The 113966-nt window shown below is 67.0% G+C and carries 96 protein-coding genes (2 of these 96 running past the window's edge); 54 read left to right on the top strand and 42 right to left on the bottom strand.

Annotated elements, in window-relative coordinates; translation table 11 throughout:
• Together ACX40Y_RS01090 and tgt are read right to left on the bottom strand one after the other, a co-directional pair.
• A protein-coding gene (locus tag ACX40Y_RS01090) for a hypothetical protein (protein WP_459117682.1) crosses the window boundary here: on the bottom strand, window positions 1-1082 show its 5' portion. Its footprint begins 97 nt before the window's first position; the window shows 1082 of its 1179 coding nt (coding positions 1-1082); its start codon is at window positions 1080-1082; its stop codon lies beyond the left edge, outside the window.
• A 127-nt stretch (window positions 1083-1209) separates the two neighbouring features.
• Complete coding sequence (gene tgt, locus ACX40Y_RS01085; RefSeq protein WP_459117681.1) at window positions 1210-2340, bottom strand: tRNA guanosine(34) transglycosylase Tgt; 1131 nt, start codon at window positions 2338-2340, stop codon at window positions 1210-1212.
• 51 nt (window positions 2341-2391) lie between these two features.
• Between tgt and ACX40Y_RS01080 the strand changes: the two genes are divergently transcribed.
• A complete protein-coding gene (locus ACX40Y_RS01080; protein ID WP_459117680.1) occupies window positions 2392-2730 on the top strand; it encodes a cupin domain-containing protein in 339 nt (112 codons plus the stop codon).
• A 10-nt stretch (window positions 2731-2740) separates the two neighbouring features.
• Window positions 2741-2896 (top strand): hypothetical protein, encoded by a 156-nt coding sequence (locus tag ACX40Y_RS01075; protein WP_459117679.1) that lies wholly within the window; start codon window positions 2741-2743, stop codon window positions 2894-2896.
• Between the two features lie 75 nt (window positions 2897-2971).
• Here the strand turns inward: ACX40Y_RS01075 and ACX40Y_RS01070 are convergent, their stop codons facing one another.
• Window positions 2972-4228, bottom strand: coding sequence for a NupC/NupG family nucleoside CNT transporter (locus tag ACX40Y_RS01070; protein WP_459117678.1), 1257 nt, complete (start codon window positions 4226-4228; stop codon window positions 2972-2974).
• Window positions 4229-4381: 153 nt separating this feature from the next.
• On the opposite strand from ACX40Y_RS01070, the gene ACX40Y_RS01065 reads away from it, so the two are divergent.
• The 6 genes from ACX40Y_RS01065 to ACX40Y_RS01040 all read left to right on the top strand — a co-directional run bounded on the left by ACX40Y_RS01065 (window position 4382) and on the right by ACX40Y_RS01040 (window position 8157).
• Entirely contained in the window at window positions 4382-5062 is a 681-nt protein-coding gene (locus ACX40Y_RS01065; RefSeq protein WP_459117677.1) for a queuosine precursor transporter, read from the top strand.
• A 20-nt stretch (window positions 5063-5082) separates the two neighbouring features.
• The gene (argB, locus tag ACX40Y_RS01060) at window positions 5083-5982 is read left to right on the top strand and encodes an acetylglutamate kinase (RefSeq protein ID WP_459117676.1); all 900 of its coding nucleotides are present in this window, start codon (window positions 5083-5085) and stop codon (window positions 5980-5982) included.
• A 77-nt stretch (window positions 5983-6059) separates the two neighbouring features.
• Window positions 6060-6356 (top strand): YggT family protein, encoded by a 297-nt coding sequence (locus ACX40Y_RS01055; RefSeq protein WP_459118375.1) that lies wholly within the window; start codon window positions 6060-6062, stop codon window positions 6354-6356.
• Between the two features lie 7 nt (window positions 6357-6363).
• Window positions 6364-6672: a DUF167 domain-containing protein gene (locus ACX40Y_RS01050; protein ID WP_459117675.1), complete on the top strand. Its 309-nt coding sequence runs from the start codon at window positions 6364-6366 to the stop codon at window positions 6670-6672.
• Entirely contained in the window at window positions 6662-7537 is an 876-nt protein-coding gene (gene folD, locus ACX40Y_RS01045; protein WP_459117674.1) for a bifunctional methylenetetrahydrofolate dehydrogenase/methenyltetrahydrofolate cyclohydrolase FolD, read from the top strand. The genes ACX40Y_RS01050 and folD overlap by 11 nt, the downstream gene beginning before the upstream one ends.
• Window positions 7534-8157: a MarC family protein gene (locus tag ACX40Y_RS01040; protein WP_459117673.1), complete on the top strand. Its 624-nt coding sequence runs from the start codon at window positions 7534-7536 to the stop codon at window positions 8155-8157. Before folD ends, ACX40Y_RS01040 begins: the two co-directional genes overlap by 4 nt.
• Here the strand turns inward: ACX40Y_RS01040 and ACX40Y_RS01035 are convergent.
• Window positions 8132-9961, bottom strand: coding sequence for an AcrB/AcrD/AcrF family protein (locus ACX40Y_RS01035; RefSeq protein WP_459117672.1), 1830 nt, complete (start codon window positions 9959-9961; stop codon window positions 8132-8134). The genes ACX40Y_RS01040 and ACX40Y_RS01035 overlap by 26 nt on opposite strands.
• Before the next feature lie 61 nt (window positions 9962-10022).
• Between ACX40Y_RS01035 and ACX40Y_RS01030 the strand changes: the two genes are divergently transcribed.
• Both ACX40Y_RS01030 and ACX40Y_RS01025 read left to right on the top strand, forming a co-directional pair.
• Complete coding sequence (locus ACX40Y_RS01030) at window positions 10023-10442, top strand: GtrA family protein (protein ID WP_459117671.1); 420 nt, start codon at window positions 10023-10025, stop codon at window positions 10440-10442.
• Window positions 10442-11173 carry a class I SAM-dependent methyltransferase gene (locus tag ACX40Y_RS01025; protein ID WP_459117670.1) on the top strand — a complete coding sequence of 244 codons (732 nt, stop codon included), beginning with the start codon at window positions 10442-10444 and terminating at the stop codon, window positions 11171-11173. The genes ACX40Y_RS01030 and ACX40Y_RS01025 overlap by 1 nt, the downstream gene beginning before the upstream one ends.
• Window positions 11174-11573: 400 nt before the next feature.
• Here the strand turns inward: ACX40Y_RS01025 and ACX40Y_RS01020 are convergent, their stop codons facing one another.
• From ACX40Y_RS01020 to ACX40Y_RS01010, 3 genes are all read right to left on the bottom strand, one after another.
• Window positions 11574-12596 (bottom strand): glycosyltransferase family 2 protein, encoded by a 1023-nt coding sequence (locus tag ACX40Y_RS01020; protein WP_459117669.1) that lies wholly within the window; start codon window positions 12594-12596, stop codon window positions 11574-11576.
• A gap of 94 nt (window positions 12597-12690) precedes the next feature.
• Window positions 12691-14778 (bottom strand): RelA/SpoT family protein, encoded by a 2088-nt coding sequence (locus tag ACX40Y_RS01015; RefSeq protein ID WP_459117668.1) that lies wholly within the window; start codon window positions 14776-14778, stop codon window positions 12691-12693.
• 63 nt (window positions 14779-14841) lie between these two features.
• Window positions 14842-15150: a CC_3452 family protein gene (locus ACX40Y_RS01010; protein ID WP_459117667.1), complete on the bottom strand. Its 309-nt coding sequence runs from the start codon at window positions 15148-15150 to the stop codon at window positions 14842-14844.
• A 150-nt stretch (window positions 15151-15300) separates the two neighbouring features.
• On the opposite strand from ACX40Y_RS01010, the gene ACX40Y_RS01005 reads away from it, so the two are divergent.
• Window positions 15301-15792, top strand: a complete 492-nt coding sequence (locus ACX40Y_RS01005; protein ID WP_459117666.1) for a winged helix-turn-helix transcriptional regulator — start codon at window positions 15301-15303, stop codon at window positions 15790-15792.
• A gap of 28 nt (window positions 15793-15820) precedes the next feature.
• Window positions 15821-16120, top strand: coding sequence for a hypothetical protein (locus ACX40Y_RS01000; protein ID WP_459117665.1), 300 nt, complete (start codon window positions 15821-15823; stop codon window positions 16118-16120).
• Window positions 16121-16124: 4 nt separating this feature from the next.
• Here ACX40Y_RS01000 and ACX40Y_RS00995 read toward each other — a convergent pair whose 3' ends face one another.
• Window positions 16125-16547, bottom strand: coding sequence for an acyl-CoA thioesterase (locus ACX40Y_RS00995; RefSeq protein WP_459117664.1), 423 nt, complete (start codon window positions 16545-16547; stop codon window positions 16125-16127).
• 162 nt (window positions 16548-16709) lie between these two features.
• The gene (locus tag ACX40Y_RS00990) at window positions 16710-17918 is read right to left on the bottom strand and encodes an LL-diaminopimelate aminotransferase (protein WP_459117663.1); all 1209 of its coding nucleotides are present in this window, start codon (window positions 17916-17918) and stop codon (window positions 16710-16712) included.
• A gap of 131 nt (window positions 17919-18049) precedes the next feature.
• Between ACX40Y_RS00990 and ACX40Y_RS00985 the strand changes: the two genes are divergently transcribed.
• From ACX40Y_RS00985 to clpS, 3 genes are all read left to right on the top strand, one after another.
• Window positions 18050-19786, top strand: a complete 1737-nt coding sequence (locus ACX40Y_RS00985) for a PHA/PHB synthase family protein (protein WP_459117662.1) — start codon at window positions 18050-18052, stop codon at window positions 19784-19786.
• Window positions 19787-19903: 117 nt separating this feature from the next.
• Window positions 19904-20671 carry a phasin family protein gene (locus ACX40Y_RS00980; protein ID WP_459117661.1) on the top strand — a complete coding sequence of 256 codons (768 nt, stop codon included), beginning with the start codon at window positions 19904-19906 and terminating at the stop codon, window positions 20669-20671.
• 168 nt (window positions 20672-20839) lie between these two features.
• Window positions 20840-21172, top strand: coding sequence for an ATP-dependent Clp protease adapter ClpS (gene clpS, locus ACX40Y_RS00975; RefSeq protein WP_459118374.1), 333 nt, complete (start codon window positions 20840-20842; stop codon window positions 21170-21172).
• A gap of 21 nt (window positions 21173-21193) precedes the next feature.
• Here clpS and ACX40Y_RS00970 read toward each other — a convergent pair whose 3' ends face one another.
• Entirely contained in the window at window positions 21194-21874 is a 681-nt protein-coding gene (locus ACX40Y_RS00970; RefSeq protein WP_459117660.1) for a Crp/Fnr family transcriptional regulator, read from the bottom strand.
• A gap of 177 nt (window positions 21875-22051) precedes the next feature.
• Here ACX40Y_RS00970 and murA point away from each other — a divergent pair, with 177 nt between their 5' ends.
• Window positions 22052-23335 carry a UDP-N-acetylglucosamine 1-carboxyvinyltransferase gene (murA, locus tag ACX40Y_RS00965; RefSeq protein WP_459117659.1) on the top strand — a complete coding sequence of 428 codons (1284 nt, stop codon included), beginning with the start codon at window positions 22052-22054 and terminating at the stop codon, window positions 23333-23335.
• 1 nt (window position 23336) lies between these two features.
• On the opposite strand, the gene ACX40Y_RS00960 is transcribed toward murA, so the two are convergent.
• The 3 genes from ACX40Y_RS00960 to ACX40Y_RS00950 form a co-directional block, all read right to left on the bottom strand.
• Window positions 23337-24608: a GGDEF domain-containing protein gene (locus ACX40Y_RS00960; protein ID WP_459117658.1), complete on the bottom strand. Its 1272-nt coding sequence runs from the start codon at window positions 24606-24608 to the stop codon at window positions 23337-23339.
• 94 nt (window positions 24609-24702) lie between these two features.
• The gene (locus tag ACX40Y_RS00955; protein ID WP_459117657.1) at window positions 24703-26211 is read right to left on the bottom strand and encodes an acetyl-CoA hydrolase/transferase family protein; all 1509 of its coding nucleotides are present in this window, start codon (window positions 26209-26211) and stop codon (window positions 24703-24705) included.
• Between the two features lie 72 nt (window positions 26212-26283).
• Window positions 26284-28830, bottom strand: coding sequence for a glycoside hydrolase family 9 protein (locus ACX40Y_RS00950; RefSeq protein WP_459117656.1), 2547 nt, complete (start codon window positions 28828-28830; stop codon window positions 26284-26286).
• Between the two features lie 150 nt (window positions 28831-28980).
• Here ACX40Y_RS00950 and ACX40Y_RS00945 point away from each other — a divergent pair, with 150 nt between their 5' ends.
• Together ACX40Y_RS00945 and ACX40Y_RS00940 are read left to right on the top strand one after the other, a co-directional pair.
• Window positions 28981-29877: an iron-containing redox enzyme family protein gene (locus tag ACX40Y_RS00945; RefSeq protein WP_459117655.1), complete on the top strand. Its 897-nt coding sequence runs from the start codon at window positions 28981-28983 to the stop codon at window positions 29875-29877.
• Between the two features lie 31 nt (window positions 29878-29908).
• On the top strand, window positions 29909-30895 hold the full coding sequence (locus tag ACX40Y_RS00940) for an SGNH/GDSL hydrolase family protein (RefSeq protein WP_459117654.1): 987 nt from the start codon (window positions 29909-29911) through the stop codon (window positions 30893-30895).
• A gap of 43 nt (window positions 30896-30938) precedes the next feature.
• Here ACX40Y_RS00940 and ACX40Y_RS00935 read toward each other — a convergent pair whose 3' ends face one another.
• Window positions 30939-32255, bottom strand: coding sequence for a cystathionine gamma-synthase family protein (locus ACX40Y_RS00935; protein WP_459117653.1), 1317 nt, complete (start codon window positions 32253-32255; stop codon window positions 30939-30941).
• A gap of 249 nt (window positions 32256-32504) precedes the next feature.
• Here ACX40Y_RS00935 and katG point away from each other — a divergent pair, with 249 nt between their 5' ends.
• Window positions 32505-34712 (top strand): catalase/peroxidase HPI, encoded by a 2208-nt coding sequence (katG, locus tag ACX40Y_RS00930; protein ID WP_459117652.1) that lies wholly within the window; start codon window positions 32505-32507, stop codon window positions 34710-34712.
• 144 nt (window positions 34713-34856) lie between these two features.
• On the top strand, window positions 34857-36242 hold the full coding sequence (locus ACX40Y_RS00925) for a PQQ-dependent sugar dehydrogenase (protein WP_459117651.1): 1386 nt from the start codon (window positions 34857-34859) through the stop codon (window positions 36240-36242).
• Window positions 36243-36260: 18 nt separating this feature from the next.
• Here the strand turns inward: ACX40Y_RS00925 and ACX40Y_RS00920 are convergent, their stop codons facing one another.
• The 3 genes from ACX40Y_RS00920 to ACX40Y_RS00910 are packed head-to-tail and all read right to left on the bottom strand — an operon-like array spanning window position 36261 to window position 37776.
• Entirely contained in the window at window positions 36261-36566 is a 306-nt protein-coding gene (locus tag ACX40Y_RS00920) for a polyhydroxyalkanoic acid system family protein (RefSeq protein ID WP_459117650.1), read from the bottom strand.
• Window positions 36563-36979, bottom strand: a complete 417-nt coding sequence (locus ACX40Y_RS00915; protein ID WP_459117649.1) for a VOC family protein — start codon at window positions 36977-36979, stop codon at window positions 36563-36565. Before ACX40Y_RS00915 ends, ACX40Y_RS00920 begins: the two co-directional genes overlap by 4 nt.
• A gap of 44 nt (window positions 36980-37023) precedes the next feature.
• On the bottom strand, window positions 37024-37776 hold the full coding sequence (locus ACX40Y_RS00910; RefSeq protein WP_459117648.1) for an aspartyl/asparaginyl beta-hydroxylase domain-containing protein: 753 nt from the start codon (window positions 37774-37776) through the stop codon (window positions 37024-37026).
• Between the two features lie 224 nt (window positions 37777-38000).
• Between ACX40Y_RS00910 and ACX40Y_RS00905 the strand changes: the two genes are divergently transcribed.
• Window positions 38001-40880: a M16 family metallopeptidase gene (locus ACX40Y_RS00905; RefSeq protein WP_459117647.1), complete on the top strand. Its 2880-nt coding sequence runs from the start codon at window positions 38001-38003 to the stop codon at window positions 40878-40880.
• A 15-nt stretch (window positions 40881-40895) separates the two neighbouring features.
• Here ACX40Y_RS00905 and ACX40Y_RS00900 read toward each other — a convergent pair whose 3' ends face one another.
• From ACX40Y_RS00900 to ACX40Y_RS00890, 3 genes are read right to left on the bottom strand one after another with little or no spacing between them, the layout of a single operon-like run.
• On the bottom strand, window positions 40896-42680 hold the full coding sequence (locus tag ACX40Y_RS00900; RefSeq protein ID WP_459117646.1) for an AMP-dependent synthetase/ligase: 1785 nt from the start codon (window positions 42678-42680) through the stop codon (window positions 40896-40898).
• Window positions 42681-42728: 48 nt separating this feature from the next.
• Window positions 42729-44447 carry a gamma-glutamyltransferase gene (gene ggt, locus ACX40Y_RS00895; protein WP_459117645.1) on the bottom strand — a complete coding sequence of 573 codons (1719 nt, stop codon included), beginning with the start codon at window positions 44445-44447 and terminating at the stop codon, window positions 42729-42731.
• A gap of 39 nt (window positions 44448-44486) precedes the next feature.
• Window positions 44487-45464, bottom strand: coding sequence for a quinone-dependent dihydroorotate dehydrogenase (locus tag ACX40Y_RS00890; protein WP_459117644.1), 978 nt, complete (start codon window positions 45462-45464; stop codon window positions 44487-44489).
• Between the two features lie 239 nt (window positions 45465-45703).
• On the opposite strand from ACX40Y_RS00890, the gene ACX40Y_RS00885 reads away from it, so the two are divergent.
• The 9 genes from ACX40Y_RS00885 to ACX40Y_RS00845 all read left to right on the top strand — a co-directional run bounded on the left by ACX40Y_RS00885 (window position 45704) and on the right by ACX40Y_RS00845 (window position 53321).
• Window positions 45704-46630, top strand: coding sequence for an AraC family transcriptional regulator (locus ACX40Y_RS00885; protein WP_459117643.1), 927 nt, complete (start codon window positions 45704-45706; stop codon window positions 46628-46630).
• A 43-nt stretch (window positions 46631-46673) separates the two neighbouring features.
• Entirely contained in the window at window positions 46674-47186 is a 513-nt protein-coding gene (locus ACX40Y_RS00880) for an SUF system Fe-S cluster assembly regulator (protein WP_459117642.1), read from the top strand.
• Window positions 47186-48649 carry a Fe-S cluster assembly protein SufB gene (gene sufB / locus ACX40Y_RS00875; protein WP_459117641.1) on the top strand — a complete coding sequence of 488 codons (1464 nt, stop codon included), beginning with the start codon at window positions 47186-47188 and terminating at the stop codon, window positions 48647-48649. Before ACX40Y_RS00880 ends, sufB begins: the two co-directional genes overlap by 1 nt.
• A 100-nt stretch (window positions 48650-48749) precedes the next feature.
• Entirely contained in the window at window positions 48750-49169 is a 420-nt protein-coding gene (locus ACX40Y_RS00870; protein WP_459117640.1) for a hypothetical protein, read from the top strand.
• Window positions 49170-49174: 5 nt separating this feature from the next.
• A complete protein-coding gene (sufC, locus tag ACX40Y_RS00865) occupies window positions 49175-49918 on the top strand; it encodes a Fe-S cluster assembly ATPase SufC (protein ID WP_459117639.1) in 744 nt (247 codons plus the stop codon).
• 148 nt (window positions 49919-50066) lie between these two features.
• Window positions 50067-51149, top strand: coding sequence for a SufD family Fe-S cluster assembly protein (locus ACX40Y_RS00860; protein ID WP_459117638.1), 1083 nt, complete (start codon window positions 50067-50069; stop codon window positions 51147-51149).
• A gap of 170 nt (window positions 51150-51319) precedes the next feature.
• Entirely contained in the window at window positions 51320-52498 is a 1179-nt protein-coding gene (locus ACX40Y_RS00855; RefSeq protein ID WP_459118373.1) for a cysteine desulfurase, read from the top strand.
• Window positions 52495-52962 (top strand): SUF system Fe-S cluster assembly protein, encoded by a 468-nt coding sequence (locus tag ACX40Y_RS00850; RefSeq protein WP_459117637.1) that lies wholly within the window; start codon window positions 52495-52497, stop codon window positions 52960-52962. The genes ACX40Y_RS00855 and ACX40Y_RS00850 overlap by 4 nt, the downstream gene beginning before the upstream one ends.
• A complete protein-coding gene (locus ACX40Y_RS00845) occupies window positions 52962-53321 on the top strand; it encodes a HesB/IscA family protein (RefSeq protein ID WP_459117636.1) in 360 nt (119 codons plus the stop codon). Before ACX40Y_RS00850 ends, ACX40Y_RS00845 begins: the two co-directional genes overlap by 1 nt.
• Before the next feature lie 67 nt (window positions 53322-53388).
• Here the strand turns inward: ACX40Y_RS00845 and ACX40Y_RS00840 are convergent, their stop codons facing one another.
• Window positions 53389-53580: a hypothetical protein gene (locus tag ACX40Y_RS00840; RefSeq protein WP_459117635.1), complete on the bottom strand. Its 192-nt coding sequence runs from the start codon at window positions 53578-53580 to the stop codon at window positions 53389-53391.
• A 134-nt stretch (window positions 53581-53714) separates the two neighbouring features.
• Here ACX40Y_RS00840 and mgrA point away from each other — a divergent pair, with 134 nt between their 5' ends.
• Together mgrA and ACX40Y_RS00830 are read left to right on the top strand one after the other, a co-directional pair.
• Complete coding sequence (gene mgrA, locus ACX40Y_RS00835) at window positions 53715-54779, top strand: L-glyceraldehyde 3-phosphate reductase (RefSeq protein ID WP_459117634.1); 1065 nt, start codon at window positions 53715-53717, stop codon at window positions 54777-54779.
• Window positions 54776-55237: a GreA/GreB family elongation factor gene (locus ACX40Y_RS00830; RefSeq protein WP_459117633.1), complete on the top strand. Its 462-nt coding sequence runs from the start codon at window positions 54776-54778 to the stop codon at window positions 55235-55237. The genes mgrA and ACX40Y_RS00830 overlap by 4 nt, the downstream gene beginning before the upstream one ends.
• 147 nt (window positions 55238-55384) lie before the next feature.
• Here the strand turns inward: ACX40Y_RS00830 and ACX40Y_RS00825 are convergent, their stop codons facing one another.
• The 5 genes from ACX40Y_RS00825 to ACX40Y_RS00805 all read right to left on the bottom strand — a co-directional run bounded on the left by ACX40Y_RS00825 (window position 55385) and on the right by ACX40Y_RS00805 (window position 62506).
• Window positions 55385-56236: a fumarylacetoacetate hydrolase family protein gene (locus ACX40Y_RS00825; RefSeq protein WP_459117632.1), complete on the bottom strand. Its 852-nt coding sequence runs from the start codon at window positions 56234-56236 to the stop codon at window positions 55385-55387.
• Window positions 56237-56365: 129 nt separating this feature from the next.
• The gene (locus tag ACX40Y_RS00820; RefSeq protein ID WP_459117631.1) at window positions 56366-56653 is read right to left on the bottom strand and encodes a hypothetical protein; all 288 of its coding nucleotides are present in this window, start codon (window positions 56651-56653) and stop codon (window positions 56366-56368) included.
• A 61-nt stretch (window positions 56654-56714) separates the two neighbouring features.
• The gene (locus ACX40Y_RS00815) at window positions 56715-58142 is read right to left on the bottom strand and encodes an efflux transporter outer membrane subunit (protein ID WP_459117630.1); all 1428 of its coding nucleotides are present in this window, start codon (window positions 58140-58142) and stop codon (window positions 56715-56717) included.
• Window positions 58143-58147: 5 nt separating this feature from the next.
• Window positions 58148-61324: an efflux RND transporter permease subunit gene (locus ACX40Y_RS00810; RefSeq protein ID WP_459117629.1), complete on the bottom strand. Its 3177-nt coding sequence runs from the start codon at window positions 61322-61324 to the stop codon at window positions 58148-58150.
• A gap of 6 nt (window positions 61325-61330) precedes the next feature.
• On the bottom strand, window positions 61331-62506 hold the full coding sequence (locus ACX40Y_RS00805) for an efflux RND transporter periplasmic adaptor subunit (protein WP_459117628.1): 1176 nt from the start codon (window positions 62504-62506) through the stop codon (window positions 61331-61333).
• A gap of 187 nt (window positions 62507-62693) precedes the next feature.
• On the opposite strand from ACX40Y_RS00805, the gene ACX40Y_RS00800 reads away from it, so the two are divergent.
• The 4 genes from ACX40Y_RS00800 to ACX40Y_RS00785 are packed head-to-tail and all read left to right on the top strand — an operon-like array spanning window position 62694 to window position 66048.
• The gene (locus ACX40Y_RS00800; RefSeq protein WP_459117627.1) at window positions 62694-63236 is read left to right on the top strand and encodes a TetR/AcrR family transcriptional regulator; all 543 of its coding nucleotides are present in this window, start codon (window positions 62694-62696) and stop codon (window positions 63234-63236) included.
• 48 nt (window positions 63237-63284) lie between these two features.
• Window positions 63285-64046 (top strand): (Fe-S)-binding protein, encoded by a 762-nt coding sequence (locus tag ACX40Y_RS00795; RefSeq protein WP_459117626.1) that lies wholly within the window; start codon window positions 63285-63287, stop codon window positions 64044-64046.
• A complete protein-coding gene (locus ACX40Y_RS00790) occupies window positions 64043-65434 on the top strand; it encodes a lactate utilization protein B (protein WP_459117625.1) in 1392 nt (463 codons plus the stop codon). Before ACX40Y_RS00795 ends, ACX40Y_RS00790 begins: the two co-directional genes overlap by 4 nt.
• Entirely contained in the window at window positions 65431-66048 is a 618-nt protein-coding gene (locus tag ACX40Y_RS00785) for a LutC/YkgG family protein (RefSeq protein WP_459117624.1), read from the top strand. Before ACX40Y_RS00790 ends, ACX40Y_RS00785 begins: the two co-directional genes overlap by 4 nt.
• A gap of 317 nt (window positions 66049-66365) precedes the next feature.
• Here ACX40Y_RS00785 and fucP read toward each other — a convergent pair whose 3' ends face one another.
• Genes fucP through ACX40Y_RS00765 form a run of 4 tightly spaced genes read right to left on the bottom strand, consistent with a single transcriptional unit; the run spans window position 66366 to window position 70495 of the window.
• Window positions 66366-67646 (bottom strand): L-fucose:H+ symporter permease, encoded by a 1281-nt coding sequence (gene fucP / locus ACX40Y_RS00780; RefSeq protein ID WP_459117623.1) that lies wholly within the window; start codon window positions 67644-67646, stop codon window positions 66366-66368.
• A gap of 34 nt (window positions 67647-67680) precedes the next feature.
• Window positions 67681-68448: an SDR family oxidoreductase gene (locus ACX40Y_RS00775; RefSeq protein WP_459117622.1), complete on the bottom strand. Its 768-nt coding sequence runs from the start codon at window positions 68446-68448 to the stop codon at window positions 67681-67683.
• Window positions 68445-69749, bottom strand: a complete 1305-nt coding sequence (locus tag ACX40Y_RS00770; RefSeq protein WP_459117621.1) for an L-fuconate dehydratase — start codon at window positions 69747-69749, stop codon at window positions 68445-68447. The genes ACX40Y_RS00775 and ACX40Y_RS00770 overlap by 4 nt, the downstream gene beginning before the upstream one ends.
• Window positions 69750-69754: 5 nt before the next feature.
• Window positions 69755-70495 (bottom strand): SDR family oxidoreductase, encoded by a 741-nt coding sequence (locus tag ACX40Y_RS00765; protein ID WP_459117620.1) that lies wholly within the window; start codon window positions 70493-70495, stop codon window positions 69755-69757.
• Between the two features lie 129 nt (window positions 70496-70624).
• Between ACX40Y_RS00765 and ACX40Y_RS00760 the strand changes: the two genes are divergently transcribed.
• Both ACX40Y_RS00760 and ACX40Y_RS00755 read left to right on the top strand, forming a co-directional pair.
• The gene (locus ACX40Y_RS00760; protein ID WP_459117619.1) at window positions 70625-71494 is read left to right on the top strand and encodes an IclR family transcriptional regulator; all 870 of its coding nucleotides are present in this window, start codon (window positions 70625-70627) and stop codon (window positions 71492-71494) included.
• Between the two features lie 518 nt (window positions 71495-72012).
• Window positions 72013-74991, top strand: coding sequence for a TonB-dependent receptor (locus ACX40Y_RS00755; protein WP_459117618.1), 2979 nt, complete (start codon window positions 72013-72015; stop codon window positions 74989-74991).
• 76 nt (window positions 74992-75067) lie between these two features.
• Here ACX40Y_RS00755 and ACX40Y_RS00750 read toward each other — a convergent pair whose 3' ends face one another.
• Window positions 75068-76054: an alpha/beta hydrolase gene (locus ACX40Y_RS00750; RefSeq protein WP_459117617.1), complete on the bottom strand. Its 987-nt coding sequence runs from the start codon at window positions 76052-76054 to the stop codon at window positions 75068-75070.
• A gap of 186 nt (window positions 76055-76240) precedes the next feature.
• Here ACX40Y_RS00750 and ACX40Y_RS00745 point away from each other — a divergent pair, with 186 nt between their 5' ends.
• From ACX40Y_RS00745 to ACX40Y_RS00730, 4 genes are read left to right on the top strand one after another with little or no spacing between them, the layout of a single operon-like run.
• Window positions 76241-78451, top strand: a complete 2211-nt coding sequence (locus ACX40Y_RS00745) for a WD40/YVTN/BNR-like repeat-containing protein (RefSeq protein ID WP_459117616.1) — start codon at window positions 76241-76243, stop codon at window positions 78449-78451.
• A gap of 2 nt (window positions 78452-78453) precedes the next feature.
• Window positions 78454-80079, top strand: a complete 1626-nt coding sequence (locus tag ACX40Y_RS00740) for a DUF5597 domain-containing protein (protein ID WP_459117615.1) — start codon at window positions 78454-78456, stop codon at window positions 80077-80079.
• 36 nt (window positions 80080-80115) lie between these two features.
• Window positions 80116-82986 carry a glycoside hydrolase family 31 protein gene (locus ACX40Y_RS00735; protein ID WP_459117614.1) on the top strand — a complete coding sequence of 957 codons (2871 nt, stop codon included), beginning with the start codon at window positions 80116-80118 and terminating at the stop codon, window positions 82984-82986.
• Between the two features lie 2 nt (window positions 82987-82988).
• On the top strand, window positions 82989-84599 hold the full coding sequence (locus ACX40Y_RS00730) for an alpha-L-fucosidase (protein ID WP_459117613.1): 1611 nt from the start codon (window positions 82989-82991) through the stop codon (window positions 84597-84599).
• Between the two features lie 56 nt (window positions 84600-84655).
• On the opposite strand, the gene infC is transcribed toward ACX40Y_RS00730, so the two are convergent.
• Window positions 84656-85192 carry a translation initiation factor IF-3 gene (gene infC, locus ACX40Y_RS00725; RefSeq protein WP_459118372.1) on the bottom strand — a complete coding sequence of 179 codons (537 nt, stop codon included), beginning with the start codon at window positions 85190-85192 and terminating at the stop codon, window positions 84656-84658.
• Window positions 85193-85410: 218 nt separating this feature from the next.
• Here infC and ACX40Y_RS00720 point away from each other — a divergent pair, with 218 nt between their 5' ends.
• Window positions 85411-86901 (top strand): glycosyltransferase family 39 protein, encoded by a 1491-nt coding sequence (locus ACX40Y_RS00720; protein WP_459117612.1) that lies wholly within the window; start codon window positions 85411-85413, stop codon window positions 86899-86901.
• 17 nt (window positions 86902-86918) lie between these two features.
• On the opposite strand, the gene thrS is transcribed toward ACX40Y_RS00720, so the two are convergent.
• On the bottom strand, window positions 86919-88910 hold the full coding sequence (thrS, locus tag ACX40Y_RS00715) for a threonine--tRNA ligase (RefSeq protein WP_459117611.1): 1992 nt from the start codon (window positions 88908-88910) through the stop codon (window positions 86919-86921).
• Between the two features lie 150 nt (window positions 88911-89060).
• Here thrS and ACX40Y_RS00710 point away from each other — a divergent pair, with 150 nt between their 5' ends.
• Window positions 89061-89414: a VOC family protein gene (locus ACX40Y_RS00710; protein WP_459117610.1), complete on the top strand. Its 354-nt coding sequence runs from the start codon at window positions 89061-89063 to the stop codon at window positions 89412-89414.
• A gap of 248 nt (window positions 89415-89662) precedes the next feature.
• Here the strand turns inward: ACX40Y_RS00710 and ACX40Y_RS00705 are convergent, their stop codons facing one another.
• The 3 genes from ACX40Y_RS00705 to ACX40Y_RS00695 all read right to left on the bottom strand — a co-directional run bounded on the left by ACX40Y_RS00705 (window position 89663) and on the right by ACX40Y_RS00695 (window position 94319).
• Complete coding sequence (locus ACX40Y_RS00705) at window positions 89663-90685, bottom strand: D-cysteine desulfhydrase family protein (protein WP_459117609.1); 1023 nt, start codon at window positions 90683-90685, stop codon at window positions 89663-89665.
• Window positions 90686-90832: 147 nt separating this feature from the next.
• Window positions 90833-93367 (bottom strand): TonB-dependent receptor domain-containing protein, encoded by a 2535-nt coding sequence (locus ACX40Y_RS00700; RefSeq protein WP_459117608.1) that lies wholly within the window; start codon window positions 93365-93367, stop codon window positions 90833-90835.
• A 130-nt stretch (window positions 93368-93497) separates the two neighbouring features.
• A complete protein-coding gene (locus ACX40Y_RS00695; RefSeq protein ID WP_459117607.1) occupies window positions 93498-94319 on the bottom strand; it encodes an LD-carboxypeptidase in 822 nt (273 codons plus the stop codon).
• A 39-nt stretch (window positions 94320-94358) separates the two neighbouring features.
• On the opposite strand from ACX40Y_RS00695, the gene ACX40Y_RS00690 reads away from it, so the two are divergent.
• The 4 genes from ACX40Y_RS00690 to ACX40Y_RS00675 all read left to right on the top strand — a co-directional run bounded on the left by ACX40Y_RS00690 (window position 94359) and on the right by ACX40Y_RS00675 (window position 100811).
• The gene (locus ACX40Y_RS00690) at window positions 94359-95756 is read left to right on the top strand and encodes a glutamate ligase domain-containing protein (protein ID WP_459117606.1); all 1398 of its coding nucleotides are present in this window, start codon (window positions 94359-94361) and stop codon (window positions 95754-95756) included.
• A gap of 78 nt (window positions 95757-95834) precedes the next feature.
• Window positions 95835-97565 (top strand): hypothetical protein, encoded by a 1731-nt coding sequence (locus ACX40Y_RS00685; RefSeq protein WP_459117605.1) that lies wholly within the window; start codon window positions 95835-95837, stop codon window positions 97563-97565.
• The gene (locus ACX40Y_RS00680) at window positions 97562-99082 is read left to right on the top strand and encodes a hypothetical protein (protein WP_459117604.1); all 1521 of its coding nucleotides are present in this window, start codon (window positions 97562-97564) and stop codon (window positions 99080-99082) included. Before ACX40Y_RS00685 ends, ACX40Y_RS00680 begins: the two co-directional genes overlap by 4 nt.
• Before the next feature lie 43 nt (window positions 99083-99125).
• Window positions 99126-100811, top strand: a complete 1686-nt coding sequence (locus ACX40Y_RS00675) for a hypothetical protein (RefSeq protein WP_459117603.1) — start codon at window positions 99126-99128, stop codon at window positions 100809-100811.
• 6 nt (window positions 100812-100817) lie between these two features.
• On the opposite strand, the gene ACX40Y_RS00670 is transcribed toward ACX40Y_RS00675, so the two are convergent.
• From ACX40Y_RS00670 to ACX40Y_RS00655, 4 genes are read right to left on the bottom strand one after another with little or no spacing between them, the layout of a single operon-like run.
• Window positions 100818-101972, bottom strand: a complete 1155-nt coding sequence (locus ACX40Y_RS00670; RefSeq protein WP_459117602.1) for a GNAT family N-acetyltransferase — start codon at window positions 101970-101972, stop codon at window positions 100818-100820.
• Between the two features lie 39 nt (window positions 101973-102011).
• The gene (locus ACX40Y_RS00665; RefSeq protein WP_459117601.1) at window positions 102012-103298 is read right to left on the bottom strand and encodes a mechanosensitive ion channel family protein; all 1287 of its coding nucleotides are present in this window, start codon (window positions 103296-103298) and stop codon (window positions 102012-102014) included.
• Window positions 103295-104488 (bottom strand): cystathionine beta-lyase, encoded by a 1194-nt coding sequence (metC, locus tag ACX40Y_RS00660; protein ID WP_459117600.1) that lies wholly within the window; start codon window positions 104486-104488, stop codon window positions 103295-103297. The genes ACX40Y_RS00665 and metC overlap by 4 nt, the downstream gene beginning before the upstream one ends.
• Window positions 104485-105318: a sulfurtransferase gene (locus tag ACX40Y_RS00655; RefSeq protein ID WP_459117599.1), complete on the bottom strand. Its 834-nt coding sequence runs from the start codon at window positions 105316-105318 to the stop codon at window positions 104485-104487. Before ACX40Y_RS00655 ends, metC begins: the two co-directional genes overlap by 4 nt.
• 53 nt (window positions 105319-105371) lie before the next feature.
• On the opposite strand from ACX40Y_RS00655, the gene queF reads away from it, so the two are divergent.
• The 3 genes from queF (at window position 105372) to ACX40Y_RS00640 (ending at window position 109565) form a co-directional block, all read left to right on the top strand.
• The gene (gene queF / locus ACX40Y_RS00650) at window positions 105372-105818 is read left to right on the top strand and encodes a preQ(1) synthase (protein WP_459117598.1); all 447 of its coding nucleotides are present in this window, start codon (window positions 105372-105374) and stop codon (window positions 105816-105818) included.
• A gap of 140 nt (window positions 105819-105958) precedes the next feature.
• Window positions 105959-108229, top strand: a complete 2271-nt coding sequence (locus ACX40Y_RS00645; RefSeq protein WP_459117597.1) for a glycosyltransferase family 4 protein — start codon at window positions 105959-105961, stop codon at window positions 108227-108229.
• Window positions 108230-108281: 52 nt separating this feature from the next.
• Window positions 108282-109565: a glycoside hydrolase family 130 protein gene (locus tag ACX40Y_RS00640; protein WP_459117596.1), complete on the top strand. Its 1284-nt coding sequence runs from the start codon at window positions 108282-108284 to the stop codon at window positions 109563-109565.
• 54 nt (window positions 109566-109619) lie between these two features.
• Here the strand turns inward: ACX40Y_RS00640 and ACX40Y_RS00635 are convergent, their stop codons facing one another.
• On the bottom strand, window positions 109620-111569 hold the full coding sequence (locus tag ACX40Y_RS00635; RefSeq protein ID WP_459117595.1) for an OPT family oligopeptide transporter: 1950 nt from the start codon (window positions 111567-111569) through the stop codon (window positions 109620-109622).
• 49 nt (window positions 111570-111618) lie between these two features.
• A complete protein-coding gene (locus ACX40Y_RS00630) occupies window positions 111619-112527 on the bottom strand; it encodes a phosphatase PAP2 family protein (protein WP_459117594.1) in 909 nt (302 codons plus the stop codon).
• Between the two features lie 149 nt (window positions 112528-112676).
• Here ACX40Y_RS00630 and ACX40Y_RS00625 point away from each other — a divergent pair, with 149 nt between their 5' ends.
• The 3 genes in view from ACX40Y_RS00625 to ACX40Y_RS00615 are tightly spaced (each overlapping or abutting the next) and all read left to right on the top strand, a layout consistent with a single transcriptional unit that may run on beyond the window.
• Window positions 112677-113090, top strand: a complete 414-nt coding sequence (locus tag ACX40Y_RS00625) for a hypothetical protein (protein WP_459117593.1) — start codon at window positions 112677-112679, stop codon at window positions 113088-113090.
• Complete coding sequence (locus ACX40Y_RS00620; protein ID WP_459117592.1) at window positions 113087-113296, top strand: helix-turn-helix transcriptional regulator; 210 nt, start codon at window positions 113087-113089, stop codon at window positions 113294-113296. The genes ACX40Y_RS00625 and ACX40Y_RS00620 overlap by 4 nt, the downstream gene beginning before the upstream one ends.
• Window positions 113293-113966 carry the 5' portion of an alpha/beta fold hydrolase gene (locus ACX40Y_RS00615; protein WP_459117591.1) on the top strand. The gene runs 280 nt beyond the window's last position, so 674 of the gene's 954 nt are visible here — the first part of the coding sequence; its start codon is at window positions 113293-113295; its stop codon lies beyond the right edge, outside the window. The genes ACX40Y_RS00620 and ACX40Y_RS00615 overlap by 4 nt, the downstream gene beginning before the upstream one ends.

The following is a 113966-nucleotide window of genomic DNA, read 5'->3' as shown; positions in this document are numbered from 1 at the left end:
GCAAGCCGCGCAAGCACGTCGTCGGCGGGGTCGGTCGGATCGAACGCGTCGTTGATCAGATATTGCGCGAACCACAGCTGGGCCTCTTCGGCGTCGGGCGTCCGGGCATTGCCTGCGGCGATATCGTCGAGAAACAGTGGCAGCTCAGCATAGGCGTTCAGCCAAGCGCCTGTCGCGAAGCGCGAGCGCCGCAGCATCGGGACCCCGAAAAACCCGGCCAGCGCAAACGTCTTCGAATCGCCCAGCAGCATGCCGTCGGCATGGCGGGCAGCGACGAGTGTGGCGGGCAACATGCCGATCGTCGGGGGCAGCAGCACTGCCCGGTCGCAGTCGTCGATCGCCTGGAGCAGCGGACCAGCGTCCAAATGGGCATCGTTGAGCGGATGGTTGGTCACCGCCAGCGTGAAGCGGTCGCCCAACTGCGCGGCGACTTCCGCGACCAGCGCCGCGTTGGGTTTGGTGCCCACCCGGTGCATGGCGAGGAAATTGTCTTCGGTCTCGCATTGGAGCGGCAGCAGCAGCATCGGGCGGTCGAGCGGTATGGCAAGGCGGGAAAACAGGGCTTCGCGCTCGCCCGGCGGCGGGACGAGCCGTTGCCGAAGTCGATCCCATGCTGGCGCGATCAGCGCGCGCAGGCGATCGCTCTGGTCGTACGAGAAGGGGGCGATCAGGCCGTAATCATGGGGCCGTTCGGCGAGCAGGATCCAGCGCGGCGGCGGCGCGAAGGGTTCGAACCGCCCCTCCATCAGCAACCGCATGGTGCCTGGGAACCGGGCGGCGGTTGCATGGTCTGCGGTGCGGCACAGCACCACGTCCGGCGCGATGCTGCGGACGAAGTCGATCAGCCCTTCGGCATCATCGGGCACGGTCCGCATGCTGGGATGGTCGGGTCCGTCCATGATGTACCAGCGCACCTCCGCCAGGTCCGTGCAGCGCGCCAGTTCCTCTGGCCCCAGCCCGGTGCCGCACCAAGGAACCGGCGCGAGGACATGCACCTCATGGGCAGCGGCCAGCCGGCGGATCAGCGGCTCGACGATGTTTACGAACCACCAGTTCGTCACCATCGGCAGATAGAACAGCACCCGCTGCGGTCGGTCTAGGGAATGGGGCAAGCGAGGCTCCGGGCGACGATGGTCCTTCCCGGATTATAGGACACGGTGAGGGGCGCGCGCGGCGGTGCGGCAGCTTTTGCCCCGCACCGCGCGGCGATCACCCCTGCTTCGCCTGATACCTCGCCCGGAAGTCGTTCGCGAACGCCGTCAGCCGCTGCTCCTCGATCGCCGCGCGCAGATCGGCCATCAGCGTCTGGTAGAACCAGAGATTGTGCTCGGTCATCAGCATCGCGCCCAGGATCTCGCCGGCGCGGACGAGGTGGTGGATATAGGCGCGGCTCCAGGTGCCGCAGACCGGGCAGGGGCAGGCGGGATCGAGCGGCCCCTGATCCTCGGCGAAGCGGGCGTTGCGGACGTTGATCGGGCCGCTGCGCGTGAACGCCTGGCCGGTGCGGCCCGAGCGGGTGGGCAGCACGCAATCGAACATGTCGATGCCGCGCTCTACCGCGCCGACGATGTCGTCGGGCTTGCCGACGCCCATCAGGTAGCGTGGCTTGGTCGCGTCGAGCTGGCCGGGGGCATAGTCGAGCACGCCGAACATCGCCTCCTGGCCCTCGCCCACCGCAAGGCCGCCGACCGCATAGCCGTCGAAGCCGATGTCCTTGAGCGCATCGGCGCTGGCCTTGCGCAGCCCCTCGTCGAGCGCGCCCTGCTGGATGCCGAACAGGGCGGCGCGGGCGGCATGCTCCTCGCCCGAATCGAAGCCCGCGCGGCTGCGCCTGGCCCAGCGCATCGAGCGCTCCATCGCCCTGGCCTGCACGTCGCGGGTGGAAGTGGTCGGCACGAGCTCGTCGAACGCCATGACGATGTCGGAGCCGAGCAGCCGCTGGATCTCCATCGAGCGCTCGGGGCTCATCATGTGGCGCGAGCCGTCGAGGTGCGAGGCGAAGGCGACGCCTTCCTCGCTGCGCTTGGTCAGCTCGGACAGGCTCATCACCTGATAGCCGCCCGAATCGGTGAGGATCGGGCGGTCCCAGCCCATGAACTTGTGCAGGCCGCCCAGCCGCGCGACACGCTCGGCGGTGGGGCGCAGCATCAGGTGATAGGTGTTGCCGAGCAGGATGTCGGCGCCCGACGCGCGTACGTCCTGCGGCTTGACCGCCTTGACGGTGGCGGCGGTGCCGACCGGCATGAAGGCGGGGGTGCGGATCTCGCCGCGCTGCATCGCGATGGTGCCGCGACGCGCCTTGCCGTCGGTGGCGTGGATGGTGAACTGGAAACGGGGCATGGCGCGCTATTGGCGTGTTTGACGGGGGAAGCCAAGGGAGAGGACGGCGCGATGAAGGAGGATAGGGTGCGGATGGCGAACCTGTTGGCGGCACTGCCCGATGCGCGGGAGGGGGAGGTCTTCACCGATCTGCTCGCCCGGCCGGGCGTGCGGATCGAGCGCATCGTGTCGCACGGGCAGGCCACGCCCGAGCAAAGGCCGATGGTGCAGGGCTGGGACGAGTGGGTGGTGCTACTCGAAGGCGCGGCGGGCATCCGTATCGGGGACGGTGCCGAGGTGCGGCTAGTTCCCGGCGATCACCTGCTGATCGCCGCAGGACAGAAACATTGGGTGACATGGACCGCGTCCGACCGCCCAAGCGTTTGGTTGGCCGTGCATATCGACAGCTAGGAGCAGGATCATGGCCGACCCCCTCAACCCCGGCGACGAAGCTGCGCCCGGCACGCCGGGCAGCGGCGAGGATATCTGCTGTGGCGGCTCCGGCCGGATCGATGGCGGCGAATGTCCGGTCTGTGGCGGCACGGGCAAGGTGATCGAAGGGATTGGCGGGGGATGAGCCGAACGCCTGACGGCGCAGGGCAAGCGCCAGGCGTTGCCCTTCGATGGAGCCGGCGCCCGTTTCCCGCCGGCGTCAGGGCAGCAACAGCCCCGCCAGTGCCGCCGACATCAGGTTGGCAAGGCTGCCCGCCACCAGCGCCTTGATGCCCAGCCGGGCGATCACCGGGCGCTGATTTGGCGCCAGGCTGCCGGTTGCCGCCATCTGGATCGCGATCGAGCTGAAATTGGCGAAGCCGCACAGCGCGAAGGTGATGATCGCCTTGCTGCGCGGCGCGAGATCGGCGGTATTGCCCAGATCGATGAACGCGACGAATTCGTTGAGCACCACCTTGGTGCCAAACAGCCCGCCCGCGCTCAGCGCCTCATGCCAGGGGATGCCGAGCAGATACATGACGGGCGCAAAAATGGCGCCGATGATCGACTGGAAGCTGAGCCCCGGATAGCCCACCCAGCTGCCGGCGGCGCCCAGCAGGCCGTTCGCCAGCGCGACCAGCGCGACGAAGGCGAGCACCATCGCGCCGACCGCCACCGCGATCTTGACGCCGGTCGACGCGCCGGTCGCGGCGGCCATGATGATGTTCGCGGCGCGCTCCTCCTCGATATCGGCTTCGGCAACGCGAATCGCCTCGGCCTCGTCGGCGATGGCGTCGTCGCTTGCTACGGGGCCGACATCGGGCATCATGATCTTGGCCATCAGCAGCCCGCCCGGCGCCGCCATGAACGAGGCGGCGAGCAGATAGGGCAACGATGCCGGGCCGAGCAGGCTGGCATAGGCCGCCAGGATGGTGCCGGCGATGCCTGCCATGCCGACGCTCATCACCGCGAACAGCTGCGACGGGGTGAGTCGCGCCAGATAGGGGCGGATCACCAGCGGCGATTCGCTCTGGCCGACGAAGATGTTGGCCGCCGCGCACAGCGACTCGACCTTGCTGACGCCGGTGACCTTTTCGATCGCGCCGCCGATCCAGCGGACGACGAATTGCATGATCCCGAGATGGTACAGAATCGAGACGAGCGCGGCGAAGAAGATGATCACCGGCAGCGCGGCGATCGCGAAACTCTGTCCGCCCAGCTCGGGCTTGGCGAGATTGCCGAACAGAAAGCTGGTGCCCGCGCTGGCATAGCCGAGCAGCGCGGAAACGCCGCTGGCCATGGTGTGCAGCCCCGCCTGGCCCCAGCTCGTCCGCAGAACCAGCAACGCAGTGCCCGCCTGGAGCGCGAAGGCGGCCCCGACCACGCGGAGGCGTATCGCACGGCGATCGCTGGATAGCAGGAAGGCAATGCCCAATATCGCCAGCACCCCGAAGATGCCGATCGGGAAGTGAGTCATTCTAAAGTCGCAGGTCCCAAGCGCTACCGGAATCACGGCCAGCAAACCTGCCGACCATACACGCCGCGACGCATCTTGCCAGTGGGTAGCTGGGAAAGCGTGGCGAGCCGCTCCACACTTTCCCGGCGCGCGCTTTGGCGCTAGCAACCGCCGATGGACACCCGGCCCGCGATTCCGCGCTCGCTCTTCTTCCTCTCGATCTTCTATGGCGGCATGGTCTGCATCGCCGGCGTGCTCGGCAACAAGCAGGTCGCGCTCGGCCCGATCAGCCAGATCGGCACGCTGGTTGGCGTCGGCCCGCTCGCGGTGGAGGCGGGGATCTTCGCTTTCCTGTTGCTGGTGGCGGTATCGAGCGCGGTGGCGGAATTGCTCGGGACCGATGTCGCGCGCAAGCTGGTGCTGTTCGGTTTCGCGCCGCTGGTCACGTCCGTGGTGCTCGCGCTGGTGGTGCTCGCGCTGCCGGCGTCGCCCAGCATGGAGCCGGATCGATTGCAGGCGTTCGAACTGATGATGTCGGGCACGCCGCGAATCTGGCTGGGCGGGATCATCGCCTATGGCATCTCGCAAATCCTGAACGTCACCATCTTCTCGGCGCTGAAGGGCGGCGCGGGTGGCGGCGGTATGCTGTGGCTGCGATCGGCGATCGCCAGTGCGCTCAGCCAGATCACCGATACGCTGATTTTCGTTACCGTGGCCTTTTACGGCGTCTTCCCGATCGGGCAACTGCTGGTCGGCCAGATGCTCACCAAGGTCGTGCTCTCGCTGATCCTCGTGCCGCCGCTGATCTATTTCTTCGTGTGGGTGGGGCGCACGCTTGATGGACGTCGCGCCTGAGCGGCTCTAAAGGGCCGGCCATGACCAACCACGCTCCCGATCCCGCACTGCTCGCCAAGGCCGAGACGCTGACCGAGGCGCTGCCCTATCTGCAGCGTTATGCCGGCGCCACCTTTGTCGTGAAATATGGCGGCCACGCGATGGGCGATCCCGAGCTCGCGCGCGACTTTGCCGAGGATGTCGTGCTGCTGAAGGCCGTCGGCATCAACCCGATCGTCGTGCATGGCGGCGGCCCGCAGATCGGCCGGATGCTCAAGCGGCTCGGTGTCGAATCGACCTTCGTCGGTGGCCTGCGCGTCACCGACAAGCCGACCGCCGAGATCGCCGAAATGGTGCTGGCGGGATCGATCAACAAGGAAATCGTCGCCTGGATCAGCGCCGCGGGCGGCAAGGCCGTCGGCATTTCGGGGAAGGATGCAGGGCTGGTCCGCGCCGAAAAGGTCCAGCGCAGCGAACCCGATCCGTTGCAGGGCATCGAGCGGCATGTCGATCTGGGCTTTGTCGGCGAGCCGGTCTCGGTCGACATCGCGATTCTCAAGTCGCTCGCCGCATCGGGCTTCATTCCGGTCGTCGCGCCGATCGCGCTGGGGGCGGACGGGCACACGTACAACATCAATGCCGACACCATGGCCGGGGCGATTGCCGGCGCGTGCGGTGCCAAGCGCTTCTTCCTGCTGACCGACGTGCCCGGTGTGCTGAGCAAATCGGGCGACCTGCTGACCGATCTCGACGCGGCGCGCGTCGCGGCGCTCAAGGCCGACGGCACGATCTCCGGTGGCATGATCCCCAAGGTCGAGACGTGCGTCAACGCGGTCGCCGCCGGCGTCGACGCGGCGGTGATCCTCGACGGGCGCATCCCGCACGGCATGCTGCTCGAAATCTTTACCCGCCAGGGGGTAGGCACGCTGGTCCATAGCTGAACTTGTTCGGCAGCCGCCCTTTGCTGTAATCCTGACGATATCGTGTCGCGGAGAGAAGTTTGACCCAGTCCATCCTGATGCTGCTGCAGATCGTGCAGGTGCTCCTCACCATCGTCTGGTGGATCATCGTGATCCAGGCGATCCTGTCGTGGCTGATCGCGTTCAACGTCATCAACACGCACAATGATCTCGTCCGTTCGGTATGGTATGCGCTCCAGCGGATCACCGAGCCGCTGTATCGCCCAATCCGGCGCATCCTTCCCGATTTCGGTGCGCTCGACATTTCGCCGCTGGTCGTGCTGCTGATCCTCTACATCCTCCAGACGATCGTGGTGCCGAACATCGCGATGCAGGTGGCGAGCGCCGGCTACTGAGGCGCCAATGCCGGCGTGGCGGCGAACCGATCGCGGGATCGACATCGCGGTGCGGGTGACGCCGCGGTCGTCGAGGGAAATGCTCGCGGCGGGCACCGACGACCATTTCCTCGCCCGCCTTACCGCGCCGCCGGTCGAAGGCGCCGCCAACGCCGCGCTGGTGCCGCTGGTTGCCAAGGTATTCGGCGTGCCCAAGCGCGACGTGACGCTGATTGCCGGTGAAACGGCGCGGCTGAAACGGCTTTCGCTCAACGGAAACGCTACGGCGCTGGAACAGATCGCCCGCAGCCTCTATGGCGAGCGGCATGACGGCTGAAATCATCGACGGCAAGGCGTTCGCCGCGGGCCTGCGCGCCCGCATCGCGGACATGGTTCCTGCATTTGAAGCGGCGGCGGGGCGCGTGCCCGGCCTGGCCGTGGTGCTGGTGGGCGAGGATCCGGCATCGGCGGTCTATGTGCGATCGAAGGGCAAGCAGACCCGCGAGGCGGGGATGGCGAGCTTTGAGCATCGCCTGCCCGCCGATACGACGCAGGACGACCTGCTCGCCCTGGTGGAACAGCTGAATGCGGATGCGTCGGTGGACGGCATCCTGGTCCAGCTGCCGCTGCCCAGGCATATCGACGAACTCGCCGTGCTGCTGCGGATCAGCCCGGACAAGGATGTCGACGGATTCCACCCGGTCAATGCCGGGCGGCTCGCCACCGGGCTCGACGGCTTCGTGCCCTGCACGCCGCTCGGCTGCCTGATGCTGCTAAAGGACCAGCTCGGCGATCTTTCCGGCCTGAATGCGGTGGTGATCGGCCGTTCCAACATCGTCGGCAAGCCGATGGCGGCGCTGCTGACCAAGGCGAGCGCGACGGTGACGGTGGCGCATTCGCGTACCCGCAACCTGCCGCATCACCTGAAGCATGCCGATATCGTCGTCGCGGCGGTGGGCATCCCGCACTTCGTCAAGGGCGAATGGCTGAAGCCGGGGGCGACGGTGATCGACGTCGGCATCAACCGCACCGAGGACGGGCTGGTCGGCGACGTCGATTTCGAAGGCGCGGCGAGCGTGGCGGGGGCGATCACACCTGTACCCGGTGGCGTCGGGCCGATGACCATCGCTTGCCTGCTGCGCAACACCCTGGTCGCCGCGCACCGCAATGCCGGCGTGCCGATCGAGGCGGACGCGATTTGATCGAGCTGTTCGTCTCGTCGTTCATCACCTTCTTCGTGGTGATCGACCCGCCGGGCTGTGCGCCGATCTTCGCCGGGCTCACATCGGGCACCAGCGCGGCGCACAGGCGGGTGATGGCGACGCGCGCCGTGTTCGTCGCGGCGATCATCCTGCTGGGCTTCGCGCTGTTCGGCGAGGCGCTGCTCCATGCGCTGGGCATCAGCCTCAATGCGTTTCGGATCGCCGGGGGCATCATGCTGTTCCTGATCGCGCTGGAGATGGTGTTCGAAAAGCGGACCGAGCGGCGCGAGGACCGGGCGGAGAAGGTGAAGGCCGAGGACGCGGCCGACATCTCGATCTTTCCGATGGCGATGCCGATGCTCGCCGGCCCCGGCTCGATCGCGTCGATCATGCTGCTGATGTCGCAGACCGACGGGATCGAAGCGAAGGCGACGATCCTGGCGGCGATGCTGGCCATCCTGCTGCTGTCGCTGGTGGCGCTGCTCGCCGCCGGGCCGATCATGCGGATCGTTGGTGCCAAGATCGAGGCGGTGGTCTCTCGGTTGCTGGGCGTTCTCCTCGGCGCGTTGGCGGTGCAGTTCGTGATCGACGGAATCAGGGCCGCTTTGGGCGCGGCCTGACCGGATCGGCGTAACGGATCTTCCACAGGCGATAGGGCGAATTGGCCGGCAGCGTGACCGGCTCCAGCCAGTCGGGCACCTTGCCCTTGGCAAGCTGCGCATAAAAGCCGACCGGATTGCGCGCCCGGTACACCGTCGTCTCCGACATGTTCGGGCAGATCAGCAGATAGCCCGCCTTGTGCCGCGCGGCGATGGCCCGAAACGCGCTCGCCGGGCCCGTAAAGGCATGGTGGACGTCGAGGATCGCCTGGCCGTTGCGATGATAGGGCCCGGCCACGGCATTGTGGTGGGTGACGACGATCAGCCGCGGCCCCAGATCGACATGGCTGAACAGCGTCGCCGGCGGGATGACGTTGAGCGTGCGCAGCTGCGAGGTGCGGTTGCACGCCAGATTCGCCTGACGGACGATATTGACCGCAGCCTTGCCCTTGCTCTTGTTGCTCCACGGCATCGGCACGCCGCTGGCGATCACCGCGACCACCGCCGCTGCGAGCAGCGCCACGCCGATCCGCAGCCAGAGCGGCCCGCGCAGCAGGAGCAGCGGCACCAGCAGCCAGATCAGCGCGGTGATCCCCGGCACCGCGAGCAGCTGCGCACCCGGCCCGGCGCGCAGTTGCCAGAGCAGCATCAGCGCGGCGAAGAGCGTGAACAGCGTCACCGCCGCCCAGCCCACCGCCCGGTCGCTGCGCCGCGCCCGCCAGGCGGCGATGGCGGCGCCGATCACCCCGAGTACCGAGACGATCGCGATCGGCAGGGCGGTGTCGAGCGGGTGGCGATAGATCGGCCGCGCCTCGCGGACATTGGCCAGCCAGGTGGTGTAGAGTTCGTCCGACACCTGTTCGGGCCGGCCGAGGCATTGCGGGAAGAAATGGACGAAGCCGGCGACGATCGCCGCGCCGGCCAGCGCCGCGAGCGCCAGCCGTACCCAGCGCCGCGCCGGGCTGACGAGCGCAAGCGCCACCAGCAGCGCGCCCGCCGCCACCATCACGCTGAGCCACACCGGCGTCAGCGCATCGCAGCGCATCGCCTGATTGGCGTACGACGCAAAGGCCGCGAAGCCGACCGCCGACCCGCCGCCGAGCGTCGCGCCGTACACCAGCAGTCGCCGGGCATCGGCGGCATCCCACACCCAGCGTAGCGCGATGATCGCCCCCGCCATCGCGCAGAAGGGCAGCATTTCGAGGCCGATGTTGAGCGAGAAGGCGCTCGCCAGCCCCACCACCGCGCCGCCGCGCACGCCGCGACGATCGGCAAGACCCGCCACCGTCACCGCCAGCGCCGCGAGCTGCCAACCATGATGATCGATCCGCATCGGCGCGAACATCGGCAGCGTCGACGAGCAGGTGAACACGAGCAGCGCCAGGGCGATCGGCCAGGCGAGCGGCGCCACCAGCCGACGGACGGCCAGCGACAATGCGACCATCGTGATCGACAGCGGCAGCAGCGGCGCGAGACCGCATGCCCATTTCTCCGCCGTCGCCATGCCGACGAACGGCTTGAGCAACAGGATCAGCCCGGCGATCGGCAGATCGACGATCCGCGACCAGTGAATGTCGAATCCGCCCAGCGCCGGATCCATCCGATACTGGCGCAGATCGTACCAGCCCTGGCCGGCGAGCAGGGCACGCACCTGCATCAGCCGCATGTTATCGTCGGTGTCACCAAGCGACAGCCAGTAGATATTGCCCTGGCGCTGGACGAGGAACCAGATCGTCACGCATAGCCAGACGACCAGCGTCCAGCCGAGCCAGTTGCGGTCGAGTTCGTCGTGCAGCTGCCGGCTGACCAGAATCTTTCGCGTCAAAATCGCTTTCCTCGGATGCTGGCGCGCATTAGGGCGAGCGATGGTGCAAGGGCAAGCGACAGTGACGGCGGTAATCCAGAGAGTTGAAGCATTGCGGGCCAGCGGCGTGCTGGGCCAGCTGATACGATTCGTGATCGTCGGCGGGCTTTCGACGGTCGTCTATGCCGCGGTCTATTGGCCGCTCGCCACCTATGCGATCCATCCGGTGCTGGCATCGGTTGCGGGTTTCCTCGTCGCGGTGGTGTTCGGTTACGTGTTTCACAGCCGGTGGAGCTTCAAGGGCCATTCGGCCGAGCAGGGCCCCGGCACCCAGGCAAAATTCTTCGCGGTACAATCGACCGGCATGCTGATGAACGCCGCCTTCACCTGGGCGCTCACCGGCGGGCTGGTGCAGGGCGAGACCTGGTGGCCGCTCGTTCCCGTCGTGCTGGTGACGCCGCTCGTCACCTTCGCGCTCAACCGCCTGCTGGTGTTCGCCTGATGGACCGCATCGTCTACGACCGGATGGCGGCGCATGATTCCACGCACTGGTGGTACCGCGCACGCCGCGAGATCCTGTCCGACTATCTGGCGCGCTATGGCAAGGTCCCCGCGGGCGCCTGCATCCTCGAGATCGGTTGCGGCACCGGCCATAATCTGCCGATGCTGGCGCAGTTCGGCGACGTCGATGCGATCGAGATCGATCCCGCCGCCGCCGCCATCGCCAGCGAACGGCTGGGCAAGCCGGTCGGCGCATCGCCGCTGCCCGAACTGACCGGCGTCGAGCCCGGCAGTTACGACCTGATCGCGGTGCTCGACGTGGTCGAGCATATCGACGACGACGTCGCCGCGCTGAAGGCGATGGCGCGGGCGCTGAAGCCGGGCGGCAAGATCCTGATCACCGTGCCCGCGCATCAATGGATGTGGAGCGCGCACGACGTGGTGAACCACCACAAACGGCGCTATTCCAAGGGCACGCTGGTTTCGGCGCTGGAGCGCGCGGGGCTGCGCTGGTCGCGGCTGCGCTGGTTCAATTCGCTGCTGTTCCCGGCGGCCGTCGCGGCGCGGATCGCCGGCAAGCTGACTGGCAAGGACGACAGCGACGATTCGCCGCCGCCGAAGCTGCTCAACCGCGCGTTCGAGGCGATCTTCGGGCTGGAGCGGCATTTGCTGGGGCGGGTGCCGATGCCGCCGGGCCTTTCGATCATCGTGCTGGCCGAACCGCAGGGCTGACCAGCAGCGAGCGGGCGCGCCGGTTTCGCAACGTCGCCAAAGTTGCCAAAGTTCACACTCTACGCGCATGAAGCGAACGCCCTCCGTCGTGCGGTTTCAGCGACCGGGTGCCGCTGATCGTCACGAGCGGACGAGACGATCGATTATCCTACTTTGCAAGGATCGGCCGGACGCCGGGCAATCGCTTATCCTCACAATACGTCGTCATCCCCGCGAAGGCGGGGATTCATCGGCGTGGATGCCGAGGCTCTTTCCCCCAGCGCTCAGGGCAATGGATTCCCGCCTTCGCGGGAATGACGATGGATGTTTGAAGCCGCAGACCATCGTCTTCATATGCGATCGCCCTGCGGCCCGACGGGGGGCAGGGCGATCGCCACACGGCGCGGTGGGCGCGCCGCAATCAGCCTTCGTCGACGACGGGGGCCTGGGGCGAGACGCCGACCGGGCGGGCATCCTCGAAGCGATAGCCGAGCGCGGCATGGCCCTGCACCGGGCCGGCGACATCGGCGATCAGATAGAGCGGGCGGCGCTTCGATTCGACATAGAGCCGGCCGAGATATTCGCCGATCATGCCGAGCACGAACATCTGCACCGCGCCGATCACCACCACGACGAGCATCGTCGAGGTCCAGCCCTGAATCGCGCTGCCGAGCAGCCAGGCGACGAGGATATAGACGATCAGCAGCAGCGACGCGGCGGTGAGCAGCAGGCCGACATGGCTGGCGAAGCGCAGCGGCGCGGTGGAGAAGCCGGTGATCGCATCGAGCGCGAAGCGGATCATCTTGCCGAGCGGATATTTGGTTTCGCCGGCATGGCGTTCGTGGCGATCATAGACGAACGGCACCTGACGGAAGCCGATCCAGGCGACCATGCCGCGGATGAAGCGCGCCTGTTCGGGCAGCGACAGCAGCGCATCGAGCGCGCGCCGGCTCATCAGGCGGAAATCGCCGGTATCGAGCGGGATCGGCGTATCGGTGATGCGATCGAGCATGCGATAGAAGATCGCCGCCGTCGCCTTTTTGAACAGGCTTTCGCCCTCGCGCTTGCGACGCACGGCATAGACGACGTCCGCCTCCTGTGCCGCCATCGTCGCGCGCATCTCGCTCAGCAGCTCGGGGGGATCCTGAAGATCGGCATCGATAATGAGGATTTGTTCGCCCGCACACAGATCGAGCCCGGCGGTGAGCGCCAGCTGATGGCCGTGGTTGCGCGAGAGATTGATCGCGACAAGATGCGGGTCGGCGGCCGAAAGCCGCTGCATCACTTCCCAGCTGCGGTCGCGCGAGCCATCGTTGATGAACACGATCTCGTAATCCTGCCCGACCGCCGCCTGCGCGGCGGCGCTGACGCGGGCGTGGAGCGCGTCCAGACACGCTTCCTCGTTATAGCAGGGGACGACGATCGAGAGTTGCGGGCGATTCATGGGCGGGCTCTGTAGCGAGGCGCCGGGGCGCCGTCACGAGGAAGGTTGCAACGGCCGCGTGCCGCAGCGCGACAGGCGCGCTGGTGAGGTTGCCTCAGACGCGCTCCGCCGAACTGACCGCATCGGCGGCGCGCAACCCGGCGAGCAGCTTCATCAGATGCGCGGCGTTGCGGACCTCCAGCACGATCGTGTTGGTGTGGAAGGTGGTGTCGCGATTGTCGAGCCGCAGGCCGAGGATGTTCGCCTTGTACTGGCCGATCAGCGTCGCCACGATGCCGAGCGCGCCTGGTTCGTTCTTGAGCGTGACGTTGATTTCGGCGGTGCCGCCTTCGGCACGATCGCCCCAGGTGAGATCGACCCAGTCCTGATCCTCGGTATCGGCGAGGCTGGGGCAATCGATGCGGTGGACCTCGATCGGTTCGCCCGGCCGGCGCACGCCGACGATCCGGTCGCCGGGGACCGGGCGGCAATCCTCCGAAAAGCGGAAGGCCATGCCGGGGGTGAGCCCCTTGAGTTCGATCGCATGGCTTTGCGATGGCATGTCGTGATCGTCGCCGGTCGCCGATCCCGGCATCAGCGCCTCCATCACCTGCCGATCGGTGAGCTTGCGATGGGCGATCGCCTCCATCAGCGTCTCCTCGTCGGGCAGCATCAGCCGCTTGAGCGCATCGGCGAGCGCGCCTTCGCCAGGCTGGACCGGCAGCCGGGTGACGATTTCGTCATAGAGCTTGGTGCCGAGCCGGATCGTCTCGTCGCGCTCCTTGTGGCGGATATGGCGGCGGATCGAAGCGCGCGCCTTGCCGGTGATCGCGAAATTGAGCCAGTTGGGCTGCGGCTCCTGCGCCTTGGAGCGGAGGATCTGGACCTGATCGCCCTGTTCGATCTCGGTGCGCAGCGGCACCACCTTGCCGTTGATCTTTGCGCCGACCGCCTGGTCGCCGAGATCCGTGTGGACGGCATAGGCGAAGTCGATCGGCGTCGCGCCCTTGGGCAGCTGGATCAGCTCGCCCTTGGGAGTGAAGGCGAAGATGCGATCCTGATACATCGCCATGCGGGTGTGTTCGAGCAGCTCCTCGGGGCTCTCGGCATGTTCGAGGATTTCGATCAGGTCGCGAATCCAGCTGACCTGCGTGTCCGGCCGGACCGCGCTCTGCTTGTAGGCCCAGTGCGCGGCGAGGCCGAATTCGGCCTGGGCGTGCATGTCGCGCGTGCGGATCTGGATTTCGACGCGCGTATCGGCGGCGTGGATGATCGTGGTGTGGAGCGAGCGATAGCCGTTGCGCTTCGGCGTCGAGATGTAATCCTTGAACCGGCCGGGCACCATCGGCCAGCGGCGGTGGATCACGCCGAGCGCGCGATAGCATTCCTCCTCGGTCTCGACGATCGCGCGGAACGCCATGATGTCCGAAAGCTGTTCGAGACTGACATGGCGCTCGGCCATCTTCTTCCAGATCGAATAGGGGTGCTTCTCGCGCCCGCTGACCTCCGCCTCGATCCCGCCGCGGCCGAGCAGCAGCTTGAGTCCCGAGGCGATCTTGGCGACGCGATCCTCCCCCTCGACGCGGAAGGATTCGAGCCGGCGGGTGATCGATTCATAGGCTTCGGGTTCGAGTTCGCGGAAGGCGAGCGTCTGCATCTCCTTCATGATCTCGTACATGCCGATCCGCTCCGCGAGCGGGGCATAGATTTCCATCGTCTCGCGGGCGATGCGGCGGCGCTTCTCCTCCTTCTTGATGAAGTGGAGCGTGCGCATGTTGTGGAGGCGATCGGCGAGCTTGACCAGCAGTACGCGAATGTCGTCGGACATGGCGAGCAGGAACTTGCGCAGATTCTCGGCCGCCCGCTCGCTTTCGGTCTGCGCCTCGATCTTCGACAGCTTGGTGACACCGTCCACCATGCGCGCGACATTGGGGCCGAACAGGCGGAGGATTTCCTCCGGCGTGGCGACGGTGTCCTCGATCGTGTCGTGCAGGATCGCGGTGGCGATCGTCTCGGCATCGAGATGCAGATCGGTGAGGATGCCCGCCACCTCGATCGGGTGGCTGAAATAGGGATCGCCCGAGGCCCGTTTCTGGGTGCCATGGGCGTTCACCGAGAAGACATAGGCGCGGTTGAGCAACGCCTCATCGGCCTGGGGGTCGTAGGAAAGGACCCGATCTACAAGTTCATACTGACGCAGCACAGCGTGTAGATGGGGCGGACCGCCGCCGCTTTGCAACCAAATTGCGCGCGGCGGCCCGTGTTATCAGCGCGCCTTGCCGTTGCAGCGCGCCAGCGCGTCGGCATCGAACGTCGTTTCGCCGGCACGGAAGGCAGAAAGCGGGCCGACTTCGCGCACCAGCAACTCGCACATGATCGTGTCGCGGCTGGTCGACCGGGCGGCGGTGCAGCCGCTCGCGTCGCACTTCCAGATCGTCGAGCGCGTGACGAGCTTGGCCTTTTCGGCGGGGGTGGCGGGGACGGCGACATAATAGCCGTCGCTCGGCCGCGCCTGGCCCTGCATCGGCGCCAGCGCAGCGGCGATCATGATCGGAAAAGCGGCAAACCGGTTCATCTTCGTTCCTCCTCGACACGGCGGATCATCGTCGATCGCTCTTTCGCCCGGCCTTAATTGACACTCGTATAAGTTGCAATAGAATACCTATGCGGCAATGCAATATGGGCGAGGTTTCGTGGGCGGCGCTTTTGCGATAGGGTCTGGTGGATGAACGATGCGATCCGAGCGAAGCTGCGCGAAGTGGCGCGCGAGTGCAGTTTGCCGGCGGCGCTCGAGGCGATGGGCGAGCGGTGGTCGTTCCTGATCCTGCGCGGCGCGTTCAACGGGCTGCGCCATTTCGAAGAGTTCCAGTCCGAGCTGGGGATTGCGCGCAACATCCTGGCCAACCGGCTGGCCCGGCTGGTCGATCACGAGATCCTGGAACGCCGGCCCTGCGCCGAGGATCGCCGCAAGGTCGAGTATCGCCTGACCGACAAGGGGCATGCGCTGCTGCCGACGATGGTGGCGCTGCGCCAGTGGGGCGAGCGGTGGGAGACGGGGGTGCGCGCCTCGCCGATCCTGGTCGATGCGCGCGACCGCAAGCCGATCGCGCCGGTGACGGTGCAGGCGCAGGACGGGCGGGTGCTGGGCAAGGGCGACCTGCTCTGGGCGCTGCCCGAAGATGTCGAGGAGCCGCCGGCGACCCCGTCGCCTCTATAATGCCCCTGTGCACCAGGGGACTTTGCGCATGACGTTCGGTGTTTCGGCTTTCGGCAGCGTTGTTTCCGGGGCGCTTGCGGGCGGTACGTCGCCCGCCCCGGTGCGGAGCGCCGCCGACGATAGCCGCGAGGCGTTCCTGCGCGAGGCGAAGAAGAGCCCGGCCGAGCGGACCAAGGAAGCCGTACTCAAGCGCCACAGCCTGAGCGAGGCGCAGTTGGACGCGCTGCCGCCCGAACGCCAGGCGGCGATCCGGCGCGAGATCGAGGAAGAGATGACGCGCAAGCTGGGCCGCGCGCAGGGCGGCGCCTTTGCCGATGTGATCGCCTGAACGCCTAGCCGCCGAGCGCCAGCAGCGCCTCGCGCACGCGGGGCGGGATCGGCTGGGGGCGGCGCGTGTCGAGATCGAGATGGACGCTGGTGATCGCGACCTCCGCATGGAGCGCGCCGGTTTCGGCGTGGCAGAGATCGGCGCGCATCGTCATGCTGGAATTGCCGACGCGCTCGACGCGGACGAACACCTCGACCAGATCGTCGAAGCGGAACGGCGCCTTATAGTCGATCTGGGCATTGACGACGTTGAATTCGGCGTCGGTCCATTCCGGCCCTAGCGCGGCGAGATCGGCCCAGCGCCAGAATTCGGTGAGGCCGACATCGGCATATTCGAGATAGCGCGAATTGAAGACGATCTTCTGCCCGTCGATTTCGGAATAGCGGACGCGGAAGCGGGTGGAGAAGGCGAAGCCGGGACGGGACATGGGCGGCGCCTTTGCCCCGGATGGGGGGCGGTTCGCAAGCCGCTTGTCGACCCACCCTCACCCTTCCCACCGCCTGCGGCGGCGGGCCCCTTCCCTCTCCCGACGAGAGAGGGAGGGAGGCGCAAAGCGCCGAAAGGGTGAGGGTGGCCTTTTCCTGACCGTTTACCCCGCGTTCGCCGCCGGCGTGTTGACTCCCATCGACTGGAGATACTTCTTCACGTTGCGCGCGGCCTGGCGGAGGCGCTGTTCGTTCTCGACCATCGCGATGCGGACGAAGCCCTCGCCATTTTCGCCGTACCCGACGCCGGGTGCCACCGCGACCTTGGCATGGGTGAGCAGCTGCTTGGAAAATTCGAGGCTGCCGAGATGCGCCAGCGCCGGCGGCAGCGGCGCCCACGCGAACATCGAAGCGCGCGGGGAGGGGATTTCCCAGCCGGCGCGGGCGAAGCTCTCCACCATCACGTCGCGGCGCTTGTGATAGAGCAGGCGGTTCTTCTCGACGATGTCCTGCGGGCCGTTGAGCGCGGCGCAGGCGGCGGCCTGGACCGGGGTGAACGCGCCGTAATCGAGGTACGACTTCACGCGCGTCATCGCCGCGATGAGCTGCTTGTTGCCCACTGCGAAGCCGATGCGCCAGCCCGCCATCGAATAGGTCTTGCTGAGCGAGGTGAACTCGACCGCGACGTCCTTGGCGCCCTTGACCTGGAGGATCGACGGCGTCGGCTTGCCGTCGAAATACAGCTCCGAATAGGCAAGGTCGGAGAGGATCCACACCTTGTTCTCGCGCGCCCATGCGACCAGCCGCTCGTAAAAGGCGAGGTCCACCGTCTCCGCCGTCGGATTTGACGGATAGTTGACGACGAGGATCGAGGGGCGCGGCACGGTGAAGTTCATCGCGCGCTCGAGGCTTTCGAAATAGGCGTCGTCGGGCGTGGTCGGCACCGCGCGGATCGTGGCGCCGGCAATGATGAAGCCGAACGTGTGGATCGGATAGCTCGGATTGGGCGCGAGGATCACGTCCCCGGGCGCGGTGATCGCGGTGGCGAGGCTGGCGAGGCCCTCCTTCGAGCCCATCGTCACCACGACTTCGGTTTCGGGATCGAGATCGACGCCGAAGCGGCGGCCATAATAGTTCGCCTGGGCGCGGCGGAGGCCCGGAATGCCCTTGGACTGCGAATAGCCATGTGCATCGGGCTTGCGCGCCACTTCGCACAGCTTTTCGATCACGTGATCGGGCGGCGGCAGATCGGGATTGCCCATGCCGAGATCGATAATGTCCTCTCCGCCCGCGCGCGCCGCTGCCCGCATCGCGTTCACTTCGGCGATGACATAAGGGGGCAAGCGCTTGATGCGGTAGAATTCTTCGGACATTTCCTCGACTTTCAAGGGTTGTGAATGGCGACACAAAATTGTGTCGTGGCCGCGTTCTACGCCATAAACGCGCGGCCGGGAATGACGCATTGCTTCGCCTGCGCTAAGGCGAGGCAAAGGAGAGGACGTAAATGGCCGATACGCTCACGCCGACCCTGCCCAGCCTGGAAGACCTGCAGCACTGGACCTGGGTGCTGGGGCGCGCGCAGCAGATGATGCTGGAACATGGGCTCGACCTGATGGAGCATGTGCCGGCGGCGCCGCCGTTCGGGCCGATGATCGATCCGACCGCCGCGATGCGCGCGAGCGCGGGCCTGTGGGCGGATACGATGCAGCTGTGGCAGCGCTTTCTGGACCCCGCCAATGCCGAGCCGTTCGTCGAGACGCCCGAACAGGCGCGCGACAAGCGCTTCAAGGCGCCGCAATGGCGCGAGGAGCCGGTGTTCGATTTCCTGCGCCAGAGCTATTTCGTCATCGCCGACCATCTGCTCAAGAATGTCGAGGCGCTGGAGCATGTCGACGAGCGACAGAAGGACCAGATCCGCTTTGCCACCAAGGGCTTTATCGACGCGATCAGCCCGACCAATTTCCCCGCAACCAACCCGCAGGTGATCGAGAAGATCGTCGAGACGAAGGGCGAGAGCCTGCTCAAGGGCCTGCAGAACATGCTGGCCGACATGGCCAAGGGCCAGATGACGCAGACGGCGGAGGGCGCGTTCGAGCTGGGCCGCAACCTGGCGATGACGCCGGGCAAGGTGGTGAAGCGCACACCGCTCTACGAACTGATCCAATATTCGCCGACGACGGATACGGTGCTGGAAACGCCGCTGGTGATCTTCCCGCCCTGGATCAACCGTTTCTACATCCTCGACCTGACGCCGGAGAAGAGCTTCATCCGCTGGGCGGTGGACCAGGGGATCACCGTGTTCGTCGTCTCGTGGCGTTCGGCCGATGCGAGCATGAAGGACGTGGTGTGGGACGATTATGTCGAGCGCGGCCAGATCGACGCGATCGACACGGTGCGCGACCTGCTCGACGTCGAGAGTGTCCACACGATCGGCTATTGCGTGGCGGGGACGACGCTGGCCGCGACGCTGGCGGTGCTCGCAGCGCGGGGACAGGCGGACAAGGTGAAGAGCGCGACCTTCTTCACCGCGCAGGTGGACTTTGCCGATGCCGGCGAACTGCGCGTGTTCGTCGATGACGACCAGCTGGCGATGATCCGAAGCCTCAGCGCCGACGGGTTCCTCGACGGGCGCTACATGGCGGCGACGTTCAACCTGCTGCGCGGGCGCGACCTGATCTGGAATTACGTCACCAACAACTATCTGATGGGCAAGGATTATGCCCCGTTCGATCTGCTCCACTGGAATTCGGACGTCACCAACCTGCCGGCGGCGTGGCACCTGAGCTACCTGACCGACCTGTACCGCGACAACAAGCTGATCGCCCCTGGTGCGCTCAGCATCGGCGGCACGCCGATCGACCTGTCAAAGGTGCAGACACCGGTGTATATCCAGGCTGGACGCGAAGATCACATCGCACCCGCCAAAAGTGTCTGGAAGATGACAAAGCATTTCCGCGGCGATCATCGCTTCGTTCTAGCGGGATCGGGTCATATCGCTGGTGTCGTCAATCCGCCTGCTGCAAAGAAATACCAATACTGGACCAATGACAAACCCACCGAGTCGCTTGAAGACTTTGTTGAAAAAGCGGTCGAGCGGCCGGGAAGCTGGTGGCCGGACTGGTTGACTTGGCTTTCTGCGATAAGCGGTGGCAAAGTCGAGGCGAGCGGATCACGTATCCCCGGGGAGGGTGCGTTGCCTGCATTGGCCAATGCGCCGGGCGAGTACGTCAGAACTCGCTGATATAAAATCATAAAATTCCACTTCGGAATTTATGCTGCACTGCACAATAGTTCCTTGCAATGTCATCGCCGCAGCGCTATATGCTGCGGTGCAGCAATAGTCAGGGAACCGAGTCAAATGGCCAGCAAAGGACCGAAGACCACGGCCAAGCCCGCGGCAACCAAGCCGATGGCCCGGGCCGCCAAGCCGGCCGCGCCAAAGAGCGACGTTCCGGCTGAGAAGGCGGCACCCGCACCCGTTGTCGAAGCGACCGAACCGGTCGCGGCGCCGGCGGTGAAGGCGCCTGCCGAGGCGCTGGCGGCTGTGTCGCAGGAAGTAGAAGCTACCGTACCGAAGACCGTCGAAGCCGCGGCAGAGCCGGCCAAAGCCGCCGCCGAGGAAATGACGAAGACAGCAGAGACCGTCGCGCCGGCGGTCACCACCAGCATCGCGAAGGAAAAAGCTACCATGGAAACCACCATCGAGAACGGCACCGCCAAGGCCCAGGCGTTCTTTTCGGACCTGAACGACCGCACCAAGGCGATGATGGAAAAGTCGACCAAGATGGCCGAAGAGGCCAATGAGTTTGCCAAGGGCAACCTGGAAGCGATGGTCGAATCGGGCCGTATTGCTGCCAAGGGCTTCGAGTCGCTCGGCCAGGAAGCGGCCGAATACAGCCGCAAGTCGTTCGAGACCGCGACCGCGACGATGAAGAGCCTGGCGTCGGTGAAGTCGCCGACCGATTTCTTCAAGCTGCAGAGCGATTACATGCGCAGCGCGTTCGATTCGTACGTCGCCGAGACGTCGAAGCACGCCGAAGCGATGATGAAGATCGCCGGCGACGCCGCGCAGCCGCTGTCGAACCGCTTCGCGGTGGCGATGGAAAAGGCGAAGACCGCCGCCTGAGCGGTTGTCCTTGCCGGATCGAAGGGGCGGTCGCCGGTGGCGATCGCCCTTTTGCGTATCGGAGCGGCAATGGCTTTTGGGGCAGGAAATCGTCGCGATCCCTTGCCCTCAACCGACCAGCGGCATATTTTGAGAGCAATGAGCGAACTGACCGCGATTGACATCCGTATGGCCGAAGACGGCGACGACGACGAGCGGGGCAATGATCCCTCGGTCGGCATCGCGACGCGCACGCGCACGCGGACGAAAAAGCCGACGCCCTATCGCGTGTTGATGCTCAACGACGATTACACGCCGATGGAATTCGTCGTGCTCGTCCTCCAGCGCTTCTTCCGCATGAACATCGAGGAGGCGACGCGGGTGATGCTGCATGTGCATCAGCGCGGCGTGGGGGTGTGCGGCGTGTTCAGCTATGAGGTCGCGGAGACCAAGGTGTCGCAGGTGATCGATTTCGCCCGGCAGAACCAGCATCCGCTGCAATGCACGCTGGAAAAGGCCTGAACCGCCGCCGATGAGCCGCGGCTAGCGCGGTGCCGGCAGCCAGCGCAGATCGAGCCCGCGATAGCGGTTCACATAGTTCGCCGCCGCGGCGAGCGCGCCTTCATCGACCAGCGTGACCCGGCTGCCCTCGCGGGCGATCATCCCGTCCTCCTCGAGCTGGCGCAGCATTCGGTTCACATGGACGGCGGTGAGGCCCGTGGCATCGCCGATCTCCTCCTGCGTCAAGCCGAGCAGGAAGACGTTGCCGATGTCGCGATCGGTGGCGCGCAGGCGATTGCGAAGTTCGAGCAGCAGCGCCGCCACGCGCGCCTTGGCGCTGGTGCGGCCCAGCGCGGCGAGCCGATCGGTGAGCGCCACCCGCTCGATCTGGCTATAGACCAGGATCATCGCCGACAGCCGCGGGTGCGCGGTCATGATGTCGGCCAGCGCCGCGCGGTCGAACGGACAGACCACCGAATCGGAGAGGGCGCACAGCGTTTCCGGCGCCTCCTGATAGATTGCCGAGGAAATGCCGAGCATGTCGCCCGGGAACAGGAAGCGCAGGATCTGGCGGCTGCCGTCGTCGAGCAGCACATAGCTCATCATCAGGCCCTTGCGCAGAATGAACAATTCGCCGCAGGGTTCGTTCTCCCGCTGAAGAATTGCGCCCCGACGCAAATGGCGCTGCCGCACCTCGAGATTATCGAGGGCGGCACGCTCCATCGACGTGAGCGTAACGAGCTCACTCAGAACATCTGCAAAACAACTACCTGGCACGCTTGGCATCACCCCCGGAATGTCTCCTGAAAAGCAGCGCGACGAAATGAGCGCATTAAAGTCGATCAAGCGGTTGCGGCGGGCTGCGCTTGCGCCTCCCTGTGAAGCCGGTAGAAGCCCGGCATGGATCGCATTCTCATTCGCGGCGGCAAGCGCCTTTCGGGCAAGATCGCCATTTCCGGCGCCAAGAATTCGGCGCTGACATTGATGCCATGTGCGTTGCTCACCGATGAACCACTGACGCTGCGCAATCTGCCGCGTCTCGCGGACGTCGACAGCTTCGGACATCTACTGAACGAGCTGGGCGCATCGACCGCGGTGGAGGGCACGCGCCCCAATGATTTCGGCCGGGTGATGACGGCACGGGCGGGGCGGCTGACCTCGACCGTCGCGCCCTATGACATCGTGCGAAAGATGCGCGCGTCGATCCTGGTGCTGGGGCCGCTGCTGGCGCGGGCGGGCGAGGCGACGGTATCGCTGCCCGGCGGCTGCGCGATCGGCAACCGGCCGATCGACCTGCACCTGAAGGCGCTGGAGGCGCTGGGCGCCGAAATCGAGGTGAGCGCGGGCTATGTGAAGGCGAGCGCGCCGGGCGGGCGGATCGCCGGCGGGCGATTCCGCTTCCCGGTCGTCTCGGTCGGCGCGACCGAGAATGCGCTGATGGCGGCGGTGACGGCGCGCGGCACGAGCGTGCTGGAAAATGCCGCGCGCGAGCCCGAGATCGTCGACCTGTGCAAGCTGCTCGTCGCAATGGGCGCGGTGATCCGCGGCATCGGCACCGAAACGCTGGAGATCGACGGGCGCGAGCGGCTGCACGGCGCGACCTATGCGGTGATGCCCGACCGGATCGAGGCGGGCAGCTATGCCTGCGCGGCCGCGATCACCGGCGGCGATGTCGAACTGGTCGGCGCTTCGGCCGATGACATGCGCGCGACGCTCGACGCGCTGGTCGATGCCGGGATCACCGTCGAGGAGACGGCGAGCGGCGTGCGGATCGCGGCCGACAACGGCATCCGGCCGCTGACGCTCAACACCGCGCCGTTCCCGGGCTTTGCCACCGACATGCAGGCGCAGTTCATGGCGATGCTGTGCAAGGCCGATGGCGCGAGCGTGCTGACCGAGACGATCTTCGAAAACCGCTACATGCACGTGCCCGAACTGGCGCGGATGGGCGCCGATATCGAAGTGCGCGGCCGCACCGCGATCGTGCGCGGCGTGCCGCGGCTGACCGGCGCGCCGGTGATGGCGACCGATCTTCGCGCGTCGATGAGCCTGATCCTGGCGGGGCTGGCCGCCGAGGGCGAGACGCAGGTCAACCGCGTCTATCACCTCGATCGCGGCTATGAGCGGCTGGAGGAAAAGCTGCAGGCGGTGGGTGCCGATATCGAGCGCGTCGGCGACGGCTGAGCTATTCGGCCGCGAGCGAAAGCTGCGGCGATTCACGGGCGGGCGCCGCGACGACGCGGTTCCGCCCGCCTTCCTTCGCCTGATAGAGCGCGGCGTCAGCGATGCCGAGCAGATCGCCATGCGAGCGGGTGCATTCGGGCATCGACGCGACGCCGAACGAGGCGGAGATCCGCGCGTCGTGCGTTGCCGACAGCGCCTCGATCCTCGCGCGCATGACCTCTGCCCTGGCCATCGCCTCGGCGAGCGCGCATTCGGGCAGGATCACCAGCAATTCCTCGCCGCCATAGCGGCACGCGACGTCGGAGGGGCGCAGCACGCCCATGATCGTCGCGGCGGTTTCGCGCAGCACCGCGTCGCCCATCGCGTGGCCGAATTCGTCGTTGAGCTTCTTGAAGTGATCGAGGTCGATCATGATCGCGGAAAGGCTCGCGCCGCTGCGTTCGGCCATGCTGGCATAGCGGCTGAGCGCATCCTCCATATAGCGGCGGTTGTAGAGCCCGGTGAGCGGATCGCGCAGCGCCTGGGTGCGCAGTTTCTCGCGCAGCGCGATGTTCGAAACGGCGAGCGACATCGCATCGGCGATGGCGGTGGCAAGCGGCTCGATACGCTTGAGCTCGGTAATCGAATCGGGCCGGGCCGTGGCGATCTGGAGCAGGCCCTGGACTTCGCCATGCGCGGTCATCGGCAGTTCGAGCACTGCGGTGCCGCTGAGATGATGGTCGCAGCGCAGCACGCCCGGGCCGTCGGCGTTGAGATGCCATTTGCCGCGCTTGAGCGCCCAGCACTGCCCCGGGGTCAGCATCGGCCGGGGCGTCTCGCCATCGGGCCAGTGCCAGGTGCCCGACAGTTCGAGCCGGTCGCGCGAGTTGTTGAACACGTAGAGCGCCCCGCCAAAGCCGTCGAGCAGCGAACCGAGCGTCGCGCCCAGAACGGCGTTGGCATCGGGATAGCCGCCGGCGCTTTGCAGCATCTCGGTCATGCGGAACAGGTGGTTGACCTGTTTGCGCTCGGCATGCGCGCGGTCGGCCTCCTCGCGCCGCTCGCGCAGGATCCGCAGCGTGCGCGGGCCGCCGATCAGCAGCAGCACCAGCGCCAGCACGGCGCTGGCCATCTCGATCAGGAAGAACGCGACCTTCGCGTCCCGATAGGTAACGAACGGATCGATCGCATGCATCAGCAGCATCACGCCGATCGCCGCCGCCGAAATGCCCATACGGTGGCGAAGCGTGCGTTCAAGCGGGTCGAGCGCGTCCGTCGAAAGAGGCGGGGTCAAGCGGGTCCATCCGGGTGACGCGACCGCCCGGCGCGGCCGCTTTCCCCCTCATTATAGAACCGAAACCTCGGGACCGGCGGCACGGCCCGTATCGTCAGCCGCGCATCGTTCCCGTTTCGATGAAGCGCTGGTGCCAGGCGAACGCCTCGCCGCACAGCATCGGCGTCTGCCGGCCATAGCCGCCGGCCAGCGCACGCGCATAATAGTCGCGGAGCATCGGGCGATAATCGGGATGGGCGCAGCGTTCGATCACCTGCTCGGCGCGGCGGCGGGGCGCGAGGCCGCGCAGATCGGCCAGCCCCTGCTCCGTCACCACAACCTGCACGTCCTGCGCGATATGATCGACATGGCTGACGTGCGGCACGATCGCCGAGATCGACCCGCCCTTGGCCGTCGAAGGCGACATGAAGATCGAGATATAGGCGTTGCGCGCAAAGTCGCCCGATCCGCCGATGCCGTTCTGGATGCGCGAGCCCATGATATGGGTGGAGTTGACGTTGCCGTAGATGTCCGCCTCGATCATGCCGTTCATCGCGAGGCAGCCGAGACGGCGCACGACTTCGGGATGGTTGCTGATCTCCTGCGAGCGCAGCAGGATGCGGTCGCGGAACCGGTCGAGGTCGCTGTTCAGTCGCTCGGCGGCACTGGGGCTCAGCGAAAAGGCGGTGCAGCTCGCCATGCGCAGCTTGCCCGCCGCGAGCAGGTCGAGCATCCCGTCCTGAAGCACCTCGGTATAGGCCGTCAGATTCTCGAACGGCGCGGTCAGCAGGCCGGCGAGCACCGCATTGGCGATGTTGCCCACGCCCGACTGCAGCGGCAGCAGCGACGGCGGCAGCCGGCCCTTGCCGACTTCGTGGCGAAGGAATTCGATCAGGTGCTGGGCGATCGCGAGCGCGCTGGCGTCGGGCGCAGCGAAGGGCAGGTTGCGATCGGGGGCGTTGGTTTCGACGACCGCGATCACCTTGTGCGGATCGCAGCGCAGCGTCGGCTGGCCGATGCGCTGGTCGGGCGCGGTGAGCGGGATCGGCACGCGGTTGGGCGGCAGCGCGGTGCCGTAATAGATGTCGTGCATCCCCTCCAGCGCGGGGTTCTGCCAGTGGTTGACCTCGAGGATCACGCGCTTGGCGACATCGAGCCAGGTCTTGTTGTTGCCGACCGAGGTGGAGGGGATCAGCGAGCCATCCTCGCGGATGCCGGCGACTTCGATCACCGCGACGTCGAGCGGCCCCAGAAACCCTTCCCAGGCGAGGGGGGCAACCTGGCTGAGGTGCAGGTCGACATAGTCGATCTCGCCGGCGTTGATCTTCTCACGCGCGATCGGATCGGAATTATAGGGCAGCCGTGCCGAGATGCCGTCGACGCGGGCGAGCGCGCCGTCGAGTTCAGGCCCGGTTGAGGCGCCGGTCCACACCTTGAGCCGCATCGGCTTGCCGGCGGCGTGCTCCGCTTCGATCTGCGCGGCGAGCGCGGTCGGCACCGCCTTGGGATAGCCGGAGCCGGTGAAGCCGCTCATCCCCACCGCCATGCCATCGGCGATGAACGAAGCGGCATGTTCGGCGGTGGTGACCTTGGCGGCGAGACCGGGGTGCGCGATACGGGACATGAAACCTCTTATAGGGCTGCGACGCTGGCGGCGATGCAGCCCTATCGAGGCGCGTGCAATTGTTGCAATTACCTACTTGGTCGTGGCGGATGCAGCCAGCGCACGCCCGCCGACTAGATCGTTCGCCGCCTGGACGAGCGCGATATAGAGCGGCCCCATGTTCACGACATATTCGTTCTCGCCCCAGAAGAACGGCCAGTCCTCGCTGTTTTCGGGGAAGTCGGGCTTGAGGATCAGCGCGCCCGGCACGACGCCGCCGGCGATGAAGCTGAAATCGGCGCGGTTGCTGCCATAGGCGACTTCCTTCGAGCGGGTGCCGACGCCCGAGACGAACGAAAGGTTCGATCCGGGATGCGTGCCGTAGAGATAATCGAGCGCGCGGAAGACGAGCGCACCGTCACTGATCTCCGGAAATGCCTTGTGGATCGCATAATCGGTGAGGCCGGTTTCGATCACCGCGCCATTGCCTGCCCACCCGCCGCGGGTGATCGGGACGCCATAGGGATTGTCGGTCTTGAAGCCGGCCTTCCACTTGCGCGCGGCGGCGGCGACCGCTTCGCGATAGTCGGCCGGCATATAGGGCAGCGCCTGGAGCGCGGTGCGCGCGAAGAACATGAAGCGCGGCGCGATCTGCGGCCATAGCGCCTGCACCTTCGCGGCATATTGCGTGTTGCGCGTGGTGACGAGCAATTCCACCGCCGCGTCGAATTGCTCGCCGGGCAGCCAGTTGCCGGTCGTGTTGCCGTGTTGATAAGTGAAGGGCGGGTGGCTCTCTTCCTCCGCCCAGACCTTCTTCGCGATGCCAAGCGCCTTGTCGGCGAGCGTATCGTTATGGCCGCGCAGCGCCCGGCTGGCGGCGGCGAGTGCGGCGACGCTGCCATAATCGAGCGCGCTGGCGCGGGTGGTGAACACCCAGCGATCGTCGGGCGTGCCGCTGCGCCCGTCCTTGCGCTCGCCGAACTTGAGCGAGGGATCATAGATCAGCCCGTCGGTCTTCGACGCCGCATCGCCGAGATGGGTATATTGCGCGACATCGGGCTCCATCACGCCGTGCACCGCATGGCCGACCGCGTCGTACATCGAGGCGAGATAGAGCACGCCATGTTCGATCTGTTGCAACACATCGGGCTTGCCGTCGGGCACGTGCATCTCGACGCGGCGAAGATCGTGATCGACCAGCGTCTGATCGCGGGTGACGCGGTGGCGCTCCCATATATCGACCAGGTCGCGCACCGTCGCATATTGGGTCTGGGTGCGGATGTCGAAATCGCCGGCGTCGAGCCAGCCGCCGACGTTCAGGCCGGGGATGTGCTCGCCGGGCTTGAAGCGCGTGTCGGTGGTCGGCCCCTGCGCATAGAGATCGATATGCTCATGGTTGAGCGGCGCCTGGCGCGCATCGTCGCGGTGGCTGTCGCCATGCCAGACGCGATACGCCTCGTTGACCAGCATGTGATCCATCGCAACGGGCATGTAGACGTCGAGCGTCGGTTGCCACGCGGTGGCATAGACGTCGTTCGCAATGCGGAAGCTGGCGGTGCGGACGCCGGCATAATCGATCTGGTAGAGCCCGGGTTCGCGCACGGCCGAAAAGTCGAACTGGCGATAGGCGTAGCGCAGATACTTGCCCCAGGGCTTGGCGGGGGCGGTGAGCACCGGCGTCGCGCTGCCATCGGCGCCGATGCGCAGCAGCCGGGCATCGGCCGGCGGCGCCTTCATCGCCGGATCGAGCTCGATCACCGCGACCTTGGCCTGGCCCGGCGCATAGCCGACCTGCGAATGGCCGATCACCGGCGGGCGCGTCCAGCTGGCCACGGCATTGGGGGTGAGCGTCCATTCGAGCACCGCGCCGGTCTTGCCGGCGGGCAGCTGGCCGCGGACGACGAACCAGCCATTCTGCGCCTGATCGCGGCCGTCATAGAGGCCGATCGGGCCGGTGGCGGAGCGGATCGTGACGCGGCGGGCGGGGTCTTCGGGGGCGAGCACCAGCGTGGTGCCGGTGGCGAAGGGCAAAGGCTCGGCGCCCGGGCCGATGTCGCGCCCGCTGGCGGCATTGCGCTCGCCGCCCGCGACCATGTCGCTCGCGGGATAGAGCGGGAAGATCTGCGCCTTGCCATCGGCCATCAGCCCCTTGTGGAAGTAGGCGGCGGGCAGGAATTCGAGATTGAACCCGGCCTTGCCGGCGAGCGCAGCGGGCAGCGGCCGATCGAGCAGCACGGTGATCCTGGCGCCGTCGCCCTGTCGTTCGGCGCGGATGCGGTACTGGAACTGATAATCGGGATATTCGAGCAGCGCCTCGATCGCGCCGGTCTTGGGATCGACGGTGCGCTTCACCATCCGGCCGATCGGATCCCATTGGCCGGGGGTGGGCGAAAGGCGGACATCGCCGTTCGTTGCGGTCCGCTCGCCCTGCTGGATGATCTCGACGCCGCTGATTTTCGAATCGGCGAACAGCCCGTCATACCAGTTGGAGAAGACGAGGACGTTGACGCCCGGCGCTTCGAAATAGCCGCTGTCGTTCAGCGTCAGCGCCGGGCCGCGCTGGGCGGTGGCCGGCTGGGCAAGCGCGCTGGTGGCAAGCAAGGCGGCGCCGAGCAGGCGCGCATAGGCGATCGTTCGCATCATTCCTCCCCGATGGCGGATGGACTCCGCACTGATGGCGTTAGCGCTAACACAGTCCGGGGGCGGACGCCAAGCGATTGAAGACAAAGGCGGCAAGCGGAACCGGCGAACCTGCTTGGCGGTTGAGCCGGCATTAGGAGACATACCGTCATGGCGACTCAACCGATTGATTTCGCGCCGCTTCGATCGTCGCAATTCCTGACCGACAGCTTCCAGCGCGGGCTGGCGCACTGGAATCGCGAGCGGCTTTCCCCCGGCTTTCCGAGCGACGACTGGCAGCGTGCATTCGACCGCGATGCGCGGATGCAGCGGCTGGAAGGCGCATTCCTCGAGGAGCTTCGCGCCGAGGTGATGGACGAGGCGGCCGCGGCGCCGACCGACGCCGATGGCTTCATCGACTGGTTCGAGGGTTTGAAGGCAACCGGGCCGGGGCAGGGCGACCCGCTGTTCCCGTGGCTGGCGACCGACGCCGATCGCGACCAGCTGCGCTGGTTCTTCGAGCAGGAAGCCGCCGGCGAGGCCGGGTTCGACGATCTGGTGGCGATGACGCAGGTGAAGCTGCCGGTGCGCCCCAAGCTGGAGCTTGCCCGCAATTATTGGGACGAGATGGGGCATGGCACCGAAAAGGGCATGCACGGCCCGATGCTCGACGGGCTGGTCGAGACGCTGGCGGTGACGCCGGTAATCGAGAACACCCGCTGGGAAAGCCTGTGCCTTGCCAATGCGATGACGGCGATGGCTGCCAACCGCCGCTATGCCTGGCATTCGGTTGGCGCGCTGGGCGTGATCGAACTAACCGCGCCGGGGCGGTCGGCGATGGTGGCCGAAGGGCTGAAGCGGGTGGGGCTGAGCCCGAAGGAAGCCCGTTATTTCACGCTGCACGCGGTGCTCGACATCAAGCACAGCGAGGACTGGAACCGCGAGGCGATCCGCCCGGCCGTCGAGGAAGACCCGGCGCGCGCGACGGCGATGGCGGAAGGCGCGCTGATCCGGTTGCGCTGCGGCGCGCGCTGTTTCGAGGCGTATCGCGAACGGCTCTGGGGCTGACGCGGCGCGGCGCGGTTGCTAGGCGAGGGCGATGCTACGCCTTGCCCTTGCCGCCGCGCTGACGCTGGCGCCCGCCGAGACCGCCATTCCTCTGCACGCCGGCGGCCGCGTGACCGCCGACGGGCGGTTCGGCTGGCCGGGCACCTATTTCGAGGGGCGGTTCCGCGGCACGGCGGTGACGGTGTCGCTCGATGCGCCGACCGACCATATCGCGATCCTGATCGACGGGACGACCCGCGCGGTGCTGAAGAAGCCGGGCAAGGTGTCGCGCCGGTTCGGCGGGCTGGCCGAGGGCGAGCATTTGATCCGCGTCGAGAAGCTGACCGAGACGCAGAGCGGCCATAGCCGGATGATCGGCATCACCACCAGCGGCACGCCGCTGGCGCCGCCCGGCCATGATCGCGCGATCGAGTTCATCGGCGATTCGCACAGCGTGGGCTATGGCGACACCGCGACCACGCGCGACTGCACCGAGGGGATGGTGCACGACAGCACCGACACGCAGCAGGCGTTCGGGCCGCTGCTCGCAAAGCGCTGGAACGCGGATTACCGCGTGATCGCATTTTCGGGGCGCGGTGTGGTGCGCAACTATGCGGGGGGCAATCCAGGCGAAACGCTGCCCATGCTCTATGCGCGGGCGATACCGGGCGAGCCGGCGCCGGCGACACGCGACGGCTGGGCGCCGCAACTGATCGTCATCAACCTGGGCACCAACGATTTCTCGACGCCGGTCCATGCCGGCGAGGCCTGGGCGGACGAGGCGGCGCTGCGGGCGGATTATCGCTCGCGCTATGTGGCGTTCGTGGGGCGGTTGCAGGCGGCGAACCCGAACGCGCGCTTCCTGCTGATGGGCGCGCCCGGCTTCATCGCCGAGGTCCGCGCGGTGGCGAGCGCCACCGGTGCGACGGCACTGGCGGTGCCGCCGCTCGAATTGACCGGCTGTCACTTCCATCCCTCGCTGAAGGACCAGCAGCGGATGGCGGACCTCGTCGCCGATGCGGCGGCCTCGCTGAAGTGAGGCATGGAGGGAGGGCGTTGCGGCCCTCCCTCCATGCTCGTAGTCAGACCGCCTTCAGCGCCTCTTCGAAATCGGCGATCAGATCGTCGGCATCCTCGACGCCGATCGAGATGCGGACGAGATTGTCGGTGATCGCCAGCGCCTTTTTGCGCTCGTCGGGGACCGAGAGGTGCGTCATGCCGGCCGGATGGCTGGCGAGCGTCTCGGTGCCGCCGAGGCTGACCGCCAGCTTGGCGATCTTGAGCGCGTCGAGGAACGCGAACGCCTCCTTCTCGCCGCCTTTCAGGTAGAGCGAGAAGGTCGATCCCGCGCCGGTGCAGTGGCGGCGATAGATGTCGGCCTGGCGCGCATCGGTGCCGCGTTCGAGGAAGCCGAGATAGCCGACCTTTTCGACCTTCGGGTGCGCGGCGAGGAATTCGCAGACCTTGGCCGCATTCTCGCCCGCGCGGCCCATGCGGAGTTCAAGCGTCTCCAGGGAACGGAGGAGCATCCAGGCGGTGTTGGGATCGCAGATCGTGCCGATCGTGTTGCGCATCAGCCGGATCGTGTTGATGTGCGACTTGCTGCCGAGCACGCCGCCCGCCACCAGATCCGAATGGCCGCCGGCATATTTGGTGAGCGAATAGACGACGATGTCGGCGCCGTGCTTGAGCGGTTGCGACCAGAGCGGGCCGAGGAAGGTGTTGTCGATCGCGATCGGCGGCTTGTCCTCCCCCGTGAAGATCGCGTCGCGGGCGGCGGCAACGGCTTCGACGTCGACCAGCGCGTTGGTGGGGTTGGCCGGGCTTTCTAGATAGATCAGCGCGACATTGCCGGTGGCGGCCTTGGTGAGCACCGCGTCGATCTCCTCGCGCGTGGCCCCGGCCGGGAAGTCGAGCCAGTTGACGCCGAAGCGGCCGAGGATGCGGCCGATCAGCGTCTCGGTCGCCGCGTAGAGCGGGCCGGAATGGACGATCGTGTCGCCCGGCTTGACCATCGACAGGAACAGGGTGGCGATCGCGGACATGCCGCTGGAAAAGGCGAGCGCGTCCTCCGCCTCCTCCCACACCGCCAGCCGGTCCTCAAGGATTTCTTGGTTCGGGCCGTTGAAGCGCGAATAGACCAGTCCTTCGGCCCCGCCCGGACGCTTGCCGGTGACGCCCTCGAAATGGCGCTTGCCTGCCGCCGCATTGGGGAAGACGAAGGTGGAGGTGAGGAAGATCGGCGGCTTGAGCGAGCCTTCCGACAGCACCGGATCATAGCCATGCCCCATCATCAGCGTCGCGGGGCGGAGCTTGCGACCGCCAACCGAGTCGATGTCCGGCTTGGGCCGGCGGCGTGGGGTGGCGCCGGTCAGATCGGCTTCGGTTTCGTCGGTCATTCAGGCTCTCCGGTTGATATCGTCTGGATGGTATCGCTTGTAACCAGTTCGGGGGCGCTTTGCCTATGCCCCGCTTGTTTTCTGAACCATGCAGCACCCGCCCGGTTGCACAGGCGGGGGCATACCGATGGATATCGTGACGCCTTCGATATTTTCGATCAGTGACGGCGGACTAATCTGTTTCTGCGATGGCGATGGGAATGGCATCCTGCGCGTCAGAAATTCGAAACCGCCCTGGAGGTGCCTGAGATGAACGCCGAATCGCAATGCCCGATGCATGGGGGCAAGATGGACGGCCATGCCGTGCTGTTCGAAATGACGAACCGCATCTGGTGGCCCAACCAGCTCGACCTGACGCCACTGCACCAGAACCCGCCCGCGGGTGACCCGATGGGCCCCGAATTCGATTACGCCGCCGAGTTCCAGAAACTCGACCTGGCCGCGGTGAAGGCGGACATCTTCGCGCTGATGACCGATTCGCAGGACTGGTGGCCGGCGGATTTCGGCCATTACGGGCCGCTGTTCATCCGCATGGCATGGCACAGCGCCGGCACCTACCGCATCGGGGACGGCCGCGGCGGCGCCGGCTCGGGCACGCAGCGCTTCGCCCCGCTCAACAGCTGGCCGGACAATGCCAATCTCGACAAGGCGCGGATGCTGCTCTGGCCGATCAAGCAGAAATATGGCCGGGCGCTCTCCTGGGCGGACCTGATGATCCTGGCGGGCAATTGCGCGCTCGAATCGATGGGCTTCAAGACGGCGGGCTTCGGCGGCGGCCGCGCCGACGTGTGGGAGCCGGAGCGCGACATCAACTGGGGGCCCGAGCGCGAATGGCTGCAGACCAGTGAGAAGCCGGGCGGCCGCTATTCGGGCGAGCGTGACCTGTCGAATCCGCTGGCGGCGGTGCAGATGGGCCTGATCTACGTCAATCCGGAAGGGCCGGACGGCAACCCCGATCCGCTGCTCGCCGCGCACGACATCCGCGAGACCTTTGCGCGGATGGCGATGAACGACGAGGAAACCGTCGCGCTGATCGCGGGCGGCCACACCTTCGGCAAGACCCACGGCGCCGCCGATCCCAGCCAATATGTCGGCCCCGAGCCCGAGGGCGCGGCCGTCGAGATGCAGGCGCTGGGCTGGGCCAACAGCTATGGCAGCGGCAATGCGGGCGACACGATCACCAGCGGGCTGGAAGTCACCTGGACCGAGACGCCGACCCAGTGGGGCAACGGCTTCTTCAAGAACCTGTTCGAATATGAGTACGAACTCACCAAGAGCCCGGCCGGCGCGCACCAGTGGGTCGCCAAGGATGCGGGCGAAGTGATCCCGGACGCGCACGATCCGTCGAAAAAGCATCGCCCGACGATGCTGACGACCGACCTCGCGCTGCGTTTCGACCCCGCCTATGGCCCGATCTCGCGGCGGTTCTATGAGAATCCCGATCAGTTCGCCCATGCCTTTGCCGAGGCGTGGTACAAGCTGACCCACCGCGACAGCGGCCCGCACGGCCGGCTGCTCGGGCCGGAAGTGCCCGCCGAGCCGCGCATCTGGCAGGATCCGGTGCCGCCGGTCGACCATGCGCTGATCGACGCGGCGGACGTCGCCGCGCTGAAGGCGGAGGTGCTGAAGTCCGGCCTGTCGATCGCCCGGCTGGTGAAGACCGCCTGGGCATCGGCATCGACCTATCGCGGTTCCGACAAGCGCGGCGGCGCGAACGGCGCGCGCATCCGGCTGGCACCACAAAAGGACTGGGCGGTGAACGAGCCGGCCGAGCTGGCCAAGGCGCTGGCGGTGCTCGAAGGCATCCAGACCCGCTTCAACGCCGGCCAGAGCGGCGGCAAGAAGGTGTCGCTGGCCGATCTGATCGTGCTTGCCGGCGATGCGGCGGTGGAAGCGGCGGCGGCAAAGGCCGGCCACAGCCTGTCGCTGCCGTTCACGCCGGGCCGCACCGACGCGACGGCCGAGCAGACCGACGCGCACAGCTTCGCACCGCTCGAGCCCAAGACCGACGGCTTCCGCAACTATGACGGGCGGGACGCCTATTTCTCGGCGGAGGAACTGCTGGTCGATCGCGCCCATCTGCTCACGCTGACGGCGCCCGAGATGACGGCGCTGCTGGGCGGCCTGCGCGTGCTGGGCGCCAATCATGGCGACAGCAAGCACGGCGTGTTCACCGATCGGCCGGAGACGCTGACCAACGACTTCTTCCGCAATCTGCTGACGACCAGCTTCACGATGAAGTGGACGGCGCAGGACGATGGCAGCTTCGTCGCCACCGATCGCCGCACCGGCGAGCGGAAATGGACGGCGAGCCGCGTCGACCTAGTGTTCGGATCGAATTCGCAGCTCCGCGCCCTCGCCGAGGCCTATGCCACCGATGATGCCGCCGGTGCCTTTGTCGAGGCATTCGGCAAGGCCTGGACCAAGGTCATGAACGCCGATCGGATCGACCTGTAAGGCCGGTTCGTCTGCGTTGGGGCGGCGCTGGAGAGCCGCACCGCCCCATCCCCTGACGCCATCCCCGCCCCCTGCGGGGGTGGCGTTCTTGTGCGGGCGATAATCGCCATTGGCTTCGCGGCGCGCGCGCCCTAATCCAGCGTCATGCTCAAGCGTATCCTGATCGTCCTCGGCATCCTCGTCGTCGCTGGCGTCGCCGCCTGGTACTGGCTCGCCCGCCCCGACATCGCGCGGCTAAGCGAGGTGGCCGTGACCGGCCGGACCCCGGAGCTTACTGCGCCGCGAAGCCAGGTGGTGCCCACCGTCGATGTGGCCAAGGCCGTCGGCTGGCCGGCCGGCACCAAGCCGGTGGCAGCCAAGGGGCTTCAGGTCGCACGCTTCGCCGACAAGCTCGATCACCCGCGCTGGCTGTACCGCTTGCCCAATGGCGACATCCTGGTCGCCGAGACCAATTCGCCCCCGCGCGAGGATGGCGGCATCACAGGCTGGGTGATGGGCCGGCTGATGAACAAGGCCGGCGCCGGCGTGCCCTCGGCCAACCGGATCACGCTGCTGCGCGACAGCGACGGCGACGGCGTGGCCGATGTCCGCACCGCATTCCTCACCGGGCTCAACTCGCCCTACGGCATGGCGGTGATGGGCGACTGGCTCTACGTCGCCAATACCGACTCGCTGGTGCGCTATCCCTATCGCGAGGGGCAGACGCAGATCACCGCCAAGCCCGTGAAGATCCTGTCGCTGCCGGGCGGCGGCAATCATTGGGCGCGCAATGTCGTCGCCGCGCCCGACGGCAAGTCGCTGTACGTCAGCGTTGGATCGTCGTCGAACATCGCCGATGACGGGCTGGAGGCCGAGGGGCCGATCTATACCGCGTCGACGCCGGGCGAACTCGCCGCCGCGTCGCAGCAGCCGACCAACCGCGCGGTGATCCTTGAGGTCGATCCCGAGCACAAGACGAGCCGCGTCTTCGCCTGGGGCATCCGCAACGCCAACGGCATGGCATTCGAGCCGAATAGCGGCGCGCTGTGGGCGGTCGTCAACGAGCGCGACATGATGGGATCGGACATGCCGCCCGATTATATGAGCCGTGTCGATCTCGGCGCGTTCTTCGGATGGCCGTGGCTTTACTGGGGCGGCTATGTCGACCAGCGCGTCGAGCCGGGCCGGCCCGATCTGCGCGAATATACCCGCCGCCCCGATTTCGCGCTGGGCGCGCATACCGCGCCGCTGGGCCTGACCTTTGCCGATGGTGCGCGGCTGGGCGCGGCCTATGCCAATGGCGCGTTCGTTGGCGAGCACGGATCGTGGAACCGCCAGCCGCCATCGGGCTACAAGGTGGTGTTCGTGCCGTTCGGCAGCGACGGCTTTCCGAAGCGCGACGCCAAGCCGCAGGACGTGCTGACCGGCTTCCTCAACGCCAAGGGCGAAGCGCAGGGACGGCCGGTGGGCGTGATCGTCGGCACGGGCGGCGCGCTGCTGGTCGCCGACGATGTCGGCAACGTCATCTGGCGGGTGAGCGCGGCGCGCTGATCCGCCACGCCCGGCGGCTCAGGCGAGCAGCCGGGGGCCTTCCTTTTCCAGCATCTCGCGGATCTTGCCGGCGAACAGCCCGAGCATGCCGGGCAGCGCGATTTCGGCATGGACATGCGCGTCGAGCACGTCGAGCCGGCTGGCCACCGTCTGCCCCATCGCGGCGACGGTGAAGTGCAGGCTGTCTCCCTCCCAGCGATGCTCGACGGTCGCGCCGCCGGGGATCTTGTCCGCCAGCCGGCCGATCTTCGATCCGATGCGCTCGCGCGCGCCGGCGCGGCCCAGCTGATGCGGGATATCGACGCTGATCGTCTGCGGGGTCATCGGGCGAACAACATGGCGTCATCGGCGAACGCCTTGAATTCGAGCGCGTTCCCGCTGGGATCGCGAAAGAACATCGTCGCCTGTTCGCCGGGCTGGCCCTTGAAGCGGATATGCGGGGCGATGCCGAATGCGATGCCCGCATCCGCCAACTTCGCGGCGAGCGCGTGCCAAGCCTCCATCGTCAGCACCACGCCGAAATGCGGCACCGGCACGTCATGGCCGTCGACGGCATTCTCGACCGCGACCGGGCGCGCGGCGGGATCGAGATGGGCAACGATCTGATGGCCGAACAGATCGAAATCGATCCAGCTCGACGACGATCGCCCCTCCGGGCAGCCGAGCACGCCGGCATAAAAGGCGCGGGCGGCGGCGAGATCATGGACCGGGAAGGCGAGGTGGAAGGGGCGTGGCATGCAGCCGGGTCTAGCGCGCTGCCGGGGTGCCGACAACGTGCCGGTCAGCGCTCGACCAGGCACTCGCCGCGATGCCAGCGCCGCAGATTGGCCCGTGCCTCCTGCACAAAGGCCGAGCGGCGGATCACGCCGAGCAGCGTGTCGGCGATCCAGCGGCCCGGATTGCGCAACGGGCGGCGGAACTGGATGAGCAGGACGATGCGGGTATGCGCGCTCTCGTTCCACACTTCGTGGTCATAGGTGTCGTCGAACACCAGCGTCTCGCCATCGGCCCAGCGCACCACGCGGTCGTCGATCCGCATCCGCACATCGCCGTCGCGCGGCACGACAAGGCCGAGATGGCAGCTGATCAGCCCCTTGGTCACGCCGCGATGCGGGGGGATATGCGCGCCGGGCGCGATGATCGAGAACATTGCGCTGTTCAGCCCGGGGATGCGCTCGACCAGGCGGGCCGTTTGCGGGCAGCGCGCGACATTTTCGTCGACGCGGTAGCCATAGCCCCACAGGAACACGCTGCGCCACGCATCGACCGGGGCGATCGCGCGATGATCGGGCGAAATCGTGGCAAGCGGCGGCGCGCCGGGCGATGCCGCCATCGCGGCGATCGCCTCGTCGCGAATCGCGCGCCAATCCGCCCGCAGCGCCGCGGTCCAGGGAAAGGCGCGCATGTCGAGCACCGGCGTGTTCGGCACCAGCGAGGAGGATTCGATCAGCCGGTCGAACGCGCCGCGCAGATGCTTTCCCCAGCGGATCAACAGCGGGCGCGCAGGCGCGACGGCGCCCGGGCGTTCGTCCACGCCGGTGATCGCATGCTGCGCCTCTTGCCTTGCCAATGTCACGCCAATCCATCCCCCGCTGGCGCGCCGCCCCCGGTTTCCGGTGGTGCGGCGCGGCTTCGCTAAGGGATCTTCTAGGCTGCGGCCTGGGTCCAAAACGTGGCGGGAGCACGAAATCTTGTGGCGTACAGCGGGCAGAAAGGTTCGACGTGGCAAGCCGCCACGCTGTCCACTAGAAGGGCCCTATGCTCCCATCCCTGCGTTTATCGCGTCTCGCCCTGCTTCTGCTTGCCTTCGCCACGCCGGTGCTGCCCGCTGCGGTTCACGCGCAGGGGCGCCCCGAAGGCGTCCAGACGAGCGAGGATCCCTGGCTCTACAAGGGCAGCGACCTCGTCCATGACGACGAATGGAAGTTCGGGCGGCTGGCCAACGGCCTGCGCTATGCGGTGCGCAAGAACGGCGTGCCGCCGGGGCAGATGGCGATTCGCGTGCGGATCGACGCCGGTTCGCTCATGGAACGCGATTCGGAGCGCGGCTTCGCCCATCTGCTCGAACATCTGAGCTTTCGCGGGTCGACCTATGTGCCCGACGGCGAATCGAAGCGCGTGTGGCAGCGGCTGGGCGTAACCTTCGGGTCTGACAGCAATGCGGCGACGACGTTCGTCAGCACCACCTACAAGCTCGACCTGCCCAACTGGAAGCCGGAGGGACTGGAGGAGAGCTTCAAGATCCTGTCCGGCATGATGAAGGCGCCGGCGATCACCGCGCAGTCGCTCGGCGCCGAGCGGCCGGTGGTGCTGGCCGAGGGGCGCGAACAGCCCGCGCCCCAGAAGCGAATGCAGGACGCGCTGTTCCAGCTGATGTTCGCAGGTCAGCCGATCGCCGACCGCGAGCCGATCGGCACGGTCGAGGCGCTGAACGCGGCGACGCCGCAAAGCGTGCAGGCGTTCCACGACCGCTGGTACCGGCCCGAGCGCGCGACGGTGATCGTGATCGGCGACGTCACCGACGCGCAGCTGCCGATGCTGGAGGCGCTGATCGGCAAATATTTCGGCGACTGGAAGGGCGTCGGCCCCGCGCCGGCGACACCCGATTTCGGCAAGCCGAGCACCGGGCATCCGGTGGCCGCGAGCATCGTCGAGCCGGCGATGCAGCCGATCGCAATGATGACGATCGTGCGGCCCTGGACGGTGTTCGCCGACACGGTGATCTTCAACCAGAAGCGGATGATCGACCTGGTGGCGATCCGCATCCTCAACCGGCGGCTCGAATCGAAGGCGCGGGCAGGGGCGTCGTTCATCGCCGCGATGGCCGATCTGAGCGACATTGCGCGATCGGCGAACGTCACCACGTTGACGGTGCTGCCCGCCACCGACGACTGGCAGGGCGCGCTTCGCGACGTGCGCGCCACCGCCGCCGCGCTGATGGCGACGCCGCCGACCCAGGCCGAGATCGACCGCGAACTGGGCGAGATCGACGCATCGATGCGCAACCGGATCGCCACTGCGCCGGTCGAGGCGGGCGCGTCGATCGCCGACGATCTGGTCGAGGCGGTCGACATCAACGAGACGGTGACGACGCCCGAGGCCTCCTATGCGATCTTCAAGGGCGCGATCGACAAGGGCATGTTCACCCCCGCCGCCGTGCAGGCATCGGCGAAAAAGGTGTTCGAGGGCACGGCAACCCGCGCGCTCGTCAACACCCAGACGCCCGATGCCGACGCGGTCGCCAAGGTGACGGCGGCGCTGCAGGCGGACGTGAAGGCCGCCGCCACCAAGCGCCGCACGCTCGACGTGCGGTTCGATCAGCTGCCGAAGATCGGCAAGCCCGGCACCGTCACCAGCCGCCGCGAGATCGATCCCGACCTGAAGCTTGAGGAGGTGGTGTTCGCCAATGGCGTTCATCTGCTGATGCGCGAAGATTCGTCCGAGACCGGCAAGGTGTGGGTCAATGTCCGGTTCGGGCGCGGACTGCGGGCGATGCCGGGCGATCGCCGTACGCCGGCCTTTGCCGGGCCGATCGCGCTGATGGCGAGCGGCATCGGCAAGTTTGGGGCGGATGAGCTCGACGCGCTGACCGGCAATCGCCAGATCGGACTCGGCTTCTCGGTCGACGACGATGCGTTCGAGTTCAACGCCCAGACCAACAAGGAAGACCTTGCCGATCAGCTGCGGCTGTTCGCGACCAAGCTCGCCCGGCCCGGCTGGGATCCGCAGCCGGTGCTGCGTGCGAAGACGGGCTTCCTGTCCGGCTATGCGGGGCTCTCGGCCTCGCCCGACGCGGTGCTGGGGCGCGATCTCGATGCGCTGCTCCACGATGGCGATCCGCGCTGGGGCGTGCCGAGCCGTGCCGAACTCGAGGCGCTGACCCCGGCGGCGTTCCGCAACTTCTGGGAACCGCTGCTCAAGACCGGGCCGATCGAGGTCGAGGTCTTCGGCGACATGGATGCCGAGGCGACGATCAAGGCGGTGGCGGCGAGCTTTGGCGCGCTGGCACCGCGTGCTGCCGGCGCAGAGAGCGGCGCGCCGGTGCGATTCCCCGCGCATGTCGAGACGCCGGTGGTCCGCACCCATACCGGGGCCGAGGATCAGGCTGCGGCGGTGATCGCCTGGCCGACCGGCGGCGGCAGCGCGGGGCTGGCCGAGAGCCGCAAGCTCGACGTGCTGACCGCGGTGTTCCGCGATCGGCTGATCGATCAGCTGCGCAGCCAGGCGGGGGTGAGCTATTCGCCCAATGTGATGAGCGACTGGCCGGTCGGGTTCGATACGGGTGGCAAAATCGTCGCGCTGGGGATGATCCCGCCCGACAAGACCGGCTTTTTCTTCAAGCTCGCCCGCGACATAGCCGCCGATCTCGGGGCCAAGCCGATCGACGCCGACGAACTGGCGCGCGCGCTGACGCCGCTCAAGCAACAGCTGTTGCGCATGTCGAGCGGCAACATGTTCTGGATGAGCCTGGTCGAGGGCGGCACCCAGGATCGCGCGCGGATCGCGGCGATGCGGACGCTGCCCGAGGATTATGCGCGGACGAGCCCGGCGGAGCTCCAGGCGCTGGCCGCGAAATATCTGCGGCCGGACAAGGACTGGACGATGGTGGTGCTGCCGGAGGGCGGCGCCACCAAATAGCCCCGGCCGATCGGTTCAGTACAGCGCGTCGAGCCGCTCGCCATAGACCTGTTTGAGGACGTGGCGGCGGATCTTCATGCTGGGGGTGAGCTGTTCGTTCTCGATCGTGAACTGCGCGTCGGCGAGCGTGAATTTGCGCACCCGTTCGGTGACGGAAAGATCGCGGTTCACCCGCTCCACTGCCGCGCCGAGCGCCGCCTTGAAATCGGCATCGCGCGATAGATCGCGGAACTTGCACGGCGTGGCGGTGCGCGCGCAGAATTCCTGGACCCATTCGGGATCGGGGACGATCACCGCCGTCATATATGGCCGCTTGTCGCCATAGATCATCGCCTGCATGATCTCCGGCTGGAGGGTGAGCATGCCCTCCACCTTCTGCGGGGAGACATTCTCGCCCTTGTCGTTGACGATGATGTCCTTCTTGCGATCGGTGATCCTGATCCGGCCCTTTTCGTCGATCATGCCGATGTCGCCGGTGTGCAGCCAGCCATCCTTCAGCACCCGTTCGGTCTCGGCCTCGTTGCGCCAATAGCCGTGCATGACGAGCTCGCCGCGCACCAGGATCTCGCCATCTTCGGCGATCCGCACCTCGACGCCCTCCAGCGGCGGGCCGACCGTGTCCATGCGCAGCCCGGCGCTCGGCCGGTTGCACGAGATGACGGGTGCTGCTTCGGTCTGGCCATAGCCTTGCAGGAAGGTGAGCCCAAGCGACTGGAAGAACACGCCGACTTCGGGATTGAGCGGCGCGCCGCCGGACACGAGCGCCTTGATCCGCCCGCCGAACCTTTTGGTCAGCTTGGGTCGCAGCGTTGCATTCAGCAGCAGGTTCATCGGCACGTCGCCGAGCACGAATTTGCCCGATGCCTTTCGCCCGCCGATCGCAACGGCCTTTTCGAGCAGATAGTTAGCGAAGCGGCCCTGCTTTGCGACCTGCTTGGTAATGCGGGTGCGCAGCACTTCGAACAGGCGCGGCACCACTACCATGATGGTTGGACGAACCTCCTCGATGTTCGAGGCGAGTTTTTCGAGCCCTTCGGCATAATAGATCTGCGCGCCCAGCGCGATCGGGAAGAACTGGCCGCCGGTATGCTCATAGGCATGGCTGAGCGGCAGGAACGAGAGGAAAACCTCGTCCGCCCAGCCGAAATCTTCCGAGATGATCGTGGTGCAGCCCTCGCAATTGTGCAGGATCGCGCCGTGGTGCTGCATCACGCCGCGCGGCGAGCCGCCGGTGCCGCTTGTATAGATGATGCAGGCCAGATCCTCGCGGCGAAAGCTGGCGCGCGCGGCGGCGGTGGCGATTTCGGTCGGATGCGCGGCGATCAGCGCATACCAGTCGTGATAATCGACGCTGCCTTGCTGACCCAGCCGAACATCGTCGATGCCGATCACCATCCGCCCGGTCGATGACCGCAACACAGCGGGCAGCAGCGTCCGCGCAAGCTTGGTGTTCGATACGATCACCGCACAGGCGCCCGAATTTTCGATGATGTGCTGGTGATCGCGTTCGGTGTTGGTGGTGTAGGTCGGCACGGTGACGCAGCCCGCCGCCATGATCGCAAGATCGCTGATGCAGAATTCGGGGCGGTTTTCCGACACGAGCATTACCCGATCGCCGCGCCGCAGCCCCAGCGCGGTCAGCGCCGTCGCGAGGCTTGCCACCTGGCGCGCCGCTTCGGCCCAGCTGGTCGACCGCCACTGGCCCCCGGCCTTGTGCCACAGGAACGGCGCATCGCCCTTTTCGCGCGCGCGGGCGAAGAACATCGTTACCAGATTGTCGAACCGTTCAAGCTTGCGCATCCATCTTCCCCCTGCGGACGCCCGTATTTTCGCGTGGCTTGTTCCGCTCTACTCCGAAGGGCGGTCGGGCTTGGCGCCCACCCGCTCAATAACTGTTACCGAGCCGTCCTGATCCATCGCGACGCCCTCGCTGCGCGGATCGGCGGCGCCCACCCAGCGGCCGTCAACGTGTTCGATCGCGTTCGCCTTCAGCCCCATCGGCGCCACGCGCGCGGTTTCGCCCAGCGCTTCGAGCGCCGGCACGAGCGCGGCGACGCTGGTGCCGCGTTCGACGATCGCGGTCTTGCCCGGCGCATAGACTAGGCCGAGGCCGATCGCGTCCTGCGCCGACAGGTGCCAGTCGACGACGCCGATGATCGCCTTTGCCACCTGGGCGATGATCGTCGACCCGCCGGCGGCGCCGATCGCCAGCCGCACCTTGCCGTCGGGGCCGAACACGATCGTCGGCGCCATCGAACTCCGCGGGCGTTTGCCGCCCTCGACCCGGTTGGCGGCCAGATAGCCGTTCTTTTCCGGCACGATGTCGAAATCGGTCAGCTGGTTGTTCAGGATGGTGCCGTCGAACGTCAGGCCGGAGCCGAATGGCCCTTCGACTGTGGTCGTCACCTGAACGACATTGCCCTGCGCGTCGACGACGGCGAGATCGGTGGTGCCGGCAACCTCCTGCACCGTGGCGGGTACGCGCTTCGGCGCGCCCGGCGGCGTCCCGGCGCTCACGCTGGCCATCGTCGTCGCGGGATCGATCAGCGCCGAGCGGCTGGCGATATAGGCGGGATCGAGCAGGCCGGCGAGCGGCACGCGGACGAAATCGGGATCGCCGACATAGAGATCGCGATCGGCATAGGCGAGCCGCGAGCTTTCGGCGAACAGGTGCCAGGCGGTGGCCGACTCCTTGCCGAGCGCGCCCATGTCGAACCGTTCGAGCTGGGCGAGGATAATCAGCACCGTGATCCCCCCCGACGAGGGCGGGCCCATCGAGCAGACCTTGTAGCCGCGATAGCCGCCGCACAGCACCGGGCGTTCCTTCGCGTCATAGGCCGCGAGGTCGCCGGTGGTCATCTTCGATGGGTTGCGCGCGGCGCCGTTGACCGTCGCGACGATCTTTGCCGCCTGCGGGCCGACATAGAAGCTGTCCGACCCCTGCTTCGCGATGCGTTCGAGCAGAGCGGCCTGCGCCGGATTGCGAACGCGAGTGCCCGCCGGCAGCGGCGTGCCGTCGGGGCCGAAGAACAGCGCCCGCCAGGCCGGATCGACATGGCCTGAGAAGCGGGCCAGCGAATTGTTGAGCCGCGGCGTCACCTCAAATCCCTCGCGCGCGAGGCGGATCGCGGGCGCGAACAATCTGGCCCAGGCGAGCTTGCCCGATTTTCGGTGCGCCAGCGCCATTGCCCGCAGCGCGCCCGGCACGCCGACGCTCCGCCCGCCGGGCACCGCCGCGAAATGGCTGAGCGGCTTGCCGGCGGCATCGTAGAACCAGTGATCGTCGACCGCCATCGGCGCCGTTTCGCGCCCGTCCACGCTGGTCGTCGCGCCGGTCTTCGCGTCGTACAGCACCAGAAAACTGCCGCCGCCGATACCGGAGCTTTGCGGCTCGACCACATTGAGCGCCAGCATCGTCGCGATCGCCGCATCGGTGGCGGTGCCGCCCGCGCGCAGAATCTCGACGCCGGCGGCGGCGGCACGAGGATCGGCGGCGCTGACCATACCCTGGGCATGCGTGACCAGAGGAGCGAACAGTAGGAGAAGCGATGCGACCAGTTTTTTCATCGCCCTAGGCCTAGCGCGCTTTGCCCGGGAGGCAAGCGGTCAGGCGAGCGACGCGGCGATCCTGCGTGCCAGACCGGGGCCATGATAGACGAGCGCCGAATAGATCTGCACGAGCACCGCACCCGCATCGATGCGGCGCTTCGCCTCGTCCGGGCCGTCGATCCCGCCGGCCGAGATCAGCGGCAGCTGGCCGCCCGATGCCTCGCGTGCCTCGACCAGCTTGGCATGCGCCAGCGCCTTGAGCGGCCGGCCCGAAAGTCCGCCGGCTTCACCCGCCTGCGGCGACGCGAGCGGCGGACGCGAGATGGTGGTGTTGGAGACGATCAGCGCGTCGACATGGTTGTCGATCGCCGCTCGCACTGCGCCCTCCAGACCCGCGCGATCGAGGTCAGGCGCGATCTTCAGGAACAGCGGTGTGCGCCCGCGTGCCTGATGCGCGGCAGCGAGAAGTTCGTCGAGCGCGGGGCGCGACTGAAGATCACGCAGGCCGGGCGTGTTGGGCGAGCTGACGTTGATCGTGATGTAATCCGCATGCGGTGCGGCCTTGGCGACGCCCACCGCATAGTCGGCGACGCGGTCGCTCGAATCCTTGTTGGCGCCGACATTGATGCCGAGCACGCCGGCGCGCGCCTTGAGCCCCGCGATTCGCGCGAGCGCGGCGTCGATGCCGCCATTGTTGAAGCCCATGCGGTTGATCACCGCTTCATCCTCGATCAGCCGGAACAGGCGCGGGCGCGGATTGCCCTGCTGCGCGCGCGGGGTGAGGGTGCCGACTTCGACCGCGCCGAAGCCGAGCGCGAACAGGCCCGGAATCGCCTCCGCATCCTTGTCGAGCCCCGCGGCGAGCCCGACGCGATTGGGAAAGGTGATGCCGGCGAGCGTGACGGCATCGTTCGGAACCGATCTGGATGCAAATGGCAGGCCGAACCGTGCCCAGAGTGCGAGCACGCGAATGGTGGCGCGATGCGCCTGTTCGGGGTCGAGCGCGAAGAGCGCGGTGTGCGGAGTGCCGGCCATATCGCGCCTCCATCGCACCGCCCGGCGACGAGGTCAAAATGGAGTATGTCGATTCCGTACAATACCCGGCATCCCGATTCGGGTAATACGAACTTGCGACCCGAGGGGTTCCGCTTAACGGGGGGAACCCTTTCCTCTTGGCCCGGTCAGGCAACTGACCGGGCCACTTTTACGTTGCGCTTCGCGCGCCGACATGCTCCAGCCCAGCGACGAACTGAATTGCAGGGGTGCAGGTTCGCATGGGCGAGGCGATCGAGCGGCAGGTGTCTCGAGCGGCGATTGGTCGCGCGAGCCCGATTCCGTTTCTGGAATTCAGGCCGTCGAGTGGCCGGCTCGTACCCCATGTCGCGGCATTCTACCTGTATCTCAACGAAGTCGCGGTGATCCGGGGCACCGAGCGCGTCGATCTGGGCCAGTGGCGCTTCATCCTGCGTGGCAGCGGCGAGGTGACTTTCCCGGACGGCCGCACCGATCCGACCTTCCCGGTGATGGTCAACGGCCCGGGCACGGCCCATTGGCGCTATCGGATGAGCGGCCCGATGCGGTGCTTCGGCATTTCGCTGCGCGGCATCGGCTGGCGGTCGCTGATCGGGATCAGCGCCGACCGCATCGCCGACCGCATCATCGACGCGCAGGAAATTTTCGGCGACTCGGTGATGCGGCTTCATGCGCAGTTGCAGACGATGGACACGCTCGACGAGATGGTAGCCGCGATCGAGCCGTTGATGATCGAGCGGCTCGACCGCGCACGCCGGGTGCCGCGGGCACATGTGATCTTCCTGCGGATCGTGCGCGAATGGTCGGCGTCCGACGAACTGACGCTCGACGCGCTCTATAGCGCGATGGCGGCGGAAACCGGCATGGGGCAGCGCCAGGTGCAGCGGCTGTGCAAGGAATATTTCGCTGGGCCGCCCAACCATCTGCGCCGGAAATTCCGCGCGATCGGCGCCGCAGTACGCATCTATCACGGCGCATCGCTCAACGAGGTGATGGGGCCGTTTGCCGATCAGTCGCACCTGATCAACGAACTCAAGCATTTCACCGGCCACACGCCGGGTTCGCTGCGCGAGGGCATCGATCCGGTGCTTGCGGCGACGCTCGAAGACGAAAATCTGCATTTTCTGCCCGATGTCATCCCCGAGATGGTTGACCTGGACGACCGCTGAGCCCACATCGCCAATCGGATCAACTTTGTCCGATTGGGAGTCGATGCGTCTTTCGAGCCTTGCCGATTATGCCGTGGTGATGCTGGCGGCCGCCGCGCGCCATTGCGGCGCATCGGGCCGACTCAATGCGACGCTGCTGGCGAACGAGACTGGCCTGCCGCTGCCCACGGTGCAGAAGCTGGTCAGCAAGCTTTCCGCCGCCGGCCTGATCGAAAGTGCGCGCGGCACCGGCGGCGGCTTCCGCCTCGCCCGCCCGCCTGCGGCGATCAGCCTTGCCGACATCGTCGAGGCGATCGAGGGGCCGATCGCGCTGACCACCTGTGTCGATTCGGGCAGGCATGATTGCGCGGTCGAGGGCAATTGCCGCGTGAAGCCGCATTGGGGCGTGGTGAGCGATGCGGTTCGCTCGGCGCTGGCGCAGGTGAGCCTTGCCAGCCTCAGCACGCCCCCTGCGCTTGCGGGTGCCGCCGCGCCGGTGCATGGGCACGCACCTTCCGCATCCGATCTTTCTTCTCCTTCTGCGGCCCTCGCCGTGGAAAGCCAGGTATCTTTCTGATGGCCACCAAGAATGCCGAGGCGCTCGCCGCCGCGAACAAGAAGTATGAATGGGGCTTCGCCTCCGACGTCGAACAGGAGTTCGCGCCCAAGGGGCTGAGCGAGGATACCGTCCGCTACATCTCGGCCAAGAAGAACGAGCCCGAATGGATGCTCGACTGGCGGCTCAAGGCCTTCCGCCTGTGGCAGACGCTGGAGGCGCCGGACTGGGCCAAGCTCAACGTGCCGCCGATCGACTATCAGGACGCGTATTATTACGCGGAGCCGAAGCAGAAGAAGACGATCACCAGCCTCGACGAGCTCGATCCGGAAATCCGCCGGACCTATGAGAAGCTCGGCATCCCGATCGAGGAGCAGAAGGTGCTTGCCGGCGTCGAGGGCGCGCGCAAGGTCGCGGTCGACGCCGTGTTCGACTCGGTGTCCGTGGCGACCACCTTCCGCGCCGAGCTGAAGGCGGCGGGCGTCATCTTCCTGTCGATCAGCGAGGCGATCCGGGAGTATCCCGAGCTGGTCCAGAAGTGGCTGGGCAAGGTGGTGCCGCAGCGCGACAACTATTTCGCCACGCTCAACAGCGCGGTCTTTTCCGACGGCACCTTCGTCTATGTGCCGGAGGGCGTGCGCTGCCCGATGGAGCTTTCCACCTATTTCCGCATCAACGCCGAAAATACCGGCCAGTTCGAGCGCACGCTGATCGTCGCCGACAAGGGTGCGTACGTCTCCTATCTCGAAGGCTGCACCGCGCCGATGCGCGACGAGAACCAGCTGCATGCCGCCGTCGTGGAACTGGTCGCGCTCGACGATGCCGAGATCAAATACTCGACCGTCCAGAACTGGTACCCCGGCGACGAGAACGGCAAGGGCGGCATCTACAATTTCGTCACCAAGCGCGCGCTGTGCCAGGGCCGCAACTCCAAGGTGAGCTGGACCCAGGTCGAGACCGGCTCGGCGATCACCTGGAAATATCCGAGCTGCGTGCTGGCGGGCGAGAATAGCGTCGGCGAATTCTATTCGGTGGCGGTGACCAACAATCGCCAGCAGGCCGATACCGGCACCAAGATGATCCATCTCGGCAAGGGCAGCCGCTCGACGATCGTGTCGAAGGGCATCTCGGCCGGACGCAGCGACAACACCTATCGCGGGCTCGTCCGGGTTGCGGCGAGCGCGGAGAATGTCCGCAACTTCACCCAGTGCGATTCGCTGCTTCTCGGCGACCAGTGCGGCGCGCACACCGTGCCGTACATCGAGGTGAAGAATCCGAGCGCCCAGATCGAGCATGAGGCGACGACCAGCAAGATCAGCGACGACCAGCTGTTCTACGCGCTCCAGCGCGGGCTGGACCAGGAAGCTGCCGTCGCGCTGATCGTCAACGGCTTCGCGCGCGAAGTGCTGCAGCAATTGCCGATGGAGTTTGCAGTCGAGGCGCAGAAGCTGCTCGGCATTTCGCTCGAGGGGTCGGTGGGGTGATCGTTCGAGACGCCATTTCCCACGTCGCTCAGCCTGCGCTCATCTCGGCTGACCTATTGACGACGCAGGGCCGCGTTCCGGGCCCGCAGGAGTATCCAGCATGTTGAACGCCCTTGTTGTCGCCGCCTTCGCGCTCCAGTCGGGCGTCGCGATCGACAATTCCGCCCAGTTCGGCGCGGCCACCAATCATGCGCGCTGCATCGTCCGCGTGATCGGCGTGGCGCCGGCGGATGCCGGCGCGCGCGCGGCAAAGATCGACGCCGCGATCAAGCAGTGCCGCGACTTTATCGATTCGGATTTCGAAGCCGGCCGGCTGCTCCTTAACGGCCGCCCATACCAGCCGAGCGCGTGGCGCAAGCTGGTGCCGGTGCTCGATGCCGTCCAGGCCGACATCAAGGCGCATGTGACTGCGCCGAAGCAGTACAAGATCATGTGGAAGCTGCCCGACGGCTCCCTGGTCGATGCGTATGACGTGGGCACGCCGCCCAAGACCCTTTCTCTCGTGACCGTGGCGATCTGAACCCGATGCTGAACATCCAGAACCTGCACGCCGAAATCGACGGCAAGGAAATCCTGAAGGGCCTGAGCCTTTCCGTGAACGCGGGCGAAGTCCACGCGATCATGGGGCCCAATGGTGCCGGCAAGTCGACGCTGGGCTATGTCCTCGGTGGCCGGGGCGGCTATGAGGCGACCAGCGGCAGCGTCGATTTCGACGGACAGGATCTGCTGGCGCTCGAGCCGCACGAGCGCGCCGCAGCCGGCCTGTTCCTGGGCTTCCAGTACCCGGTCGAGATTCCCGGCGTGTCGAACGTCCAGTTCCTGCGCGAAGCGGCCAATGCCCAGCGCCGGGGACGTGGCGAGCCGCCGCTCTCCGGCGCCGAGTTCCTCAAGCTGGCGCGCGCCCAGGCGGCGGCGCTCGGCATGGATGCGGAAATGCTCAAGCGGCCGGTCAATGTCGGCTTTTCGGGTGGCGAGAAGAAGCGCAACGAGATGGTGCAGATGGGGATTTTGAACCCCAAGCTTGCCATCCTCGACGAGACCGACAGCGGCCTCGACATCGACGCGCTGAAGGCGGTGGGCGAGGGCATCAACCGGATCATGCGCGCGCCCGACAAGGCGGTGTTGCTGATCACCCATTACCAGCGGCTGCTCGATTATGTGAAGCCGGACTTCGTGCATGTGCTGGCCGACGGCCGCATCGCGCGTTCGGGCGGGCCGGAACTGGCGCTCGAACTGGAGCGCGAAGGCTATGGAGCGCTAGCGGCATGAGCGGCGCGGTTCTGATCCTCCCCGGCACGGGGAGGGGGACCGCCGCCGCAGGCGGTGGTGGAGGGGGCTATCCACACTGGACGGCCCTGCTGCGATCCCCCTCCACCATGCTGCGCATGGTCCCCCTCCCCGTGCCGGGGAGGATCTGATGTCAGTGCTCGATCTTCCGACGACGCGGCAGGAAGCTTGGCGCTGGAGCGACATGGATGCGCTGCGGGCGGCGGCGGCGAGCCCGCAGGCGGCGACTGGCATCGACCCGGCCGATCTGTTCTTCGATCTGGATGGCCCTCGCCTGTGCTTTATCGACGGCGCGTTCGAACCCGCGCATAGCCGGCCCGGCCCGGTTGAGGTGACCAGCCAGATCGCGGCGACCGACCACCCGCTCGGCAGCCTTGCCGCAGGCGAGGGGTGGGCGCTGCACCTCGGCCCCGAACATGCGGCAACGTGCATCCAGATCGTCCATCTCGGCACCGGCGGCGAGAATCACGTGCCCGCGCGGATCATGCTGGCCGACGATGCCGTCGCCACCGTTGTCGAAACCTTCGCCGGCACCGGCTGGGCGAACCGGCTGACCGCGATCGCGCTCGGCAAGGGCGCTCGGCTGATGCGCTCGGTGCGGCTGGTGCAGAGCGGCGGCTTCGTCTCGATCCGCGACGAGGCGGAGATCGGCGAGGCGGCGAGCCTCGTGTCGATCTTCCTCGGCGCCGGCGGCATGGGCAGCCGGATCGACGGCGCGCTGACGCTGACCGGCAAGGGTGCGTTTGCCGAAATGGGCGGCGCGCTGCTCACCAGCGGCACCCAGCGGCAGGAAGCGGCGGTGGCGGTTCGCCACGAGCAGGTGGAAGGCACGTCGCGCCAGATCTGGCGCGCGGTCGCGGCCGACCAGTCGGCGGCGACCCTTGCCGCTCGTGTGGAAGTCGCGCGCGGCGCGCAGCAGACCGATGGCGAACAGTCGCTGCGCGGCCTGCTGCTCCAGCGCAGCGCGACGGTGAATTTGAAGCCCGAACTCGAAATCTTCGCCGACGACGTGAAGTGCGCGCATGGCGCGACGGTCGGCGAACTCGATCGCAATGCGCTGTTCTACCTGCAGAGCCGGGGCATCGAGGAATCGCAGGCCAAGGCGCTGCTGACCCATGCCTTTGTCGCGGATGCGCTCGCGCGGATCGGCGAGGAGCCGGTGCGCGAGACGTTTGCGGCGGATGCGGCGAAGTGGCTGGAGGCGGCGCTGTGACCGATATCGATCAGATCCTCCCCGGCAGGGGGAGGGGGACCGCGTCGCGCAGCGGCGTGGTGGAGGGGGATCGCCACGAGTCCATCGCCCCGCCGAACGCCCCCTCCACCACCGGCTTCGCCGGCGGTCCCCCCCCCCGTGCCGGGGAGGATCAGGTTGCCCCGCTCGACGTGCTGGCGGACTTCCCCGCGATCCCGGGCGGCTGGGCGTATCTCGATACTGCCGCCACCTCGCAAAAGCCGCGCCCGGTGCTCGACGCGATCGCGCGCGGCTATGGCGAGACCTATGCCACCGTGCATCGCGGCGTGTACCAGCGCTCGGCCGACATGACGCTGGCCTTCGAGGCGGCGCGTGAACGGGTGGCGACGTTTATCGGCGGCAAGCCGCAGGAAGTGGTGTTCGTGCGCGGTGCGACCGAGGGGATCAACCTTGTCGCGCAATGCTACGCCGCAACCCAGTTGAAGGCCGGCGATCGCATCCTGCTCTCCGCGCTCGAGCATCATTCGAACATCGTGCCGTGGCAGATGGCTGCCGAGAAGGTCGGCGCCGAAATCGACGTGGTGCCGCTCACCGACGACCACCGCATCGACCTCGACGCGATGGCGGCGATGCTCACCGAGCGGCACAAGCTGGTGGCACTCGCCCATGTCTCCAACGTGCTCGGCTCGGTGCTCGACGTCCGCCGCGCGGTCGATCTTGCGCACGGCGTCGGCGCGAAGATTCTGATCGACGGCTGCCAGGCGGTCGCGCGGTTGCCGGTGAACGTCGCCGAGCTTGGTTGCGACTTCTACGTCTTCTCCGGCCACAAGCTCTACGGGCCCACCGGCATCGGCGTGTTGTGGGGTCGGTACGAGTTGCTTGATGCGATGCCGCCTTATCAGGGCGGCGGATCGATGATTGATCGCGTGACCTTCGCCAAGACGACCTATGCGCCCCCGCCGGGCCGCTTCGAGGCGGGCACGCCGCATATCGTTGGCGTGGTCGGGCTGCATGCGGCGATCGATTATGTGGACGGCATCGGGCTGGACCGCATCCATGCGCACGAGACCGCGCTGGTGACCGAGGCGCGCGCCGCGCTCTCCGCGATCAATAGCGTGCGGCTGTTCGGGCCGGCGGACAGCGCCGGCATCGTCAGCTTCGCGGTGGAGGGCGTACACCCGCACGACGTCGCGACGATCCTCGACGAGGGCAATGTCGCAATCCGCGCCGGGCATCACTGCGCCCAGCCGCTGATGGATCTGCTGGAGGTTCCCGCCACCGCGCGGGCGAGCTTCGGCGTGTACAACGGGCCGGCGGATGTCGCCGCGCTCGTGCGAGGAATTGAACGGGTGACGAGGATCTTCGGATGAACGAAGAACGCAAGATCGTGGTGGAAGAAGTGGAGGCCGTTGAGGTGCCGCCCAAGGCGCGCGTCGAGGATGCGGCTGAGCCTGCCGCCGAGCGCAAGCGCGACTATCTGTCCGGCTTCCTTGCGCAGAAGCCCGAGGCGCCCTCAGCGGCCGAGCCCGGCGGCCCGCTGTACGAAGGCGTCATCGAGGCACTGAAGGAAATCTATGACCCCGAAATCCCGGTCAACATCTATGACCTGGGGCTCATCTATAGCGTGGAGGTTACCGCCAACGGCCATGCCGCCGTGACGATGACACTCACGACGCCGCACTGCCCGGTCGCCGAATCGATGCCGGGCGAGGTGGAACTGCGCGTGAGCGCGGTGCCCGGAATCGCGACGGCCGACGTCAATCTCGTCTGGGACCCGCCCTGGGACCCGCAGAAGATGAGCGACGAGGCGAAGCTCGAACTGGGAATGCTGTGATGACCACCGCGACCACGCCCCGGCAGCGCCCCGCGGCGCTGCACCTGACCCCCGCGGCCGAGGCGCGGATCGCCGCGCTGATGGCCAAGGCGCCCGAAGGCACCGTCGGCGTCAAGCTCTCGACGCCGCGCCGGGGCTGTTCGGGGCTCGCCTATTCGGTCGATTATGTCACCGAAGCCGCGCCGCTCGACGAGAGGATCGAGACGCCCGGCGGCACCTTCTTCGTCGATGGCGGATCGGTGCTCTACCTGATCGGCTCGACGATGGACTGGGTGGAAGATGATTTCACCGCCGGCTTCGTCTTCAACAACCCCAACGCCAGGGGCAGCTGCGGCTGTGGCGAAAGCTTCATGGTCTGAAGCGGGGCCGCCGCTGCTCGGTTTTTCGATGCCGTTCCCGATCGTGAACGGCCAATTTGAACCTGCCTTATCGCGGCAATGAGGTCAGCAGGATGACCGCCAGCGCCGCCACGATCACCAGCGCGATGACGAGCGTGCGTCGCCACGGCCGGCCGCGCAGTTGGAGATGCCCGCCAGGCTGTTCATAATCGCCGCCCAGGGTTGAATGGCCGGTGTCTGGATCGATGCCGTCTTTCATGCCTGAACCAAAGCGCGACATGGCCTTTGGTTCAGGTTTGCGGCCAGAAATCTGCTTCCGCTATCGTAGGTTAGGCGGGCCGAGGGTCGGCGATTTCGTTACGGAGCGAAACCGGCTACGGCACGTTCTGCCCCGAAAGACGATGGAGTTACCCGATGCCCTTTCCCCAGCCCTGGCATGCCGATCCCGCGCGCTATGACGGCCGCATGCCCTATCGCCGCTGCGGCGTGAGCGGGCTCGACCTGCCGGCGATCAGCCTGGGGCTCTGGCAGAATTTCGGCGGCACCGACGTGTTCGAAAATGCCCGTGCGATGCTGCGCCGCGCCTTCGATCGCGGCGTGACCCACTTCGATCTCGCGAACAATTACGGCCCCCCCTATGGCTCGGCGGAGGAGAATTTCGGCCGCGTGCTGGCGACCGACTTCGCCAGCCACCGCGACGAGTTGATCATCTCGACCAAGGCGGGCTGGGACATGTGGCCCGGGCCGTATGGCGATGTCGGCGGCAGCAAGAAATATCTGATCGCCTCGTGCGACCAGAGCCTCAAGCGGATGGGGCTCGATTATGTCGACATCTTCTACTCGCACCGCGTCGATCCCAAGACGCCGCTGGAGGAGACGATGGGCGCGCTCGCCCAGATCCACCGCCAGGGCAAGGCGCTGTATGTCGGCATCTCCAGCTATTCGCCCGAGCTGACGCGCCAGGCCGCCGCGATCCTCGCCGACTACAAGGTTCCGCTGCTGATCCACCAGCCGAGCTACTCGATGCTCAATCGCTGGGTGGAGGAGAGCCTGCTCGACACGCTGGAGGATCTCGGCACCGGCTGCATCGCCTTCTCGCCGCTGGCGCAGGGGATGCTGACGCGCAAATATCTGAACGGCGTGCCGGAGGATGCGCGCGCGGCCAAGGGCAGCTCGTCGCTCGACACGCGCCTGCTGTCGGACGAGAACATCGCCCGCATCCGTGCGCTCAACGCGATCGCCGAGAAGCGCGGCCAGACGCTGGCGCAGATGGCGATCGCCTGGGTGCTGCGCGATCCCCGCGTCACCTCGGCGCTGGTCGGCGCACGCACGGTGCAGCAGCTCGACGACTCGCTGGATGCGGTGAAGAACCTCAGCTTCACGGCCGAAGAGCTGGCCGAGATTGACAAGCACGCGACCGAAGGCGCGATCGACCTGTGGAAAGTGTCTTCCTCGCTGGAGGAGTTGCCCCAGCGATGAGCGTCGCCTTCCGCCGTGAGAGCGACGAGGAACATAAGGAACCGAAGTTCGAGCTGCCGCTGCCGGCGGGGCCGAATATCGTCACGGCGGCAGGGCCGGCGCTGATTGCCGGCAAGATCGCCGCGCTGGAGGCCGCGATCGAGGCGGAGCGTGAGGACGAGGCCAAGGAAGCGCTGAAGCGCGAGCTACGCTACTGGAACACGCGCCGCGCCACCGCGCAGGTCGCGCCGCCCCCTGAGGACGGCGTGGCGGGGATCGGCGCGCGGGTGCGGATCCGGCTGGGTGGGCGCGAGCGCGTGATCGAGATTGTCGGCCATGACGAGGCCGATCCGGCCGCCGACCGGCTGGCGTTCCAGGCCCCGCTCGCGCACGCGCTGCTGGGCGCCGAAGAAGGCGAGCGGGTGGATTTCGGCGGGAAGGCCGAGGCGATCGAAATACTGGGAGTGGAGGCGATTTAGGGGGGCTACGAGGTCACCCTCACCCTCCCCACTGCCTGCGGCGGCGGGTCCCCTCCCTCTCCCAAAGGGAGAGGGCGCTAAATCCCTCTCCCTTTGGGAGAGGGAGGGAGGCGCGAAGCGCCGGAAGGGTAAGGGTGATGGCGGGCGTTATCCCTCCAGCGCAGCGAGATCGAACGCGATCACGTCCTGACGCTGGGTGCCGAGGCCGGCGATGCCGAGCTCCATCACGTCGCCGGGCTTGAGGAAGATCTTCTCGGGCTTCTGGCCTTCGCCGACGCCCGGGGGCGTGCCGGTGATCAGCAGGTCGCCGGGGTGGAGCGTGATGAAGCGGCTCATGTATGCGATGCATTCGGCCACCGGAAAGATCATCGTCGACGTGTTGCCGGTCTGCATGCGCTTGCCGTTGAGATCGAGATACATGTCGAGCGCCTGGCAGTCGGCCACTTCGTCCGGCGTGACCAGCCAAGGGCCGACGGGGCCGAAGGTGTCGCAGCCCTTGCCCTTGTCCCACTGGCTGCCCAGTTCCTTCTGGAAGGCGCGCTCGGACACGTCGTTGGCGAGGACGTAGCCGGCGACATGATCGAGCGCGTCGGCCTGGTCGACATAGCGGCAGGTCTTGCCGATGATCACGCCCAGCTCGACTTCCCAGTCGGTCTTTTGCGAGCCCTTGGGGATCATCACCGGATCGTTCGGGCCGGTGATGCACGAGATCGCCTTGGTGAAGAAGATCGGCTCGGGCGGCGGTTCGAGGCCGGCTTCGCGGGCGTGGTCGGCATAGTTGAGGCCGATGGCGAGGAACTTGCCGATGCCGGCGACCGGCACGCCGAGGCGCGGATTGCCTTCGACCAGCGGCAGGGTGGCGGGATCGACCGCGCGGATGCGTTCGATCACGTCGACGGTGAGATCGGGCACAAGCCCGGTGAGATCACGGATGCGGCCGTCGGCGTCGAGCAGACCGGGCTTTTCGGCACCGCGCGGGCCGTAGCGAAGCAACTTCATGCAAGCGTCCTCGATTGGGAATGAAAGACGATTGCGCGATAGCGGCATTTGCCATGCTTGCCAAAGCGCGATTTGCACCGCGCTCCCAGCATTTGAGAAACGGCACCAAAAGCGATGCCGCCGGACCGATCAGCTCACCCGTCGCAGATGCTTTCCGCCATAGCGCTGGCCGAGATAGTCCGACAGGCGATGGAGGTAGTTGCGCGCATTCTGTGCTCTATCCGGGCAGCAGGGCAGGGGATTCTTGCTGATGCCGGTCGCTCGACGATCGACCTTTTGGCACAGCAGCTCGAGATCCTGGCGCGTGAGCAGGTTCTTTTCCCGCATCACGCACAACAGGCTTTCGAGAATGATCAGCGCCTCGTCGCCCGATTGGGCAGCGGGCGACTCAGGTTGGCGGACTTCATTCTGCGACACCGCACCTCTCCTTCTTTGTTTGACCGAGAGAGTATGCATATTTTTGCAGGTGACAAGAGGCTTACTCGAGCCCGCCGCCCAGCGTTCGATACAGCGTGACGAGATTGCTCGCCTGGCTAAGCCGCGTCGTGACCAGTTGCTGCTCGGCGGCATAGGCGCTTCGCTGCGAATCGAGGGCGGTCAGGAACGAATCGACCCCGGCCCGATAGCGTGCATCGGACAGTCGGGCGGCGATTTCGGCGGCATTGGCGCGCGCGGTCTGGGCGCGAACCTGCTCGTCGATCGTGCCGCGCTGGGCGAGCGCGTCGGCAACTTCGCGGAACGCAGTCTGGATCGTCTTCTGATAGGTGGCGACCGCCGCCTGCTGCGAGGCGCGGGCATAATCGAGATTGCCCTTGTTCTTGCCGAAATCGAACAGGTTTACCGATGCCGTCGGAGAGACGGTGTAGGTATCGGTGCCCGATCCGAACAGCTTGCCCAGCGTCGAGCTGATCGAGCCGACCGTCGCGGTGAGCGAGATGCTGGGGAAGAAGGCGGCGCGAGCGGCGCCGATATTGGCATTTTCCGCGACGAGCTTGTGTTCGGCCTGAAGCACGTCCGGCCGGCGCAGCAGCACTTCCGAGGGAAGGTCACCAGGAAGCGCATCGATGGTGGCCGGGCGTTCGCCCAGCTTTTCCGGCAGCAGCTCTGCGGGGACGGGGGCGCCGACCAGCAGCTGGAGCGCGTTGATGTCCTGCGCGATCTGGGTCTTGGCGGTGGCGACGTCGTTGCGGGCGGACTCGTAGCTCGTTTCCGCCTGGCGCGATTCGAGTTCCGACGCAGTACCGATACGGAACTGCGCCCGGGTCAGCTCCAGCGACTGTTCATATGCCTTGAGTGTCTGCTCCGCGATCGCGAGCTGTTCGCGATCGGAGGCAAGCGTGAGCCAGGCATTGGCGATTTCGCCGATCAGCGTGACGCGCGACGCGCGCTGAGCCTCGGTGCTGGCGAAATATTGCTCCTGTGCGGCGCGGGTGAGGTTACGCACCCGTCCGAACAGATCGATCTCGAACGAGGTGATCCCGCCTGTCACGCTGAAATTCTGGACGTCCTGAACGGCGCCCCCCACGGCACCGCCCGCACTCGCCGCGAACTGCGCGGTGTTGGTGTAAGTGCCGGTGCCGCTCACCCCGACGGTGGGGAAGATGTCCGCACGCTGGGCGCGATACTGCGCCCGCGCCTGCAGCACATTGGCCGCGGCAAGACGCAGATCCTGGTTGTTGTCGAGGCCCAGCTGGATCACCTGGCGCAGGCGAGCATCGACAAAGAAGTCGCGCCAGCCGATTTTGCTGATGTCGGGGGCGTCGGTGGCGGCGGCGGGGTAGATGCCACCTTGGGGCAGCGCCGCCGGTACTGCCGGATCGGGCCGGCTGTACTTCGGGGCGAGGTTGCAGCCGGCGAGCGCCGTGCTCGCGGCCAGTGCGAGGAGCAGGGGGAAGCGATTGGTCACGGCCGTCAGGCTCCCTGGGGCGCAGAGGCGCCGCCATCTTGGTTGGTTGCAGTAGGCGTACCGTTCTTGTTCCGGCGGCGGTCGAACAGGTTGCGGACCACCACGAAGAACATCGGCACGAAGAAGATGGCGAGCACGGTTGCGGAAAGCATGCCGCCCACCACCGCGCGTCCGATTGCATTCTGACCGCCGGCGCCGGCGCCGGTGGAGATTGCGAGCGGCAGCACGCCGAAGATGAACGCCAGGCTCGTCATCAGGATCGGACGAAGGCGCAGCTTCGCGGCTTCGACCGCCGCGTCGAAGGCGCTCATGCCCTCGCGCATCCGTTCCTCGGCGAACTCGACGATCAGGATCGCGTTCTTCGCCGACACGCCGATCGTGGTGATCAGGCCCACCTGCAGGTAGATGTCGTTGTTCAGCCCGGTCAGCCACGCTGCAAGCAGCGCACCGACCACGCCGAGCGGCACCACCAGCAGGACCGAGATCGGCACCGACCAGCTTTCATACAGCGCCGCGAGGCAGAGGAACACGATCAGCAGCGACAGCGCGTAGAGCGACGGCGCCTGGCCACCCGACAGCCGTTCCTCGTATGACAGGCCGGTCCATTCGAGCGACGTGCCGGGCGGCAGCTTCGCATGGATCGCCTCCATCGCCGCCATTGCGTCACCGGTCGACACGCCTGGGGCAGGCGAGCCCAGGATTTCCATCGACGGCAGCCCGTTATAGCGGGTCAGCTGTACCGGTGCCTGTGCCCAGCTGAGCGTGGAGAAGGCGGTGAACGGCGTCATCGTGCCGCTGGGGCCGCGGACGAACAGATTGGCGATGTCCTCCGGCTTCAGGCGATAGGGTGCATCGGCCTGGACATAGACCCGCTTGACGCGGCCGCGATCGACGAAATCGTTGACATAGGCGCCGCCCCAGGCGGTGGCGATCGTGTTGTTGATCGACGAGATGTCGAGCCCCAGCGCCTTTGCCTTGTCCTGATCGATATCAACCTTGAGTTGCGGGGCATCTTCGAGCGAGTTCGGACGCACGCCGACCAGGCGCTGGTCCTGCATCGCCATGCCGAGCATCATGTTGCGCGCCTGGAGCAGGCGTTCATGGCCGATGCCGCCGGTATCGACGAGTTGCAGATCGAAGCCGGTGGCGTTGCCCAGTTCCTGCACCGCGGGCGGCGTGATCGCGAAGATCATGCCGTCACGAAATTGCGAGAAGGCGCCCATCGCGCGACCTGCGATCGCAGCGGCCGCGTTGGCATGGCCCGACCGTTCGGACCAGTCCTTGAGCGGGATGAACACTAGGCCGCTGTTCTGGCCGGAGCCGGCAAAGCTGAAGCCGTTGATCGTGAACACGCCCTGCACATTGCCCGCTTCCTGCTTGAGGAAGTGATCGCGGACGAGCTCAAGGCCCTTTTCGGTGCGCGTGGAGGTGGCGCCCGGCGGGCCCTGCACCAGCGCGATGACGATGCCCTGATCCTCGTCGGGAAGGAAGCCCGTGGGCAAGCGCATGAACAGGAGGCCCATGCCGCCGAAGATCAGCAGATAGACAAGCGCCGAACGCTTCCAGCTGCGCGCCGTGGTGCGGACGCCCTTTTCATACTTGACCTGCCCGCGATCGAACTTGTCGTTGAACCAGCGGAAGAAGCGCGCCAGCGGGCCATTGCCTTCCAGCTTGCTCGGATCGTGCGGCTTGAGGATGGTGGCGCACAGCGCCGGGGTGAGCACGAGTGCCACGAAAACCGAAAGCGCCATTGCCGACACGATCGTGATCGAGAACTGGCGATAGATCACGCCCGTCGAGCCGCCGAAGAATGCCATCGGCAGGAACACCGCCGACAGAACGAGGGCGATGCCGACCAGCGCGCTGGTGATCTCGTCCATCGACTTGCGTGCGGCATCGACCGGGGTGAGATGTTCGGTGGTGATCAGGCGTTCGACATTCTCCACGACGACGATCGCGTCGTCGACGAGCAGGCCGATCGCCAGCACCATGCCGAACAGGGTGAGCGTGTTGATCGAATAGCCGGCGACCGCCATCACCGCGAAGGTGCCGAGCAGCACCACCGGCACCGCGATCGTCGGGATCAGCGTGGCACGGAAGTTCTGCAGGAACAGGAACATCACCAGGAAGACGAGTACCACCGCCTCGATCAGCGTGTGGACCACCTGTTCGACCGACAAGCGGACGAACGGCGTGGTGTCGTACGGGTAGATGACCTTGATGTCCGACGGGAAGGTCTTGGCGATTTCGTTGACCCGCGCCTTGACGGCCTCGACCGTGGACAGCGCGTTGGCACCGGGGGCGAGCTTGATGCCGATGCCGGCGCCGGGCTTGCCGTTCCACTTCGAATCGAAGCCGTAGCTTTCGGCGCCGATCTCGACCCGGGCGACGTCGCCGAGGCGGACGACGGAGCCGTCCGAGCCGCTCTTCAGGCGGATCTGGGCGAACTCGTCGGGCGTGGTGAGGCGCGACTGGACCGAGACGGTGGCGTTGAGCATCTGCTCCTTTGGCGCCGGGCGCGCGCCGAGCTGGCCGGCCGAGACCTGTGCGTTCTGCGCCTGGATCGCGCTGGTGACGTCCGACATCGCCAGCGCATATTTGTTGAGCTTCACCGGATCGACCCAGATGCGCATCGCATATTGCGAGCCGAAGATCTGGGTGTCGCCCACGCCGTTGACGCGCGACAGCGGATCCTGGAGCTTGGACACGGCATAGTCGGCGAGATCGGTGCCGCTGTGCGAGCCGTCTTCCGAATAGAGGCCGATCACCACCAGGAAGTTCTGGGTGGCCTTGGCGACCTGGATGCCCTGCTGCTGCACTTCCTGTGGCAGGAGCGGCGTGGCCGCCTGCAGCTTGTTCTGGACCTGCACCTGCGCGATGTCGGGATCGGTGCCCTGTTCGAAGGTCAGGGTGATCGTGACGGTGCCGGCGGACGAGGACGAGGACGAGAAGTAGCGAAGGTGGTCGATCCCCTTCATCTGCTGCTCGATGATCTGCGTCGTCGTGTTTTCGAGCGTCTTCGCGTCAGCGCCGGGATAGGTGGCGGTGATCGAGACGGCGGGCGGCGCGATCGCCGGGAACTGCGCGATCGGCAGGCTGCGGATCGCGAGGATGCCCGCCAGCATGATGATGATCGCGATGACCCATGCGAAGATGGGTCGATCGATGAAATAGCGCGACATGGGGCTTTACTTCCCTTGCGCCGGGGCGGCGCCCGGCTGGCCCTGAGCGGGCTTGGCATTCGGATCCCAGGGCTGGGGCGTGACGGGCATCCCCGGGCGCAGCATCATCGCCCCTTCGACGATCACCTTGTCACCGGGCTTCAGCCCGCCGGTGACGACCCAGTTCTCGCCGGCGGTGCGGCTCGTCTGGATCGGGCGCGGCTCGATCTTGTTCTGGGCGCCGACGACCAGCACGATCGGGTTGCCGCGCTCGTCACGGCTCACCGCGCGCTGCGGCACCAGCATCGCATTCTGCTGGGTTCCTTCGACGAGGTGCGCGCGGACGAACATGCCCGGCAGCAAAAGGCCGTCGGGATTGGGGAACAGCGCGCGGATCACCTGGCTGCCGGTCGTCTCGTCGACGGTAACGTCGGCGAAGCGCAGCGTTCCCTGCGGGCCATAGGTGCTGCCGTCTTCGAGGATCAGCTTCACCTTGGCATTGCCGTCGCGGGCGATCTTGCCGGCCATGATCTGCTGGCGCAGCTTGAGCAGGTCGGCGCTCGACTGCTGAATGTCGACATAGATCGGATCGAGCCGCTGGATGGTGGTCAGCGCATCGGCCTGCGATGCGGAAACCAGTGCGCCCGTCGTGTAGACCGAACGACCGATCCGGCCGCTGATCGGCGCGCGGATGGTGGTGCGGGCGAAATCGATCTCGGCCGTGCGAAGCGCAGCTTCCTGGGCGGCGACATCGGCGCGCGCCTGCTGGGCGCTCGTCACCGCATTTTCATATTCCTGCTTCGAGATCGCGTTGATCTTGACCAGTTCGCCGTAGCGACGCGCCAGCGCGTCGTTCGACGCGATCGCGGCCTTGGCACGCGCGAGCGCGGCACGTGCGCTTGCCACCGACGCGCGATAGGGCGCGGGATCGATGCGATAGAGCGGCTGGCCCTGACGCACCATGTCACCTTCGGTGAAGAGCCGTTCGAGAATCAGGCCATTGACCTGGGGGCGGACCTCCGAACTCTCATAGGGGGTCAAGCGGCCGGGCAGCTCGCTGGTCAGCGGCACCGCTTGCTGCTTGATCGTGACATAGGAAACCGGGGGCGGGCCAGCCTGGCCCTGCTGAGGCTGCTGGGGCTGACCGCCACAGGCTGCGAGTGCAAGCGCCAGAGCCGGCGCGGTGTGACGGAAAAAAGTCATGCTAAGGCCTGCCGTTGTGATATATGTGAGTGAACGATCGCTCACATTCCGCTACTGCGAAGTGAGTGACGCGGTCAAGATGATTTTATAGGTGGATTGGATGTCGGAAACCACGAGAGAAGGCTACGCAACGGGCCGAGACAAGGCGATGCTGCGGCGCGACAAAATCGTTGGTGCGGCGCGCAGGTTGTTCATTGCGAACGGTTTTCACTCGACCGGGGTTGCCCAGATCGCCAAGGAATCGGGGGTCGCGGTCGGCCAGATTTATCGCGATTTCTCGTCGAAAGAGGCGATCGTCGCGAAGATCGTGGAGGCGGACTGTCACGAATTTCTCGCCGATGCAGAGCTTCGGCGGGGGATCGCGACCGAAAATGCCGAGCTGGTATGGGCCTGGTTCGACGCGTTCATCGACTCGGAACCCGACGAATCGGACCCGCTATTCGCAGAGATCGTCGCCGAATCGGCGCGGAACGAACGAATCGCCGCGATTTTCGAAGGGACGCGCGACGCGATCCGCCACACCATGTTCGCTGCGTTCAAGGTTCTCGCGCCCGGCGATCAGCATCACGAGCGCCGCAAGGGGCTGGTCGATCTGGTCCTGTCGATGTCGCTGGGGCTGACGCAGCACCGTTTCCTGAGCGATCCGGGCGAGACGAAGCGCGCGGCCACGCTGGCGCTCGAGATGCTGCGCTCGGAAATCGCCGCGATGCGGGCGGCCAGCGACGATTGAGTCGTCCCGGTTTCTGGAAAGCCCTCCCAGTTCGTGCAAAGAGGCGCCATGACTGACTCGCCGCCGCGCATTGCCCTGTTCGTCACCTGCCTGGTCGATGCGATGCGGCCGCGGGTGGGGTTCGCGGCACTGCGGGTGCTCGCTGATGCGGGGTGCGAGGTGGTGGTACCTGAGGCGCAGACCTGTTGCGGGCAGCCGGCGCTCAACTCGGGCGATCGCGCGACGGCGACCGACTTTGCGCGGCGAAACGTGGCGATGCTGGAGTCGTATGAGGCGATCGTCGTGCCCTCCGGCAGCTGCGCGGGGACGATCCGCTGCCACTATCCCGAACTGCTCGCCGACGATCCTGCCTGGGGTCCGCGCGCCGAGGCGGTGGCGGCGAAGACGTGGGAGATCCTCGCCTGGCTCGATGCGCGTGGCTGGCGGCCCGAGGGCGTGGCGCTGGAGGCGCGGGCGACCTATCACGACAGCTGCTCGGGGCTGCGCGAGCTCGGCATCAAGGCGCAGCCGCGGCGGCTGCTCGGCGCGGTAGAGGGGCTTGATCTGGTGCCGCTCGCCGGCGAGGAGACCTGCTGCGGCTTCGGCGGCACCTTCTGCGTGAAATACCCGGCCATCTCCAACGCGATCGCCGACGAGAAGGCGGCGGCGGTGGAGGCTACGGGCGCGGGGCTGCTGCTCGCGGGCGATCTCGGCTGCCTGATGAACATGGCGGGCAAGCTCCACCGGCGCGGGTCGGACGTGCGCGCCTTCCATACCATCGAGGTGCTGGCCGGCATGGCCGACGGCCCGGCGATCGGCGAAGCGCAATGAGCCGGGCCTTCGACGCGCGGGTCGATGCCGCGCTCGCCGACCGCCAGCTCAAGATCGCGGTCGAGCGCACCGCCGGCACCGCCGAGGCCAAGCGCGGGGCGGCGATCGGGGCGTGGCCGAGCTTCGCCGCGGCGCGCGAGCGGGCGGCGGCGATCAAGGACCATGTGATCGCCAATCTCGGCAGCTACCTCGTCCAGTTCGAGGCGGCGGCGACCGCGGCGGGGGCGACAGTCCACTGGGCCGCCACTGCCGACGAGGCCTGCGCGATCGTCGTCGACCTTTGCCGCAAGGCGGGGGCGAAGAGCGTCGCGCGCTCCAAGTCGATGCTCGGCGAGGAGATCGGCCTGCCGCACGCGCTGGAGGCAGCAGGCATCGGCCGTGTCGAGACCGATCTTGCCGAGCATATCATCCAGCTCGCCGGCGAGCGGCCCTCGCACATCATCTGGCCGGCGATGCACAAGACGCGCGAGCAGGTCTCCGCACTGTTCCACGCCCGCCACCGCGAACCGCATGTCGAGGAAAGCATCGTGGCAATGGCGGCGAGCGCAAGGCGGCAGCTGCGGGGCGAGATGCTGGGCGCCGATGTCGGCATCTCCGGCGCCAATTTCCTGATCGCGGATACGGGGCAGGTCTGCACCGTCACCAACGAGGGCAATGCCGAGCTCTCGCTCGTGCCGCCGCGCGTGCATATCGTGACGGCGGGGATCGAGAAGCTGGTCCCCTCGATGGACCATGCGGTGCATCTGCTGCGGCTGCTCGCCCGATCGGCGACCGGCGCGGCGCTGACCCAGTACACCACCTTCTATGCCGGGCCGAAGCGGGCGGGGGACCGCGACGGGCCGGAGGAAATGCACATCGTGCTGGTCGACAACGGCCGCAGCGCGATGCGCGACGACGGCCTGGCGGAGATGCTCCGCTGCATCCGCTGCGGCGCGTGCATGAACCACTGCGTGGTGTTCCGCCAGATCGGCGGCCATGCCTATGGCGGCACCTATCCGGGGCCGATGGGATCGGTGCTGACCCCCGCGCTCGACGGGCTGGCGGCGAGCCGCGACCTGCCGAACGCCTGCACGATGAACGGCAAGTGCCAGGAGGTCTGCCCGGTCGCCATCCCCCTGCCGACGCTGCTGCGCGGCTGGCGCGAGAAGAGCTGGCGCGAGGGGCTGGAGCCGGTGACGCTGCGCTCGGGGCTGGGGCTCTGGGCCTGGGCGGCGCGGCGGCCGTGGCTGTATCGCGCAGGCGTGCGCTGGGCGATCCGGGCGATGCGGCTGGCCGGGCGCGGCTGGATCTCGCGGCTGCCCTTGGCCGGCGGCTGGACCGGCGGGCGCGACTTTCCCGCACCGGCGGCGGAGAGCTTCATGGACCGCTATCGAAAGGGCGAACGATGAGCGCGCGCGACGCGATCCTGGCGCGGCTGGGACCCGCGCGCGACTCGGCGGAGCTGGCGGCGGAGGCAGCGGCGCTGCTGGCAGGCGAGGAACGCGAGCGGCCGGCGGGGCCGGAGGATCTGGTGGCGCGCTTCCTGGCGCAGCTCGCCCTGCCGAGCGTGGCGGCGACGCATGCGCGGATTGGGTCGCTGGCGGAATTGCCGGGGGCGGTGGCGGGCTATCTCGCCGCCGAGGGCGCGGCACCGTCGCTCTGGCTGCCGCCCGATGCGCGGGTGGACGGGCTCGACTGGGCCGGGCTGACGCGGCTGGCGGAATGCCCGATCGACGACGGCGCGGTGCTGGCCTTTGCCCGCGCCGGGGTGGCGGAGACCGGCTCGCTGGTGTTCGAGACCTCCCCGGACGCGCCGATGCTCCCCAACTTCCTGGCGCTGCGCCATATCGTGGTGCTGGAGGTGGCCGCGCTGGTCCGCTGGCTGGAGGATGCCGCGCCGGGCGGGGCGGTGCCGCGCGCGCACTATTGGGTAACGGGCGTCAGCGGCACGACCGACATCGAAGGGACTTACGTCCGCGGCGCGCATGGCCCGCGGTTTTTGCATGTGGTGCTGGTCGGTTGATCTTCTCTAGCCCCTCCTCCTTGGAGGAGGGGTTTGGGGGTGGGGGGATTCCAGAACGCCGCTTGGTCTCGGTGAGACACAGCCCCACCCCAACCCCTCCCCTGAAGGGGAGGGGCTTGAGACGCGGGGCGCTTAGCCTTTACGCGCGGATCGGCCGCTACTGATTACGCCGACGGCTAGAGCCAACAGCACAAGCACGACAATTGTCAGCACCTTCGACCAGCCCCAGCGGTCCGCTGCCAGGAGAGCGAGGTAGATCGCGAGAACGCCGCCCGTTCCTTTGACGACCGCCGACAGTCTCAACCGGCGCATGCCACTCAATGCCCCGCCGTTACCATCTCCACATCCCCCGCCGTCCCGGTCGCCCGTACCCCAAACCCCAGCACCACCAGGAACGCCACCGCCGGCACCAGCAGTGCGAGGTTGATCCCCGCCACGTCGGACAGATGCCCCATCGCCGCGGTCAGCACCGCGCCGCCGATGATCGCCATCACGATCAGCGAGGCGCCGATCTGCTTGAGCGCGCCCAGGCCACCGATGCCGATCGCGAAGATCGTCGGGAACTGGATCGACATGAAGAAGCTCGCCGCGACCAGCGCATAGAGACCGGTCGTGCCGCCGACGAACACCGCCGCCACGGTCAGCGCCGCCGAGAGCCCGGCGAACACCGTCAGCAGCTGCGGCGCGGCGACCTTGCCGAGCATCGCCGCACCCACGAAGCGGCCGATGCCGAACAGCACCAGGCTGGCGAACAGATAGTCGGCCGCGCCCTGCTCGGTGAGGCCGGGCAGGTTCACCTGGGCGTAGCGGATCGTGTAGCTCCACAGCCCCACCTGCGCCCCGACATAGAAGAACTGCGCCACCACCGCGAACACCAAGGTCCGGTCGCGCAGCACGGTGCCGAGCGCCTTGCCCGTCGGCACCGCGGGCGCATCGCCCTCCTTGCGGTTGTCCGGAAAGGCGATCAGCGCGGCGGCGATCGCGAAGGCGAGCACGACCAGGCCGATCACCAGATAGGGCGTCTGTACCGAGGCGAGCTCGCCGCGCAGCGTCGCGGTGCGCTGCGCAGCCGACATCGCCGCCAGCGCCTTCTCGTCCTGCGCGAAGCTGGAGAGGATGAAGTACTTTCCCACCAGCACGCCGAAGATCGTGCCGAGCGGGTTGGCCGCCTGGGCGAAGTTGAGCCGGCGCGCGGCGCCCTCGGGGCTGCCGAGCTCGGCGATCAGCGGGCTGGCCGAGGTCTCGAGAAAGGCGAGGCCGCAGGCGATCACGAACAAGGCCGCCAGGAACCAGCGATACTCGCCGAAATGCGTCGCCGGATAGAAGAGCAGCGCGCCGATCGCGTAGAGCGTCAGGCCCGTCACGATCGCCGCCTTGTAGCCGCGCCGCCGCGCGAGCATCGCCGCCGGGGTCGCGAGCAGGAAATAGCCCAGGTAGAAGGCCTGCTGGACGAAGCTGGTCTCGAAATCGCTCAGCGTGAAGGCGCGGCGGAAATGCGCGATCAGGATGTCGTTGAGGTTGTTCGCCATTCCCCACAGGAAGAACAGCGAGACCGTCAGGATGATGGCGGGGGTGTAGCGTCCGGCCTTGCTGGCCATATGTCCTCTCCTTGGTGCGACGCCCCTGTTGGGGTCATTCGATGGCGCGGTCCAGATGCGTGTAGCCGCCGTCGACGAACAGCCACTGGCCGGTGGTGTGGCTCGCCCGCGCGGAAAGCAGGAAAAGCGCGGTGTCGGCGATCTCTTCCGGCGTGGTGAAGCGGTGGCCGAAGGGCACGCGGCGCTCGATCTCCTCGCGCCGGGCTGCGGGGTCGTCGAAGCTCTTCAGCCATTCGGCATAGGCGGGGGTCTCGACCTCGGCGGGCACTATCGCGTTGACGCGGATGCCGTCGCCGCGCAGCGCCACCGCCCATTCGCGGGTCAGCGCCAGCACCGCGCCCTTGGCGGCGGCATAGGCGCTGGTGTGACCCTGGCCGGTGATCGAGGTCTTCGAGCCGATATTGACGATCGCGCCCTGCGCCGCCTTGAGGTGCGGCAGCGCGGCGCGGGCCATGCCGAAATAATGGACGAGGTTGATGTCGAGCGAGGCGCGGAACTGCGCCGGAGTCGCCTCGAAGCCGAGATTGTCGTTCAGCCCGGCATTGTTGACCAGCCCGTCGATCCGCCCGAAGCGCGCCGCCACTGCGTCGACCGCGGCGACCACGGCATCGTCCTCGGCCAGCTCGCAGGGGTGGAACAGCCAGTCCGCGCCCAGCTGCGCGACCAGCTCGGGCCGGGGCGGCTCGCGCGAGATGATGGCGGGCCGGGCGCCTTCGCGCGCCAGCCCGGCGGCAATGGCCTCGCCGATCCCGGACGAACCGCCGGTGACGATCACGACCTTGCCGGCGAGCCCCAGGTTCATGCGCCGAACCGATACTGGACGAGCGTCTCGGGCTTCATCTCGATCGAATAGCCGGGGCGCTGCGGCGGCATATAGGCCGCGTCGCGGATCACGCAGGGCTCCAGGAAATGTTCATGGAGATGATCCACATATTCGATGACCCTGCCGTCCATGGTGCCGGCAAAGCACAGATAGTCGATCATCGACAAGTGCTGGACGTATTCGCACAGCCCGACGCCGCCGGCATGCGGGCATACCGGCAGGCCGTAGCGCGCGGCGAGGAGCAGCACCGCCAGCGCCTCGTTCACCCCGCCGATGCGGCAGGCGTCGAGCTGGATCACGTCGACCGCGCCGACGCTCATGAACTGCTTGAACAGGATGCGGTTCTGGCACATCTCGCCGGTCGCGACCTGGACCTGGTCGATGCCATCGCGGATCGCCTTGTGGCCGAGCACGTCGTCGGGGCTCGTCGGCTCCTCGATGAACCAGGGCTTAGCGAAGGCGAGCGCGTTGACCCATTCGATCGCCTGGCCGACTTCCCATACCTGGTTGGCGTCGATCATCAGCTTGCGATCGGGGCCCAGCACCTCGCGGGCGATGCGGACGCGGCGGATATCGTCCTCCAGGTCGCGGCCGACCTTGAGCTTGATATGGTGGAAGCCGGCATCGACCGCTTCCTGCGCGAGGCGGCGCAGCTTCTCGTCGGGATAGCCGAGCCAGCCTGCCGAGGTGGTGTAGCAGGGATAGCCGTTCGCTTCGAGCGTGGCGATGCGCTCGGCCTTGCCTGCCGCGCGCTCGGTGAGCAGCGCGAGCGCCTGCTCGGGCGTGATCGCGTCGGTGAGGTAACGAAAGTCGATCGCGCGGACGAGCTGCTCGGGCGTCATGTCCGCGACGAGGCGCCACACCGGCTTGCCCTCGGCCTTGGCCCAGAGGTCCCAGATCGCGTTGACCACCGCACCGGTTGCCAAGTGCATCGCGCCCTTGTCGGGGCCGATCCAGCGCAGCTGGCTGTCGCCGGTCAGGTGCCGCCACATCCGCGCCGGCTCCTCGGCGATCCAGGCGAGGTCGAGACCGATGACGAGATGGCGCATGGCCTCGATCGCCGCGACGCAGATGTCGTTGCCGCGGCCGATGGTGAAGGTGAGGCCATGGCCTTCGAGGCCGGGGACGTCGGTTTCGAGGATGACATAGGCAGCCGAATAATCGGGGTCCGGGTTCATCGCGTCGGAGCCGTCGAGCGAGGCGCTCGTCGGGAAGCGCAGGTCGACCGTGCGCAGGCCGGTGATGCGGGCCTTGAGTGCCGTGGGTGCGGAAACAGCCATGTCCATCAGTTCACCCAGCCGCCGTCGATCACGTGCACCGCGCCTGTGGTGAAGGCGGCTTCGTCACTGGCGAGATAGCAGACCAGCGCCGCGATCTCGTCCTCCTGGCCGAGCCGGCCCATCGGCTGGCGCGCGACAAAGGCGGCATGCGCCTCCTCGACGCTGATGCCCTGCTGCGCGGCCTGATCGGCGACGCGCTGGCGCAGACTCGGCGTGTCGACGGTGCCCGGGCACACCGCGTTGCAGCGGATGCCCTTTGCCACGAAGTCGGCGGCGACGGCCTTGGTAAGGCCAATCACCGCCGCCTTGGACGCGCCATAGGCATGGCGATTGGGAATGCCCTTCACGCTGGAGGCGATCGACGACATGTTGACGATCGCGCCGCCGCCCTTTGCTAGCATGCCCGGCAGGAAGCCGCGGATCATGCGGTGCATCGCATGGACGTTGAGATCGAAGGAAAGCATCCAGTCGTCATCGCTGCCGTCGAGGATCGAGCCGGCGGCCACGAAGCCCGCGATGTTCGCCAGAATATCGACCGCGCCGATGCGATCGGGCAGGGCGGCGATCGCGCCAGCGTCGAGCAGATCGAGCACGATCGGTTCGACCCCGTCCATCGTCGCGAGCGCCGCAGCATCGCGATCGAGCGCGAACACCCGCGCGCCTTCGTCGCGCAGCCGCAACGCCGCCGCGCGTCCGATGCCATGTGCGGCCGCCGTGACGAGCGCGGTCTTTCCCTTGAAACGCATAGGCTCCCCTAGTCCAATTACAGCTTTCATCAGTCAAAGTAACTTTCATTGCAACCGATTTCGCTGGGTTCGCGGTGGGTTGCGCGCGATTGGCATGACAGACGAAGTGGCAGCGGCTAGGTTTGTGCCATGACCCGGTCCTCTGCCCAGCCGACTCCCGAGCGGCAAACCATCTATGCCGCGCCCGCACTCGAAAAGGGCGTCGACGTGATCGAACTGCTGAGCACCGAGCCGATGGGGCTGACGATCAGCGAGATTGCCCAGCGGCTGGGCCGTTCGATCAGCGAACTGTTCCGTATCATCGTCGTGCTCGACCGGCGCGGATGGCTGCACAAGGATGTGGCGAACGACCGCTACCGCGTGACCTATCATGTGCTGGAGATCGCCTATCGCGCGACGCCGGCGCAGGAACTGACGCATGTCGCCGCGCCGTTGATGCACGCGCTGGCGGCGGCGACGATGCAGTCCTGCCATCTGGTGGTGGTCAACGGCACGCGCGGCCTGGTCGTCGCGCGCCAGGAAAGCCCCGGCGCGACCGGCTTTGCGGTGCGGCTGGGCACCGAGGTCAACCTGTTCACCAGCTGTTCGGGGCGCGTGCTGCTTGCGGCGATGGAGCCGGATCGGCGCGCCGCATTGTTCGACGATGCGATGCCGGCCAGCCTGGCGCGAAGGCTCAAGATCGTCGAGGCACAGGGCTATGAAACGATGCCGAGCACGCGAATGGCGGGGGTTTCCGATCTGAGCTGCCCGATCTTCGGCTTTGACGGCCATGTCGTCGCTGCGCTGACGATCCCGTTCCTCGAGGTGATCGACGATCAGCCGCATGTCTCGGACGAGGAGGCACTGGTGATGCTCGTCGACACCGCCCGCGCGGTTTCGGCGGCGCTCGGCTGGTTCAATCCCGGCAACGGCCCCATCGTGCCGAGTCTTTCGGTGCCCAAGCCAGTGCGGCTTCGCCGCCCGACGCCGCGTGTGAAAAGCGGCGAGGCGGGCGCCTGAACGCACAATTCGGATCGTGATGCCCGCGCGGTTGTTTGCCGGCGCCGCCGCGGGTTTCCGTTAAGTTACTCTATCAGAAGCTGAAAACGGGAATTTCTCGCGACGGGTGTGGCCGCGAGGACACATTAAACCTGTCAATGCGAAAAATAATATCAATCGCATTGTTAGCGCTCACAGTTTTACCTATGGATGACGGCTTAACCGGGCGAAAGACTCGGCTGCACAAACTTGGAGGGGACGGGAATGAACAGGCTTTTGCGGTCCGGCGATCTGCCGCGCATCCACGCACAGCATCAGATCGAACCCGGCGCCTGCGCCGTGTCACCGAACGGCAGGTGATCCGATGGGATCGTCGATCGGGCCGATCGTCCGCCCCTGGCTGGGCTGCCTGACCCCACCAGTCTCGTCCCTCGCATGACAGCGTTGCCACGCCAATTCGTCTGCATGGCCCTGACCGACAGCGTTGCCACGTCGGCCGGGCTCACCACCCGATAGATCAACCGTTTTGAGGAAGTGACATGAACCGCGTTCTCCCTTCGTCGAGCGATGCCGCGCTGCGCGCCGCCTCTCTGCTCGTCTCCGCATCGCTGCTCGCACTCGTCAGCGCCACGCCGGCGTTCGCGCAGGATGATGCCGCCGCCCAGGCGAGCGCCGCCGCGCCCCAGGACGATGCCTCGCAGGAAATCATCGTCACCGGCCAGCGCGCCTCGATCGCTAGCGCGATCAACATCAAGCGCAATGCCGACCAGATCGTCGATTCGGTGACCGCCGACGACATCGGCAAGCTGCCCGATCGCAGCGTGACTGAAACGCTGCAGCGCGTGACCGGCGTGACGATCGACCATTTCATGGCGCGCAACGATCCCGACCATTTCTCGGTCGAAGGGTCGGGCGTCAGCATCCGCGGCCTTACCTTCGTCCGCTCCGAACTGAACGGGCGCGACAGCTTCTCGGCCAATGGCGGTCGCTCGCTGAGCTTCGAGGACGTGCCGCCCGAACTGCTCGCCGGCGTCGACGTGTACAAGAACCCGTCGGCGGAAATGATCGAGGGCGGCATCGGCGGCCTCGTCAACCTTCGCACGCGCCTGCCGTTCGATTCGAGCGGCCAGGTGATCAGCCTTTCCGCGCAGGCGACGCGCGGCGACCTTCGCAAGAAGTGGGAGCCGTCTTTCTCCGCGCTGTACAGCAACCGTTGGGAAACCGGCATCGGCGATGTCGGCGTGCTCTTCGACGTCGCCTTCTCGCGCAATTCGACCCGCACCGACGGCATCCAGGTCGAGCCCTATTACCCGCGCACCGATCTGGAGCCGGGCCGGACCGTGTGGATCCCGAAGGGCGTCAACTGGCGCACGCTGGACTTCACCCGCCGCCGCCTGGGCCTGTATGGCGCGCTGCAATGGGCGCCGTCGAGCGACGTCGACGTGACCGTCACCGCATTCCAGTCGCGCTACAAGATGCACTGGGACGAGCATGCGATCTTCTCGCAGACCAACGCCTACAACATCGTGCCGGCCGAAGGCACGCAGTTCGAATATGACGAAACCGGCGCGCTGATCCGCGGCACCGAGACCAACCCGACCGATGGCGGGATGCCGTTCAACAGCAACGTCCGCAGCGCCGATCGCGACTCGCGCACCACGGACATTTCGGGCAACGTCAAATGGCGGATTTCCGATCGCCTGTCGGCGAACTTCGACGTCCAGCATGTCCGTGCCACCACCAACAGCTTCGACTCGACGGTGGCGACGGGCGTCAACATGCCCAGCCAGACGATCGACCTCTCCGGCGGGGTGCCCTCGCTGACCGTCGACGAGGCCTATCTGTCGGACCCCAGCAACTATTACTGGGCGTTCACGATGGACCAGAAGGCGGCCAACAAGGCGACGCAATGGGCCTATCGCGTCGATCTCGACTATGATCTGGATACCGGCGGCGTGCTGAAGTCGCTGCGCGTCGGCGGCCGCTACACCGATCGCGATGCGCTGAACAAGGAATCGCCGTATAACTGGCAGGCGGTTTCGCAGAACTGGCAGCTCGGCTGGTTCCTGCCGCGCCTCGCCTATCTGTCCGAGTTCCCGGCGGAAAGCTCGACCTACAAGTTCAACAATTACTATCATGGCAACGCCAATGTGCCGACGCAGGTGATCTTCCCGGCGACGTCGCTGGCGACCGGCTATCCGGACAGCTACAATCTGCTGCACAGCTTCACCGAAACGCTGTGCAAGGAACTCAACCCGTCGTGCGACACGGCGTTCCAGCTCGCGGCGTTCGGCGACGCGCAGCGCAACGAGCAGCATGAGCAGACCTATGCGCTCTATGGCACGGTGCGCTTCGGCCTCGACAATATGGGCACGCCGCTGTCGGGCAATCTCGGCCTGCGCTATGTGAACACCAAGGCCCGGACGAGCGGCTTCCTCGTCACGCCGCAGCCGGTGGTTATCCCCGACGGCCAGGATCCCGCCGATTACCCAGTGTTCGACGGCAGCAGCTCGGTTCGCAACTATCGCAACAATTACGATTACTGGCTGCCCAGCCTGAACCTGCTCTACAAGTTCACCCCCAAGCTGCAGGCACGCTTTGCCGTGTCGCGCGGCATGGCACGGCCGGACTTCAACCAGATGCAGGGCTCGGTCCAGCTCAACGCGGCGGTCGACACGGCCAACGGCCGCCTGAACCTGACCGCGACCGCGAACAATCCGCTGCTCAAGCCGACCACGGCCGATCAAGTGGACGGTGCGCTCGAATGGTATTTCGGCCGCGCCAGCTCGCTGACCGCGACCGTGTTCTACAAGAAGCTGCACAACATCATCCGCAATACGCTGGTCAGCGAGGATTATGACGGGCTGACCTATGCGGTGACGCGGCCGGAGAATGTCGGCACCGGCGAGCTGAAGGGCTTCGAGATCGGCTATAACCAGTCGTTCGACTTCCTGCCCGGCGTGCTCAGCGGCCTCGGGCTGACGTCGAACTTCACCTATGTGGACAGCAAGTCGACGATCAATTCGACGCTCGACCCCAACAGCTCGGCCTTTGCGTCTGTCAACGGCGTCGACACCAACGGCGCGATCTTCGGCAAGCTGCCGCTCGAAGGGCTGTCCAAGTACAGCTACAACATTGCCGGCTATTACGAGAAGGGACCGATCTCGCTGCGGCTCGCCTATAACTGGCGCAGCAAGTACCTGTTGGCGGTGAACGTCAACGGCACGCAGGGTACCGACGGCACCCCGCTGGCCGAGGGCGGCGTCACCTGCAACACGGCGGCCAATCCGCGTTGCGTCACCTGGGGCCTGCCGGTCTATAACGACGATTACGGCCAGCTCGACGGATCGATCTTCTTCAAGCCCTGGGGCGACAAGATCTCGATCGGCATCGAGGCGCAGAATCTGGCGAATGCCGAAAACCGCGTGCTGATGCAGCAGAGCGCGATCGGTACCCGCACGCGCGCCTGGTTCGTCAGCGATCGCCGGTTCACCGGCACGGTGCGCGTCACCTTCTGACGCAGGCCCAGCCGGACAAAAAGGGGGCGGGCGCCGGTTTCGGCACCCGCCCTTTTTGTTGGCGCTGGCCCGGCGGTCAGCCGGAGAGCACGCCGCTGCGCCGGGCATAGGCGGCGAACAGCACGGGCCATGCCGATGCCGGCACGTTCTTGGCCAGGCGCACGCCGAAACCGTGGCCGCCCTGATCGAAGGCGTGAAGCTCGGCCGGTCGCTGGGCGGCGAGCATCGCCTGGTACAGCGCCAGGCTGTTGGCGATCGGCACCAGCCCGTCGTCGCTGGCATGGGTGAGGAAGATCGGCGGCGTATCGGCAGTGACGCGGTTTTCCAGCGAGGCCGCGGCCAATGCCTTGGGGTCCGCGCCGGGGCCGAACAGATTGTCGCGCGACCCGCCGTGCGTGAACGGCGCCGCCATGCTCACCACCGGGTAGATCAGCCCCGCCAGATCCGGCCGTGCGGAAAGCTGGTCGGCGGCGTCCACCGGCGTGTAGACGCGCTCCGCATGGCGGGTGGCGAGACTGCCGGCGAGATGCCCACCCGCCGAGAAGCCGAGCGCGAGCACCTTGGCAGGATCGATGCCGTAGCGCGCGGCCGATGCCCGGATCAGCCGTAGCCCGCGCTGGGCGTCCGCCAGCGGTACGATCGAGCGATTCGCCCAGCCTTCGGTGGGGATGCGATAGCGCAGGATGAAGGCGGTGATGCCGATGGCGTTGAGCCAGCGCGCCTGTTCCTCGCCCTCATTGTCGATCGCGAGAAAGCCATAGCCGCCGCCGGGCACCAGCATCACGGCGGTGCCGTTCGGCGCGGCCGCGCGGCGCACCGTCAGCGAAGGCTGGCCGACGCCGGTGAGCCAGCGGTCGTTGAAATTGGGGTCTTTCGATCGCTGGTCATATTTCGGCTTTGGGAGCAGCACCGGCGCACCGGGCGGGTTGCCCGGCCACAGCGGCAGGCGTTCCTCCGCCTCGCCTGTGATCATGCTGCGCGCCTCGGCCGGCAATGCGGCGGTTGCAGCGGTCAACGCCGCGCCGGCGACCAGCTGGCGCCGGGTAACTTGTCGAACGGTCATTCGCTTCCTCCCCTCGTCAAATGAAGATGGGCCGGGCATGCCTTGGCGGCGTTGAACGCCCGGTGGGTCCATCCATGAAAGTAATTTTCAGAAATGCGGTTTTCTTCCGAGTTTGGTAGCGCTAACTATATCATATAAATCCTAAATGGGTCACGGCCCGAATCAATGAATGAGAGGGGAGGGCGAATGCGAAAGGCAAGGCATATGCCGCTCGGCATCGTTGCGGCGCTCGCGCTCCTCGCATCGCCGCTGGCCGCAGCGGCGCAATCGCTGCCTTATCGCTGGACCAACGTGACCGTCGGCGCCGGGGGCTATGCGCCCGGCATCGTGTTCAGCCCCGCCGAGCGGGGCCTTGCCTATCTGCGCACCGATATGGGCGGCGCCTATCGCTGGGATGCGGCGGCGGAGCGCTGGGTGCCGCTGCAGGATGGCAACGCTGTCTCAAGCTATATGGGCATCGAGAGTATCGCCCCCGATCCGCATGATCCGGCGCGCGTCTATATGGCCGCCGGCATGGGCGCCGCGGCGCCGGCCGCGATCCTGCGATCGGACGATCGCGGGGCGCACTGGACGGTGACGCCGGTGCCGTTCGCGATGGGCGGCAACGAGGCGGGGCGGGGCCTGGGTGAGCGGCTGGCGATCGATCCGAATCGCACGCGCACGCTGTTCTTCGGCTCGCGCCATGACGGGCTGTGGCGCAGCGACGATGCCGGCGCGCATTGGGCGAAGGTCGCGACCTTCCCGGTGACGGGGCTCGGCGCACCGGCGCGGCGCCAGACGCATGGCGGCGTTTCCTTCGTGCTGTTCGACCCGACCAGCGGCATGGCCGGGGCGGGGTCGCAGCGCATCTGGGCGGGTGTGGCTGATCCCGGTGCCGTGCATCTCTACCGCTCCGAGGATGGCGGCACGACGTGGCAGGCCGCGGCCGGGCCGGGGGCGGAAATGCTGGCGGTGAAGGGTGCGATGGCCCCGGACGGCACCGTCTATGTCGGCTATGCGACCGGCATCGGCCAGTCGGATGCGCGGCAGGGGGCGTTGTGGCGCTTCTCGTCCGATGGCGCTGGCCGGGCGATCACGCCGCCGGACCTGCAGGAGGGCGGCGTGCTGGGCGTGGCGGTTGCACGCTCGGCGCCGGGGACGGTGGCGATCACGACGCTCGACCGGTACCGGCTGGGGGACTCGCTGTGGCTGTCGCGCGATGGCGGCGCGCATTGGACCGATCTTGGCCCGCGCAGCCGGCGCGACATCGCCGCCTCGCCCTTCCTGCTGCACGAAGGCAAGGGCGCCGATTTCGGGCACTGGATCACCGGGCTGGCGATCGATCCGTTCGATGCCGGGCACATCGCCTACACCACCGGCGCGACGGTCTATGCGACGGATGCAGCCGGTGCGCAGACGGTGCCATGGGCGCCCTGGGTGCGGGGGATCGAGCAGACCGCGATCATCACGCTGATCTCCCCGACCGGCGGCGCGCACCTTGTTTCCGGCTTCGGCGATCTTGCCGGCTTCGTGCATGACGATCTGGACGTTTCGCCGCAGCCGAGCTTCACCAACCCCTATCTGTCGAACACCAACACGCTCGATTATGCGGGGCTGAGGCCCGAGGTGATCGTGCGCAGCGGCAGCCTTTATGCCGATCGCCCGCGCGACGCATCGCTGGGGCGGTCAGAGGATGGCGGGCGCAGCTGGGTGCCGGTCAAGGTGCCGGCGATGGGCACGCCACCGGCGCGCGCAGACCTGAACGGCGAGGCGGCGATCAGCGTATCGGCCGATGGCGGCACGATGCTGGTGGCAGCGCCTGAGCCGATGCTGACGCGCGACGGCGGCAAGCGCTGGATTCGCGTCGAAGGGCTGCCGGGCAGCACCCGCGCGACCGCCGACAAGCGCGATCCGGCGCGCTTCTACGCGGTCGATGATCGGCATGTGCTGGGCTCGGTGGACGGCGGCCTGCACTTTGCGCCGCTGCCCGGGCGCGGGCTACCCGCCGATCTTTCCGCCGCAAGCATCCATAACCGCGAGCAGCAGTCGACGCTGGTCGCCTCACCCTTCGCGGCCGGCGAGCTGTGGCTGAAGCTGGGGCCGCAGCTGTGGCGGAGCACCGATAGCGGCAAGTCGTTCAAGCCGGCAAGCGGCGCATTGCAGGTCGATCTGTTCGGGCTGGGCAAGGGGAAGGGCGCCATCCCGTCGGTCTACGCCATCGGAACGATGGGCGGATTGCGCGCGATCTGGCGTTCCGACGATCTCGGCGCGCACTGGGCGCGGATCAACGACGATGCACACCAATGGGGCCTGCGCTTCCGCGTGATTTCAGGGGACCCGCGCGTGGTGGGCCGGGTATATCTCGGCACCGACGGACGCGGGCTGTTCTATGGCGATCCGACAGGGGAGAGGAAATGAGAATGAAGCCGCTGAAACGCGCTGCGTGCGCGTTGCTGCTCGCGGGCATTGCGACCACCGCGTCTGCCCAGACCGCCACGCCCGTCCCGCATATCGAGACGAAGAATGGGCGCCACGCACTGATCGTAGACGGCGCGCCGTTTCTGATGCTGGGCGCACAGGTCAACAATTCCAGCAACTATCCCGAGCCGCTCGCCACCACCTGGCCGGTGCTCGATCGGATGCACGCCAACACCGTTGAAGTGCCGATCGCCTGGCAGCAGGTGGAGCCGCGCGAAGGCCAGTTCGATTTCAGCTTTCTCCAGACGCTGCTCGATCAGGCGCGGGCGCACGACAAGCGGGTGGTGCTGCTGTGGTTCGGGACGTGGAAGAACACCGGCTATGCCTATACGCCCGACTGGGTAAAGCTCGATTCGAAGCGTTTTCCGCGGATGAAGACGCGCGACGGCAAGGATCACGGCGTGCTGAGCGCGCACGGGGCCGAGACGCTGGCGGCCGACAAGCGCGCCTTTGTGAAGCTGATGGAATATCTGCGCGACCATGATCCGCAGAACACGGTGATCCTCGTCCAGCCGGAAAACGAGACCGGCAGCTATCGCAACCCGCGCGATTATTCGGCCGAGGGCAACCGGCTGTTCGCGCAGGCGATCCCGGCCGAACTCGCGAAGAAGACCGGCAAGCGCGGCACCTGGGCGCAGGCGTTCGGGGCACAGGCCGACCGCGCGTTCAACAGCTGGTATGTCGCGCGCTACGTCAATGCGATCGCGGCGGCGGGCAAGGCGGTGAAGCCGCTGCCGATGTACGTCAACGCGGCACTGGCAGGGCCGTCCAACGTTCCCGATCCCGATGGCGTGGCGAGCGGTGGCCCGCAGCAGGACGTGCTCGACATCTGGAAGGCGGCGGCGCCCGACATCGATTTCGCCGCGCCCGACATCTATGACCGCACGAGCGAAAACGTCGCCGTCTATCTCGAAAAATATGCGCGGCCGGACAATGCGCTGATGGTGCCCGAAATCGGCAACGCCCGCGAGTTCGCGCGCTTCTTCTATGAGGCGCTGGGGCATGGGGCGATCGGCTTTGCGCCGTTCGGCATGGACGGCACCGGCTATTTCAACTATCCGCTGGGTTCGCGCGACCTGGAGCCGGCGACGATCGACGCCTTTGCGCTGCCGTACCAGACCGTGGGCAGCTTCGCGCGCGACTGGGCGCGGATCGCCTTTACGCGCCCGACCTGGGGCGTGGCCAAGCCCGACGACGGCAAGCCGCGTTCGACCACCATGGGCGGCTGGCAGATCACCGCCGCCTGGGGCGAGTGGCAGTTCGGCATGAAGGAATGGACCTTCCTCAAATCCGAGCCTGCCCCCTGGGGTGCGGAAAAGATCGGCGGCGTCGCCGTCGCCCAGCTCTCCGACAATGAGTTTCTGGTGGTTGGCGACCATGTTCGCGTCACCTTTTCGGCGGCGGAGGGCAGCCCGCCGAACGGCATCCTGCTGCGTGCCGAGGAGGGCAGGTTCGTCGACGGCAAGTGGCGGATGACGCGCATCTGGAACGGCGACCAGACCGATTACGGGCTCAACCTGATCGATCGGCCGCAGGTGCTGAAGGTTACGATGGGCCGCTATCGCTGAGCGGCAAAACAGACAAAAGAGGCAGGAGACTTGGGCATGAAGAAGGTTTGGATCGCGGCGCTGCTGGCGGGTAGCGCGATGGGGGCTGCGCAGGCGGCGCAGGAAAATGGCTATAGTCGCACCGCCGAAGGCGTGGTGGTGATGCCGACCGGCGGCAGTGCGGCAAAGGTGGAAGTGACGGTGCATGGCGACGGCATGTTCCACGTCGTCGCGATGCCGCGCGGCGTGGACACCGGCACGCTTGCGCCGAGCCTGATGGCGCCCAATCCGCCCGCCGCCGGCGCGTTCGACGTCAGCAGCGCGAACGGCCATGTGCTGGTGAAGGCGAAGCGCGCGACCGCCGATGTCGAGATCGCGACCGGCCGCGTCCGCTTCCTCGATCCCAAGGGCCGCGAAATCCTGGCCGAATCCGGCGCTGCCGCGTTCAAGCCGGTGACGGTGGAGGGCAAGCCGTTCGTATCGGTCAGCCAGCAGTTCAACCGCGGCACCGACGAGGGGCTGTACGGCCTGGGCCAGCACCAGAATGCCCAGATGAACTATAATGGCGAGGACGTCGAACTCGCCCAGCACAATATGGACATCGCGGTGCCGTTCGTCGTCTCGACGCGCAGCTATGGCCTGCTGTGGGACAATGCCAGCATCAGCCGTTTCGGCAACCCCAAGCCCTATACGCTGGTGGGCGAGGACATGAAGGTCACCAGCGACGGCAAGCCGGGCTGGAAGGCCGAATATTTCCTCGACGGCAAGCCGGCGGTCACCCGCCAGGAAGCGACGATCAACTACCAGTATATCAAGGACCAGGCGAACTGGCCCGCGGCCGCCAAGGCGCAGACGGTGGCGGCGACGGGCGGCCAGAACACCGCCGGCAATGCCGTGCAGAAGCAGACCGTGGTGTGGACCGGCGACGTGCAGCCGGATGCGACCGGCACCCACAAGTTCCAGCTCTATGGATCGAGCTATTACAAGGTCTATGCCGACGGGAAGCTGGTGCTCGATCGCTGGCGCCAGAACTGGAATCCCTGGTACGCCAATTTCGACCTGCCGATGGTGAAGGGCAAGCCGGTCAAGATCCGCATCGAGTGGGAGCCCAATGCCGGCTATATGGCGCTGCTCCACAATGATCCGCTGCCCGCGCCGGACCGGCATTCGCTGTGGTTCACCAGCGAGGTGGCGCAGGCCAAGAATTACTGGTTCGTGCCCGCCGAGAGCATGGACGGCGCGATCGCCGGCTATCGCCAGCTGACCGGCAAGGCCGAGATGATGCCGAAATGGGCCTATGGCTTCTGGCAGTCGCGCCAGCGCTATGACACCGCCGCCGAAGTGACCGGCGTGGTCGAGAAATATCGTTCGCTGAACATTCCGCTCGACAATATCGTGCTCGACTGGCGCTATTGGCGCGATCCGGAATGGGGCAGCCATGATTTCGATCCCGCCCGCTTCCCCGATCCCAAGGCGATGATCGACAAGGTCCATGCCGACCATGCGAACTTCATGATCTCGGTCTGGCCGAAATTCTATCCGACGACGGAGAACTACAAGGAACTGAACGCCGCCGGCGCCGCCTATCAGGGCAATCTGCGCCAGGGGAACAAGGACTGGGTGGGGCCGGGCTTTGCCAGCACCTTCTACGATCCCTATTCGGCGGAAGGGCGCCGCATCTTCTGGAAGCAGGTACAGGCCAAGCTCGGCGTGATCGGCACCGACGCCTGGTGGGCCGATGCCAGCGAGCCGGACATGCACTCCAACCTGTCGATCCCGGAGCGGACCGACACGATGGGGCCGACGGCGATCGGGCCGGCGGCACAGTATTTCAACAGCTATCCGCTGATGAACGCGCGCGCCTTTTACGAGGGCTGGCGTGCCTTCAAGCCCGATGTGCGGCCGTTCCTGCTCACCCGTTCGGGCTTTGGCGGGTTGCAGCGCTATGGCGCGGCGATCTGGTCGGGCGACGTGGCGAGCCGCTGGTACGATCTGCGCGCGCAGATTTCGGCGGGCGTCAACGCATCGATGTCGGGTATCCCCAACTGGACGCACGACATTGGCGGCTTCGCGCTCGAGGATCGCTACTCGGTCAAGAATCCGACGCCGGAAGACCTGGCCGAGTGGCGCGAGCTCAACCTGCGCTGGTTCCAGTTCGGCGCGTTCAGCCCGCTGTTCCGCAGCCATGGCGAGTTCCCGTATCGCGAGATCTACGAGATTTCGCCGGAGGGCTCGCCGATGCGCGCCTCGATGGTGTGGTACGATCAGCTTCGCTACCGGCTGATGCCCTATATCTACACGCTGGGTGCCGACACCTATATGAAGGACGGCAGCATCATGCGGGGCATGGCGATGGACTTCCCCGCCGATGCCAAGGCGCGGAACATCGACGATCAGTATCTGTTCGGCGATGCCTTCATGGTCGCGCCGGTGACCGAGTACAAGGCGCGCAGCCGCACCGTCTATTTCCCCGGCACCGGCACCTGGTATGATTTCGCCACGGCCAAGGCCTATCGCGGCGGCACCATCGCCGGGGTCCAGGCGCCGGCCGAACGGATGCCGCTCTTCGTCAAGGCAGGTGCCATCATTCCCATGGGCCCGGTGACGCAATATGTTGACCAGCAGCGCGATGCCCCGCTGACCATCACCGTCTATACCGGCGCGAACGGCCAGTTCTCGCTCTATGAGGATGATGGCCGCAGCGAGCAGTACAAGAGCGGCGCGTTCAGCCGCATCCCGATGACGTACGACGACAAGGCCGGCACGCTGACCATCGGCGCGCGCGAAGGCAAGGGCTGGGCGGGCATGCCTGCTGCCCGCAGCTTCCGCGTGAAATGGGTGAGCGCAGGAAAGCCCGTGACCGATGACAATGGCTTTGATACCGAAGTCAGGTATCAAGGTGGTACTGTCGTGGTTCAGCGGAGGTAACAATGATCGGATCAGGGTGGCGGCGTCGCGAGGTTCTGGCGGGACTCGCCGCCCTGCCGGCGGTGGCGCGGGCGCAGGTGGTGGCGCAGGGGCCGGTGCAGGCCAACTGGCCGTCGCTGGTGGCCAACTATCGCTACCCTGACTGGTTTCGCGACGCGAAGTTCGGGATCTGGTCGCACTGGGGGCCGCAATCGGTACCCGAACAGGGCGACTGGTATGGCCGGCACATGTACATCCAGGGCCACCCGGCCTCGGACTTCCATCGCAAGACCTATGGCCACCCCGCCGATGTCGGCTTCATGGAAGTCCAGAACCGCTGGACCGCCGATCGCTGGGAGCCCGAGGCGCTGATGAAGCGGTTCGTGAAGGCGGGCGCGAAATACTTCGTCTCGCTTGCCTGCCATCACGACAATCTCGATTGCTATGACAGCGCGCATCATGGCTGGAACAGCCTGCGCGTCGGGCCGAAGCGCGACGTGGTCGGCACCTGGGAAAAGATCGCGCGCGAGGCGGGCCTGCGCTTCGGCGTCTCCAACCACGCCTCGCACGCCTGGCACTGGTTCCAGACCGCCTATGGCTATGACGCCGAGGGCGCGCGCAAGGGCGAGCGCTACGACGCGTTCCGCCTGACCAAGGCCGATGGCGCCGGCCAATGGTGGGAGGGGCTCGATCCGCAGATCCTCTACACCGGCAAGCATATCGTCGTGCCCGACGGCATGGATTCGATGCAGGCGATGGGCAAGTGGCACGAGAAGAATGACGGCCAGTGGCTGGAAACCGCCCCGCCGGGCGATGCCGACTATGCCCGCCGCTGGCTGCTCCGCCAGGTCGACCTCGTCACCAAGTACAAGCCCGATTTCTGCTATTTCGACAATTACGAGCTGCCGTTCGGCCCGATCGGGCTCGCCGCGGTGGCCGATTATTACAACCGCTCGATCGACTGGCACGGCAAGATCGACGTCGTCGCGACCGCCAAGAAGCTCAATCCCTATGCTCGGTTCGGGATCGTACAGGATGTCGAGCGCGGCTTTTCGGACCATCTGTGGGACGAGCCGTGGCAGACCGATACCTGCCTTGGCGACTGGTTCTACAAGCGCAGCCTCTACACCGACAAGGCGTACAAGTCGGCGAACGACGTACTGCAGCGGCTGGCCGATGTCGTGTCGAAGAACGGCAACCTGCTGCTCTCGGTGCCCCAGCGCGGCGACGGCACGATCGATTCCGAGGAGGAGAAGATCCTCGACGATCTGGCGGCCTGGATGGCGGTGAACGGCGAGGCGGTGTTCGGCAGCCGGCCGTGGCGGAGCTATGGCGAGGGGCCGACCGAGCTCGCGGCCGGCATGCAGAACGAATATGCGTTCAAGGGCTTTGTGGAGGGCGATGTGCGCTTCACCACCAAGGGCGACGCGCTGTACCTGTTTTTCCTGAAGGCGCCCGCGGCGCCGGTGACGGTGAAGGCGCTGGGCCTGAAGGCCGGGCGGGTGGCGCGGGCGCGACTACTCGGTGGCGGCGACGTGGCATATCGCCAGACGCGGGATGGGCTCACGATCACGCTGCCCAAGGGGCTGGGAACGGTGCCGGTCGTACGGATCGACGGGTTGCCTCGCGCCTGAGCGGCGCGGTCGTGTCGGGCGGGGCTCCATATCGCGGCGCCCCGCCCGCCATCACGTCACTTCGGTGAAAGCACCATCAGCATCTGACGGCCTTCCATGCGCGGATAGCTCTCGACCTTGGCGTCTTCGGCGCAGTCTTCCTGCACGCGCTTGAGCAGCGCCATGCCGAGCTGGCCATGCGACAATTCGCGACCGCGGAAGCGCAGCGTTACCTTCACCTTGTCACCTTCGCCGATGAACTTGTGAATGTTGCGCATCTTCACGTCATAATCGTGATCGTCGATGTTCGGACGCATCTTGATCTCTTTGATCTCCTGCGTCTTCTGGGTCTTGCGTGCGAGGTTCGCCTTTTTCTGCGCCTCGTACTTGAACTTGCCGACATCGAGGAACTTGGCGACGGGAGGGTCAGCGTTCGGCGACACCTCGACCAGATCGAGCCCTGCCTCGGCGGCCTGCTCAATTGCCTCGCGCGTGTACATCACGCCGAGATTTTCGCCGTTCTCGTCGATGACGCGAACCTTGGGCGACTGGATGAATTCGTTGAACCGCGGCCCGTTCAGCGGCATTGGGGGCGCCATCGGGCGCCGGGACATGGGAGGACGTATAAGACTTGCTCCTGTTCGTTGTTGCTGTCGACTATCCATAATAACGCGCAAACCCCCATTCTGGTAGCCCGGAGCGCCGGGATGCGCAGAAAAAAGCTGGGTGTGGCGCAAGAATGACTCTGATATCGGCATGGCGAGTGCCCAATGCAAGGCGGCGATGCCAGCGTTAACGGCAGTTTAGCCACGCCTGTTGTAATCGAGTGGGCATGGCGGGGACGATCCAGCTTGTCCGGGGCTCATGGCGTCCCCGCCGGCTCTGGCCGGCCTGGCTGGTGCCGCTCGCGCTTGCCGCGGTGATCGTCGCGCTGGGCCCGCGGCTCTATACCGGGGGCGGCGGCGACGACTGGTATTATCTTCAGGCCGCCCGCTGCGCCGCCGCCAACGGCATCTGCCTGCCCGACAGTCACTGGGCGGCGCGTTTTCCGCTGATCGTGCCGATGGGGCTGGTGCTGCGCTGGTTCGGCGAGCAAGAGCTTTCCGTGGCGCTGGTGCCGTTTTGCTACCTGGCGGCGGCGCTGCTGCTGTTCGTGCAGCTGATCGAACGGCTCCATGATGCCCGCACCGCGTCGATTGCGGGGATGGTGTTCACGCTCACCCCGTTGCTGCCCGCCTATGCCGGGCAGCCGATGGTCGATGTGCCCGAATTCGCATGGACGATGGCGATGCTGGTTGCGGCCGAGCGGGCGCTGGCGCAGCGCAATTCGCACCGGGCGGTCGTGGCGGGGGCTGCGCTCGCGCTTGCGGTCATGACGCGGCTGAGCAGCCTCAGCCTGTTACCGCTCCTCGCGTTCGGCTGGTTGTACCTCGACCGCGATCGGCGGCGGCTGGCGATTCCGTTCGTGCTGGCGTTCGTCGCGATCCTGTTGGCAGAGGCGGCCGCCTATGCCGTGGCGACCGGCGATCCGCTCTATGGCTGGGGCCTGTCGCTGCACCACACGCGGCTGGCCTCCAGCGAGTTGCCACCGGGCATCGGCGTCGACGGCAGTCCGATCCTCAATCTCGATCTGATCCGCAACTGGCGACGGAGCATGGGCATCCATGTCCATTGGAGCGTCGATCCGCTGCTCAACCTGCTCGCCGACCCGAAATGCGGCCTCACCCTGTGCGGCGCGACCGCGCTGGCGCTGGTCCGGCGACGCGACTGGCGGCGCGATCGCTGGCTGCCCGCGATGGCCGGGGCCGCGCTGTTGCACTTCGTGCTGCTCACCTATGTGCTGGCGATCGATCCCAAGCCGCGCATGTTCCTGCCCGAGGTTGCGGTCGCCAGTGCGACGCTTGGCGTGCTGGCGGTGCGGGGATGGCGGCAATCGCGCCTGCTGATCGTCGCGCTGGCGGTGCTGCTGTCCGCCCGGGCGCTGGCAATGGCGTATGACCAGCCGCGCCTGGCCGACGCCCGTGCCGTGGCGGCAGCGTGGATCGCCGAATGGGGGAGCGACGCCCTCGCCACCGATGCGTGGACGCGACGGACGATCACCATTGCCCCCGGCGCGCAGGCGCTGCCGCTGGCCGAGGCGGCGCCGATGCGGCTGCGGCTTGGCATCGCAACCGTGCCATGCGCCGGCGGGCGGGTGGTGCGCGAGGCGGTGATCGACGCGCGCGATGGCCCGCTGCTGGCCATGCTGCGGGCGGGCCACATCCTGCTCGCACCGCATCCGCCGCTCCGGCTCTGTCTGGTCGCGCCGTCGCCTCCCCGCTGACGGGGAGGCGAGCAGGGTCAGGCGAGATCCGGGGCCAGCGCCTCGGCCTTCAGCCGCTCGATCGCTTCGTCCAGCGACAGCATGGTCTGGCCCTGGCTGCCGAGGACACGGAGCGCCACGGTGCTCTCCTCCGCCTCGCGCTTGCCGACGACCAGCAGGTTGGGCACCTTGGCCAGCGAGTGCTCGCGCACCTTGTAGTTGATCTTCTCGTTGCGCAGGTCGCTCTCGACGCGGATGCCTGCGGCCTTCAGCTTTTCGACCACGTCGCGGGCATAGTCGTCGGCATCCGACACGATCGTCGCGACCACCGCCTGCACCGGGGCGAGCCAGGTCGGCAGCTTGCCGGCGAAATGCTCGATCAGGATGCCGATGAACCGCTCATACGAACCGAAGATCGCGCGGTGGAGCATCACCGGGCGGTGGCGCTCGCCATCCTCGCCGACGTACGACGCATCGAGCCGCTCGGGCAGCACCCGGTCCGACTGGATGGTGCCGACCTGCCAGGTGCGGCCGATCGCGTCGGTCAGATGCCATTCGAGTTTCGGCGCGTAGAAGGCGCCTTCACCGGGCAACTCCTCCCAGCCATATTCGTCCGTGGCGAGGCCGGCGGCGATCACCGCGTTGCGCAGCTCGTTCTCGGCCTGGTCCCACATCTCCTCGGTGCCGAAGCGCTTTTCGGGGCGCAGCGCGAGCTTGATCGAATAGGTGAAGCCGAAATCCTTGTAGACCCGGTCCGCCAGCGCGCAGAAGGCGCGCACTTCGTCGACGATCTGGTCCTCGCGGCAGAAGATGTGCGCGTCGTCCTGGGTGAACTGGCGGACGCGCATCAGCCCGTGCAGCGCGCCATGCGGCTCGTTGCGGTGGCAGCAGCCATTTTCGTACAGGCGCATCGGCAGGTCGCGATACGACTTGATGCCCTGGCGGAAGATCAGCACGTGCGCCGGGCAGTTCATCGGCTTCAATGCCATCCACTGCGCGTCGTTCGAGACGATCGGGCCTTCATCGTCGACGTTCGGCACTTCGTCCGGAATGACGAACATGTTCTCGCGATACTTGCCCCAGTGGCCGGACTGCTCCCACTGGCGGGCGTCCATCACCTGCGGGGTCTTCACCTCGCGATAGCCGGCGCCGTCGATCGCACGGCGCATATAGGCCTCGAGCTCGCGATAGATGCGGAAGCCCTTGGGGTGCCAGAACACCGATCCATGCGCCTCCTGCTGGAGGTGGAACAGGTCCATCTCCGCGCCGAGCTTGCGGTGATCGCGCTTGGCGGCTTCCTCCAGCCGCGTCAGATGCTCCTGGAGCTGCTTCTTGTTCAGCCAGCCGGTGCCGTAGATGCGGCTGAGCATCGCGTTCTTCTGGTCGCCGCGCCAATAGGCGCCCGACACGCGCGTCAGCTTGAACGCGTCGGCCGCAACCTTGCCGGTCGAGGCGAGATGGGGCCCGCGGCACATGTCGAGCCAGGCGTCCTCGCCCTTGCCGGCGCGGTAGACGGTCAGCTCCTCGCCCTCGGGGAGTTCCTTGGCCCATTCGGCCTTGAAGGTTTCCCCTTGCGCGGTCCAGCGCGCGATCAGGTCGGCGCGCGACCAGACTTCGCGGATCAGCGGCTCGTCGCGCGCGATGATGCGGCGCATCTCCTCCTCGATCGCCGGCAGGTCCTCCTCGGTGAAGGGGCGGTCCTTGGGGGCGAAGTCGTAATAGAAGCCGTCGTCGGTCGCCGGGCCGAAGGTGATCTGCGTGCCGGGGAACAGGTTCTGCACCGCTTCGGCCAGGATATGCGCATAATCGTGGCGCACGAGCTCGAGCGCGTCGGCCTCGTCCTTGGCGGTGACGAGTGCGAGCTGGGCGTCGCCCTCGAACGGGCGGCCGATGTCGCGCAGCTCGCCATCGACGCGCGCGGCGAGCGCCGCCTTGGCCAGACCCGGACCGATCGCCGCGGCGATGTCCGCCGGGGTAGTCCCCGGGGCTACCTCGCGGACGGAACCGTCGGGCAGCGTAATGCGGAACATCTCGGACACGGGGAGAACCCTTCTGTTGGGTGGGAAACGGAGCGCGGCTTATGCCCGCGCGAGGGCGATATAGGCAAGCGCTCGCGAAAAGGGTATGGGGCGCGGGTTTTTGGGGTGGTGCGCGTGGGGCGGCGGGCATAGCCTGCGGCGATGGACCCGACCCACGGCATCGTCGCCATCCTGCCCTGCCGCGACCTCGACGCGAGCACCGCTTTCTACCGCCGGCTGGGGCTGGAGGTGGCGAGTGATTACGGCCACTACCGCATCCTCGAAGACGGCCGCGGCTGGCACCTCCACCTGCGGCACGAGGCGAACACGCCCCAGGCGCCGGACAATCCCTTCGGGCTGTACCTCTATGTCGAGGATGTCGACGCGGTGGCGGACCGGGTGCGCGAGGCGATCATTCAGCCCGGCACGCCGCATGCGATGCCCTGGGGGACGTACGAGTTCGCGGTGTCGGATCCCGATGGCGCGCTCGTGCGGGTGGGGCGAGTGCTGAGGTGAGTGAGGTACGCGTCCGCAGCCATGACGTGTATAAGGACTTGGAGGTAGGAAGGCGGCATGTTTGAACTCAATGGAGTTTGTTGCTTCTGCTCCCAACCTGTCGAAACCGAGGGTTTAGATCCTTGCTCGCTGTCGATCGCCACAAACGGCGAGGGCCATCAGTCTTGGCCATGCCATGCGGCCTGCTATTTGGAACGACTGGGGGACCTGCCCTACGGACGAGAGTTGTTCGAACGGGACGAATAGGTTCAGCCTTCAAATACCTCCCGATACGCAAACAACCCCGGCACGCCGCCGGTCATGACGTACAGCACCGCCTCGCCCGGCTGGAACGCGCCGCCGCGGATCGCTGCGAGCAGCCCGGCAAAGGCCTTGCCGCTATAGACGGGGTCGAGCAGCAGGCCCTCGGTGCGGGCGAGCAGTTCCACCGCTTCGCGCATCGCATCCGTGGGGATGCCATAGCCATCCCCACGCTGGCTGCCGTCGATTACCACCTCCGCCGCCGTCACGCTGCCCGGCAGAGCATTCGCGGCGAGCGTCGCCTGGGCCAGCGCCAGCGTCTCGGCATGCGCGCGCTCGGGGGTGGCGAGGACAGCGTAGGACTGGACGCGCGCCACGTCCTCCCCTGCCGCTGCCATGCCGGCGGCGAGGCCCGCATGGGTGCCGGCGCTGCCGTTGGGCACGACGATGCGGGCGAAGCGCTCGCCCAGCGCTGCTTCTTGCGCAAGGATCTCCCAGGCGCAGGCGACATAGCCGAGCGCGCCGACCGGCGACGAGCCGCCGGCGCCGACCACATAGGGTTTGCGCCCCTCCGCCCGCAGCGCCTCGGCGCGGGTATGGGCGAAGGCCAGCGGGTCGGTGTCGCCGGGGACGCGGTGGACGGTCGCGCCGAAGATCGCGTCGAGCAGCAGATTGCCGTTGCCGCGATAGTCGGCGTCGTGGCGCGGCACGACATCGGCCAGCACCAGCTCGCAGGCGAGGCCCATCCGCGCCGCCGCCGCCGCGCTCAGCCGGGCATGGTTGGATTGCAGGCCGCCGGTAGTGACGAAAGTGTCGCAGCCTCGCGCGATCGCGTCGCCGAGCAGGAATTCGAGCTTGCGCAGCTTGTTGCCGCCGCCGCCGATGCCGGCGATGTCGTCGCGCTTCGCATAGATCCGCACCTCCGTGCCGAGCGCCGCCTCCAGCCGTTCCAGCCGCTCGATCCGTGAGGGATAGGCGAGCAGCAAGACCGCGGCGTGGCGCTGGCGGAGCGCTTGCGGATCGAGACTCATGCGATCCCGCGATTCGCGGCGCGGGCAGCGATGGCGAACGGCGCAGACACGGCGGGCCCCTTCATGTCGATGTGGAACGAGGCGCGAGTTATGCCCGCGCCTCGTTCCGACAAGCAAGCGTTGCGGCGAAGGGGCCGCCCTTCCGCGTCAGAAGGAGAAGCCGAGGCTTGCCGCCACCCGCCGCGAATTGATCACGGTTGCCGTCGCGATGCCGTCTGCCGGGATCGTGCCCTGGCCGACATCGACGATACCGAAGGCGTTGAACAGGTTGCTCGCCGTGACCGTGAGCGAGACGCCGCGCACCGGCCGGACTTCTACGAACGCGTTGACCGTGGTGTAGGCGGGCATCTTGAGCAGGTTGATGTCCTGCGCATAGCTGCTGCCCGTGTAGATGATCGACGTGCCTGCCGACACCTTCGACAGATTGATCTGCGGCATCAGCTGCGCGATCAGCTTCGGCTGGTGGCGCGGTGTGTTGCCGACATAGTCGGGATTGCCGACGTCGCTCTTGATTTCGGCATGGGTGTAGGTCGCCGATCCGGTGACGCTGAAGATGCCGTGCTGATAGCTGCCCTCGAACTCGGCGCCATAGGCTCGGTAAGTGCGCGAGATGAGCATCGGCACGATCAGGCCGTTCCCGTCGGTCACCAGCTGGAAGTTGCTCTCGCCGGTGTTCGCCAGGAAGCCGGTGAGATTGAGCGTCACGTCGCCCTTGCGATACTTGACGCCCATCTCGGTCTGGCGGACGGGGTCATAGCCTTTCGTCCCGGGTGCAAGCTTGCCCGTCACCGGATCGACCGACGGCGTGAACAGCAGCGTATCGGCATTGGCACGCGCGCCGCGGCTGTAGCGCGCGAACACGGCGAGCGAATCGGCGATGCGGAAGTTGATGCCGGTCGAATAGCTCAGATATTTATAGTCATAGTTCACCGGCCCCGGCGTCGCGATCGGAATCACGCCGACGCGCGTTTCCGGGATCGAGATCTGGCCATCGCCGTTGACGTCATACGTCGTGATGCCGGTGCGCCCGCCACCAAGTTCGGCGCCGGCCAGTTGGCCGCGGACCTTGCCGATGTCGTAGCGGACGCTGCCACCGATAGCGAGGCGGCCGATATGATAGTTGAGCGAGCCATAGGGCGCGGTGATGTCATATTCGACGTCGAAATGCCGATTGAACCGGCCCACCGGCGGGAACACCGAATAGGCGAGTGCGCCATCCTGGGTGAGCGGCACGTTCGTCGCCGTGCGCAGATCGAGGAACGCCGAATCGCGGCCGTTATAATCCTGGAGCCAGGTATTGAGGAACTGATCGTACGCGACGTTCTGCACCGACTTGTACGCACCGGCGGTGAGCGTGAGATCGCCCGCGCCGATCTTCCAGATCCGGTTGGCACGGAAGTCGTTCACGAAGCTGTTGAAGTCGTTGACGTCGCTGACCAGCCCGAGGCTGAGCGAGGCGAGCCCGTTGCCGTTGAGCGTCGCCGGGCTGGTGATCGCCTCGCCCGCGCGGGGGCCGCTGGCGAAGCTGAGCGTCGCGCCGGGACCGCCAAAGGCAGCCGCGAGCATCGGCGCGGGCGCCGCCAGCAGCGGAAAGCTCAGCGCATAGACGCCGTCATTGGCGGTGTAGCGAAACTTGTCCGACACGGTCCAGCCGGCGACCTCGAAACGCGTTTCGAACCCGACCATCTTCGAGATGATGTGCGCACCCTCCGAAATCCGCTGATTGTGCAGGCTGCCGTCGGGATCGAGATGCAGGTGCCGGTCGACGTAACGCGTCGCGGGCATCGACTTCTGCGCGTCGAAGCCGGCAAAGGTGCCGTAGCTGGGATTTGCGTCGGTGCCGCTGACGCTGACCGGCGCCGCAGGGAACATCGGCACGCGATCGTCGAGCAGCTTGGCGTAGAAGCGGATGAACCCACCGTTGAACTCGCGCGTCAGGTTGAGCTTCACCTGGCCGCCCTTGTAGGCGTTGTAGCCGGGATCGCGGGGGCCGGCGCCGACACGATAATAGCCGCCGACATGAAAGCGCATGTTGCTCGACAGCCTGGCGCCATATTCCATGTCGACGCGCTTTTCGTCATAGCCGATGCCGTTGGTGAGCAGCACGCTGCCGCCTTCGACCTCGCCGGTCTTCGAAATGAAGTTGATGACGCCGCCGGGCGAGTTCGAGGCGAAGGTGGAGGCCGAGCCGCCGCGGATCGATTCGATGCGCGACAGGTTCAGATCGGGCCGGACCAGCATGTCGATGGCGACGCCGCCCAGATCGCCGAACTCGATTGCCGGCAGCCCGTCTTCCTGAAACTGCACGAACTTCGATCCGAAGCCGGCCAGCGGCAGGCCGCGGATCGTATAGTTGGCCTGGGCGCTGTCGCCGCTGGCTTCGACGCGGAAGCCCGGGATCGCGCGGATGATCTCGCCCAGCGAGCGGCCGCCGAGATGCTGGACGTCCTCGGCACCGATCGCGCTCGTCGAAATCGCGCTGTCGAGCAGGTCGCGGCCCTTGGCAACGCCGGTGGAGAACAGCGCCTTGGCGGGCGCGGCGGGCTCTGCCTTGTCCTGCGTCGCCGGCTCGGCTGCATCCTCGGTTACCGCCGGCGAGGCGGCTGCGGGCGTATCGGACCTGGCATGGGCCATCGCCGGCAGCATCAGCAGGGCGGTGGTGGTCAGCAACGCGATCTTCATCAATCTGCACCCCAATTTCGCGCGCATTCAGCGGCGCCGTCAGGGGCACGGATTAGGTCGAGAAGTTTACCACGCTCGATCCGCAGGCTTAGGGGATTTCCTCCTCCGTAATCTTGCGGAGGCGCCGCAATCAGGCGACGCCGAACGGCACCACGCGGTTCAGCTTCACATGGCCAATTTCGGCGCGGCCCAGATAGGGCACGCCCATTTCGCGGCACCAGCGCACGATCATCTCGTCGATCGTCTCGCCGAAATCGGCACCGCCATTGGGATCGACATCGGTCACCGCGCCAAGCCGGATGCCGGCGATCCCCTTCAGCTGTTCGGAATGGGCCACCGTGAACAGCATCCGATCGATCCGGTAGAGCGGCTCCGACACTTCCTCGATCATCAGGACGTGATCGGTGAGATCCGGCAGATATTTGCTGCCGATCAGCGCGGCGAGGATCGACAGGTTGAACGCGGCGGCCGGGCGGCCATCGGCGAGGCTGGGTTCGAGGCCCCGGCGATCGCGATCGATCAGCCAGCCGAGCGACCAGCCGGCATCCACGCCATCGTCATTGGCGCCCAGGCTGCTCGCCATCGCGCCGTGCACCGGGTGGCCGATGCCCGCGGCGTAGAGTGCGCCGAGCATGAACCCCATGTCCGAATAGCCGAGATAGGTCTTGCGCCGTGCGGCGTCGCCGAGATGCGGCATCACCATGTCGAGAATGCGGTTCGAACCATAGCCGCCGCGCGCGAACCAGATCGCGTCGATCGACGGATCATTGGCATAATCGAGAAACGCCTGCGCGCGCACCGGATCGGTGCCGGCGAAATGGCCCGCCTCCATGAAGCATTGCGGGTGGAAGCGGATTTCGTGCGCGGGATAGGTGAGCGCCATGAACGCCGACATCCGCAATGCGGATTCCCTGGTCACCGTTCGCGCCGGTGCGACAACGCCGATCCGCATATGCTTGCCCACACTCCTCAAAGCGTCGATAGCGTGCGGATGCAGCACGGCAAACCCCAGTATTTCTTTGTAGGCATAGGCGGTTCAGGCATGATGCCGCTGGCGATGATCCTGGCCGGCCAGGGCGCCGGCGTCGCCGGATCGGATCGCAGTCTCGATTCGGGGCGCCTGCCCGCGAAGTTCGATTGGCTGCGCGCGTGCGGGATCGGGCTGTTCGCGCAGGACGGCAGCGGCGTGCAATCGCCCGACCAGATCGTCGTCGCATCGGCCGCGATCGAGGCGAGCGTGCCGGACATGGTGCGCGCCGCCGAACTCGGCTGCGCACGCATGTCGCGGGCCGAATTGCTGGCCAGCCTGTTCAACGCCGCGCCGCTTTCGATCGGCGTTGCCGGCACCAGCGGCAAATCGACCGTGACCGGGATGATCGGCTGGATCCTCCACGCCACCGGCCGCGACCCGACGGTGATGAACGGCGCGGTGATGAAGAATTTCGCGACGCCGGAGGCGCCGTTCGCCAGCGCGCTGGTGGGCGCGGGGCCGGCGTTCGTCAGCGAGGTCGACGAAAGCGACGGTTCGATCGCCGGCTATACGCCGGGCATCGCCGTGCTCAACAATGTCAGCCTCGATCACAAGTCGCTCGAGGAACTGCGTGTGCTGTTCGGCGGCTTTGCGGCGCGCGCGGGCCGCGCGGTGGTCAATGTCGGCGACGCCGAAAGCGCGGCGCTGGCGATGGCGCTCGACCGCGACCGGCTGATCCGCGTCGCCGTGGAGGGGGATGCCGATCTGGTCGCCCGCAACCTTGCGCCCGAGGCGTTTGCGATCGCATTCGATCTCGAGGCCGGGGGCGAGACGCGGCGCGTGCGGCTCGCCGTACCGGGGCGCCACAATGTCGCCAATGCGCTGGCGGCGATCGGCGCCGCGATGGCGGCGGGCGTGCCGATCGACGAGGCGTGTCGCGCGATCGAGGGGTTTGCCGGGTTGCGCCGTCGCTTCGAACGGGTGGGGCAGGCGGGCGGCGTCGCCGTGATCGACGATTTCGGGCACAATCCCGACAAGATCGCCGCGACGCTCGACACGCTCCACGCCTTTCCCGGCCGGCTGCTAATCCTGTTCCAGCCGCACGGCTATGGCCCTCTCAAGGTAATGCGGCGCGAACTGGTGGCGATGTTTGCCGCGCGACTGGGGCAGGGCGATCTGCTGGTGATGCCCGATCCGGTCTATCAGGGCGGCACGGTGGCGCGCGAGGTGACCAGTGCCGACATCATCGCCGATATCGCCGCGACCGGCGCCGCCGCGCGCCATATCCCCGACCGCGCGGCGGCGGCGGCGCATCTGGTGGCGCAGGCGCTGCCGGGCGACCGCATCGTCGTGATGGGCGCGCGCGACGACACGCTGAGCCAGTTGGCGGCGGGCATGGCGGAGGCGCTTACGGGCTGACGCGCGCCGTATCGTTCCGGGCCGTCACCGAGGTCGGCTCTAACGGGTCGTTAACCACGACCGTTCTAGCCCGGCGTCATGGAACCCGAGCTGAACCGCCGAGCGTCGCGCGACTGGATCGTCGCGCTGGCGCTGGCGTTGCTCCTCGGGATCGCCTGGATGATCCGCGATCGTGCCCAACTGGCCGCGTGGCGGCTGCCCGATACCGACGATGTGATGCGCCTCCAGCAGATTCGCGACTGGCTGGGCGGGCAGCGGTTCGACGATCTTGCCCAGCATCGGCTGGGGCCGGCGCCGGGGCTGGAAATGCACTGGTCGCGCGTCGCCGACCTGGCGCCCGGCCTGATCATCTTGCTGCTCGCACCGCTCACCGGCGCGCCGGCGGCGGCGATGGTGGCGGTGGTGGCAACGCCGGTCCTGTGGTTCGCCTGCACCTTGCTGCTCGTCGGCGGCATTGCGCGCCGGCTGGGCCAATCGGGCGCGGTGGCGACGATCATCGCCGCGCTCGCCTATCCGGCGACCACGCTCTTCTTTCCCGGCCGAATCGATCATCATGGCTTGCAGATGGTGCTGGTGCTGGCGCTGGTGCGCGCGATGCTGGGGCCGGGGCGGCTGAGCGACGGCGCGATCGCCGGGCTGGCGACGGCCCTGTCGCTGGCGATCGGGATGGAGACCGCGCCGCTGCTGGCAGTGGGCGGCGCCGTGATCGCGCTGCTATGGTGGCGCGATGCGGCGGGCGCGCAGGCGCGGATGGCGGGCTATGCCGCGGCATTGCTGCTCGCGCTCGCGGCCGAGCGGGTCGGCTTCCGGTCGAGCGGCTGGGACTATCCGGCGTGCGACGGCTTTACCGCGATGCTGTGGCGCGCGGCGCTGATCGTCGCGCTGGCGCCGGCGGCGATGGCGGCGGCGGGCTTTGCGACGCGCGATCCGCGGCACCGGCTGGTCGTCATGCTGATTGCGGCCGGGGGGGCGCTGGCAGGCGCCGTCGCGGTGTCGCCGGCTTGCCTTTCACCCTATGGCGAGGTCGATCCGATGCTGACGCGGCGCTGGCTGGCGCATGTCGCCGAGGCGCAGTCGCTGTTCGCGACCCCCGTCTGGCACGGCATCGCCTTTGCCGGGCTGCCGCTGGCCGGACTGGCGGCCGGGCTGTGGCTTGCGGCGCGCCACCGGCAGACGGGCTGGGCGGTCGTCGTCTCGTTCCAATTGATCGCGGTGCTGGTGATGCTGGCGCAGCTTCGCGGCGCACATGCCGCGGCGCTGCTCGCTGCGCCGGCGCTGGCGGCGCTGGTTGCGACCGCGCGCCGGCTGGGCACGCTGCCGCTCGCGCTGGCATGGATCGCATCGGCTGGGTTCGTCTATCCGATGCTCGGCGACGCGATCGCGCCGCGCGGCGCGCTTGCCGCAGCGCCGGCCTGCACTGCCCCGGCGGGAATCGCGCGCATCGCCGCGCTGCCGCCCGGCACGATCGTCGCGCCCGTCGATCTGGGTGCGTTCGTCCTCGCCGCCAGTCATCATCGCGTCTTTGCCGCGCCCTATCACCGCAACGCCCAAGGGAATCAGGCCATGTACGACATCTTCCTGAACCAGCCCGCCGAATCGGAGGCGATCGCGCGGCGATGGGGCATCGACTATCTCGCGATCTGCCCGGACAGTTTCGACGAGCTGGGCGAGGAGGGGGCGGACCCGTCGCTGCTCGCCGGGGCGTTGCGGCAGGGCAGGGTGCCCGCGTGGCTGACCCCGATCCCCGCGCCCGGCATCGCGCCGCGCCTCTATCGCCTTACCCAGCCGGCCAAGCGCACGCTGCAATGAACGAGCGGAACTGGTGGGAGACGCGCTGGTTCGCGCTGGCCGTGGTGCTGCTCAGCGCGGTTCCGCTGCTATGGCCGGCGGTGCCGCCGCTGACCGACCTGCCGGGGCATATCGGGCGATATCATGTCGCGGCGTCGCTCGCCGATTCGCCGTTCCTCCAGCGCCACTGGCATTATGTATGGCGGCCGATCGGCAATCTGGGCGTGGACCTGCTGGTGATGCCGCTGATCCCGCTGATCGGCGTCGAACCGGCGGCGAAGCTCGTCGTGGCGCTGATTCCTCCGCTCACCGTCGCGTCGCTGATCTGGCTGTCGCGCGAAAGCGGGGGGCGGGTGTCGCCGGCGCTGCCGTTCGCCTTTCCGCTCGCTTATGCCTTCCCGTTCCAGTTCGGCTTCGTCAATTTCTGTCTCTCGGCGGCGCTTTCGTTTGCCGCGCTGGCGCTGTGGCTGCGGCTGGCGCGCGAGGGGCGGCTGGTGCTGCGGGCGGTGCTGTTCGCGCCGATCGGGCTGCTGCTGTGGCTGGCGCACTGCTTTGGCTGGGGGATGTTCGGACTGTTCGCCTTTGCCGTCGAGCTGGTGCGCGTGCGCCGGGCCTCGTCAGCCTGGGGCGCGGCGCTGGTGCGGGCGGGGCTTTCCTGCGTGCCGCTCGCGCTGCCGCTGGTGCCGATGCTGGCGGGGGCCGCATCGGGCAATGGCGACGGGCTGGGCGCGAGCTGGGAATGGGTTGCCAAGGCGGCGGCGTTGCCGACGCTGCTGCGCGAGCGTTGGGGCGGCTATGATCTGCTGAGCAGCGTGCTGTTGCTGCTGCTGTGCTGGGCGGCGGTGCGCAGCCGGCTGCTGCGCGTCGATCCGATGCTGGGCGCGGCCGCCGCGCTGGGCGGCATTGCCTGGCTGCTGCTGCCCTACCGCCTGCTCGGCGGTGCCTATGTCGATATCCGCATGGCGCCGTTCGTCGTCGCGCTGCTGATCGCGGGCATCCGGATGCGACCGGGATTCGAGCGGCTGGCGCCGGTGATGGCCGCCTGTGCCACGCTGTTCTTCACGATCCGCATCGCGACGACGACGATCGTGTTTGTGGGCGCCGGCCAGCTTCAGGAACGGGCGGTCGCGATTGCGCCGATGGTACCGCGTGGGGCGTCGGTGCTGTTCGCCGTGCAGATGGGCTGCAAGGGCTGGGGCGATCGGCGGCTGAGCCATATCGCGGGACTCGTGCTCGCGCGCCGCGATATCTTCGACAACAGCGAATGGAATCTGCACGGCCAGCAGCTGCTCCAGAACCGCCGGGCCGATGCCGGCGATTTCGCCGCCGATCCGTCGCAGCTCATCTATCCACAAAGCTGCGTCACGCACCAGCTCCCCTTTCCCGAGCTGATCCGCCGCTTCGATCGCGCGGCGTTCGACTATGTCTGGACGGTCGACATGCCGGCGCGTGCGGCGCTGGCGCCCGATGTCGTGCGGGTGGCGCAGCATGGGCCGTCGACGCTCTACCGCGTGGTGCGCCGCAGCAGGCCCGACTGACAAGCGCTTGTGCGAAGCGGCGCTCGCGCACTAAAGCGTCGCGATGGACAAGGGCGAGACGCTGCATTGGTGGCAGACACGGTGGTTCGTACTTTTCGCTACGCTGGTGGCCACCGTGCCGCTGTGGTGGCCCGATATCCCGCCGCTGGTCGACCTGCCGGGCCATATGGGGCGGTATCGCGTCCAGCTGACCTATGATTCGGTGCCGTGGCTGCGCGAATGGTATGACTTTCGCTGGCAGCTGATGGGCAATCTGGGGGTCGACCTGGCGGTCATCCCCTTGTCCAAGATCTTCGGGCTCGAACTGGCGGTCAAGCTGATCGTCATCACCATCCCGGCGACGACGGTGGCGGGATTCCTGTTCATCGCGCGTGAGGTGCATGGCCGTATCCCGGCGACCGCGCTGTTCGCGCTGCCGCTCGCCTATGCCTTCCCGTTCCATTTCGGCTTCGTCAACTTCGCCTTTTCGATGGGGCTGGCGATGCTGGCGTTCGGCTGGTGGCTGCGGCTGGGGCGGTTGGGCAAGTTCGGCTTCCGATCGATGGTGTTCGTGCCGGTTTCGGTGCTGATTTGGATCGCGCACACTTTCGGCTGGGGCGTGCTGGGCGTGCTCGCCTTTTCCGCCGAGCTGATCCGCCAGCATGATCTGCGCCGCAACCGCGCGCTGCCGTGGTATCGCGACATCAAGGATGGCTGGATCGCGCCCTGTTTCTTCGCCGGCATCCAGTGCCTGGTGCTGGCGCTGCCGGCGGTGCTGATGCTGATCTGGCGCGGCGGCGACCATGTATCGGGCCAGACGTTCGACTGGTTCAACTGGCGCGCCAAGGTGCTGTGGGTGACGCAGGTGTTCCGCGACCGCTGGCAGCTGTTCGACCTGGCGAGCGTCGGCGTGCTGTTTCTGCTCACGCTGAAGGCGGTGCGCGACCCCAATATCCAATATTCGCGCAATCTGGCGCTGTCGGCGCTGTGCCTGCTGGTCGTCTATATCTTCCTGCCGCGCGTGGTGTTCGGATCGGCCTATGCCGACATGCGGCTGGTGCCGTTCCTGATCGCGATCGCGATCCTGGCGATCCGGCCCAAGCCCGGCCTGTCGATGCGCGGGGCGAGCGTGGTGGCGATACTGGGCCTCAGCTTCTTCCTGATCCGCATCGGCGCGACCACGGCGAGCTTCTACCTCTACGACCGGGCCTATGACCGCGAGCTCAAGGCGCTCGATCACCTGCCGGTCGGCGCGCGCCTCGTCAGCTTCGTCGGTGAGACCTGCTACAATGAGTGGCGGATGACGCGGCTCCAGCACGTCCCCGCGCTCGCGCTCGAACGCAAGCTCGCCTATACCAACGATCAATGGTCGATGCCGGGCGGCCAGTTGCTGACCGTGCGATACCGTGCCGCGCGGCGCTTTGCCCATGATCCGTCCGAACTCGTCACCAGCGTCCAGTGCCCGCGCGAATGGTGGCGCCCGATCGCACGCAGCCTGGCGCTGTTCCCGCGCGACGCGTTCGACTATGTCTGGCTGCTGCGCCCGCCGCCCTATGATCCGCGCTACGAGCAGGGGCTGATCCCGGTCTGGCGCGACGGGACGAGCGCGCTGTTCCGTGTCGATCACAGCGTGCCGCCGCCGGACCTCGGCCCGGCCGACCTGCCGGTGCCGAAGCCGGAGGCTGTGCTGATCCGCGAGGCCGAACTGGCGGGCGAGATCCCCGGCAACGGCACCGCGCCCCCGCCCTGATCGCAGTCAGCCGCCGCGACGGAACGGCGTGAGTTCGCCGAGGAAGGTCTGTTCGCGCTCGATCGCCTCGCGCTCGCGCACGAGGAAATCGGCGACGGCGCGCCGAAAGCCGGGATCGGGCAGGTAATGCGCCGACCAGGTGGTCACCGGCTCATAGCCGCGCGCCAGCTTGTGCTCGCCCTGCGCGCCGGCCTCCACCCGCGCCAGCCCGCGCACGATCGCGGCGTCGATCGCCTGATAATAGCAAAGCTCGAAATGGAGGAACGGCACGTCCTCCACGCAACCCCAATAGCGGCCGTACAGCGCATCGCCGCCGATCAGGTTGAGCGCACCGGCGATCGGGCGGCCGTCGCGCTCCGCGAGGATCAGCAGCACGCGGTCCGCCATCGTCTCGCCCAGCAGCGAGAAGAAGGATCGCGTCAGATAGGGCTGGCCCCATTTGCGACTGCCGGTATCCTGATAAAAGGCCCAGAAGGCGTCCCAATGCGCCTCGGTCAGGTCGCGCCCGCTCAGATGGCGGATCGTGAGGCCCTCCACTGCGGCGGCACGCTCCTTGCGGATCGCCTTGCGCTTGCGGCTGGCGAGCGCTGCCAGGAAATCCTCGGTCGTCGCATAGCCGCGATTGTGCCAGTGGAACTGCGTGCCGGTGCGGATCAGCCAGCCCGCCGCCTCGAACAGCGGCACCTGCGCCTCGTCGATGAAGGTGGCGTGCGCCGAGGACAGCCGGTTCTGCTCGGTCACCGCCTCGATCGCGGCGATCAGCCCAGGTGCGCGCGCCGCATCACGCAGCAGCAGCCGGGGGCCGGGGACGGGGCTGAACGGCACCGCCGCCTGCAGCTTGGGGTAATAGCGCCCGCCGGCGCGCTCCCAGGCATCGGCCCAGGCGTGATCGAACACATATTCGCCCTGGCTGTGGCTCTTGGCGTAAACCGGGGCGATCGCGGCGGGCACCCCATCGGCATCGTCGACGATGATCGGCAGCGGCTGCCAGCCGCGCTCGACCGTTGCCGAGCCGGACGTCTCGAGGATCGAGAGGAAGGCATGGCTGAGGAACGGATTGCCCGCGCCGGCGCAGGCATCCCATTGCGCCGCGGGAATCGAGGCGACGCCGGCGGCGATCCGGGCGGTCACGGGTTCGGCAGGATCAGAGGCGGTTCGCACGCCACAAAAGATAATGCGCGCAGGCGCCGCCGCCAGCCCCTATTGCGGTGCGGCGGGCGATGGCCAGTCGCGGACGTGAACGTCGCGCTGCGGGAGCGGGATTTCGATGCCATGTTCCTTGAACAGCCACCACAGCCGGTTGAGCACGTCGCTGCGCACATTGCCCACGCCGCTTTCGGGATCGCTGATCCAGGCGAGGATTTCGTGATCGACCGAGCTGTCGCCGAATGCCGCCAGCCAGACATTGGGCGGCGGGCTATCCAGCACGCGCGGGCTTTCGCGCGCGGCGCGCAGCATCAGTTCCTGCGCGAGCTTGAGGTCGCAGCCATAGGAGACGCCCACCGGAATCCGCACGCGCACGTTGCGATCGGTGTAGGACCAGTTCTCCACTTCCTGCGTCATCAGATTCTCGTTCGGAATCAGATGTTCCTTGCCGTCGCGGGTGATGACCGAGACGGCGCGGACGCCGATTTTGTTGACCCAGCCGAAGCTGTCGCCGACGACGATCACGTCGCCCGGCTTGATCGAGCGATCCATCAGCAGGATGATGCCGGCGATAAGATTGCCCACGGTCTTTTGCAGGCCGAAGCCCACCGCCAGTCCCAGCGCGCCCGAAAACACCGCGAAGGTCGTCAGGTTGATCTGCAAAAGATCGATCCCGAAGAAAAAGGCGGCGACGATGATCGCGATCCCGGCCAACTTCTCGAACAGCAGCTTCTGCGTCGCATCGAGCCCGCTGGTGCGCCGGATGAACTGCGCCATGAAGCGGTTGGCCAGCCGCACAACCGTGTAGATGATGATCACCGTGACCGCGACGGTGAGCAGCGACAGCAGCGAGAAGCGACGGCTGCCGACGTCGAAGCCGATTCGCGACAAGAAGGTCTGGATAACCTCCAGCCCGCCGAGCGAATGGCTGAGGATCGACGAGAAGACGAACAGCGCCATCAGCCAGGTGGCCATTCGCGGCAGCCTGGCCCCGCGCAGCACCTCGGAAACGGCGATCGCGGTCGCCGCGCCGAGCATGATGCCGATCAGTAGTGCTGCGGGGTGCTGCCAGGGCCAGGCATTCTCGGCAATGGCGAGGAGGATCGCGGTGGTGCCATAGCGAATGATGCGGCACAGCCGCGGCCGCATGCCGTCCGCCTGGTGGCCAAGGTGCCGCTCCCACAGTCCTGCGGCGCGGCTGCCGAGTTGACGATCGGCGAGAATGCCCAGCGCAATCGCGGCGGCGATAATCGCACCGGCGACTGCAGCTTCGATCAGTTCGCCCGTATGCGGCAGCGTGATGCCCTGCATCGCCAGCCAGTCGGAGGCGGCACCGATCATGTGCGAGCCGCCGCGAACCGCGCCAGGCCGGCTTCCAGATCGGCGATCAGGTCGTCCGGGTCTTCCAGCCCGATCTGGAGCCGTACCGCCGGCCCCTCCGCCTGCCAGGTCGTCGCGCTGCGGTGGCGTTGCGGGTCGATCGGGATGGCCAGGCTTTCATAGCCGCCCCAGCTATAGCCGATGCCGAAATGGGCGAGCCCGTCGATCAGCGCCGATCGGGCGGCATCGTCGCCGCCGGCGAGGACGAAGCTGAACAGGCCCGACGATCCACGAAAATCGCGCAGGAACACCTCGTGTCCCGGACAGTCGGGGAGCGCCGGGTGCAGCACGCGCGCGACTTCCGGGCGCGTCTTGAGCCAGCGGGCGATGCGCAGCGCGCTGTCGCCATGCTGCCGCAGCCGCACCGCCATCGTCCGCAGCCCGCGCGATCCGAGCCATGCGTCGTCGGGGCTGGCGCATTGGCCCAGCTGATAGCTGGTGGCGCGCAGCCGTTGATATTGTCCCTGCGCCGCCGTCACCGATCCGAGCATCACGTCCGAATGCCCGACGACATATTTGGTGCAGGCGAGGATCGTATAGTCGATGCCGAGCTGGATTGCGGGGAACAGCAAAGGCGTCGCCCAGGTGTTGTCGAGCAGCGTGGTGATGCCGCGCGCCTTCGCCACGCCGACGATCGCGGGCACGTCCTGCACCTCGAAGGTCAGGCTGCCGGGGTTCTCAAGGAAGATGGCGCGGGTGCGTTCGCCGCACAGCGCGTCGATGCCGGCGCCGATCAGCGGGTCATAATAGCGCGTGGCGATGCCCAGCCGCCTGAGCAGCCCGTCGGCAAAGCCGCGCGTCGGATCATAGGCGCTGTCGGGCACCAGCAACTCGTCGCCCGGCGAGAGCACAGCGAGCAACGCGCTGGTGATCGCCGCGACGCCCGAGGGGTAGAGCAAGGTCGCCTCGGCGCCGGGCTCCAGTTCGGTCAGGGCATCGGCGAGCGACCATTGGGTGGGCGTGCCGCGCCGGCCATAGAACAGCTTGTGATGCGTGTCCGCCGCGCCGCGCGCGCGCAGCTCGGCCACCGACTCATACAGGATCGTCGAGGCGCGCCAGACGGGCGGATTGACGATGCCGTTGGTCCATTCGGGCCGGCGGCCGGCGGTGACGACGCGGGTGGCGTCCTTTTCGTCCGTGCGGTCGCTCATGCGGCACCCAGCCGCTTTTCGGTATCGGGCTGCGCCCCCCATTCGGTCCAGCTGCCGTCATAGAGTGCCGCTTCATGGCCGAGCAGATGGGCGGCAAAGACGATCACCGCAGCGGTGATCCCCGATCCGCAGGTGGCGACCATCGGGCGGGCAGGGTCCACCCCCGCATCCTCGAACACGGCACGGATCGCCTCCGGGCTCTTCCAATGCCCCTCGGCGTCGAAGAAACGACCATAGGGAATGTTCTTCGCGCCCGGCATATGGCCGGCGGCACATTCTGGGCGTGGATCGGGCTCCTTGCCGGTGAAGCGAGCGGCCGAGCGGGCATCGACGATCTGCTCGCGGGTGGTGCGCATCTCGTCGAGCGTGCGCTTCCGCGCGAGCGGCGCCCCAGCGGCGAAGGGCGCCGGCGATGCCCGGTGCGGGCCGGTCTCGATCGGCCGTCCCTCGGCGCGCCAGTGCTGCATGTTGCCGTCGAGGATCGCGGCGCGCACGCCGAACATCCGCAGCACCCACCAGGCGCGGCAGGCGGTGTGATGCGGGCTGTTGTCATACAGGACGATCCGCGCGTCGGGCGTGATACCCAGCGTGGCCATCCGCGCCTCGAACACCGCGCGCGGCGGCAGCATCGAGGGAAGGGGATCGTCGCCATCGACGAGCGTATCGAGATCGAGCAGGCGTGCGCCGGGCACATGCCCCGCGACGAAGCCGGCGCGCGGGTCCAGCCGCTCGGCGCCGGGGATCGTCGAGGTATAGGTGGCATCCAGCACCACCAGATTGTCTGAGCCCAGCTGTCCCGCCAGCCATTCGGTCGTGATCAATCCGTCCATAGGGGCGGTCCTACCGCTATGGAAACCGCACGGCAAACGCCTACATGGCGCGCATGGACGCCAAGCATCTCGGAAAACAATCCGCCCTGCCCGCAACGCCGGAGGAAGCGGAGCTCGACTATGTGCCCAATCCCCGGCCGGGCACGCGCTATCTGGTGCGGTTCGCCGCGCCCGAATTCACCTCGCTCTGCCCGATCACCGGCGCGCCCGATTTCGCGCATCTGGTGATCGATTATGTGCCGGGCGAGCGCATCGTCGAATCGAAGTCGCTCAAGCTGTTTCTCGGTAGCTTCCGCAATCACGGCGCCTTCCACGAGGATTGCACCGTTGGCATCGGCGAGCGACTGTTCCGCGAGATGGCGCCGGTATGGCTGCGGATCGGTGGTTACTGGTATCCGCGCGGCGGGATTCCGATCGACGTGTTCTGGCAATCGGGCAAGCCGCCCGAGGATGTCTGGATCCCCGATCAGGGCGTGCCCGGCTACCGCGGCCGAGGCTGAACGCCAGATTTACAAGGCGGGTTAACGGGTATATCGTTTCGCAATGCAGCATTGCTGCAACTATATCAAAAATTGGGAGTTTAGAAGGACTAAGGCGCCAATTTCGGCCCGAGTCGAAATTGCAGGAGCGAAAGGTCAACATGGCACGGTCTCAGAGTCAGCCAGTGATTCGGCATCTTGCCCTGATCGGCAACTTTCTGCCGCGCAAATGCGGGATCGCGACGTTTACCACTGACGTCTATTCGGCCCTGGTCGATCGCTATCCGGGCATCCAGGTGGATGTCTATGCGATGGACGATCGCCCCGGCCATTATGCCTATCCGCCGCAGGTGACGCGCGCGATCGCCCAGAACGATCGCGGCGACTATCTCGAAGCCGCCCGGGCGATCGAGGCGAGCGGCGCGGAGGCGCTGTGGATCCAGCACGAATATGGCATTTTCGGCGGTGCCGCCGGCGAAATGCTGCTCGCGCTGACCGACCGGATCTCGATCCCGATCTTCGTCACGCTCCACACCGTGCTCGAACATCCCAGCGCCGACGAGCGGCGGGTGATGGAGGCGCTGCTGCGGCGCGCGTCCAGGCTGATGGTGATGGCGGATCGTGGCGCCGATATTCTGAAGCGCGTCCACGGCGTCGAGCCGGGCAAGATCGTCAACATTCCCCACGGCGTGCCCGATCGGCCGCTGGCCGATACCGCGCAGTTCAAGCCCGCCTTTGGCTGGGATGGGCGCGACGTGATCCTGACCTTCGGCCTGCTCGCGCCGAACAAGGGGATCGAGGCGGTGATCGAGGCGATGCCCGCCGTCGTCGCCGACAATCCCGAAGCGTTGTACGTTGTGCTCGGCGCGACGCATCCCAATCTCGTTCTCCACGAAGGCGAGGTCTATCGCGATCGGCTCAAGGCGCAGGTCCGTGCGCTGGGGATCGAGGGCCATGTCCAGTTCGTCGACCGTTTCGTCGAGCAAGACGAACTGCTCGATTATCTTCAGGCGGCCGATCTTTATGTAACGCCCTATCTGAACCCGGCGCAGATCACGTCGGGCACGCTGTCCTACGCGGTCAGCATGGGCAAGCCGGTGATCTCCACCCCCTATATCCACGCGACCGAGATTCTCGACCAAGGACACGGCATCCTCGTCGATTTCGGCGACAGCGCGGCGATCGGCAGCGCCATCAACGTGCTGCTGGCGGACGATTCGGAGCGCAACGCGCTGGCGGAGCGCGCCTATGCGCGCGGCCGGACGATGCTGTGGCCGCGACTCGCCGAGCGGGCGGTGGCCGAACTCGATGCGATCCGCGGCCGCAAGCCCGCACGCATCGCGCCGTTCTCGAACGAACTGCCGCGCCTGGCGCCCGACCTTTCGGCCGTCGAGCGGATGAGCGATTCGACCGGCATTCTTCAGCACTCGATCTTCTCGGTGCCCGATCGCCGCCACGGCTATTGCATCGACGACAATGCCCGCGCGCTGATCCTGATGTGCCGCATCGACCCGATCGACGAGGCGGTGCGCGACAAATGGACAGCGGTTTATGGCGGGTTCGTCCAGCATGCCTGGAACCCTGAAACGCGGCGGTTCCGCAATTTCATGAACTTCGATCGCAGCTGGTGCGAGGACGAGGGATCGGAGGATTCGAACGGCCGCGCGCTCTGGTCGCTCGGCGTCACGGCGCGCGATGCGCGGGCGCAGAAGCATCGCGACTGGGCATCGGTGCTGTTCGACAATACGGCGTCGATCGCGCTGGAACTCGGCAGCCCGCGGGCGCGTGCCTTCGCGATGCTGGGGATGGCGGCGATGGCGCAGGCGCATCCCGGCCATGCGCTCTCGCGCGAGACGCTGACGCGGTTCGGCGACGAGCTGACGGCATTGCTCGAACAGGCGCGCCGTCCCGAATGGCGCTGGTTCGAAATCGTGCTGGCCTATGACAATGCCCGCCTGCCCGAAGCGTTGATCCGCGCCGGCCAGGCGCTCGGGCGGCAGGACTTTGTCGAGACGGGGCTCGAGACGCTCGCCTGGATCGTCGATCGCCAGACCTCGCCCGAGGGCCGGTTCCGCGCGGTGGGCACCGAAAGCTTCGGCCGGCCCTATGCCGATCCGCTGCCGTTCGACCAGCAGCCGCTGGAGGCGCAGGCGACGATCGATGCGTGTCTGGCGGCGCATGAAGTGACCGGCGAGCAGCGCTGGGCCGACGAGGCGATCCGCGCCTATCGCTGGTATCTGGGCGCCAACGATCTCGATACTCCGCTGGCATCGGTGGCCGATGGCGGCTGTTTCGACGGGCTGATGCCCACCGGACTCAACCGCAACCAGGGGGCGGAATCGATTCTGGCGCTCCAACTGGCGAATTGCGCGATTTCGGCCCTTTCAAAGCCGACGGAAATCGTGGCAGGACCGACGCTGGCGGTCGCCTGATCTCATCCGGTCCGGCGACGCCGGAAAATGCGTGTCGCTTGCGGGGTTGCCAATGCAGGAACTGTTTCACCACCACCTCCGGTTGAGGGCCGATCCCTCGCGCGTCGTGGTGAGACCGTTCCATGTGGCCTGGGCGTCGAACGGATCGGCGCCCAGCCGGACCGAGCGGATCGTGCACGAGGTGCTTGCGCTGTCGCCCGGCGAGGCGCGGGCGCAGCTCGATCTCGTGCTTCGCGACTTCGAGGCGCGCCACTGGCAGACTCGGCGCGTGTTCATGACGCGATATGACGAGATCGAGGCGCTGCTCGGGCTCGACGGCGGCGCGATCAGCGACGAGAAGCGGCAGCTGCTCGGCGCCTATTTCTGCCATGAATATAGCTATGCCGCTGCCGCACTGATGAACCCCAGCGCGGTGCCGCATTACGACCAGAGCGGCATGCCGCAGGGCAGCCTGCGCATCCTGATGTCGCTGCGCGCGGTGGGCGAGGGGCATATCTCCTCGGTCGCGTTCCGCGAGGGCATCATCAACGACGAGAATGAGCTGGTGCTCGCGCCCGAGCCGCCCTTCGCCACCGCCGCCGATGCGCGCGAGGTGGAGGACCGGATGCCCGAGGGCCCGGTGACGGTCTATCGCCACCGCGATTCGACGCTGTCCGGCACGGTGATCTTCCCGATCACGCGCGCCCAGTCGAACGGGCTGGAGGATCTGCGCATCTGCCATTTCCACCATGACGACGGCACGCCCGAATGGATCGGCACCTATACCGCCTATAACGGCTCGGTCATCCAGTCGGAGCTGATGCGCACGCGCGACTGGCGCAGCTTCGATCTGGTGCCGATGACCGGCAGCGCCGCGCGCAACAAGGGCATGGCGCTGTTCCCGCGCACGGTGAACGGCAAATATATGATGCTCGGCCGTCAGGACGGCGAGAACATCTTTCTCCACCAGTCCGACCGCATTGACCATTGGGAGGGCGGCGAGTTGCTCATCAAGCCGCGCTTCCCGTGGGAACTGGTGCAGATGGGCAATTGCGGTCCGCCGATCGAAGTGGACGACGGCTGGCTGATCCTGACCCACGGCGTCGGGGCGATGCGTAAATACTCGATCGGCGCGGCCCTGCTCGACAAGAACGACCCGACGAAGGTGCTCGCCCGCTCGCGCGAGCCGCTGCTGACGGCCGCCGACCAGGATCGCGAGGGCTATGTCCCCAACGTCGTCTATACCTGTGGCGCGATCCGCCACGGCGACAACCTGTTCATCCCTTACGGCGTGGCGGACAGTTCGGTGGCGTTCGCCTTTGCGCCGATCGGCGCGCTGATCGCGCAGATGGAGTGATGCCGCGCCGCTGCCCCCGCCCAGTCGATCGGGCGGGGACGGCGGCGAACCGGCCTATCGCGCCTGCCGCCGGGTATAGGCGTAGAGCAGGCCGGTGAGCACCAGGAACGCGATCGTTCCGCCGGCGAGCGCATAAGGCGCGAAGTCCGGGCCGACGAGCGCCAGCGGCGCCTCGCTGCCGGTTTCATAGACCAGGCCGGCATAGAGCACGCCGAACAGGCTGTCGCCGACGATCATGCCCGTCGCCATTAGCACGCCCATCCGCTTGACGAACTCGGGATCGCGCGCACGGTCTGCCGCGCGATCATAGAACCAGCCGATCACCGCGCCCAGCACCACCGTCAGCGTGACGCCCATCGGCAGATAGATGCCGAGGCCCACGGCGAGCGGCGGCAGGCGCAGCCGCGTCTTCGACCGGGCGAGCAGTTCGTCGACCAGAATCACGCCCGCGCCGACCAGCGCGCCGATGCCGATCAGATCCCAGCGCAGATCGCCGCCGAGCACGCCCTTTGCCAGCGACGAGATCAGCGCCGCCTGGGGCGCGGGCAGCGCGTCCGCGCTCGCGCCGGGCACGCCGGCAAAGCCGAACGACGCGTTGAGCACGCTCAGCACCGGCGGGATGACGAGGCTGCCGAAGATCACGCCGAAGATCAGCGCCACCTGCTGCTTCCACGGCGTCGCACCGACCAACTGGCCGGTCTTCAGATCCTGAAGATTGTCGTTGGAGATCGTCGCCACGCCGAACACGATGCCGGTGACGATCAGCGCATAGGCGACCAGCGCCTGGGTGGTGCCGGGATCTAGATCGCGGCCGAACAGGCCCACCAGCATCAGCGCCGCCGCGACGACGGAAAGGATGCCGATGCCCGATACCGGGCTGTTCGATGCGCCGATCAGGCCCGCCATATAGCCGCACACCGATGCGATCACGAGGCCGATCACCAGCACGAACGCGAGCGAACCGGCGACGAGCAGCCCGGCCGAACCGGACAGCGGCCCGCCGGCGAGCACGCCCCTCAACAGCCAGCCGATCGGCAGCAACATGCCGATGCAGACGATCGCGACGATACCGATCGGCAGGTCGCGCTCGGTGACCGCAATGGCCGCGCCGCCGCGCGCCGCGCGCGATGCCGCCAGCGCCGATCGAATACCACCTACCACCGGGCCGATGATCTTCAGCAGCGTCCAGATCGCCGCCATGCCGATCGTGCCGGCGCCCAAGAAGCGAACGTCGCTGCGGAACACGGCGCTGGCGACTTCCTCGGCCGCGCCGGGCATCCCTGCGCTCAGGATCGGCAGCGCAATCCACCAGCCGATCGCCACGCCGACCAGAATCGCGAAGCCGACGGTCAGGCCGATCAGATGGCCGGCGCCGATCAGCGCGAACTGGAGCCCGCCGATGATGCCGGTGGCGCCCGTGCCCGCCTTGAAGAACATCGCGCCCTCCTCGGCGGCGAGCTTCAGCCGGGTGACGAGCGCGAAGCCCGCGGCGGCGAGCGCGTTGACGACGATCACCGCCAGCCCGCGCCCGCTTTCCTCGGCGCCCTCGCGGCTGCCGGCGCCGACCTGGAGCACCTCGGCGGCGGCGCGGCCTTCGGGATAGGGCAGGTCGGGTGAATCGACCACCAGCGCGCGGCGCAGCGGCACCGAGAACATCACCCCCAGGATACCGCCGAACATCGTGATCGCGGCCGTTTCCAGATAGGGAAAGCCGTTCCACCAGCCGATCATCACCAGCCCCGGCAGCACGAAGATGATCGCGGCCAGCGTGCCCGCCGCGCTCGCCACCGTCTGGACGATGTTGTTCTCGAGGATCGTCGAGCCGGGGAAGAAGCGCAGGATCGCCATCGAAATCACCGCCGCCGGGATCGACGTGGCGAAGGTGAGGCCGATCTTGAGGCCCAGATAGACATTGGCGGCGGTGAACAGCAGCGTGATCGCGCCGCCGAGCAGCACGCCGCGAAGCGTGAGTTCAAGCGGCGCGCGGGCAGGGGTGGTGGCCATGCAGGCAAAGCTCCGGATCAAAGGACCCGGGTGGCCGGGCAATATCGCCTTATCGTGGCACTGCCGCGCCGCTTTGGACAGGCGAAATTTCCTTGCGCGGATGCCGCCGGCGCTGGTCGGCGACCAGTCCGAGGGAAATGCCGGCAATCAGCGATCCGCCGATCAGGTCAACGGCATCGTGGCCGCCCACCGGGATTGCCGAGATCCACATCAGGCCGTTGATCCCCAGGTTCGGCACGCGCAGGCGCCGCAACGGCCATAATGCCCATGCGAACAGGATCGCCATCGTTGCATGGAAACTGGGGAAGGTGATGATGCCGCCAAGGGCGTTCAGGTCCACGGGTTCTGGCGGCCCATCGTGCAACTGACTGATGAGGACGCCATAGCTCACTGCGTTCGACGGCATGGGTCGGTAGCCATAGTGCTGGAACGCTGCCTCGGCAGGGAAGAACAGGAAGATTGCGACGGTCGCCGCCAGGCCGATACCGAACGCGGCGAGCATCTTGTAGAGCCGCTCGGCCCGCCCGCTCATCCCGAGCAGGATCGCGATCGCCGGCGGGAGCAGGAAACACGAATAATATGCTTGCTCAAGTGTCGCTCGCAGCAACGGGATGCGATCGACGGCGCTGCGGAATCCTAGCCAGTCGAACCCGACCATCCCGTCAGCTTGGGCGAGCCACGCATCGGTGAAGGGACCGGAATTTCGCATCGCCAAATAGCTTGCGATCGCACCGGTTGCACTCATCGCCGAGAAAAGAAGAAAGCCGTCAGCGGCAATGCAGAGCCCTCTCAGCCGTCCGAGCCGTGCGGGGTCGACCAGCATCGCACCCGCGAAGGTGCCGCAAAGGATCAAGAGTCGCAGCCTCGATCCAGTGGTCGGCGGCATTCCGCTCATCGTGAGCAAGGTGACGAACAGCAGAAAGCAGGCGGCAGCCCACGGCCAAGCAAGTCGTCGCATCGTTCGAAAGTCCCCCCGACGCAGACGCTAGCGGACAATGGTTAACGGCTCCTGCGCCAGCGTGGCAATCGCGCTAACGACAAGCGTGCTTGACAAGACAAGTACGCTTGTCGTAAAGCGCGCTTGTCATTGTAGAAAGGAAGCATGACATGATGTCCGCCACGCCTGCCGCCCGGCGCTATGTGAAGCGCTTCATCCCGACGATGATCGCCTATGTCGTTGCCGTGATCGGGGCGAGCCTGGCCGTCGATCGGATCGAGCCGGCCGGCGTTGCGCTGGTCGTGCTCTCGATCTTGCCGGCGCTGCCGATCCTCGCCTTGCTGGTGGTGATCGGCCTCTATGTCCGCGAAGAGACGGACGAGTATCTCCGCCAGCGGATCGTCACCGCGATGCTGATCGGAATCGGCGCGGTGCTGGCGGTGGCGAGCGTGCTCGGCTTCCTCCAGATCTATCGTGCGATCGGGCAGGTCGACGTGTTCTGGGCGTTTCCCGTCTGGTGCGGCGTCTGGGGCCTGGCGCAGTGCATCATGACCTGGCGCGACCGGGTGGGGGCGGAGTCATGAAGAACCGGCTTCGCGTGCTGCGCGCCGAGCGCGGCTGGAGCCAGCAGGATCTGGCCGAACGGCTCGCCGTCTCGCGCCAGAGCGTCAACGCCATCGAGACCGGCCGTTACGATCCCTCGCTGCCGCTCGCCTTCAAGATCGCCGATCTGTTCGGCCTCGCCATCGAAGCGATTTTCGTCAATCCAGCCCTGGAGAACGACCAGTGACCACGCTGCTTTCCTGTCTGTGCCGCCGCGATCGCCGGCTTCCCTGGTTCGCGATCGTCATCGCGATCTTCGCGGCCAATGGCTGGTTCGGCCCGGCGCAAGGGGCGCCGGCGGTAATTGCTGCAACCGCCGCCGATGACGCCGAAATCCGGATGGACCATATCTCGGTCAAGGTGATCGGCCACGGCAGCCCGGTGATCCTGATCCCCGGCCTGTCGAGCCCGCGCGGAGTGTGGGACGGCGTCGCGCCCGATCTCGCGCGGCGGCACCGCGTCTATCTGGTTCAGGTCAACGGCTTTGGCGGGGGCGATCCGGGCGCCAATCTGGAACCGGGCATCCTCGACGGCATCGTGGCCGACCTGCACCGGCTGATCGCGGGGCGGAAGCTGGAAGGGGCGGCGCTGGTCGGCCATTCGATGGGCGGGCTCGTGACGCTGATGCTGGCGCGCGATCATCCCGGCGATGTCGGCAAGGCGATGGTCGTCGATGCGCTGCCCTTCATCGGCACGATGTTCGCGCCCGCGGCGACGCCGGAGGCGATCCAGCCCCAGGCACAGATGATGCGCGCCCAGATGGTGGGTCTGCATGGCCGGCCGGTGCCGGATGCGGTCCTGCAAGCGATCGCTCGCCAGAATGCCCGCAAGCCGGAATCGCAGAAGCAGGTCGCCGA

The organism is Sphingomonas sp. RS6, assembly GCF_054489705.1.
This window is presented reverse-complemented; position numbering and strand designations above follow the sequence as displayed.

Excerpts from the sequence above, each read along its gene's own strand:
- tgt (WP_459117681.1), bottom strand. The coding sequence starts at position 2,340 with ATGCCCCGTTTCCAGTTCACCATCCACGCCACCGACGGCAAGGCGCGT.
- ACX40Y_RS01080 (WP_459117680.1), top strand. The coding sequence starts at position 2,392 with ATGAAGGAGGATAGGGTGCGGATGGCGAACCTGTTGGCGGCACTGCCC.
- ACX40Y_RS01075 (WP_459117679.1), top strand. The coding sequence starts at position 2,741 with ATGGCCGACCCCCTCAACCCCGGCGACGAAGCTGCGCCCGGCACGCCG.
- ACX40Y_RS01070 (WP_459117678.1), bottom strand. The coding sequence starts at position 4,228 with ATGACTCACTTCCCGATCGGCATCTTCGGGGTGCTGGCGATATTGGGC.
- ACX40Y_RS01065 (WP_459117677.1), top strand. The coding sequence starts at position 4,382 with ATGGACACCCGGCCCGCGATTCCGCGCTCGCTCTTCTTCCTCTCGATC.
- argB (WP_459117676.1), top strand. The coding sequence starts at position 5,083 with ATGACCAACCACGCTCCCGATCCCGCACTGCTCGCCAAGGCCGAGACG.
- ACX40Y_RS01055 (WP_459118375.1), top strand. The coding sequence starts at position 6,060 with ATGCTGCTGCAGATCGTGCAGGTGCTCCTCACCATCGTCTGGTGGATC.
- ACX40Y_RS01050 (WP_459117675.1), top strand. The coding sequence starts at position 6,364 with ATGCCGGCGTGGCGGCGAACCGATCGCGGGATCGACATCGCGGTGCGG.
- folD (WP_459117674.1), top strand. The coding sequence starts at position 6,662 with ATGACGGCTGAAATCATCGACGGCAAGGCGTTCGCCGCGGGCCTGCGC.
- ACX40Y_RS01025 (WP_459117670.1), top strand. The coding sequence starts at position 10,442 with ATGGACCGCATCGTCTACGACCGGATGGCGGCGCATGATTCCACGCAC.
- ACX40Y_RS01020 (WP_459117669.1), bottom strand. The coding sequence starts at position 12,596 with ATGAATCGCCCGCAACTCTCGATCGTCGTCCCCTGCTATAACGAGGAA.
- ACX40Y_RS01010 (WP_459117667.1), bottom strand. The coding sequence starts at position 15,150 with ATGAACCGGTTTGCCGCTTTTCCGATCATGATCGCCGCTGCGCTGGCG.
- ACX40Y_RS01005 (WP_459117666.1), top strand. The coding sequence starts at position 15,301 with ATGAACGATGCGATCCGAGCGAAGCTGCGCGAAGTGGCGCGCGAGTGC.
- ACX40Y_RS01000 (WP_459117665.1), top strand. The coding sequence starts at position 15,821 with ATGACGTTCGGTGTTTCGGCTTTCGGCAGCGTTGTTTCCGGGGCGCTT.
- ACX40Y_RS00995 (WP_459117664.1), bottom strand. The coding sequence starts at position 16,547 with ATGTCCCGTCCCGGCTTCGCCTTCTCCACCCGCTTCCGCGTCCGCTAT.
- ACX40Y_RS00990 (WP_459117663.1), bottom strand. The coding sequence starts at position 17,918 with ATGTCCGAAGAATTCTACCGCATCAAGCGCTTGCCCCCTTATGTCATC.
- ACX40Y_RS00985 (WP_459117662.1), top strand. The coding sequence starts at position 18,050 with ATGGCCGATACGCTCACGCCGACCCTGCCCAGCCTGGAAGACCTGCAG.
- ACX40Y_RS00980 (WP_459117661.1), top strand. The coding sequence starts at position 19,904 with ATGGCCAGCAAAGGACCGAAGACCACGGCCAAGCCCGCGGCAACCAAG.
- clpS (WP_459118374.1), top strand. The coding sequence starts at position 20,840 with ATGGCCGAAGACGGCGACGACGACGAGCGGGGCAATGATCCCTCGGTC.
- ACX40Y_RS00970 (WP_459117660.1), bottom strand. The coding sequence starts at position 21,874 with ATGGAGCGTGCCGCCCTCGATAATCTCGAGGTGCGGCAGCGCCATTTG.
- murA (WP_459117659.1), top strand. The coding sequence starts at position 22,052 with ATGGATCGCATTCTCATTCGCGGCGGCAAGCGCCTTTCGGGCAAGATC.
- ACX40Y_RS00955 (WP_459117657.1), bottom strand. The coding sequence starts at position 26,211 with ATGTCCCGTATCGCGCACCCCGGTCTCGCCGCCAAGGTCACCACCGCC.
- ACX40Y_RS00950 (WP_459117656.1), bottom strand. The coding sequence starts at position 28,830 with ATGCGAACGATCGCCTATGCGCGCCTGCTCGGCGCCGCCTTGCTTGCC.
- ACX40Y_RS00945 (WP_459117655.1), top strand. The coding sequence starts at position 28,981 with ATGGCGACTCAACCGATTGATTTCGCGCCGCTTCGATCGTCGCAATTC.
- ACX40Y_RS00940 (WP_459117654.1), top strand. The coding sequence starts at position 29,909 with ATGCTACGCCTTGCCCTTGCCGCCGCGCTGACGCTGGCGCCCGCCGAG.
- ACX40Y_RS00935 (WP_459117653.1), bottom strand. The coding sequence starts at position 32,255 with ATGACCGACGAAACCGAAGCCGATCTGACCGGCGCCACCCCACGCCGC.
- katG (WP_459117652.1), top strand. The coding sequence starts at position 32,505 with ATGAACGCCGAATCGCAATGCCCGATGCATGGGGGCAAGATGGACGGC.
- ACX40Y_RS00925 (WP_459117651.1), top strand. The coding sequence starts at position 34,857 with ATGCTCAAGCGTATCCTGATCGTCCTCGGCATCCTCGTCGTCGCTGGC.
- ACX40Y_RS00920 (WP_459117650.1), bottom strand. The coding sequence starts at position 36,566 with ATGACCCCGCAGACGATCAGCGTCGATATCCCGCATCAGCTGGGCCGC.
- ACX40Y_RS00915 (WP_459117649.1), bottom strand. The coding sequence starts at position 36,979 with ATGCCACGCCCCTTCCACCTCGCCTTCCCGGTCCATGATCTCGCCGCC.
- ACX40Y_RS00905 (WP_459117647.1), top strand. The coding sequence starts at position 38,001 with ATGCTCCCATCCCTGCGTTTATCGCGTCTCGCCCTGCTTCTGCTTGCC.
- ACX40Y_RS00900 (WP_459117646.1), bottom strand. The coding sequence starts at position 42,680 with ATGCGCAAGCTTGAACGGTTCGACAATCTGGTAACGATGTTCTTCGCC.
- ggt (WP_459117645.1), bottom strand. The coding sequence starts at position 44,447 with ATGAAAAAACTGGTCGCATCGCTTCTCCTACTGTTCGCTCCTCTGGTC.
- ACX40Y_RS00890 (WP_459117644.1), bottom strand. The coding sequence starts at position 45,464 with ATGGCCGGCACTCCGCACACCGCGCTCTTCGCGCTCGACCCCGAACAG.
- ACX40Y_RS00885 (WP_459117643.1), top strand. The coding sequence starts at position 45,704 with ATGGGCGAGGCGATCGAGCGGCAGGTGTCTCGAGCGGCGATTGGTCGC.
- ACX40Y_RS00880 (WP_459117642.1), top strand. The coding sequence starts at position 46,674 with ATGCGTCTTTCGAGCCTTGCCGATTATGCCGTGGTGATGCTGGCGGCC.
- sufB (WP_459117641.1), top strand. The coding sequence starts at position 47,186 with ATGGCCACCAAGAATGCCGAGGCGCTCGCCGCCGCGAACAAGAAGTAT.
- ACX40Y_RS00870 (WP_459117640.1), top strand. The coding sequence starts at position 48,750 with ATGTTGAACGCCCTTGTTGTCGCCGCCTTCGCGCTCCAGTCGGGCGTC.
- sufC (WP_459117639.1), top strand. The coding sequence starts at position 49,175 with ATGCTGAACATCCAGAACCTGCACGCCGAAATCGACGGCAAGGAAATC.
- ACX40Y_RS00860 (WP_459117638.1), top strand. The coding sequence starts at position 50,067 with ATGTCAGTGCTCGATCTTCCGACGACGCGGCAGGAAGCTTGGCGCTGG.
- ACX40Y_RS00850 (WP_459117637.1), top strand. The coding sequence starts at position 52,495 with ATGAACGAAGAACGCAAGATCGTGGTGGAAGAAGTGGAGGCCGTTGAG.
- ACX40Y_RS00845 (WP_459117636.1), top strand. The coding sequence starts at position 52,962 with ATGACCACCGCGACCACGCCCCGGCAGCGCCCCGCGGCGCTGCACCTG.
- ACX40Y_RS00840 (WP_459117635.1), bottom strand. The coding sequence starts at position 53,580 with ATGTCGCGCTTTGGTTCAGGCATGAAAGACGGCATCGATCCAGACACC.
- mgrA (WP_459117634.1), top strand. The coding sequence starts at position 53,715 with ATGCCCTTTCCCCAGCCCTGGCATGCCGATCCCGCGCGCTATGACGGC.
- ACX40Y_RS00830 (WP_459117633.1), top strand. The coding sequence starts at position 54,776 with ATGAGCGTCGCCTTCCGCCGTGAGAGCGACGAGGAACATAAGGAACCG.
- ACX40Y_RS00825 (WP_459117632.1), bottom strand. The coding sequence starts at position 56,236 with ATGAAGTTGCTTCGCTACGGCCCGCGCGGTGCCGAAAAGCCCGGTCTG.
- ACX40Y_RS00810 (WP_459117629.1), bottom strand. The coding sequence starts at position 61,324 with ATGTCGCGCTATTTCATCGATCGACCCATCTTCGCATGGGTCATCGCG.
- ACX40Y_RS00805 (WP_459117628.1), bottom strand. The coding sequence starts at position 62,506 with ATGACTTTTTTCCGTCACACCGCGCCGGCTCTGGCGCTTGCACTCGCA.
- ACX40Y_RS00795 (WP_459117626.1), top strand. The coding sequence starts at position 63,285 with ATGACTGACTCGCCGCCGCGCATTGCCCTGTTCGTCACCTGCCTGGTC.
- ACX40Y_RS00790 (WP_459117625.1), top strand. The coding sequence starts at position 64,043 with ATGAGCCGGGCCTTCGACGCGCGGGTCGATGCCGCGCTCGCCGACCGC.
- ACX40Y_RS00785 (WP_459117624.1), top strand. The coding sequence starts at position 65,431 with ATGAGCGCGCGCGACGCGATCCTGGCGCGGCTGGGACCCGCGCGCGAC.
- fucP (WP_459117623.1), bottom strand. The coding sequence starts at position 67,646 with ATGGCCAGCAAGGCCGGACGCTACACCCCCGCCATCATCCTGACGGTC.
- ACX40Y_RS00775 (WP_459117622.1), bottom strand. The coding sequence starts at position 68,448 with ATGAACCTGGGGCTCGCCGGCAAGGTCGTGATCGTCACCGGCGGTTCG.
- ACX40Y_RS00770 (WP_459117621.1), bottom strand. The coding sequence starts at position 69,749 with ATGGCTGTTTCCGCACCCACGGCACTCAAGGCCCGCATCACCGGCCTG.
- ACX40Y_RS00765 (WP_459117620.1), bottom strand. The coding sequence starts at position 70,495 with ATGCGTTTCAAGGGAAAGACCGCGCTCGTCACGGCGGCCGCACATGGC.
- ACX40Y_RS00760 (WP_459117619.1), top strand. The coding sequence starts at position 70,625 with ATGACCCGGTCCTCTGCCCAGCCGACTCCCGAGCGGCAAACCATCTAT.
- ACX40Y_RS00755 (WP_459117618.1), top strand. The coding sequence starts at position 72,013 with ATGAACCGCGTTCTCCCTTCGTCGAGCGATGCCGCGCTGCGCGCCGCC.
- ACX40Y_RS00750 (WP_459117617.1), bottom strand. The coding sequence starts at position 76,054 with ATGACCGTTCGACAAGTTACCCGGCGCCAGCTGGTCGCCGGCGCGGCG.
- ACX40Y_RS00745 (WP_459117616.1), top strand. The coding sequence starts at position 76,241 with ATGCGAAAGGCAAGGCATATGCCGCTCGGCATCGTTGCGGCGCTCGCG.
- ACX40Y_RS00740 (WP_459117615.1), top strand. The coding sequence starts at position 78,454 with ATGAAGCCGCTGAAACGCGCTGCGTGCGCGTTGCTGCTCGCGGGCATT.
- ACX40Y_RS00735 (WP_459117614.1), top strand. The coding sequence starts at position 80,116 with ATGAAGAAGGTTTGGATCGCGGCGCTGCTGGCGGGTAGCGCGATGGGG.
- ACX40Y_RS00730 (WP_459117613.1), top strand. The coding sequence starts at position 82,989 with ATGATCGGATCAGGGTGGCGGCGTCGCGAGGTTCTGGCGGGACTCGCC.
- infC (WP_459118372.1), bottom strand. The coding sequence starts at position 85,192 with ATGTCCCGGCGCCCGATGGCGCCCCCAATGCCGCTGAACGGGCCGCGG.
- ACX40Y_RS00720 (WP_459117612.1), top strand. The coding sequence starts at position 85,411 with ATGGCGGGGACGATCCAGCTTGTCCGGGGCTCATGGCGTCCCCGCCGG.
- thrS (WP_459117611.1), bottom strand. The coding sequence starts at position 88,910 with ATGTTCCGCATTACGCTGCCCGACGGTTCCGTCCGCGAGGTAGCCCCG.
- ACX40Y_RS00710 (WP_459117610.1), top strand. The coding sequence starts at position 89,061 with ATGGACCCGACCCACGGCATCGTCGCCATCCTGCCCTGCCGCGACCTC.
- ACX40Y_RS00705 (WP_459117609.1), bottom strand. The coding sequence starts at position 90,685 with ATGAGTCTCGATCCGCAAGCGCTCCGCCAGCGCCACGCCGCGGTCTTG.
- ACX40Y_RS00700 (WP_459117608.1), bottom strand. The coding sequence starts at position 93,367 with ATGAAGATCGCGTTGCTGACCACCACCGCCCTGCTGATGCTGCCGGCG.
- ACX40Y_RS00695 (WP_459117607.1), bottom strand. The coding sequence starts at position 94,319 with ATGCGGATCGGCGTTGTCGCACCGGCGCGAACGGTGACCAGGGAATCC.
- ACX40Y_RS00690 (WP_459117606.1), top strand. The coding sequence starts at position 94,359 with ATGCAGCACGGCAAACCCCAGTATTTCTTTGTAGGCATAGGCGGTTCA.
- ACX40Y_RS00685 (WP_459117605.1), top strand. The coding sequence starts at position 95,835 with ATGGAACCCGAGCTGAACCGCCGAGCGTCGCGCGACTGGATCGTCGCG.
- ACX40Y_RS00680 (WP_459117604.1), top strand. The coding sequence starts at position 97,562 with ATGAACGAGCGGAACTGGTGGGAGACGCGCTGGTTCGCGCTGGCCGTG.
- ACX40Y_RS00675 (WP_459117603.1), top strand. The coding sequence starts at position 99,126 with ATGGACAAGGGCGAGACGCTGCATTGGTGGCAGACACGGTGGTTCGTA.
- ACX40Y_RS00665 (WP_459117601.1), bottom strand. The coding sequence starts at position 103,298 with ATGATCGGTGCCGCCTCCGACTGGCTGGCGATGCAGGGCATCACGCTG.
- metC (WP_459117600.1), bottom strand. The coding sequence starts at position 104,488 with ATGAGCGACCGCACGGACGAAAAGGACGCCACCCGCGTCGTCACCGCC.
- ACX40Y_RS00655 (WP_459117599.1), bottom strand. The coding sequence starts at position 105,318 with ATGGACGGATTGATCACGACCGAATGGCTGGCGGGACAGCTGGGCTCA.
- queF (WP_459117598.1), top strand. The coding sequence starts at position 105,372 with ATGGACGCCAAGCATCTCGGAAAACAATCCGCCCTGCCCGCAACGCCG.
- ACX40Y_RS00645 (WP_459117597.1), top strand. The coding sequence starts at position 105,959 with ATGGCACGGTCTCAGAGTCAGCCAGTGATTCGGCATCTTGCCCTGATC.
- ACX40Y_RS00640 (WP_459117596.1), top strand. The coding sequence starts at position 108,282 with ATGCAGGAACTGTTTCACCACCACCTCCGGTTGAGGGCCGATCCCTCG.
- ACX40Y_RS00635 (WP_459117595.1), bottom strand. The coding sequence starts at position 111,569 with ATGGCCACCACCCCTGCCCGCGCGCCGCTTGAACTCACGCTTCGCGGC.
- ACX40Y_RS00630 (WP_459117594.1), bottom strand. The coding sequence starts at position 112,527 with ATGCGACGACTTGCTTGGCCGTGGGCTGCCGCCTGCTTTCTGCTGTTC.
- ACX40Y_RS00625 (WP_459117593.1), top strand. The coding sequence starts at position 112,677 with ATGATGTCCGCCACGCCTGCCGCCCGGCGCTATGTGAAGCGCTTCATC.
- ACX40Y_RS00620 (WP_459117592.1), top strand. The coding sequence starts at position 113,087 with ATGAAGAACCGGCTTCGCGTGCTGCGCGCCGAGCGCGGCTGGAGCCAG.